The organism is Actinomadura atramentaria DSM 43919 (assembly GCF_000381885.1).
Taxonomy (GTDB): domain Bacteria; phylum Actinomycetota; class Actinomycetes; order Streptosporangiales; family Streptosporangiaceae; genus Spirillospora; species Spirillospora atramentaria.
In genome coordinates this window covers 114,919-227,435 of the sequence record NZ_KB907210.1, presented here as the reverse complement: position 1 = coordinate 227,435, position 112,517 = coordinate 114,919, and the positions used below count along the sequence as shown (strand labels likewise).

General features: G+C 74.6%; 108 protein-coding genes, 3 tRNA genes and 4 pseudogenes (2 of these 115 only partly in view). 66 read left to right on the top strand and 49 right to left on the bottom strand.

The genetic code is table 11. The annotated features are described in order from the left end of the window. The 6 genes from ehuB to pip form a co-directional block, all read right to left on the bottom strand. A protein-coding gene (ehuB, locus tag G339_RS0108425; protein WP_019630631.1) for an ectoine/hydroxyectoine ABC transporter substrate-binding protein EhuB crosses the window boundary here: on the bottom strand, positions 1-448 show its 5' portion. 446 nt of this gene lie to the left of the window's left edge; 448 of the gene's 894 nt are visible here — the first part of the coding sequence; the start codon lies at positions 446-448; its stop codon lies off the left edge, out of view. Between the two features lie 91 nt (positions 449-539). Then, complete coding sequence (thpD, locus tag G339_RS0108420) at positions 540-1,445, bottom strand: ectoine hydroxylase (RefSeq protein WP_019630630.1); 906 nt, start codon at positions 1,443-1,445, stop codon at positions 540-542. After that, on the bottom strand, positions 1,442-1,837 hold the full coding sequence (locus tag G339_RS0108415) for an ectoine synthase (protein WP_019630629.1): 396 nt from the start codon (positions 1,835-1,837) through the stop codon (positions 1,442-1,444). Before G339_RS0108415 ends, thpD begins: the two co-directional genes overlap by 4 nt. Positions 1,838-1,875: 38 nt before the next feature. Next, a complete protein-coding gene (ectB, locus tag G339_RS0108410; RefSeq protein WP_019630628.1) occupies positions 1,876-3,141 on the bottom strand; it encodes a diaminobutyrate--2-oxoglutarate transaminase in 1,266 nt (421 codons plus the stop codon). Positions 3,142-3,223: 82 nt separating this feature from the next. Beyond that, on the bottom strand, positions 3,224-3,760 hold the full coding sequence (gene ectA / locus G339_RS0108405; protein ID WP_026341263.1) for a diaminobutyrate acetyltransferase: 537 nt from the start codon (positions 3,758-3,760) through the stop codon (positions 3,224-3,226). Positions 3,761-4,387: 627 nt separating this feature from the next. Beyond that, positions 4,388-5,356 (bottom strand): prolyl aminopeptidase, encoded by a 969-nt coding sequence (gene pip / locus G339_RS0108400; protein ID WP_019630626.1) that lies wholly within the window; start codon positions 5,354-5,356, stop codon positions 4,388-4,390. Positions 5,357-5,623: 267 nt separating this feature from the next. On the opposite strand from pip, the gene G339_RS0108395 reads away from it, so the two are divergent. The 13 genes from G339_RS0108395 (at position 5,624) to G339_RS0108335 (ending at position 18,720) form a co-directional block, all read left to right on the top strand. Further along, positions 5,624-7,267, top strand: a complete 1,644-nt coding sequence (locus G339_RS0108395) for a hypothetical protein (protein WP_157407433.1) — start codon at positions 5,624-5,626, stop codon at positions 7,265-7,267. A gap of 195 nt (positions 7,268-7,462) precedes the next feature. Then, complete coding sequence (locus G339_RS0108390; protein WP_026341262.1) at positions 7,463-9,130, top strand: CTP synthase; 1,668 nt, start codon at positions 7,463-7,465, stop codon at positions 9,128-9,130. Then, positions 9,127-9,771 (top strand): NUDIX domain-containing protein, encoded by a 645-nt coding sequence (locus G339_RS0108385; protein WP_019630623.1) that lies wholly within the window; start codon positions 9,127-9,129, stop codon positions 9,769-9,771. The genes G339_RS0108390 and G339_RS0108385 overlap by 4 nt, the downstream gene beginning before the upstream one ends. A 136-nt stretch (positions 9,772-9,907) precedes the next feature. Next, positions 9,908-10,906, top strand: coding sequence for a site-specific tyrosine recombinase XerD (locus tag G339_RS0108380; RefSeq protein ID WP_019630622.1), 999 nt, complete (start codon positions 9,908-9,910; stop codon positions 10,904-10,906). A gap of 145 nt (positions 10,907-11,051) precedes the next feature. Continuing rightward, positions 11,052-11,918 carry a ParA family protein gene (locus G339_RS33045; RefSeq protein ID WP_157407467.1) on the top strand — a complete coding sequence of 289 codons (867 nt, stop codon included), beginning with the start codon at positions 11,052-11,054 and terminating at the stop codon, positions 11,916-11,918. Between the two features lie 76 nt (positions 11,919-11,994). After that, a complete protein-coding gene (locus G339_RS0108370) occupies positions 11,995-12,897 on the top strand; it encodes a segregation and condensation protein A (protein ID WP_084693173.1) in 903 nt (300 codons plus the stop codon). Next, positions 12,894-13,478, top strand: coding sequence for an SMC-Scp complex subunit ScpB (gene scpB / locus G339_RS0108365; protein WP_019630619.1), 585 nt, complete (start codon positions 12,894-12,896; stop codon positions 13,476-13,478). The genes G339_RS0108370 and scpB overlap by 4 nt, the downstream gene beginning before the upstream one ends. After that, positions 13,475-14,224, top strand: a complete 750-nt coding sequence (locus G339_RS0108360) for a pseudouridine synthase (protein ID WP_019630618.1) — start codon at positions 13,475-13,477, stop codon at positions 14,222-14,224. The genes scpB and G339_RS0108360 overlap by 4 nt, the downstream gene beginning before the upstream one ends. Before the next feature lie 48 nt (positions 14,225-14,272). Continuing rightward, complete coding sequence (gene aroH / locus G339_RS0108355) at positions 14,273-14,635, top strand: chorismate mutase (protein ID WP_019630617.1); 363 nt, start codon at positions 14,273-14,275, stop codon at positions 14,633-14,635. Between the two features lie 480 nt (positions 14,636-15,115). Continuing rightward, positions 15,116-16,192: a prephenate dehydrogenase gene (locus tag G339_RS0108350; RefSeq protein WP_033322597.1), complete on the top strand. Its 1,077-nt coding sequence runs from the start codon at positions 15,116-15,118 to the stop codon at positions 16,190-16,192. A gap of 104 nt (positions 16,193-16,296) precedes the next feature. After that, on the top strand, positions 16,297-16,959 hold the full coding sequence (gene cmk, locus G339_RS0108345) for a (d)CMP kinase (RefSeq protein WP_019630615.1): 663 nt from the start codon (positions 16,297-16,299) through the stop codon (positions 16,957-16,959). A gap of 38 nt (positions 16,960-16,997) precedes the next feature. Beyond that, the gene (der, locus tag G339_RS0108340; protein WP_019630614.1) at positions 16,998-18,380 is read left to right on the top strand and encodes a ribosome biogenesis GTPase Der; all 1,383 of its coding nucleotides are present in this window, start codon (positions 16,998-17,000) and stop codon (positions 18,378-18,380) included. A 142-nt stretch (positions 18,381-18,522) separates the two neighbouring features. Then, positions 18,523-18,720 (top strand): hypothetical protein, encoded by a 198-nt coding sequence (locus G339_RS0108335; protein WP_019630613.1) that lies wholly within the window; start codon positions 18,523-18,525, stop codon positions 18,718-18,720. 71 nt (positions 18,721-18,791) lie between these two features. On the opposite strand, the gene G339_RS33040 is transcribed toward G339_RS0108335, so the two are convergent. Together G339_RS33040 and G339_RS0108325 are read right to left on the bottom strand one after the other, a co-directional pair. Next, positions 18,792-19,358 (bottom strand): hypothetical protein, encoded by a 567-nt coding sequence (locus G339_RS33040; RefSeq protein WP_019630612.1) that lies wholly within the window; start codon positions 19,356-19,358, stop codon positions 18,792-18,794. 356 nt (positions 19,359-19,714) lie between these two features. Next, on the bottom strand, positions 19,715-20,716 hold the full coding sequence (locus G339_RS0108325; RefSeq protein ID WP_019630611.1) for an alpha/beta hydrolase: 1,002 nt from the start codon (positions 20,714-20,716) through the stop codon (positions 19,715-19,717). A gap of 185 nt (positions 20,717-20,901) precedes the next feature. Here G339_RS0108325 and G339_RS0108320 point away from each other — a divergent pair, with 185 nt between their 5' ends. From G339_RS0108320 to G339_RS33035, 6 genes are all read left to right on the top strand, one after another. Continuing rightward, positions 20,902-21,306 (top strand): TOBE domain-containing protein, encoded by a 405-nt coding sequence (locus G339_RS0108320; protein WP_019630610.1) that lies wholly within the window; start codon positions 20,902-20,904, stop codon positions 21,304-21,306. Positions 21,307-21,324: 18 nt separating this feature from the next. Next, positions 21,325-22,104 carry a molybdate ABC transporter substrate-binding protein gene (modA, locus tag G339_RS0108315; RefSeq protein WP_019630609.1) on the top strand — a complete coding sequence of 260 codons (780 nt, stop codon included), beginning with the start codon at positions 21,325-21,327 and terminating at the stop codon, positions 22,102-22,104. Between the two features lie 41 nt (positions 22,105-22,145). Further along, positions 22,146-22,907, top strand: a complete 762-nt coding sequence (locus tag G339_RS0108310; RefSeq protein ID WP_084693192.1) for an ABC transporter permease — start codon at positions 22,146-22,148, stop codon at positions 22,905-22,907. Then, the gene (locus G339_RS0108305) at positions 22,904-23,962 is read left to right on the top strand and encodes an ABC transporter ATP-binding protein (RefSeq protein WP_019630607.1); all 1,059 of its coding nucleotides are present in this window, start codon (positions 22,904-22,906) and stop codon (positions 23,960-23,962) included. Before G339_RS0108310 ends, G339_RS0108305 begins: the two co-directional genes overlap by 4 nt. Positions 23,963-24,139: 177 nt before the next feature. After that, the gene (locus tag G339_RS0108300) at positions 24,140-25,975 is read left to right on the top strand and encodes a phosphoenolpyruvate carboxykinase (GTP) (RefSeq protein WP_026341259.1); all 1,836 of its coding nucleotides are present in this window, start codon (positions 24,140-24,142) and stop codon (positions 25,973-25,975) included. A 153-nt stretch (positions 25,976-26,128) separates the two neighbouring features. Continuing rightward, positions 26,129-28,576: an AAA family ATPase gene (locus tag G339_RS33035; protein ID WP_019630605.1), complete on the top strand. Its 2,448-nt coding sequence runs from the start codon at positions 26,129-26,131 to the stop codon at positions 28,574-28,576. Between the two features lie 9 nt (positions 28,577-28,585). On the opposite strand, the gene G339_RS0108290 is transcribed toward G339_RS33035, so the two are convergent. Further along, on the bottom strand, positions 28,586-28,918 hold the full coding sequence (locus G339_RS0108290) for an ArsR/SmtB family transcription factor (protein ID WP_026341258.1): 333 nt from the start codon (positions 28,916-28,918) through the stop codon (positions 28,586-28,588). Positions 28,919-29,110: 192 nt separating this feature from the next. On the opposite strand from G339_RS0108290, the gene G339_RS40830 reads away from it, so the two are divergent. From G339_RS40830 to soxR, 3 genes and pseudogenes are all read left to right on the top strand, one after another. Continuing rightward, on the top strand, positions 29,111-29,284 hold the full coding sequence (locus G339_RS40830) for a DUF3073 family protein (protein ID WP_019630603.1): 174 nt from the start codon (positions 29,111-29,113) through the stop codon (positions 29,282-29,284). A gap of 28 nt (positions 29,285-29,312) precedes the next feature. Continuing rightward, entirely contained in the window at positions 29,313-31,010 is a 1,698-nt protein-coding gene (locus G339_RS0108280) for a SulP family inorganic anion transporter (protein ID WP_019630602.1), read from the top strand. An 11-nt stretch (positions 31,011-31,021) separates the two neighbouring features. Further along, positions 31,022-31,471: pseudogene (soxR, locus tag G339_RS33030) on the top strand (redox-sensitive transcriptional activator SoxR); the annotation flags it as partial. A gap of 366 nt (positions 31,472-31,837) precedes the next feature. Here the strand turns inward: soxR and G339_RS0108270 are convergent. Next, positions 31,838-34,243: a glycoside hydrolase family 65 protein gene (locus G339_RS0108270; protein ID WP_019630600.1), complete on the bottom strand. Its 2,406-nt coding sequence runs from the start codon at positions 34,241-34,243 to the stop codon at positions 31,838-31,840. Further along, positions 34,240-34,992 carry a beta-phosphoglucomutase family hydrolase gene (locus tag G339_RS0108265; protein WP_026341257.1) on the bottom strand — a complete coding sequence of 251 codons (753 nt, stop codon included), beginning with the start codon at positions 34,990-34,992 and terminating at the stop codon, positions 34,240-34,242. The genes G339_RS0108270 and G339_RS0108265 overlap by 4 nt, the downstream gene beginning before the upstream one ends. 140 nt (positions 34,993-35,132) lie before the next feature. Between G339_RS0108265 and gndA the strand changes: the two genes are divergently transcribed. Further along, complete coding sequence (gene gndA / locus G339_RS0108260; protein WP_019630598.1) at positions 35,133-36,560, top strand: NADP-dependent phosphogluconate dehydrogenase; 1,428 nt, start codon at positions 35,133-35,135, stop codon at positions 36,558-36,560. Positions 36,561-36,607: 47 nt separating this feature from the next. Further along, complete coding sequence (locus G339_RS0108255) at positions 36,608-39,112, top strand: DEAD/DEAH box helicase (RefSeq protein ID WP_019630597.1); 2,505 nt, start codon at positions 36,608-36,610, stop codon at positions 39,110-39,112. 28 nt (positions 39,113-39,140) lie between these two features. Here G339_RS0108255 and G339_RS0108250 read toward each other — a convergent pair whose 3' ends face one another. The 6 genes from G339_RS0108250 to G339_RS0108225 all read right to left on the bottom strand — a co-directional run bounded on the left by G339_RS0108250 (position 39,141) and on the right by G339_RS0108225 (position 44,496). After that, a complete protein-coding gene (locus G339_RS0108250; protein ID WP_019630596.1) occupies positions 39,141-39,683 on the bottom strand; it encodes a Clp protease N-terminal domain-containing protein in 543 nt (180 codons plus the stop codon). Beyond that, the gene (locus G339_RS0108245; protein WP_019630595.1) at positions 39,683-39,913 is read right to left on the bottom strand and encodes a helix-turn-helix domain-containing protein; all 231 of its coding nucleotides are present in this window, start codon (positions 39,911-39,913) and stop codon (positions 39,683-39,685) included. Before G339_RS0108245 ends, G339_RS0108250 begins: the two co-directional genes overlap by 1 nt. Before the next feature lie 52 nt (positions 39,914-39,965). Next, positions 39,966-40,976 carry a hemolysin family protein gene (locus tag G339_RS0108240; protein ID WP_019630594.1) on the bottom strand — a complete coding sequence of 337 codons (1,011 nt, stop codon included), beginning with the start codon at positions 40,974-40,976 and terminating at the stop codon, positions 39,966-39,968. After that, positions 40,973-42,319, bottom strand: a complete 1,347-nt coding sequence (locus G339_RS33025; protein ID WP_019630593.1) for a hemolysin family protein — start codon at positions 42,317-42,319, stop codon at positions 40,973-40,975. The genes G339_RS0108240 and G339_RS33025 overlap by 4 nt, the downstream gene beginning before the upstream one ends. Positions 42,320-42,546: 227 nt before the next feature. Next, positions 42,547-43,479 carry an esterase/lipase family protein gene (locus G339_RS0108230; RefSeq protein WP_019630592.1) on the bottom strand — a complete coding sequence of 311 codons (933 nt, stop codon included), beginning with the start codon at positions 43,477-43,479 and terminating at the stop codon, positions 42,547-42,549. A 144-nt stretch (positions 43,480-43,623) separates the two neighbouring features. After that, entirely contained in the window at positions 43,624-44,496 is an 873-nt protein-coding gene (locus G339_RS0108225; RefSeq protein WP_019630591.1) for a LysR family transcriptional regulator, read from the bottom strand. Between the two features lie 126 nt (positions 44,497-44,622). Here G339_RS0108225 and G339_RS0108220 point away from each other — a divergent pair, with 126 nt between their 5' ends. From G339_RS0108220 to G339_RS0108200, 5 genes are all read left to right on the top strand, one after another. Next, entirely contained in the window at positions 44,623-45,813 is a 1,191-nt protein-coding gene (locus G339_RS0108220; protein WP_019630590.1) for an alpha/beta hydrolase, read from the top strand. A 96-nt stretch (positions 45,814-45,909) separates the two neighbouring features. After that, complete coding sequence (locus tag G339_RS0108215; RefSeq protein ID WP_157407432.1) at positions 45,910-46,755, top strand: hypothetical protein; 846 nt, start codon at positions 45,910-45,912, stop codon at positions 46,753-46,755. Positions 46,756-46,798: 43 nt separating this feature from the next. Then, entirely contained in the window at positions 46,799-47,209 is a 411-nt protein-coding gene (locus G339_RS0108210) for an Rv0361 family membrane protein (protein WP_019630588.1), read from the top strand. A 108-nt stretch (positions 47,210-47,317) separates the two neighbouring features. Continuing rightward, the gene (locus G339_RS0108205; RefSeq protein ID WP_019630587.1) at positions 47,318-47,917 is read left to right on the top strand and encodes an RNA polymerase sigma factor; all 600 of its coding nucleotides are present in this window, start codon (positions 47,318-47,320) and stop codon (positions 47,915-47,917) included. After that, positions 47,910-48,929, top strand: a complete 1,020-nt coding sequence (locus tag G339_RS0108200; RefSeq protein WP_169514721.1) for a CU044_5270 family protein — start codon at positions 47,910-47,912, stop codon at positions 48,927-48,929. The genes G339_RS0108205 and G339_RS0108200 overlap by 8 nt, the downstream gene beginning before the upstream one ends. A 218-nt stretch (positions 48,930-49,147) precedes the next feature. On the opposite strand, the gene G339_RS38650 is transcribed toward G339_RS0108200, so the two are convergent. Further along, entirely contained in the window at positions 49,148-49,774 is a 627-nt protein-coding gene (locus tag G339_RS38650) for a hypothetical protein (protein WP_157407431.1), read from the bottom strand. A 549-nt stretch (positions 49,775-50,323) separates the two neighbouring features. Further along, complete coding sequence (locus G339_RS38645; RefSeq protein WP_157407430.1) at positions 50,324-50,722, bottom strand: hypothetical protein; 399 nt, start codon at positions 50,720-50,722, stop codon at positions 50,324-50,326. Between the two features lie 111 nt (positions 50,723-50,833). Here G339_RS38645 and G339_RS0108185 point away from each other — a divergent pair, with 111 nt between their 5' ends. The 4 genes and pseudogenes from G339_RS0108185 to G339_RS33010 form a co-directional block, all read left to right on the top strand. After that, a complete protein-coding gene (locus G339_RS0108185; RefSeq protein ID WP_157407429.1) occupies positions 50,834-51,640 on the top strand; it encodes a DUF5753 domain-containing protein in 807 nt (268 codons plus the stop codon). Continuing rightward, entirely contained in the window at positions 51,637-51,831 is a 195-nt protein-coding gene (locus G339_RS37595) for a DUF397 domain-containing protein (protein WP_026341255.1), read from the top strand. The genes G339_RS0108185 and G339_RS37595 overlap by 4 nt, the downstream gene beginning before the upstream one ends. A 137-nt stretch (positions 51,832-51,968) precedes the next feature. Then, entirely contained in the window at positions 51,969-52,157 is a 189-nt protein-coding gene (locus G339_RS0108175) for a DUF397 domain-containing protein (protein ID WP_026341254.1), read from the top strand. Between the two features lie 105 nt (positions 52,158-52,262). Further along, positions 52,263-52,664 (top strand): annotated as a pseudogene (locus G339_RS33010) (NUDIX domain-containing protein); the annotation flags it as partial. A gap of 46 nt (positions 52,665-52,710) precedes the next feature. Here the strand turns inward: G339_RS33010 and G339_RS0108165 are convergent. The 3 genes from G339_RS0108165 to G339_RS0108155 are packed head-to-tail and all read right to left on the bottom strand — an operon-like array spanning position 52,711 to position 58,302. Then, a complete protein-coding gene (locus tag G339_RS0108165) occupies positions 52,711-53,331 on the bottom strand; it encodes a TetR/AcrR family transcriptional regulator (RefSeq protein WP_019630581.1) in 621 nt (206 codons plus the stop codon). Then, positions 53,328-55,052, bottom strand: a complete 1,725-nt coding sequence (locus G339_RS0108160) for an AMP-binding protein (RefSeq protein WP_019630580.1) — start codon at positions 55,050-55,052, stop codon at positions 53,328-53,330. The genes G339_RS0108165 and G339_RS0108160 overlap by 4 nt, the downstream gene beginning before the upstream one ends. A gap of 13 nt (positions 55,053-55,065) precedes the next feature. Further along, positions 55,066-58,302, bottom strand: a complete 3,237-nt coding sequence (locus G339_RS0108155; RefSeq protein WP_019630579.1) for an acetyl-CoA carboxylase family protein — start codon at positions 58,300-58,302, stop codon at positions 55,066-55,068. A gap of 213 nt (positions 58,303-58,515) precedes the next feature. Between G339_RS0108155 and G339_RS0108150 the strand changes: the two genes are divergently transcribed. Continuing rightward, positions 58,516-59,232: a DUF981 family protein gene (locus G339_RS0108150; RefSeq protein WP_019630578.1), complete on the top strand. Its 717-nt coding sequence runs from the start codon at positions 58,516-58,518 to the stop codon at positions 59,230-59,232. 21 nt (positions 59,233-59,253) lie between these two features. Continuing rightward, positions 59,254-60,168 (top strand): universal stress protein, encoded by a 915-nt coding sequence (locus G339_RS0108145; RefSeq protein ID WP_019630577.1) that lies wholly within the window; start codon positions 59,254-59,256, stop codon positions 60,166-60,168. Positions 60,169-60,275: 107 nt separating this feature from the next. Here the strand turns inward: G339_RS0108145 and G339_RS33005 are convergent, their stop codons facing one another. Beyond that, a complete protein-coding gene (locus tag G339_RS33005; protein WP_019630576.1) occupies positions 60,276-60,455 on the bottom strand; it encodes a hypothetical protein in 180 nt (59 codons plus the stop codon). Positions 60,456-60,702: 247 nt separating this feature from the next. Between G339_RS33005 and G339_RS0108135 the strand changes: the two genes are divergently transcribed. Next, a complete protein-coding gene (locus G339_RS0108135) occupies positions 60,703-61,746 on the top strand; it encodes an iron-containing redox enzyme family protein (RefSeq protein ID WP_019630575.1) in 1,044 nt (347 codons plus the stop codon). On the opposite strand, the gene G339_RS40985 is transcribed toward G339_RS0108135, so the two are convergent. Further along, entirely contained in the window at positions 61,644-61,916 is a 273-nt protein-coding gene (locus tag G339_RS40985; RefSeq protein WP_026341252.1) for a CDGSH iron-sulfur domain-containing protein, read from the bottom strand. The two genes, G339_RS0108135 and G339_RS40985, sit on opposite strands and share 103 nt — an antisense overlap. 452 nt (positions 61,917-62,368) lie before the next feature. Between G339_RS40985 and G339_RS33000 the strand changes: the two genes are divergently transcribed. The 4 genes from G339_RS33000 to G339_RS0108110 are packed head-to-tail and all read left to right on the top strand — an operon-like array spanning position 62,369 to position 65,759. Continuing rightward, positions 62,369-63,478: a SigB/SigF/SigG family RNA polymerase sigma factor gene (locus G339_RS33000; RefSeq protein ID WP_019630574.1), complete on the top strand. Its 1,110-nt coding sequence runs from the start codon at positions 62,369-62,371 to the stop codon at positions 63,476-63,478. A gap of 42 nt (positions 63,479-63,520) precedes the next feature. After that, positions 63,521-63,940 carry a CBS domain-containing protein gene (locus G339_RS0108120; RefSeq protein WP_019630573.1) on the top strand — a complete coding sequence of 140 codons (420 nt, stop codon included), beginning with the start codon at positions 63,521-63,523 and terminating at the stop codon, positions 63,938-63,940. Further along, the gene (locus G339_RS0108115) at positions 63,937-64,866 is read left to right on the top strand and encodes a glycosyltransferase family 2 protein (protein WP_019630572.1); all 930 of its coding nucleotides are present in this window, start codon (positions 63,937-63,939) and stop codon (positions 64,864-64,866) included. Before G339_RS0108120 ends, G339_RS0108115 begins: the two co-directional genes overlap by 4 nt. An 11-nt stretch (positions 64,867-64,877) precedes the next feature. After that, positions 64,878-65,759, top strand: a complete 882-nt coding sequence (locus tag G339_RS0108110; RefSeq protein ID WP_019630571.1) for a glycosyltransferase family 2 protein — start codon at positions 64,878-64,880, stop codon at positions 65,757-65,759. Here G339_RS0108110 and G339_RS0108105 read toward each other — a convergent pair. From G339_RS0108105 to G339_RS0108085, 5 genes are read right to left on the bottom strand one after another with little or no spacing between them, the layout of a single operon-like run. After that, positions 65,747-66,667 (bottom strand): glycosyltransferase family 9 protein, encoded by a 921-nt coding sequence (locus G339_RS0108105; protein WP_019630570.1) that lies wholly within the window; start codon positions 66,665-66,667, stop codon positions 65,747-65,749. The genes G339_RS0108110 and G339_RS0108105 overlap by 13 nt on opposite strands. Then, positions 66,664-67,614 carry a glycosyltransferase gene (locus G339_RS0108100; protein ID WP_019630569.1) on the bottom strand — a complete coding sequence of 317 codons (951 nt, stop codon included), beginning with the start codon at positions 67,612-67,614 and terminating at the stop codon, positions 66,664-66,666. Before G339_RS0108100 ends, G339_RS0108105 begins: the two co-directional genes overlap by 4 nt. Further along, the gene (locus G339_RS0108095) at positions 67,611-68,636 is read right to left on the bottom strand and encodes a glycosyltransferase family 9 protein (protein WP_019630568.1); all 1,026 of its coding nucleotides are present in this window, start codon (positions 68,634-68,636) and stop codon (positions 67,611-67,613) included. The genes G339_RS0108100 and G339_RS0108095 overlap by 4 nt, the downstream gene beginning before the upstream one ends. Beyond that, the gene (locus G339_RS0108090) at positions 68,621-70,108 is read right to left on the bottom strand and encodes an HAD-IIIA family hydrolase (RefSeq protein WP_033322684.1); all 1,488 of its coding nucleotides are present in this window, start codon (positions 70,106-70,108) and stop codon (positions 68,621-68,623) included. The genes G339_RS0108095 and G339_RS0108090 overlap by 16 nt, the downstream gene beginning before the upstream one ends. Before the next feature lie 35 nt (positions 70,109-70,143). Next, entirely contained in the window at positions 70,144-71,766 is a 1,623-nt protein-coding gene (locus tag G339_RS0108085) for a carbamoyltransferase family protein (protein ID WP_026341249.1), read from the bottom strand. A gap of 109 nt (positions 71,767-71,875) precedes the next feature. Here G339_RS0108085 and G339_RS0108080 point away from each other — a divergent pair, with 109 nt between their 5' ends. The 7 genes from G339_RS0108080 (at position 71,876) to G339_RS0108050 (ending at position 79,428) form a co-directional block, all read left to right on the top strand. Next, positions 71,876-72,763 (top strand): polysaccharide pyruvyl transferase family protein, encoded by an 888-nt coding sequence (locus G339_RS0108080; RefSeq protein WP_026341248.1) that lies wholly within the window; start codon positions 71,876-71,878, stop codon positions 72,761-72,763. Positions 72,764-72,844: 81 nt separating this feature from the next. Beyond that, positions 72,845-74,068 carry a glycosyltransferase gene (locus G339_RS0108075; RefSeq protein WP_026341247.1) on the top strand — a complete coding sequence of 408 codons (1,224 nt, stop codon included), beginning with the start codon at positions 72,845-72,847 and terminating at the stop codon, positions 74,066-74,068. Between the two features lie 3 nt (positions 74,069-74,071). Next, complete coding sequence (locus tag G339_RS0108070; protein ID WP_019630563.1) at positions 74,072-74,677, top strand: D-sedoheptulose-7-phosphate isomerase; 606 nt, start codon at positions 74,072-74,074, stop codon at positions 74,675-74,677. Continuing rightward, positions 74,674-76,116, top strand: coding sequence for a D-glycero-beta-D-manno-heptose 1-phosphate adenylyltransferase (gene rfaE2 / locus G339_RS0108065; protein ID WP_019630562.1), 1,443 nt, complete (start codon positions 74,674-74,676; stop codon positions 76,114-76,116). The genes G339_RS0108070 and rfaE2 overlap by 4 nt, the downstream gene beginning before the upstream one ends. Next, positions 76,113-77,090: a UDP-glucuronic acid decarboxylase family protein gene (locus G339_RS0108060; protein ID WP_019630561.1), complete on the top strand. Its 978-nt coding sequence runs from the start codon at positions 76,113-76,115 to the stop codon at positions 77,088-77,090. Before rfaE2 ends, G339_RS0108060 begins: the two co-directional genes overlap by 4 nt. 58 nt (positions 77,091-77,148) lie before the next feature. Beyond that, positions 77,149-78,297, top strand: coding sequence for an FUSC family protein (locus G339_RS36545; RefSeq protein WP_019630560.1), 1,149 nt, complete (start codon positions 77,149-77,151; stop codon positions 78,295-78,297). A 45-nt stretch (positions 78,298-78,342) separates the two neighbouring features. After that, positions 78,343-79,428 (top strand): hypothetical protein, encoded by a 1,086-nt coding sequence (locus tag G339_RS0108050; RefSeq protein WP_019630559.1) that lies wholly within the window; start codon positions 78,343-78,345, stop codon positions 79,426-79,428. Between the two features lie 94 nt (positions 79,429-79,522). Here G339_RS0108050 and G339_RS0108045 read toward each other — a convergent pair. The 6 genes from G339_RS0108045 to G339_RS0108020 all read right to left on the bottom strand — a co-directional run bounded on the left by G339_RS0108045 (position 79,523) and on the right by G339_RS0108020 (position 82,791). Next, a tRNA-Val gene (locus G339_RS0108045) sits at positions 79,523-79,597 on the bottom strand. A gap of 35 nt (positions 79,598-79,632) precedes the next feature. Continuing rightward, positions 79,633-79,703: transfer RNA gene (locus G339_RS0108040), tRNA-Cys, on the bottom strand. 36 nt (positions 79,704-79,739) lie between these two features. After that, positions 79,740-79,811, bottom strand: a tRNA-Gly gene (locus tag G339_RS0108035). A 56-nt stretch (positions 79,812-79,867) separates the two neighbouring features. Further along, positions 79,868-80,860 (bottom strand): CHAP domain-containing protein, encoded by a 993-nt coding sequence (locus G339_RS0108030; protein ID WP_019630558.1) that lies wholly within the window; start codon positions 80,858-80,860, stop codon positions 79,868-79,870. A 174-nt stretch (positions 80,861-81,034) separates the two neighbouring features. Further along, positions 81,035-81,838 carry a universal stress protein gene (locus G339_RS0108025; protein WP_019630557.1) on the bottom strand — a complete coding sequence of 268 codons (804 nt, stop codon included), beginning with the start codon at positions 81,836-81,838 and terminating at the stop codon, positions 81,035-81,037. Further along, positions 81,835-82,791, bottom strand: coding sequence for a LysR family transcriptional regulator (locus G339_RS0108020; protein WP_019630556.1), 957 nt, complete (start codon positions 82,789-82,791; stop codon positions 81,835-81,837). The genes G339_RS0108025 and G339_RS0108020 overlap by 4 nt, the downstream gene beginning before the upstream one ends. A 71-nt stretch (positions 82,792-82,862) precedes the next feature. Between G339_RS0108020 and G339_RS0108015 the strand changes: the two genes are divergently transcribed. Together G339_RS0108015 and G339_RS0108010 are read left to right on the top strand one after the other, a co-directional pair. Further along, positions 82,863-84,002, top strand: a complete 1,140-nt coding sequence (locus G339_RS0108015) for an SLAC1 family transporter (RefSeq protein ID WP_019630555.1) — start codon at positions 82,863-82,865, stop codon at positions 84,000-84,002. 40 nt (positions 84,003-84,042) lie between these two features. Then, positions 84,043-86,340 carry an ATP-binding protein gene (locus tag G339_RS0108010; protein WP_019630554.1) on the top strand — a complete coding sequence of 766 codons (2,298 nt, stop codon included), beginning with the start codon at positions 84,043-84,045 and terminating at the stop codon, positions 86,338-86,340. Positions 86,341-86,350: 10 nt separating this feature from the next. Here the strand turns inward: G339_RS0108010 and G339_RS0108005 are convergent, their stop codons facing one another. Then, positions 86,351-86,881, bottom strand: a complete 531-nt coding sequence (locus G339_RS0108005) for a DinB family protein (RefSeq protein ID WP_019630553.1) — start codon at positions 86,879-86,881, stop codon at positions 86,351-86,353. 71 nt (positions 86,882-86,952) lie between these two features. Between G339_RS0108005 and G339_RS0108000 the strand changes: the two genes are divergently transcribed. Beyond that, positions 86,953-88,461: an SDR family oxidoreductase gene (locus G339_RS0108000; protein WP_019630552.1), complete on the top strand. Its 1,509-nt coding sequence runs from the start codon at positions 86,953-86,955 to the stop codon at positions 88,459-88,461. Here G339_RS0108000 and G339_RS0107995 read toward each other — a convergent pair. Continuing rightward, positions 88,458-88,907, bottom strand: a complete 450-nt coding sequence (locus G339_RS0107995; RefSeq protein WP_033322587.1) for an NUDIX domain-containing protein — start codon at positions 88,905-88,907, stop codon at positions 88,458-88,460. The genes G339_RS0108000 and G339_RS0107995 overlap by 4 nt on opposite strands. Before the next feature lie 94 nt (positions 88,908-89,001). Here G339_RS0107995 and G339_RS0107990 point away from each other — a divergent pair, with 94 nt between their 5' ends. The 5 genes from G339_RS0107990 to G339_RS0107970 all read left to right on the top strand — a co-directional run bounded on the left by G339_RS0107990 (position 89,002) and on the right by G339_RS0107970 (position 92,714). Next, positions 89,002-90,093, top strand: a complete 1,092-nt coding sequence (locus G339_RS0107990) for an LLM class flavin-dependent oxidoreductase (protein ID WP_019630551.1) — start codon at positions 89,002-89,004, stop codon at positions 90,091-90,093. Further along, positions 90,090-90,710 (top strand): CE1759 family FMN reductase, encoded by a 621-nt coding sequence (locus G339_RS0107985; RefSeq protein WP_019630550.1) that lies wholly within the window; start codon positions 90,090-90,092, stop codon positions 90,708-90,710. Before G339_RS0107990 ends, G339_RS0107985 begins: the two co-directional genes overlap by 4 nt. Positions 90,711-90,728: 18 nt before the next feature. Next, positions 90,729-91,706: a helix-turn-helix domain-containing protein gene (locus tag G339_RS0107980; RefSeq protein WP_019630549.1), complete on the top strand. Its 978-nt coding sequence runs from the start codon at positions 90,729-90,731 to the stop codon at positions 91,704-91,706. A gap of 79 nt (positions 91,707-91,785) precedes the next feature. Continuing rightward, positions 91,786-92,247 carry a rhodanese-like domain-containing protein gene (locus tag G339_RS0107975; protein WP_019630548.1) on the top strand — a complete coding sequence of 154 codons (462 nt, stop codon included), beginning with the start codon at positions 91,786-91,788 and terminating at the stop codon, positions 92,245-92,247. A 65-nt stretch (positions 92,248-92,312) separates the two neighbouring features. Beyond that, positions 92,313-92,714 carry a hypothetical protein gene (locus G339_RS0107970; protein ID WP_019630547.1) on the top strand — a complete coding sequence of 134 codons (402 nt, stop codon included), beginning with the start codon at positions 92,313-92,315 and terminating at the stop codon, positions 92,712-92,714. 379 nt (positions 92,715-93,093) lie between these two features. Here G339_RS0107970 and ppk2 read toward each other — a convergent pair whose 3' ends face one another. The 4 genes from ppk2 to G339_RS40300 are packed head-to-tail and all read right to left on the bottom strand — an operon-like array spanning position 93,094 to position 95,803. After that, positions 93,094-93,990, bottom strand: coding sequence for a polyphosphate kinase 2 (gene ppk2, locus G339_RS0107965; RefSeq protein ID WP_019630546.1), 897 nt, complete (start codon positions 93,988-93,990; stop codon positions 93,094-93,096). Between the two features lie 21 nt (positions 93,991-94,011). Continuing rightward, positions 94,012-94,644 carry a response regulator gene (locus tag G339_RS0107960; protein ID WP_019630545.1) on the bottom strand — a complete coding sequence of 211 codons (633 nt, stop codon included), beginning with the start codon at positions 94,642-94,644 and terminating at the stop codon, positions 94,012-94,014. Beyond that, positions 94,641-95,468, bottom strand: a complete 828-nt coding sequence (locus G339_RS36115) for a sensor histidine kinase (RefSeq protein WP_240489764.1) — start codon at positions 95,466-95,468, stop codon at positions 94,641-94,643. Before G339_RS36115 ends, G339_RS0107960 begins: the two co-directional genes overlap by 4 nt. Continuing rightward, positions 95,357-95,803: a hypothetical protein gene (locus tag G339_RS40300; protein ID WP_240489763.1), complete on the bottom strand. Its 447-nt coding sequence runs from the start codon at positions 95,801-95,803 to the stop codon at positions 95,357-95,359. Before G339_RS40300 ends, G339_RS36115 begins: the two co-directional genes overlap by 112 nt. Before the next feature lie 145 nt (positions 95,804-95,948). On the opposite strand from G339_RS40300, the gene G339_RS0107950 reads away from it, so the two are divergent. Together G339_RS0107950 and G339_RS0107945 are read left to right on the top strand one after the other, a co-directional pair. Next, positions 95,949-97,034, top strand: coding sequence for an ABC transporter permease (locus G339_RS0107950; protein WP_019630543.1), 1,086 nt, complete (start codon positions 95,949-95,951; stop codon positions 97,032-97,034). Then, positions 97,031-97,705 (top strand): ABC transporter ATP-binding protein, encoded by a 675-nt coding sequence (locus tag G339_RS0107945; protein ID WP_019630542.1) that lies wholly within the window; start codon positions 97,031-97,033, stop codon positions 97,703-97,705. The genes G339_RS0107950 and G339_RS0107945 overlap by 4 nt, the downstream gene beginning before the upstream one ends. Here G339_RS0107945 and G339_RS0107940 read toward each other — a convergent pair. Next, positions 97,702-98,568, bottom strand: a complete 867-nt coding sequence (locus G339_RS0107940) for a DUF72 domain-containing protein (RefSeq protein ID WP_033322585.1) — start codon at positions 98,566-98,568, stop codon at positions 97,702-97,704. The genes G339_RS0107945 and G339_RS0107940 overlap by 4 nt on opposite strands. 104 nt (positions 98,569-98,672) lie before the next feature. On the opposite strand from G339_RS0107940, the pseudogene G339_RS40295 reads away from it, so the two are divergent. The 3 genes and pseudogenes from G339_RS40295 to G339_RS0107930 form a co-directional block, all read left to right on the top strand. Continuing rightward, a pseudogene (locus tag G339_RS40295) lies at positions 98,673-98,900 on the top strand (hydantoinase/oxoprolinase N-terminal domain-containing protein); the annotation flags it as partial. A 95-nt stretch (positions 98,901-98,995) separates the two neighbouring features. Continuing rightward, on the top strand, positions 98,996-99,526 hold the full coding sequence (locus G339_RS40290; RefSeq protein WP_240489775.1) for a hydantoinase B/oxoprolinase family protein: 531 nt from the start codon (positions 98,996-98,998) through the stop codon (positions 99,524-99,526). Then, the gene (locus G339_RS0107930; protein WP_019630540.1) at positions 99,526-100,362 is read left to right on the top strand and encodes a TIGR03619 family F420-dependent LLM class oxidoreductase; all 837 of its coding nucleotides are present in this window, start codon (positions 99,526-99,528) and stop codon (positions 100,360-100,362) included. The genes G339_RS40290 and G339_RS0107930 overlap by 1 nt, the downstream gene beginning before the upstream one ends. A 3-nt stretch (positions 100,363-100,365) precedes the next feature. Here G339_RS0107930 and G339_RS0107925 read toward each other — a convergent pair whose 3' ends face one another. Next, positions 100,366-101,958, bottom strand: a complete 1,593-nt coding sequence (locus G339_RS0107925; RefSeq protein ID WP_240489762.1) for a serine/threonine-protein kinase — start codon at positions 101,956-101,958, stop codon at positions 100,366-100,368. Positions 101,959-102,154: 196 nt separating this feature from the next. Here G339_RS0107925 and G339_RS0107920 point away from each other — a divergent pair, with 196 nt between their 5' ends. After that, a complete protein-coding gene (locus G339_RS0107920; protein WP_019630538.1) occupies positions 102,155-102,916 on the top strand; it encodes an exonuclease domain-containing protein in 762 nt (253 codons plus the stop codon). 4 nt (positions 102,917-102,920) lie between these two features. Here the strand turns inward: G339_RS0107920 and G339_RS0107915 are convergent, their stop codons facing one another. Continuing rightward, positions 102,921-103,883, bottom strand: a complete 963-nt coding sequence (locus tag G339_RS0107915) for an NAD(P)-dependent oxidoreductase (protein ID WP_019630537.1) — start codon at positions 103,881-103,883, stop codon at positions 102,921-102,923. Positions 103,884-103,941: 58 nt separating this feature from the next. Further along, entirely contained in the window at positions 103,942-105,057 is a 1,116-nt protein-coding gene (locus tag G339_RS0107910; protein WP_019630536.1) for an alpha/beta hydrolase, read from the bottom strand. 83 nt (positions 105,058-105,140) lie between these two features. Here G339_RS0107910 and G339_RS0107905 point away from each other — a divergent pair. Both G339_RS0107905 and G339_RS0107900 read left to right on the top strand, forming a co-directional pair. Further along, positions 105,141-105,335, top strand: a pseudogene (locus tag G339_RS0107905) (winged helix-turn-helix domain-containing protein); the annotation flags it as partial. Further along, entirely contained in the window at positions 105,332-105,703 is a 372-nt protein-coding gene (locus tag G339_RS0107900; RefSeq protein WP_019630534.1) for a hypothetical protein, read from the top strand. The pseudogene G339_RS0107905 and the gene G339_RS0107900, both read left to right, overlap by 4 nt. Before the next feature lie 477 nt (positions 105,704-106,180). Here the strand turns inward: G339_RS0107900 and G339_RS0107895 are convergent, their stop codons facing one another. Beyond that, positions 106,181-107,653, bottom strand: a complete 1,473-nt coding sequence (locus tag G339_RS0107895) for an FAD-dependent oxidoreductase (RefSeq protein WP_019630533.1) — start codon at positions 107,651-107,653, stop codon at positions 106,181-106,183. A 20-nt stretch (positions 107,654-107,673) separates the two neighbouring features. Beyond that, on the bottom strand, positions 107,674-108,642 hold the full coding sequence (locus tag G339_RS0107890) for an AurF N-oxygenase family protein (protein ID WP_019630532.1): 969 nt from the start codon (positions 108,640-108,642) through the stop codon (positions 107,674-107,676). 158 nt (positions 108,643-108,800) lie between these two features. Between G339_RS0107890 and G339_RS0107885 the strand changes: the two genes are divergently transcribed. Together G339_RS0107885 and G339_RS0107880 are read left to right on the top strand one after the other, a co-directional pair. Beyond that, complete coding sequence (locus tag G339_RS0107885; RefSeq protein ID WP_019630531.1) at positions 108,801-109,475, top strand: TetR/AcrR family transcriptional regulator; 675 nt, start codon at positions 108,801-108,803, stop codon at positions 109,473-109,475. A gap of 63 nt (positions 109,476-109,538) precedes the next feature. After that, on the top strand, positions 109,539-110,606 hold the full coding sequence (locus tag G339_RS0107880) for a hypothetical protein (protein ID WP_019630530.1): 1,068 nt from the start codon (positions 109,539-109,541) through the stop codon (positions 110,604-110,606). Here the strand turns inward: G339_RS0107880 and G339_RS0107875 are convergent. Continuing rightward, positions 110,595-111,227 (bottom strand): 3-oxoacid CoA-transferase subunit B, encoded by a 633-nt coding sequence (locus G339_RS0107875; RefSeq protein WP_019630529.1) that lies wholly within the window; start codon positions 111,225-111,227, stop codon positions 110,595-110,597. The two genes, G339_RS0107880 and G339_RS0107875, sit on opposite strands and share 12 nt — an antisense overlap. Beyond that, positions 111,227-111,991: a CoA transferase subunit A gene (locus G339_RS0107870; RefSeq protein ID WP_019630528.1), complete on the bottom strand. Its 765-nt coding sequence runs from the start codon at positions 111,989-111,991 to the stop codon at positions 111,227-111,229. The genes G339_RS0107875 and G339_RS0107870 overlap by 1 nt, the downstream gene beginning before the upstream one ends. Positions 111,992-112,059: 68 nt before the next feature. On the opposite strand from G339_RS0107870, the gene G339_RS0107865 reads away from it, so the two are divergent. Continuing rightward, positions 112,060-112,517 carry the 5' portion of a GntR family transcriptional regulator gene (locus G339_RS0107865; RefSeq protein WP_019630527.1) on the top strand. 259 nt of this gene lie beyond the right edge of the window, so 458 of the gene's 717 nt are visible here — the first part of the coding sequence; the start codon lies at positions 112,060-112,062; its stop codon lies off the right edge, out of view.

Sequence of the window (112,517 nt, the reverse complement as noted above, 5' to 3'; positions counted from 1 at the left end):
TGAGCAGCCCCTTCGGGTTGCCCTTCGGGACCATGAACGCGCTCTTGGCGACGTACTCGGGGTCGGAGAACGCGACCTCGGCGCAGCGGTCGGGGGTGATGAACATCCCGGCGGAGATGACGTCGAACCGCTTGGCCTTCAGACCGCCGATGAGGCCGCCGAAGTCCACCTGGACGCCCTCGACCTTGTCGATCCCCAGCTCCTTGAAAATCACCCGGGCGAGTTCGGGGGCCTCGCCGGTGAGCTTGCCGGAGGAGTCGGTGTAGCCGTACGGGGCCTCGTTGGCGAACCCGACCCTGATCTTGCCGTCCTTCTTGGCCCGCTCCAGGGTGCCGCCGCCGGAGCGCTCCTGCTCGGGGTCGGTCGTGGAGCAGCCCGCCGCGGCGAGCGGCACGGCCGCGCCCAGCAGCGCGGCGGTGCGCAGGAACGTGCGTCGTGAGGAAGTCATCGTCGATCTCCTGGGGAAAGGGGGGTGGGGCCGCGCCCGCCGACGGCGGCGGGGGGACCGGCGGGCGCGACGGTGGGGTCGGACGCGGCGGTTACGCGACGGGGGTGAAGTCGCGGGCGCCGATGAAGTCGGGGCGGCGGCCCGGCGCGGAGAACGGCTCGACGCAGGCGTTCTCGACGCTGTTGAACACCACGAACACGTTCGAGCGCGGGAACGGAGTGATGTTGCCGTTCGAGCCGTGCATGCAGTTGCAGTCGAACATCGTCGCCGAGCCCGCCGGGCCGGTGAACAGCTCGATGCCGTGCTTGTCGGCGAGGATCGACAGGCTGTTGGGGTCGGGCGTGCCGATCTCCTGGCCGACCAGCGACTCCTTGTAGTGGTCGGCGGGCGTCTCGCCCACGCACGCCACGAACGTCCGGTGCGACCCCGGCATGATCATCAGGCCGCCGTTGTGGACGAAGTTCTCGGTCAGCGCGATCGAGATGCTCACCGCGCGCATCCGCGGCATGCCGTCCTCGGCGTGCCAGGTCTCGAAGTCCGAGTGCCAGTAGAAGTCCTTGCCCGTGAAACCCGGCTTGTAGTTCACGCGGCTCTGGTGGACGTACACGTCCGAGCCGAGGATCTGCCGCGCCCGGCCGACGACGCGCGGGTCGCGGACCAGCTCGGCGAACACCTCGCTGATCTTGTGGACCTCGAAGATGGAACGGACCTCGCTGGTGCCGCGCTCGGTCACCGTCCGGTCGTCGGCGAGCATCCGCGGGTCGGACGCCAGGCGGCGCAGCTCGGCGCGGTAGGTCTCGACCTCGTCGGGGGCCAGCAGCTCGTCCACGGTCAGGTAGCCGTTGGCGTCGTAGGACTCCAGCGTCGCGGCGTCGATCGGCCCGTCGCCGGGGCGGCCGTAGACGACCGGGTCCTGCCGGTACAGCAGCGCGGCCTCGCCGGACTTGCGGGTCGGGTAGGTGTCGTCGAGCGAGGGATGGGATTCCAGGATGCTCACGCGTCCTCCTCGGTCAGCAGCGGGTAGGCGCCGTTCTCGTCGTGCGTCTCCCGGCCCGTGCAGGGCGGGTTGAACACGCAGACGGTGCGGACGTCCGTGATGGCGTGCAGCTCGTGGTGGTCGTGCTCGTTGAGCAGGTACATGACGCCGGGCTCGATGCGGTCCTTCTCCCCGGTGTCCTCGTTGGTCAGCTCGCCTTCGCCCTCGACGCAGTACACCGCCTCGATGTGGTTCGCGTACCACATCCGGGTCCGGGTGCCCGCGTAGAGGATGGTCTCGTGCATCGAGAACCCGACCCTGTCGTTGGCGAGCACGAACCGGCGGCTGCACCAGGTCTCGGCCTGCACGTCGCGTTCGGTGCCGATGATGTCCTTGAGCGAGCGGACGATCACGGAATGGTCCTCCTTGTTCGGTGGTGGTGGGGGCGGCGTCAGACGGCGACGGCGTCGCGGACGGCCGTCACGGAGTCGGCGATGATCTCCAGGCCGTGCGCCAGCTCGGCCTCGGACGTGGTGAGCGGCGGCAGCAGCTTCACGACCTCGCCCTCGGGCCCGGACGTCTCCATCAGCAGGCCCCGCGCGAACGCCTCGCCGCAGACGCGCGGCGCCAGGTCCGGGTCGCGCATCACCAGGCCCCACGCCAGGCCCCGGCCGCGGACGGTGTCGATCGCGCCGGCGTGCGTCAGCGCGATCTCGTTCAGGCCGCGCTCGACCAGCTCGCCCTTGGCGAGGGTCTGCTTCTCCAGCGTCTCGCCCGTCCAGTACTCCTCCAGCGCGCCGACGGCGGTGACGAACGCGGGGTTGAAGCCGCGGAACGTGCCGTTGTGCTCGCCGGGCTCCCACACGTCCAGGTCGCGGCGCATCAGCGTGACGGCGAACGGGAGGCCGTAGCCGCTGAGGGACTTGGACAGGCACACGATGTCGGGGACGATCCCGGCCTCCTCGAAGCTGAAGAACGCCCCGGTCCGGCCGCAGCCCATCTGCACGTCGTCGACGATCAGCAGGATCTCGTGCCGGCGGCACAGGTCGGCCAGGCCGCGCAGCCACTCGGCGGTCGCCGCGTTGATGCCGCCCTCGCCCTGGACGGTCTCGACGATGACGGCGGCGGGCTTGTCCAGGCCGCTGCCGCTGTCGTCGAGCATCGTCTCGAACAGCAGGAAGTCGGGCGTGCGACCGTCGAGGTAGTTGTCGTAGGGCATCGCGACGCCGTGGCCGAGCGGCACGCCCGCGCCGGTGCGCTTCATCGAGTTCCCGGTGACGGCCAGCGCGCCGAGCGTCATCCCGTGGAACGCGTTGGTGAAGCTGACGACGGTCTCCCGCCCGGTGTACTTGCGCGCCAGCTTCAGCGCCGCCTCGACCGCGTGGTTGCCGGCCGGGCCGGGGAACTGGACCTTGTAGTCCAGGCCGCGCGGTTTCAGCACGACCTCCTCGAAGCGCTCAAGGAAGGTGCGCTTGGCGGCGGTATACATGTCGAGGCTGTGGACGACCGAGTCGGCGGCGAGGTAGTCCAGCAGGCGGCGTTTCAGCAGCGGGTTGTTGTGCCCGTAGTTGAGCGTGCCCGCGCCGGCGAAGAAGTCGAGGTACTCGCGGCCGTCCTCGGCGGTGATGCGGCTGCCGCGCGCGGTGGTGAACACGGTGGGCCAGCCGCGGCAGTAGCCGCGGACTTCGGACTCCAGGTGGGTGAAGACGTCGTTCATGTCTGCCTCCGGGCAGTTGGGGGCGGGGGGACGGGAAGGAACGGCGGCACGGGACCGCGCGGCGGCGGCCGGCGGTCGCGGGTCAGCGGGCGGCGGGGAGCGGTCCGATGCGGAACAGCACCTCGGGCTCGTGGCCCTCGGGGAGGTGCGGCGCGCCGAACAGGGGCGTGCGCCGCAGGTCGCAGCCGTGGTCGCGGGCGAAGGACGAGAACATCGCGGTGGACGCGGTGTTGCCGGGCGTGACGGTGGCCTCCATGAACCGGTGGCCGCGGCCGCCGAGGCGGGCGCCGAGCCGGTCGAGCATGCGGCGGGCCAGGCCCCGGCCGCGGTGGGTCTCGGCGACGGCGACCTGCCACACGAAGAACGTGCCGGGCGCGTCGGGCCGGACGTAGCCGGTGACGAAGCCGCACGGCCCGGCGTCGTCCTCGGCGACGACGGAGGTGGCCGCGAAGTCGCGGCACCACAGGGAGTAGCTGTACGGGGAGTTGACGTCCAGGACGCGGGAGTCGCGGGCGATCCGCCACAGCGCCGGGCCGTCCTCGGGAACGGGCTCGCGGAGGCGCACCTCGGTGTCGCCGCCGGGTCGCCGGGTCGGTGTTTCCAGGGGTTGCGCTGCCATATCCAGCAAACGTAGCGAACGCCGCCGGGGGGTCGTTATAGATTGTTACGCCGCAAATGTTTAGGTTCGCGGACGGCCGGGTATGAAAGCTCGCTTGCTAAATTCGGCCGACGCCGCACGCGCGTTTCAGGCGTGTTACCGCGCTCTTTCTCGTCGCTGTGCAGGGGATATTGGCGACCGCGCGGCGGTCCGCTCAATGAAGCCCGCTGGGCGCGACTTTAGCGACGACCGGCGCCGACGTCCGGAATTTTCGGTCTCATTTATGTGAGGTGAATCACAGCGACGGGCGGTCAACGTACCCGTCGTGCGCTGCGTCACGCGGCATCGCACGAGGTCGGCGCGGGTTACCCGCCGGTCGGATACCTGGCTTGCACGTGCATCGGGAGGGTCGCGAGGGGCTGTGGACGTCGCGCCGAACCTCTCCGGAAGTGACTCTGCGGTGGGCGGCAGACGATACTCAGCTTTCTTTCAGGTAAGGGTGGTATCGGTCCGGCCCCCGGGCGCGAAGCCCTTTCCCTTCGCCATTCCGGCCGCTGCCGTCCACTCATTCTTCACCGCGCACACGTCTCTCTCCGCGCGCGTGCGCGCGAAGAGAGACGTGTGCGCGCGGCGAATGCGCGGGCCAGTTCAGTCCAGTTCGGCGAAGCGGTCGGTGGCCTCGATCAGGCGGTGCAGCGTGCCCGGTTCGGAGAAGGCGTGCCCCGCGTCGTCCACGAGGTGGAAATCGGCTTCCGGCCACGCCCGGTGCAGGTCCCACGCGGTCGCCGCGGGCGTGCAGACGTCGTACCGGCCCTGCACGATCACGCCCGGGATGGAACGGACGCGGTCGACGTCCCGCAGCAACTGCTCGTCCTCGAAGAACCCCTCGTTGACGAAGTAGTGGTTCTCGATCCGCGCGAACGCCACCGCGTGGTCGTCGTCGTCATAGGGCGCGAGCATCGCCGGGTCGGGCCGCAGCGTCAGCGTCCCGGCCTCCCACCGCGACCAAGCCCGCCCCGCGCGGACCCGCGTCTCACGGTCGGGGGAGTTCAGCAGCTCGGCGTACGCGGCGATGAGGTCCTCGCGGTCCTCCTCCGGGACGGGCGCGAGGTACTCCTCCCACCGGTCGGGGAACAGCAGCGACGCGCCCTCCTGGTAGAACCAGTACAGCTCGAACGGGCGCAGCGTGAAGATCCCGCGCAGCACCAGCCCCGTGACGCGCTCGGGATGCGTCTCCGCGTACGCCAGCGCCAGCGCACTGCCCCACGACCCGCCGAACACCAGCCACCGCTCGACGCCCAGCAGCTCGCGCAGCCGCTCGATATCCGCGACGAGGTTCCAGGTGGTGTTCGCCTCCAGCGACACGCCCGGGTCCGACGCGTGCGGCCGGCTGCGCCCGCAGTTGCGCTGGTCGAACAGCAGGACCCGGTACTTCTCCGGGTCGAACAGGCGGCGGTGCTCGGCCGTGCAGCCGCCGCCGGGACCGCCGTGCAGCATGACCGCGGGCCGGCCCTCGGGGTTCCCGCAGACCTCCCAGTAGAGGGTGTCGCCGTCGCCGACGTCGAGCATCCCGGAGTCGTAGGGTTCGATCGGCGGATACAGGGTGCGCAGCTCCATGAGCTGTGATTCTTTCACCGCGGGCGCCGCGCGGACGCGTCCGGCGCACCGCCCGGACGGCCCGCCGCGAAGCCGGAGGTCAGGCGGGTGTGGACGCCGCGCGAAAGGGGACGGACGGCGCGTGGATCACGAAACTAAACCCCAAACTGCGCAAACGTTCTCGCGCTCCGGCACTAGAGTGCCTTCCGTGAGCCGAGCGGCGGACCGGCGGCCGCGCGCACCGAGACGGCGCGCGGCGAACAGGCAGGCGAACAGGCAGGGAGACAAGTGAGCGAGCTGAACGGAACCGGTGGTTCGCGGAGCGTCCCCGATGCCTCCTCGCCCTGGCCGATGGGACGCCCGCCCGAGCCCAAGCCCGGCGTGCCCGCGCCCCGGCCGCCGCTGAAGGCCGCGCGCGACGCCGAGCCCGACGCGGCCGAGGTGCAGCCCTGGGACCTGGTCGAGCGGCTGCGCCAGATGGCCGACCTCATCGGCGACGCGCTCGCCGCGGGCGAGCGCAAGGTCACCGAGGCGCAGAGCGAGGTCGCCGCGCAGGTGGCCGCCGTGCAGGCGGAGAAGGAGTCGGCGCAGCGGGACGCGGCGGCGGCGTGGGGCGAGGTCCAGCGGGCGCGGGGGCAGGCCGAGCAGGCCGACCGCCGCGCCGTCGAGGCCGAGCGCAAGGTCACCGAGGCGCAGAACGAGGCGGCCGCGCAGGTCGCGGCCGTGCAGGCGGAGAAGGAGTCGGCGCAGCGGGACGCGGCGGCGGCGTGGGGCGAGGTCCAGCGGGCGCGGGGCCAGGCCGAGCAGGCCGACCGCCGCGCCGTCGAGGCCGAGCGCAAGGTCACCGAGGTCCAGTCCGACGCCGTCACCCAGATCGCGGCGATGCAGGGCGAGAAGGACAACGCCCAGCGCGACGCCGCCACCGCGTGGAACCAGGCCCAGCAGGCCCGCGCCCAGTTGGAGCAGGCCCAGGCGCAGGCGCAGGCCCAGGTCGAGCAGGCCGAGCGCCGCGTCGCCGAGGCCGAGGCGACCGTCCGGCAGGCCATCACCCAGCGGGACGCGATGAGCGAGGCCCGCGACGACGCCGTCCGCGCCGTCGAGGACGCCGTCGCCGCCCGCCGCGCCGCCGAGGCCGAGCGGGACCGGGCCGCCGAGCAGGCCGCCGAGCTGTCGCGGGCGATGGAGACGGCGCACGCCGAGCTGGCGGCGCTGCGCGGCAAGCTCGCCGACGCCGAGGTGAAGGCGCAGAACCTCACCCACGCGGTCGCGGCGAAGGCGAAGGAGGCCGACGAGGCGCGGATGCGCGCCACGTCCGCCGAGAACCGCGTGAAGCAGGCCGAGGCGCGCGCCGCCGAGACCGAGCGCCGCGCGCAGGAGGCCGAGCTGCGCGCCAAGGGCGCGGACGGCCGCGCCGCCGACGCCGCCCGCACCGCGCAGGACTCCGACCGCCGCGCCGTGGAGGCCGAGCGCCGCGCGACCGATGCCGAGGCCGAGCGGCAGCAGGCCCTCGACACCGCCGCGCAGTCGCTGGAGGCCGCCAAGAAGGCCGAGCGGGCGCTGGACGGGGCCGTGCAGGCCCGGGAGGCCGCCGAGCGGGCCCGCGACACCGCCGTGCAGGCGCAGACGCGCACCGAGTCGGAGCTGACGATCGCGCGCGGTCGCGCCGACCAGGAGACGCGCGAGAAGGAGAAGGCCGTCGCCGGGCTGCGCCAGCTCGCCGCCGAGCGCGACGCCGTCGCCGAGAAGCTCGCCGAGCGCGACCAGTGGGTCGACCAGCTCGCGCAGGCCGTCACCGAGCAGCGGGCCGCCATCGCGGAGCTGTCGCAGGAGCGCGACGCCGCCCGCCAGGCCGCCGACCAGGCCCGCTCGCTGATCGACGAGCTGACCCGCCAGCTCCGCACGATCATGCCGAGCGCCGTGCCGCGCGGCTGACCGACGATTCCTCGGCGCCGCCCCGCGCGCGGCGCGCCGAACGGCGTTCCGTACGGTGGGCGGTGCGCGGGCGGCGGGCCGCGCCGGGGCGATCATGCGCGTCCCGGACGGCGGGGTCCCCGCCGCCTGTTATTCTGGTGGCCCGTGGGCAGTGCGGTACCGTCCGCCCAGCATCGACCACGGGAGCGTCTTAACTTGCCTTCGGCAGCCACTGGCAGGGCTCGTCCCACCAAGCATCTCTTCGTCACCGGCGGTGTCGCCTCCAGCCTCGGCAAGGGACTGACGGCGTCCAGCCTGGGGCGGCTTCTCACACTGCGCGGCCTGCGGGTCACCATGCAGAAGCTCGACCCCTACCTCAACGTCGATCCCGGGACGATGAACCCGTTCCAGCACGGCGAGGTGTTCGTCACCGACGACGGCGCGGAGACCGACCTCGACATCGGCCACTACGAGCGCTTCCTCGACACGGAGCTGCACGGGTACGCCAACGTCACCACCGGCCAGGTGTACTCCAACGTCATCGCCAAGGAGCGGCGCGGGGAGTACCTCGGCGACACGGTGCAGGTCATCCCGCACATCACCAACGAGATCAAGGACCGCATCCGCGGGATGGCCGACGCCGACGTGGACGTCGTCATCACCGAGGTCGGCGGCACGGTCGGCGACATCGAGTCGCAGCCGTTCCTGGAGTCGGTCCGCCAGATCCGGCACGAGATCGGCCGCGACAACTGCTTCTTCCTGCACGTGTCGCTGCTGCCGTACATCGGCCCGTCGGGGGAGCTGAAGACCAAGCCGACGCAGCACTCGGTCGCCGCGCTGCGCTCCATCGGCATCCAGCCCGACGCGATCGTGTGCCGGTCGGACCGGCCGATCACCGACGGCCTCAAGCACAAGATCAGCATGATGTGCGACGTGGACCGCGAGGCCGTGGTGTCCGCGGTCGACGCCGCGAGCATCTACGACATCCCGAAGGTCCTGCACGCCGAGGGGCTGGACGCCTACGTCGTCCGCCGACTCGGGCTGCCGTTCCGCGACGTGGACTGGGGCGCGTGGGACGAGCTGCTGCGCCGCGTCCACAAGCCCGCCCGCGAGGTGGTGATCGCGCTGGTCGGCAAGTACATCGACCTGCCCGACGCCTACCTGTCGGTCACCGAGGCGCTGCGGCACGGCGGGTTCGGCAACGACGCCCGGGTCCGCATCCGCTGGGTGAAGTCCGACGACTGCGAGACGCCCGAGGGCGCCAAGCGGGAGCTGGCGGGCGTCGACGGCGTCCTGGTGCCCGGCGGGTTCGGGGTGCGCGGCATCGAGGGCAAGGTCGGCGCGATCACCTACGCGCGCGAGCACGGCCTGCCGCTGCTCGGCATCTGCCTCGGCCTGCAGTGCATGGTGATCGAGGCGGCGCGGTCGCTGGCGGGCGTAGCGGGCGCCGGCAGCGCCGAGTTCGACGCCGAGGTCGCCGACCCGGTGGTCGCGACGATGGCCGACCAGGTCGACGTCGTCGCCGGGGAGCGCGACATGGGCGGCACGATGCGGCTCGGCCTGTACCCGGCCGACCTCGCGGAGGGCTCCATCGTCCGCGGGCTGTACGGCGAGGCGAAGGCGTCCGAGCGGCACCGGCACCGCTACGAGGTGAACAACGCCTACCGCGACCGGCTCGCCGAGGCGGGCCTGCGGTTCAGCGGGCTGTCCCCGGACGGGCGGCTGGTGGAGTACGTCGAGCTGCCGCGCGAGGTCCACCCGTTCTTCGTCGGCACGCAGGCGCACCCGGAGTTCCGGTCCCGGCCGACGCGCCCGCACCCGCTGTTCGTCGGGCTGGTCTCGGCGGCGCTGGACTACGCGGCGGCCCGCGAGGAGACCCGGTGACCGGCGCGCCGGGCCCCGACGACGTCCGCGACGCCCGCGAGCACTGGACGGTCGTCCGCAGCGACAGCCCGTTCCGGGGGCCGGTCTTCTCGGTCCGCAGCGACGAGGTCGTGATGCCCGCGTCCGGCGGCGGCACCGAGAAGGTCCGCCGCGACGTCGTGGAGCACCAGGGCTCCGTCGCGGTCCTCGCGCTGGACGACGCCGACCGCGTGCTGCTGCTGCGGCAGTACCGGCACGCCGTCGGCGCGCTGCTGTGGGAGCTGCCCGCCGGGCTGCGCGACGTGCCGGGCGAGCCGCTGCGCGACGTGGCCGCGCGGGAGCTGCTGGAGGAGAGCGGCTACCGCGCCGACCGGTGGGACGCGCTGGTGGACGTCCTGCCGTCGCCGGGGATGTCCGACGAGCGGTCCCGGATCTTCCTCGCCCGCGACGTCGCGCGCGTCCCGGACGACGAGATCGACTTCGAGCGGGTCCACGAGGAGGCGGACATGCCGGTGGTGTGGGTGCCGCTGGCCGACGCGGTCCGCAAGGTCCTCGCCGGGGACGTCCGCAACGCGCTCGCCGTCCAGGGCATCCTCGCCGCGCACGCCTACCGGAACGGCGCCGGGATCGAGCTGCGCCCGGCGGACGCGCCCGAGCTCTGACCGCCGGGCCCCGGGCCGCCGCGACATGCGGCGGTCCGGGGCCGCCGAAGGGCCGCCCGGCGCGCGCCGAGGGGGCATGATGGGCGGCAGGTCCCGTCCGCCCGCCCGTCCGAGGGGGTCCGCACTGTCTTCTCCCGTGCCCGGCCGGACCGCGCCCCCGACCGAGAACGAGCCCGACGTCCCCGCCGAGCTGGCCGCGGCCGTCCGCGCCTACCTCGGGCACCTGGCCGTCGAGCGGGGCCTGGCCGCCAACACGCTCAGCTCCTACCGCCGCGACCTGCGCCGCTACACCGGGGCGCTGGCCGCGCGCGGCCGCGCCGCGATCGGCGAGGTCGCCGAGGACGACGTCCGCGCGTTCCTGGCCGGGCTCCGCGAGGGCGACGCCGACCACCCGCCGCTGTCGGCGGGCTCGGCGGCGCGTGCCGTCGTCGCCGTCCGCGGCCTGCACCGGTTCGCGCTGCGCGAGGGCCTGGCCGCCGCCGACCCCGCCCGCGAGGTCCGGCCGCCCGCCCCGCCCCGGCGGCTGCCCAAGGCGATCCCCCCGGCCGACGTCGAGCGGCTGCTGGCGTGCGCGCAGGCCGCCGCCGAGTCCGGCGGTCCCGCCGACGCCGCCCGCGGGCTGCGCGACCGGGCGCTGCTGGAGCTGCTGTACGGGTCGGGCGCGCGGATCTCCGAGGCGGTCGGCCTCGACGTGGACGACCTCGACCTCGACGAGGGCTTCGCGCGCATCCGCGGCAAGGGCGGCAAGACCCGCATCGTCCCCGTCGGCGACTACGCGCGCCGCGCCGCCGAGGCGTACCTGGTGCGGGCCCGGCCCGGCCTGGCGCGCGCCGGGCGGGGCGGCCCGGCGCTGTTCCTCAACGCGCGCGGCGGGCGGCTGTCGCGGCAGGGCGCGTGGATGGTGCTGCGCGCCGCCGCCGAACGCGCGGGCCTGAGCGACGTCTCGCCGCACACGCTGCGTCACTCCTTCGCCACGCACCTGCTCGACGGCGGCGCCGACGTCCGCGTCGTCCAGGAGCTGCTGGGGCACGCGTCGGTGACCACGACGCAGGTTTACACGCTGGTCACCGTGCAGGTGCTGCGGGAGGTGTACGCCACGTCGCACCCCCGGGCGCGCAGCCGCAGGGTCCGGTGACAAATCGCGACGTTCGGCGCGCGTCGGCTTGAGCCGCGCCTTGACAAGCCCTAGAGTCCCGGTTCTGGATGGCAATCTCGGCCACCGGGGGAGGGATCTGGTGACCAGCACGAAAGCTCCTGAGGGGGTTCTCTCCTCGGCCACCATAGAGACCGATCCCCGCCGCGGGCTCGGCCCGACGCAGCGGCCCGTCCCGGTGTTCCCGGAGCCGGAGCCGCTCGCCGAGCACGGACCCGCGCGGATCGTGTCGATCTGCAACCAGAAGGGCGGGGTCGGCAAGACCACCACCACGATCAACCTGGGCGCGGCGCTCGCCGAGTACGGCCGCCGGGTCCTGCTCGTGGACTTCGACCCGCAGGGCGCGCTGTCGGTCGGGCTCGGCAAGGGCGACCCGCGCCAGCTCGACATCACGATCCACAACCTGCTGCTCGAGCACGACACCGAGTGGGACGACGTGGTCATCGAGACCGGCGTCGACGGGATGGACCTGCTGCCCAGCAACATCGACCTGTCGGGCGCCGAGGTGCAGCTCGTCCACGAGGTCGGCCGCGAGTACATCCTGTCGCAGGTGCTGAAGTCGGCGATCCCGCACTACGACTACATCCTCATCGACTGCCAGCCGTCGCTCGGCCTGCTGACGGTGAACGCGCTCGCCGCGAGCGAGGGCGTGCTGATCCCGCTGGAGTGCGAGTACTTCGCGATGCGCGGCGTCGCGCTGCTGATGGAGACGATCGACAAGGTCCAGGGGCGCATCAACCCGGGCCTGGTCATCGACGGCGTCCTCGGCACGATGTACGACTCGCGGACCCTGCACACCCGCGAGGTCCTAGGCCGCATCGTCGAGGCGTTCGGCGACAAGGTGTTCCACACCGTGATCAACCGGACGGTCCGGTTCCCCGACGCGACGGTCGCGGGCGAGCCGATCACCTACTTCGACCCCAACTCGATGGGCGCGAACGCCTACCGCAGCCTCGCCCGCGAGGTCCTGCAGCGGTGGGCCGCCACCGAGTAGCGGCGCCGGTGCCGGAACGGCGCGCCGTCACGCCCGGTGACCGGGCGCGGCGCGACCGGTCCCGCGCCGTGGGAAGATGTGGCCGGTGAGCATTGACGAGGCCGCCGCGGCGACGCGCCCCGCGGCCGACGGCGGCGCGGACGGCGCGGACGCCGGCGAGGACGGCGGGTTCCGGGTCCGCCTCGACAACTTCGAGGGCCCGTTCGACCTGCTCCTCGGCCTCATCGCCAAGCACAAGCTCGACATCACCGAAGTCTCCCTGCACAAGGTCACCGACGACTTCATCGCCCACATCCGCGCGCACGGCAGGGACTGGGACCTCGACCAGGCCAGCCACTTCCTGCTCGTCGCCGCGACGCTGCTCGACCTGAAGGCCGCGCGGCTGCTGCCGTCCGGCGAGGTCGACGACGAGGAGGACCTCGCGCTGCTGGAGGCCCGCGACCTGCTGTTCGCGCGGCTCCTGCAGTACCGGGCGTACAAGGAGGTCTCGGGCGTCTTCGCGGCCCGGATGGCGGACGCGGCGCGCCGGTTCCCGCGCACCGTGCCCGTCGAGCCCCGGTTCGCGAACCTCCTGCCGGAGGTGCTGCTGGGGCTCGGGCCCGCCGAGTTCGCGCGGCTCGCCGCCAAGGCGCTCGCGCCGAAGGCGCCGCCCGCGGTGTCGGTCGAGCACATGTACCAGCCGAAGGCCAGCGTGAAGGAGCAGGCCGCGATCGTCGTCGCCCGGCTGCGGCGGCTCCGGCGGACGACGTTCGCCGTCCTCACCGAGGACTGCGCGGGCGTGTACGAGATCGTCGCGCGGTTCCTGGCGCTGCTGGAGCTGTACCGGGAGGCGGCGGTGGCGTTCGAGCAGCCCGAGCCGCTGGGGGACCTGCACGTCGCCTGGACGGGCGCGGACGACGGCGACGTCGAGGTCGGCGACGACTACGAGGGCGCCCGCGACCCCGCGGGCCGCCGCGACGCGGAGGGGGACCAGGCGTGACCGAGACCGCGCGGGACGACGCGGAGACCGCCGCCGGGGGGCCGACGCTGCGCGCGTCCGTCGAGGCGATCCTGCTGGTCGTGGACGAGCCGGTCGGCGCGATGACGCTCGCGCACCTGCTGGAGCGGCCCGTCCGGGAGATCACCGCGACGCTCCGCGACCTCGCCGCGGAATACACCGCCGACGGGCGCGGGTTCGACCTGCGGGAGGTCGCGGGCGGCTGGCGCTACTACACCCGCGACGTGTGCGCGCCCGTCGTCGAGCGGTTCGTCACCGACGGGCAGCAGGCGCGGCTCACCCAGGCCGCGCTGGAGACGCTCGCCGTCGTCGCCTACCGGCAGCCCGTCAGCCGGGCCCGGGTGTCGGCGATCCGCGGCGTCAACAGCGACGGCGTCATGCGGACGCTGACGCTGCGCGGCCTCATCGAGGACGCCGGGCAGGACCCCGAGAGCCAGGCGCACCTGTACCGGACCACCGGGTACTTTCTGGAGCGGCTGGGCCTGCGGGACCTGGACGAGCTGCCCGAACTGGCCCCCTACCTCCCGCACGACCTTCCGGACGAGATGATCGAGGACACGTGAGCGATAACCAGGACCGCGCCGACGAGCGGCAGGTCCGCCTGCAGAAGGTGCTGGCGGACGCCGGGATCGGCAGCCGCCGGCACTGCGAGGAGCTGATCGGCGAGGGCCGGGTCACCGTCGACGGCAGGAAGGTGTTCCGGTTCGGCGAGCGCGTGGACCCGCAGACCGCGGTGATCCACGTCGACGGCCGCCGCGTCGAGACCCGCGCCGAGATGCGCTACTACATGATCAACAAGCCGCGCGGGATCGTCAGCACCATGAGCGACGAGCGCGGCCGCAAATCCCTCGCCGACTACGTCGAGGTCCCCGAACGGCTCTTCCACGTCGGCCGCCTCGACACCGACACCGAGGGGCTGATCCTGCTCACCAACGACGGCGAGCTGGCGCACCGCCTCACCCACCCCAGCTTCGGCGTCGACAAGGTGTACCTCGCCGAGATCCACGGGCCCATCCCGCGCGACCTCGGCCGCCGCCTCCGCAAGGGCGTCATGCTGGACGACGGGTTCGCCAAGGCCGACAAGTTCCGGATCTTCGACCAGGCCGGGAAGCGCATCCTGGTCGAGATCACCCTGCACGAGGGCCGCAAGCACATCGTGCGCCGCCTCCTCAAGGAGGTCGGCCACCCGGTCCAGCAGCTCGCCCGCGTAGAGTTCGGGCCGATCAAACTGGGCCAGCTCAAGCCGGGCGGCATGCGGGCGCTGACCGTCCGCGAGGTCGGCGAGCTCTACAAGGCCGTCGACCTGTAGGCGCCCGCGGGGCGACCCGCGGGCGACGACGAACCGAGGAGGACGACAGTGGCGGTGCGCGCCGTACGCGGAGCGATCCAGGTGGACGCCGACGACCGGGCCGAGATCCTGTCGGCCACGACCGAACTGGTCACCGCCGTCATGGAACGCAACGCGCTGACCACCGACGACGTCATCAGCGTCCTGTTCACCGCCACCCCCGACCTCACCGCCGAGTTCCCCGCCCTCGCCGCCCGCAAGCTCGGCTTCAGCGAAGTCCCCCTCCTGTGCGCCGCCGAGATCGCCGTGCCCCACGCCCTGCCCCGCGTCATCCGGCTCATGGCCCACATCGCCACCGAACGGCCCAGGGCGGAGATCCAGCACGTTTATCTGCGGGGGGCTACGGCGCTGCGGCTCGATATCGCGCAGTGACATTGTGGGGGGGCGACCCCCCACGCCCCCCGCGGCGCGAAGCGCCGCATCCTCGCTCCGCTGGCGCTCCGCTGCGGTGCGGCCCTTCGCGCTGCGTGCGCCCGGCCACTCGCTGGCGCTCGCGGCCGTGCGCCCGCCGGGCTCCCCCCGTGGTTGCGGTGGGTTTTCGGGTGTGGAAGACCCTCTGTGGTTTCCGTCTGCGTTCGGGTGTAGACCCCCCGCGGTTGCTATCGGGCTTCGGGTGGGTGGCCCCGCTTGATCGTTGGGGGCCACGCCTTTTGGTGCGGTGGCTGCTTGCATTGGATGGCCTCTGGTCGCTGCGCGTGTGGGGCGTCTCACTGGGGCGTCTGGTTGCTCGGTGGTTGGTGTGAGCGGGCGGGTTGGGTTGTGGGTGTTTTTTCGGGGCGGGTGGGGTTTCTTCGTTCGGGGTCGCTGTTCGTGGGGGCTTTCGGGGTCGTTGTCGCAGGCATACTTGTGCGTATGCGGGTTGTGGTGGTCGGGACCGGGCTGATCGGGACGTCGGTCGCGTTGGCGTTGCGGGGGCGCGGGGCGGACGTGCTGTTGGCCGACCGCGATCCGGCGGCGCTGGAGATCGCCGTGGGGATCGGGGCCGGGCGGGAGCTGCCGGCCGAGACCGTCGACCCCGCCGACGCCGCCGATGTGGCGGTGCTCGCCGTGCCGCCCGCCGCGGTCGCCATGACGCTGCTCGACGCGCAGAAGCGTGGGCTCGCGCGGTTCTACACCGACGTCGCGAGCGTCAAGGCGCTGCCGCTGCGGCAGGCCGCCGAGCTGGGCTGCGACCTCTCGGTCTTCGTGGCGGGGCATCCGCTGGCGGGACGGGAGCGGTCGGGGCCCGCGGCGGCGCGCGACGACCTCTTCCTCGGGCGGCCCTGGGCGCTGTGCCCGTCGCCGGAGACGAGCCCGGACGCGCTCGCGGCCGTGGAGGCGCTCGCCCGCGAGTGCGGCGCCGAGTCCGTCGTCGTCGGCGCGGAGGAGCACGACCGCGCGGTGGCGCTGGTCTCGCACGCGCCGCACGTGGTGTCGGCGGCGGTCGCGGCGCGGCTGACGGGCGCCGACGAGACGGCGCTGGGCCTGGCCGGGCAGGGCGTCCGGGACGTCACGCGGATCGCGGCGAGCGACCCGCGGCTGTGGATCGGCATCCTCAGCGCGAACGCCGAACCCGTCGCCGACGTGCTGGAGGCCGTCGCGACGGACCTCGCGGTCGCGGCGTCGCTGCTGCGCGACGGCAGCGAGGGCGCGGCCGGGCACGTCGCGGACCTGCTGCTGCGCGGCAACGCGGGCCGGTCCCGCATCCCGGGCAAGCACGGCGGGCCGGGGCAGGCGTTCGCGACGGTCACGGTCGTCATCCCCGACCGCCCCGGCGAACTGGCGATGATCTTCCAGGCGGCGGGCATCGCGGGCGTCAACATCGAGGACGTGACGATCGAGCACTCGCCGGGCCGCCCGCTCGGCGTGCTGGAGATCGCGGTGCGGCCGGAGGCGGCCGAGCGGCTGGCCGGGGAACTGCGCGCGCGCGGCTGGTCGGTCCCCGGCTGACCGGCTCAGGGCCGCCGCCCGTACCGGTACCCTGAACCGCCGGGGCCGCCGCCGCGGGGGTGCGCCGCGCCGCCCCGTCCCAGACCGAACGAAAGGGAGCGATCGTGTCGCTCGTCATCGCCATGGACGGCCCGTCCGGGTCCGGCAAGTCCAGCGCCTCCAAGGGCGTGGCCCGCGCGCTCGGGCTGCGCTACCTCGACACCGGAGCGATGTACCGCGCCATCACGTGGTGGATGCTGCGGCAGGGCGTCGCGGTCGACGACGCGGCGGCGGTCGCCGCCCGCGCCGGGGAGCCGGTGCTGGAGTCGGGCACCGACCCGGACGCCCCGTCGATCGCGGTGGACGGCACGGACGTGTCCGCCCCGATCCGCACCCGCGAGGTCACCAACGCGGTCAGCGCGGTGAGCGCCGTCCCGGAGGTCCGGGCGCGGCTCGTCGCGCTGCAGCGTGAGATCATCGGGACGGGCGGGATCGTCGTGGAGGGCCGCGACATCGGCACGGTCGTCGCGCCCGACGCGCCGGTGAAGGTGTACCTGACGGCCAGCGAGGAGGCGCGCGCGCAGCGCCGCGCCAAGGACCTCGCGGCCGACCCGGGCGCGTCGGTGACGGTGACGCGCACCGAGCAGGCCCGCCGGGACCGGCTGGACTCCACCCGGACGACGTCGCCGCTGACGAGGGCGGCGGACGCGACGGAGATCGACTCGACCGAGCTGGGTCTCGACGAGGTCATCGAGGCGGTCGTCCGCCTCGCCGAAGAACGAACGTGAGCGGTCCGGCCGCCGCGCCGGACCGTAGGGGAACGCAAGTGAGCGAATACGACTTCCACGCCGCCGTCGATCTCGACGCGCCGCCGCCGGACGCGCCGCCCGCGCCGGTGGTCGCGGTGGTGGGCCGCCCGAACGTCGGGAAGTCCACGCTGGTGAACCGCATCCTCGGCCGCCGCGAGGCGGTCGTGGAGGACGTGCCCGGCGTCACCCGCGACCGGGTCGCCTACGACGCGACCTGGAGCGGGCGGCGGTTCACGGTGGTGGACACCGGGGGCTGGCTGCCGGACGCGCAGGGCCTGGCCGCGTCGATCGCCGAGCAGGCGCGGCTGGCGGTGGACCTGGCGGACGTGGTGATGTTCGTCGTGGACGCGACGGTCGGCGCGACGGACGTGGACGAGGCCGTCGTGGAGATCCTGCGCCGGTCGGGCAAGCCGGTCGTGCTCGTCGCGAACAAGGTGGACGACGTGGCCGCCGAGGCGGACGCGGCGCTGCTGTGGGGCCTCGGGATCGGCGAGCCGCACCCGGTGAGCGCCCTGCACGGCCGCGGCAGCGGCGACCTGCTGGACGCGGTGCTGGAGGCGCTGCCCGCCGAGGCCCCGCCGGAGACGTTCGCCGAGGCGGGCGGGCCGCGCCGGATCGCGCTGCTCGGGCGGCCGAACGTCGGCAAGTCGAGCCTGCTGAACCAGCTCGCGGGGGAGACCCGCGCGGTCGTCGACTCGGTGGCGGGCACCACGCGCGACCCGATCGACGAGGAGATCGAGCTCGGCGGCAAGACCTGGCGGTTCATCGACACGGCGGGCATCCGCCGCCGCCACCGGGAGAACCAGGGCGCGGACTTCTACGCGACGTTGCGCACGCAGTCGGCGCTGGAGCGCGCCGAGGTCGCGGTGGTGCTGGTGGACGCGTCGGAGTCGCTGGCCGAGCAGGACCTGCGGATCATCTCCACGGTGGTGGACTCGGGCCGCGCGCTGGTCGTCGCCTACAACAAGTGGGATCTGCTGGACGAGGAGCGCCGCCACTACCTGGAGCGCGAGATCGACCGGCAGCTCCACAACGCGCGGTGGGCGCCGCGGGTGAACGTCTCCGCGCGGACCGGGCGGCACATGGAGAAGCTGGTCCCGGCGATCGAGACGGCGCTGGCCGGGTGGGACCAGCGCGTCCCGACCGCGAAGCTGAACCAGTTCTTCGCCGACCTGGTGAACGCGCACCCGCACCCGATCCGGGGCGGCAAGCAGCCGCGCGTGCTGTTCGCGACGCAGGCGGGGGTGCGGCCGCCGCGGTTCGTGCTGTTCACGTCGGGGTTCCTGGAGGAGGGCTACCGCCGGTTCATCGAGCGGCGGCTGCGCGAGGAGTTCGGTTTCGAGGGCGCTCCGCTGGACGTCACGATGAAGATCCGCGAGAAGCGCGCGAAGCGCAAGTAGCGGGCGCAACGCCTGAGAACGCCAGGAGACCCGTCCGGAAGTCTTTTCCGGACGGGTCTCGCCGTGTCACGATGCGGTGAACGCGATCTGAGTAAGCTGTCCCTTACTCGGTACGGGATCGGGCGCGCGCGAGGGGTGTGACGTGAAGCTCTTCATCTTGATGTCGATAGCGGCCGTCTGCGTGGCGCTCAGCTTCGTCTGGCGCACGCCGTGGATCGGCGGCGTCGGGCTGCTCGTCGCCTTCGCCGGCATGTTCACCGACCGCAACGACGTGAACGTCGGGGACGACGGCTACGAGACCAGCGACAGCGTCCGCAAGATGCGCTCGCGCGACCGGTAGGCCGGACGCGCGGAACCCGCACCGCGCGTGCGCGGTGCGGGTCCGGCCGCGGTGTCCCGCGGTGCGGTGCGTCAGCCCTGGTCGGGGCGCTCGTGCTCGCCGCCGCCGCGGCCCGCGCGGCCGTGGGCGGGCACGGCGGACCGGGTGGCGCCGCGGCCCTCGCCGGTGCGCTCCCACTCGGGGGCGCGGCCCTGGCGCGGGGCGCGCTCGCCCTCGCGGGCGGTGGCGGCGCCGCCGCCCGCGGCCGCCGCGCGCTCGGCGCGGCGCGCGTCGCGCACGCCGACCACCGCGAACCGGCCGAGGGCCATCGCGGCCAGGAACGTGATGACGGTCCCGAGGCCGGTGAACCCGCTCAGCGACTCGGTGAGCCGGTGGCCGAGGCTCGCGCCGATCGGCGTCCCGGCGCTGCCGCCCCACAGCGCGGCGATGGAGTTGCCGACGACGAACCAGAGCCCCGCGAGGGCGGCCAGCCAGCCGCCCGCCATCCCGACGACCCGGTTGGCGGCGAACATCAGCATGAGTCCGCCGAGGATCGTCGCGACCGCGGGCAGGATGATCAGGTACAGGCGGTCGGCGGTGAAGTGCCAGGCGCTGTCGGGCATGAACCCGAAATGGACGTACGGTCCGATGAAGGGCATGAGCCCTCCCCAGATCCCGAGCAGCGTGAGAAGCATTCCGCTGAGGGCACCCCTGGTGCGCGGTGCCCGCATGGTTCGAGTCATGGTCACCCTCCGGGGTGAGAGACGGCGTTCTGCTCAACGCGCGGCCCCTACCCCTGGACATAACGCCCGAACATGGACAAAACCCCAGGGTGTCCGGTGTCTCCCGTGATCGTGCGACCGGGGGAACAGCCGGGCGGTGGGCCGCCGGTGAACCGGTCCGGCCGACCCTCCCCACCGTCCGCCGGGGTTGAACCATGCCCGAGCGCACGGGATCGCCGGCCCGGCGTCGCGGGCGGCGGGCCGCGCCCCGGATCGCGCGGCGCGCGGCGGGATCAGGAGGCGGCGGCGCGCTCGGCGGCGGTGCGGGCGAACGCCTGGCGGACGAACACGCCCAGCTCGTGGATCGCGGCGCGGGACTCGGGCAGCAGCGGGCCGAACATCTGGAAGACGTGGATCTGGCGGTCCCAGACCTGGAGCGTCACCGGGACGCCCGCGTCCGCGAGCCGCCGCGCCATCTCCTCGGAGTCGCAGTACAGCAGCTCGGTCGAGCCCGCCGTCAGCAGCGTCGGCGGCAGGCCGGCCAGGTCGGCGCGGACCGGGGAGACGGCCGGGTCGGTGAGGTCCAGGTGCCCGAGGAACCCCTCGACGAGCCGTTCCAGCAGCACGCCCGGGTCGGATGGGTCGAGCCGCATGTTGGCGTGCGCGAGCTTGCTCGTCAGGTCCATGTCGAGCATCGGCGACAGCGCCACGAGCGCGGCGGGCAGCGGCAGTCCCGCGTCGCGGGCGCGCAGCGCGGTGGCGAACGTCAGGTACCCGCCCGCCGAGTCGCCCATGATCACGATGTCGCGGGCGTCCAGGCCCCGGTCCTCCAGCAGCCACCGGTAGGCGGTCAGGCAGTCGTCGGCCTCGCGCTCGAACGGGACGGCCGGGATCATGCGGTAGTCCACCGACAGCGCCGGGACGCCCGCGGCCGCGCCGAAGCGGGCGACCATCCGCCGGTGGGTGTTCAGGCCGCAGCAGACCCAGCCGCCGCCGTGCAGGTAGAGGATCGCGCGGCGGCGGTCGCGGCCGACGCCGGGGCCGTGGACCCACTCCGCGCCGAACCCGTCGAAGCGCACCGCCTCGCGGTGGACGCCGCGCGGGACGCCGCCGCGCGCGGCGAGCCGGTCGAGGGCGGCCAAGCGGCGCAGCGCCCGCTCGTCCACCGGGCGGGCGGCGAGCGCGGTGAGGCGGGGGCGCAGGAGCCGCCGCACGCCGCCCGCGACGGCGCGCGAGCGCAGGCTGGCGGTGCCGCGCCGGTCCAGGACGAGGGTCGCGGGCTGGGCAGGGGACACGCTTCCTCCTCGGATGGCGGTACGTCCCGATCGTGGCACCGCGTCCGCGTCCTGAAAAGAACCCGAGTCTGGTTCGGTTCAGCACCAACCCTGGCATCTGCGGCGAGGAGAGGTTGATTGCGGTCGCATATCGAAGGCCAGCCCGCGCTTTTAGCTGGTATCTACGGCATCGTACGCTTTGCGGTGTGACGACCTTCCGGATCAGCGAGGCGGCGGCCCTGCTCGGAGTCAGCGCCGACACCGTGCGCCGCTGGGTGGACGGCGGCCGGCTCGCCGCCGACCGCGACGAGCACGGCCACCGGCGCGTCCCCGGCGCGGAGCTGGCCGCGTTCGTGCGCTCCCAGGCCGACGACGAGCAGGGCGACCGGTTCTCCTCCGCGCGCAACCGGATGCGCGGCATCGTCACCGCCGTCCACCGCGACGGCGTCATGGCGCAGGTGGACCTTCAGGCGGGACCGTTCCGGATCGTCTCGCTGATGAGCCGCGAGGCCGCCGACGACCTCGGACTCGAAGTCGGCGTCGTGGCCGAGGCCGTCGTGAAGTCCACCACCGTCGTCGTCGAACGCCCCGACCGGCCGCACTCGGCCTGACGCCCCCTGGAGTGATCCGTGAAACGCATCCTGAGCGCCGCGGCGGCGGCCCTGACGCTGCTGTCGGCCACCGCCGCGTGCGGGGACACCGGCGACGACAAGGGGAAGGGCGGTGACAAGGGGTCGCGGACGCTGACGGTGTTCGCCGCCGCGTCGCTCACCGAGACGTTCACCGCGCTCGGCAAGGACTTCGAGAAGTCCCATCCCGGGGTGAAGGTCCGGTTCAGCTTCGGCGGCAGCTCCACGCTCGCGCAGCAGATCACGCAGGGCGCGCCCGCCGACGTGTTCGCCGCCGCGAGCCCCGCGACGATGAAGACCGTGTCCGAGGCGGGCGACGCGGCCGGGTCGCCGCAGGTGTTCGTCCGCAACCGGCTCGTCATCGCGGTGCCCAAGGACGACCCGGCCAAGGTCCACGGGCTCTCCGACCTGGCGCGCAAGGGCGTCAAGGTCGTGCTGTGCGCCGACGAGGTCCCGTGCGGGGCCGCCGCTAGGACCGCGCTGGCCGCCGCGCACGTCGACGTGAAGCCGGTGTCGAAGGAGCAGGACGTCAAGGCCGTCCTCACCAAGGTCCGGCTCGGCGAGGCCGACGCGGGCCTAGTCTACCGCACCGACGCGGGCGCGGCGGCCGGGCAGGTCACCGGCATCGACTTCCCCGAGGCCGCCAAGGCGATCAACGACTACCCGATCACCGAGCTGGCGCACGCGCCGCAGGCCGGGCTGGCCAAGGAGTTCGTGTCGCTGGTGCTGTCCCCGGCCGGGCGGGCGACGCTGACGAAGGCGGGCTTCGAGGCGCCGTGACGCGCCGCGAGGGGGACGCACGCCCGGCCCGGCCGCCGTGGATGCTGGTGCTGCCGGGGCTGGTCGGGCTGGCGTTCCTCGTCCTGCCGCTGCTCGGGCTGCTGTGGCGCGCGCCCTGGTCGACGCTCGGGACGCGGCTCGCCGAACCGCAGGTGCTGGAGGCGCTGCGGCTGAGCCTCGTCACGGCGACCGCCGCGACCGCGCTGTGCATGTTCTTCGGCGTGCCGCTGGCGTGGCTGCTGGCGCGCGTCCGGTTCCGGGGCGTGCGGGTCGTGCGGGCGCTGGTGACCGTGCCGCTGGTGCTGCCGCCCGTCGTCGGCGGCGTCGCGCTGCTGCTGGCCCTCGGGCGGCGGGGGATCGTCGGCCGCTGGCTGGACGACGCGTTCGGGGTGACGCTGCCGTTCACCACGGCGGGCGTCGTGCTCGCCGAGACGTTCGTGGCGATGCCGTTCCTGGTCATCAGCGTCGAGGGCGCGCTGCGCGCCGCCGACCTGCGCTACGAGGAGGCCGCCGCGACGCTCGGCGCGAGCCGCTGGACGGTGTTCCGCCGCGTCACGCTGCCGCTCGTCGCGCCCGGCGTCGCGGCGGGCGCGGTGCTGTGCTGGGCGCGGGCGCTCGGGGAGTTCGGCGCGACGATCACGTTCGCGGGCAACTTCCCGGGCCGCACGCAGACGATGCCGCTCGCGGTCTACCTCGCGCTGGAGAACGACCCGCAGGCCGCGATCGTGCTGAGCCTCGTGCTGCTCGCGGTGTCGGTCGTCGTCCTCGCCGCGCTGCGCGGCCGCTGGACGGGGACGCCGTGACGGCCCCGGAGAATGCGGAGGGCCTGGACGCGCGGCTCGTCGTCCGCCGCGCCGCCTTCGACCTGGATCTCGCGCTGCGCGCCGCGCCCGGCGAGGTCGTCGCGCTGCTCGGCCCGAACGGCGCGGGCAAGACCACCGCGCTGCGCGCCCTCGCCGGGCTCGTCGCCACGGCGGGCGGCCACCTGCGGGTGGACGGCGCCGACCTGGCCGCGCTGCCCGCCGAGCGGCGCGGCATCGGCATGGTGTTCCAGGACTACCTGCTGTTCCCGCACCTCAGCGCGCTGGACAACGTCGCGTTCGGGCTGCGCTGCCGGGGCGGGAGGCGCGGCGCGGCGCGGCGGGAGGCGGCGCGCTGGCTGGAGCGCGTCGGGCTCGCGGACCACGCCGGGTCGCGGCCGCGCGCGCTGTCGGGCGGGCAGGCGCAGCGCGTCGCACTGGCCCGCGCGCTGGCGGTGCGGCCCCGGCTGCTGCTGCTCGACGAGCCGCTGTCGGCGCTGGACGCCCACACGCGGCTGGAGATCCGCGCGGCGCTGCGCCGCCATCTGGCCGGGTTCGACGGTGCGGCGGTGCTCGTCACGCACGATCCGCTCGACGCGATGGTCCTCGCGGACCGGCTCGTCGTGCTGGAGGGCGGCCGGGTCGTCCAGGAGGGCCCGCCCGCCGAGGTCGCGCGCCGTCCGCGCACCGGGTACGTCGCGCGGCTCGTCGGGCTGAACCTGTACCGGGGGACGGCGGCGGGGTCGGTGGTCACGTTCCCGGACGGCCCGCCGATGGGCATAGCGGGCTCACTGGAAGGTGAGGTGTTCCTTGCCTTCTCGCCAGCCTCGGTGGCGCTCTACCGGACCCGCCCGGACGGCAGCCCCCGCAACCTGTGGCGGGCGGCGGTCGGCGGGGTCGAACGGCAGGGCGACCGGGTGCGCGTCCTGCTGGAGGCTCCCGGCCGGACCGTCGCGGCGGACGTGACGGCCGCCGCCGTCGCGGACCTCGGCCTGGTCGAGGGCAGCGAGGTCTGGGCCGCGGTGAAGGCGACCGAGGTCCAGGTGTACCCCGCCTAGGGACCGTGCTATACGGGACCGTGACATGGCCCCTGATCAGGCATTTTTCCAGTGATAAGGATCACAAATGGGCGTGGGAACGCCCAAAACGGGACGTGATTGGTCCAGACCAAATGGCAAAGACGTTCGGTTTTGTTCATGATGCAAACATCCTGCGAACAGCTGAAGGAGTTGCCCGTGTCCCAAGAGGTTGCTGCGTCGTCCGCCTCCGCTAACAACGACCAGGCCCCGACCAGCCACGCCGAACTCGTGGACTGGGTACGTGAGATCGCCGAGCTGACCCAGCCCGCCCGGATCGAGTGGTGCGACGGCTCCGACGCGGAGTGGGAGCGCCTGACGAGCCTGCTCGTGGAGCAGGGGACCTTCAAACGGCTCAACGCCGACAAGCGCCCGAACAGCTTCTACGCCGCCTCCGACCCGAGCGACGTCGCCCGCGTCGAGGACCGCACGTTCATCTGCTCCGAGAAGGAGGAGGACGCCGGCCCGACGAACAACTGGGTGGCCCCGGCGGAGATGCGCCGCACGTTCGGCGAGATCTTCAAGGGTTCGATGAAGGGCCGCACCATGTACGTGGTGCCGTTCTGCATGGGCCCGCTCGGCGGCAACATCTCCCAGCTCGGCGTCGAGATCACCGACTCGCCGTACGTCGTGGTGTCGATGCGGATCATGACGCGGATGGGTGCGGGCGCGCTGCGGCTGATCGAGGAGCGCGGCTCGTTCGTCAAGGCCGTCCACTCGGTGGGCGCGCCGCTGGAGCCGGGCCAGGCCGACGTCCCGTGGCCGTGCAACTCCACCAAGTACATCTCGCACTTCCCCGAGACGCGGGAGATCTGGTCCTACGGGTCCGGGTACGGCGGCAACGCGCTGCTCGGCAAGAAGTGCTACGCGCTGCGCATCGCCTCGACGATGGCGCGCGACGAGGGCTGGCTGGCCGAGCACATGCTGATCCTCAAGCTGACCCCGCCGGAGGGCGAGGCGCGCTACGTCGCGGCGGCGTTCCCGTCCGCGTGCGGCAAGACCAACCTCGCGATGCTGGAGCCGACCATCCCGGGCTGGAAGGTCGAGACCATCGGCGACGACATCGCCTGGATGCGGTTCGGCGAGGACGGCCGCCTCCACGCGATCAACCCCGAGTACGGCTTCTTCGGCGTCGCGCCCGGCACCGGCGCGGAGACCAACGCCAACGCCGTCGAGACGTTCTGGGGCAACAGCATCTTCACGAACGTCGCGCTCACCGACGACGGCGACGTGTGGTGGGAGGGCCTGACGGAGGAGCCGCCGGCCGACCTCACCGACTGGAAGGGCAACCCGTGGACGCCGGAGTCCGGCGCCCCGGCCGCCCACCCGAACGCGCGCTTCACCACCCCGGCCGGGCAGTGCCCGATCATCGCGCCGGAGTGGGAGGACCCCAGCGGCGTGCCGATCTCGGCGATCCTGTTCGGCGGCCGCCGCGCCACCGCCGTGCCGCTGGTGACGGAGTCCTTCGACTGGCAGCAGGGCGTCTTCCTCGGCGCGAACATCGCCTCGGAGAAGACCGCCGCCGCCGAGGGCACCGTCGGCGAGCTGCGCCGCGACCCGTTCGCCATGCTGCCGTTCTGCGGCTACAACATGGGCGACTACTTCGGCCACTGGCTGAAGGTCGGCAAGGCGACGGACCCGGAGAAGCTGCCCCGGATCTACTACGTCAACTGGTTCCGCAAGAACGCGGACGGCAAGTTCATCTGGCCGGGCTTCGGTGAGAACAGCCGCGTCCTGAAGTGGATCGTGGACCGGCTCAACGGCCGCGCCGACGCCGTCAAGTCCCCGATCGGCCACCTGCCGACCAAGGCCGCGCTCGACACCGACGGCCTGGCCATCGACGAGGCCGACCTCGACACGCTCCTCACCGTCGACACCGAGGTGTGGAAGCAGGAGGCCGCGCTGGTGCCCGAGCACTTCAACACCTTCGGCGACCACCTGCCCAAGGAGCTGTGGGACGAGTACAACGCGCTGGTGAACCGCCTCGGCGAGTGATCCGGGCGCTTCTCGTCCGCGACGGGTCCGCCGTCCCCTTCCGGGGACGGCGGACCCGTTCCGCATTTCCCGTCCCTTTTACCCGGAAAGGTTTTACCGCTTCCCCGATCCGGTGAATACCGCCCTGCGAGGCCGCACACCGGGAGGGACGCCGTGGAGAACGTGGACGAGATGTTCGGCGAGCCGTTCCCCGGACTCGACATCCCCGAGGGCCGCCCGCCGGGCGCGCCCGCCACGGCCGCCGGGGCGTGGGCGGCGGGCCTCGGCCGGTTCCTCAGCGGCACCGGCCGCGACCTGATGCGCTCCGGGCTGCGCCGCGCGGCCGCGCGCGGGGCGGTGGACCTGGACGTCCTGGACCTGCTCGGCGCGGCGGCGGGGACCGATCCGGCGCGCGGCCTGCTGATCGCGGCGGGAGCCGACCCGGACGCGCTGCTCGCCCGGATCGCGGACCTCACCGCGGGCGGCGAGCCCGGCGACGTCCCCGACACGCTGACGCCCGGCGCGAAGCGGGCGCTGCTGGACGCGCAGCGCGTGTCCCGCGCGCTCGGCGCGGGGTACCTCGGGCCCGAGCACCTGCTGATCGGCGTCGCCGCCAACAAGGACTCCGAGGCCGCACGGCTGCTCACCGCGCAGGGCGTCACCGCCAACGAGATCCAGGACGCGCTCGTCGCCCGGCCCGCGCGGCCCGGCGGCGCGCCGCGCGGCCCGTCCCGCACCCCGGCGCTCGACGCGTGCGGCCGCGACCTGACGGCGTCCGCGCGCGCCGGGGACCTCGACCCGGTCGTCGGGCGCGAGGAGGTGATCGCGGAGACCATCGAGATCCTGGCGCGCCGCACGCGCAACAACCCGTGCCTGATCGGGGAGCCGGGCGTCGGCAAGACCGCCGTCGCGGAGGGCGTCGCGCAGCGCGTCGCGGACGGGGCGGTGCCGGAGCCGCTGAAGGACGTCCGGATCGTCGCGCTGGACGTCGCGGGGCTGTCCACCGGGCACCGCGCGGAGGTCGAGGAGCGCGTCGCGCGGGTGCTCGACGAGATCCGCGCCGAACCCGGCCTGGTCGTGGTGCTGGACGCCGTCCGCGCCCTCACCGGCTCCGGCGACGTCGCGGCGCTGCTGCGGCCCGCGCTGGCCGCCGGGGAACTGCGCGTCATCGCGGCGGGCACGGCGGGGGAGTACCGCCGCGTCGTCGCCGCCGACGACACCCTGGACCGTCGCCTCCAGGCCGTCATGGTCGCCGAGCCCACCGCCGCCGCGGCCGCGGCGATCCTCGCCGGGCTCCGCGACGCCTACGAGGCGCACCACGAGGTCCGGATCTCCGACGGCGCGCTGGAGGCCGCCGCGCGGCTCGCGGACCGGCACATCGCGGGCCGGTTCCTGCCCGACAAGGCCGTGGACGTGCTGGACCGCGCCGCCGCGCGCGTCCGGCTGCGGGCGCTGTCGCCGCGCGACGACGCCCGCGCGCTGGACCGGCGGCTGGCGGCGCTGCACCGCGACAAGGACCAGGCCGTCGCGGACGAGGACTTCGTCCGCGCGGAGGCGCTGCGCGCCGAGATCGAGGGGCTGCGGCCCGAGCTGGACCGGGCGCGCGCCGACCGGGACCGGCTGCCGGAGGTCGAGCCCGCCGACGTCGCGGAGATCGTCTCGGCGGTCGCGGGCGTCCCGGTGGACCGGCTCGTCGAGGAAGAACGCGAGCGGCTGATCCGGATGGAGGAGCGGATCGGCGAACGGGTCGTCGGGCAGACCGCGGCCGTCGCGGCGGTCGCCGCCGCCGTCCGCCGCGCCCGCGCCGGGCTCGCGGAGCCGGACCGGCCGCTCGGCGCGTTCCTGTTCGTCGGCCCGTCCGGCGTCGGGAAGACCGAACTGTCCCGCGCGCTCGCCGAGGTGCTGTTCGACGGCACCGACCGGCTGACGCGCATCGACCTCGCGGAGTTCGACGAGGCGTTCACCGTGGGCCGCCTCATCGGCCGCCCGCCCGGCCCGGTCGGCTTCGAGGAGCAGGGGCAGCTCACCGAGGCGGTCCGCCGCCGCCCGCACGGCGTCGTGGTGCTCGACGGCGTCGAGCGCGCGCATCCCGACGTGCGCGGCGTGCTGCTGCGCGTGCTGGAGGAGGGCCGCGTCACCGACGGGCAGGGCCGGACCGTGGACTTCGGGGCGACGATCGTCATCCTGACGACGGCGCTCGGCGCGGACCTGGTGCTGTCGGAGGACTACCGCGACTCCCCGGACCTGCGCGTCGAGGTGATGAACCTGCTCGTCCGCGACCTCGGCTCCGAACTGCTCGACCGCGTGGACGAGACGATCGTCTTCTCCCGGCTCGACCGGCCGCAGCTCCGCGCCGTCGTGGACCTGCTCGCCGGGGTCACCCGCCGCCGCCTCGCCGGGCAGGGCGTCGCGCTGGAGATCACCGACGCGGCCCGCGACCTGCTCGCCGAGCGCGGCCACCGGCCCGAGGCGGGCGCCCGCCCGCTGCGCGGGACCGTCCGGCGGGAGCTGGAGGACCCGCTGTCGCGGATGCTGCTCGCCGGGGACCTGCGCGCGGGCGACACCGCGCGCGCCGACCGCGACGGCGCGGAGATCGTGATCAGCGTCGAGCGGCCCGGCTGACGCGCGGGGTCAGCCCGGCTCGGCGCGCAGCTCGGCCAGCAGCCGCCCCTGGTCGGCCAGCAGGTCGGTGAGGATGCGGCGCGCGGCGCGCATCAGCTCCGAGACGTCGCCGCCCGCCAGCTCGTAGATCACCGTGCCGCCCTCGCGGCGGGCCGTGACGATCCCGGCGCGGCGCAGCACGGCGAGCTGCTGGGAGAGGCTGGACGCCTCGATCTCGATCGCCGTCAGCAGGTCGCGGACGGGCGCCGGGCCCTCGCAGAGCAGTTCGAGCACGCGGATGCGCACGGGGTGGCCGAGCGTCTTGAACAGCTCGGCCTTGGCCTGGTAGAGCGGCACGGGCACGGCGGTCACGCCCCCGCCCGTGCGGCGCGCCCTCGCGGGCCGCGGTTCTGTTCGACTGGCCGTCTCCTCACGCCGTGCAGCCTACCCAGGCGGCGGTTCCGCGGTCCCGTGGCCGGGTTTACGACTTGAAGACTTCTTCAATTGCCTATAATCGCAAAGCGTCGGGTCGGATCGGTCGGAGAGGCGGCAGCGGTGGGACGGGGACGGGCCAAGGCCAAGCAGCAGCGGGACGCCCGGAAGCTGAAGTACCGCGGCGCGGGCGACCTCGACGGGCTGTGCCGCGAGCTGGGCGTCGGGCGGGCTCCCGCCCTCGCGCCCGAGCCCGCGGAGCGGGAGCCCGCGCGGGACGCGGAGCGCGGCGAATGACCCGCCCGGGCCGCGCGGCGGCGGCGCGATGAGGCTTCCGTCGTGGGCGGCGGGCCGCGCCGGCCTGCTGCCGCGCCGCGCGGACTGGACCGCCGCGCGGCGCTCGCCCGGCCGCGACCTGGTCGCCGGGCTCATCGTCGCCGTCGTCGCGCTGCCGCTCGCCCTGGCGTTCGGCGTCGCGTCCGGCGTCGGCGCGCAGGCCGGGCTGGTCACCGCGATCGTCGCCGGGGCGCTGGCGGCGGTGTTCGGCGGCAGCAACCTCCAGGTGTCCGGGCCGACCGGCGCGATGACCGTCGTCCTGCTGCCGATCGTGCAGAAGTACGGGTCGGGCGGCGTGCTGATGGTCGGGCTGATGGCCGGGGTCGTGCTCATCGCGCTGGCCGTCCTGCGGATCGGGCGGTTCGCGCAGTTCCTGCCCGTCCCGGTGGTAGAGGGGTTCACCGCCGGGATCGCCGTCGTCATCGCGCTCCAGCAGGTCCCCGCCGCGCTCGGCGTGCCGACGCCGGACGGCGACAAGGTCTGGCGGACCGCCGCGCGGGCCGTCGCGGACTTCGCCGGGCACCCCGCCGCCGCCGCGCCCGTCATGGCCGTCGCGGTCGCCGCGCTGATGCTGGTCGGGGCGCGGCTGCGCCCGGCCGTGCCGTTCTCGCTGGCGGGCGTCGCGCTCGCCACCCTCGTCGCGCAGGCCGCCGGGCTGGACGTCGCCACGATCGGCGCGCTGCCCGCCGGGCTGCCCGCGCCGTCCCTCGGGTTCCTGGACGCCGGGGCGGTCGGCGCGCTGCTGCCGTCCGCGCTGGCCGTCGCGGCGCTGGCCGCGCTGGAGAGCCTGCTGTGCGCGACCGTCGCGGACGGGATGACGGTCGGGGAGCGGCACGACCCCGACCGGGAGCTGTTCGGGCAGGGCGTCGCCAACGTCGTCGCGCCGATGCTCGGCGGCGTCCCGGCGACCGCCGCCATCGCGCGGACCGCCGTCAACGTCCGGGCCGGGGCGCGGTCCCGGCTGGCGGCGCTCACCCACGCGGCGGTCCTGGCCGTCGTCGTGCTCGCCGCCGGGGGACTGGTCGGGCGCATCCCGCTCGCCGCGCTGGCCGGGGTGCTGCTGGCCACGACCGTCCGCATGGTCGAGGCCGGGTCGCTGCGCGCCATCGCCCGCGCGACGCGCGGCGACGGCGCGGTGCTCGTCCTGACGTTCGCCGTCACGGTCGTGTTCGACCTGATCACCGCCGTCGCCGTCGGGATCGCGCTGGCCGTCGTGCTGGCGCTGCGGTCCGTGGCGCGCAGCGCCCGCGTGGACCGGACGCCGCTCGCGCCCGGCGGGCACGCCGACGAGGAACGCCTGCTCGCGGACCGCATCGTCGCCTACCGGCTCGACGGCCCGCTGTTCTTCGCCGCCGCGCACCGGTTCCTGCTGGAGCTGTCGGAGATCTCCGACGTCGAGGTCGTCATCCTGCGGATGTCCCGGATCAGCGCCCTGGACGCGACCGGCGCGGGAGTGCTCGGGGACGCCGTCGAGCGGCTGGAGCGGCGCGGCGTCGTCGTCATGATCTCCGGGATCAGGCCAGGCCACGACCAGGTCCTCGCGGCCCTCGGCGTCGCGGACCACCTGCGCCGCGACGGGCTGGTCTTCGCCGACACCCCCGCCGCCATCGCCCGCGCCCGGGAGCTCGTCGGCGCGGCCGACCGCCCGGCTCCGGCGGACCGGACGATTCCGGCCGCGCGCACGTAGGATGCGGTGACATGGCCCGTCTGGAGCACAGAATCCACGAGTTGACCGTCGGGCAGCTCGCCGAACGCAGCGGCGTCGCGGTCTCGGCGCTCCACTTCTACGAGTCCAAGGGGCTCATCTCCAGCCGCCGCACGGCGGGCAACCAGCGCCGGTTCACCCGCGACGCGCTCCGCCGCGTCGCGTTCATCAAGGTCTCGCAGCGGGTCGGCATCCCGCTCAGCGACATCCGGGACGCGCTGGACACGCTGCCGGAGGGCCGCACCCCCACCGCCGCCGACTGGCGGCGGCTGTCGGAGCTGTGGCGCGCGGACCTGGACGCCCGCATCCGGCAGCTCCGCGGCCTCCGCGACGACCTGGACGACTGCATCGGCTGCGGCTGCCTGTCGATCAGCAAGTGCGCGCTCGCCAACCCGTTCGACCGGCTCGGGGACCAGGGCTCCGGCCCCCGGCGGCTGCTCGTCGCCGACCCGACCGAGACCCCGCACGCCGCGCCGCCCGAGCCAGGCGAGGCCCCGGGCCCGTGCGCCGACGACCCGTGCGCCGACGACGCGTGCGCGCCGGACGAGGGCGGGCCGTGCGCCCCGGCGGAACCGGGCGACACGCGCCCGCCGGCCCGCGCCCCGTCCGGCGAGACGCGGGCCGCGGACCCCTGCGGCGCGAACTGCCCCTGACCCGCCGCCCGGCGCGGAAGCAGCCACGGCGTGAGTGCGCTGACCGCCGCGCGGGCACGAACCGCGCGCCCCTCCCGCGCGGATACAGGCGCCGGGCGAGCGGCTGGAACGCACTGGACCCGGCCGCCCGGCTCACGCCTCACCTGGCCTGCTCGGTTACGCGTCCCGAACCTCGTGCCCGTGCGGGTCGATGCGGCGCGGGGTCGGTTCGCGGCCCGCGGGCTGGGTCGGGGCCGTGCGGGGCATCAGGGACGGGATCGCGACGTCCGCCGGTTCGTCGCCGAGGGTGATGTCGGTCGCGTGGTGCGTCAGCTTGAGGCCCGGCCCCTCCAGGAGCTCGTACCGCGCGCTCTCGGCGGTGATCGTCACCTTGATGCGGTTGTCCCGGTACCGCATGCGGAACGCCAGCCGGCTGATCCCGCCGGGCAGGCGCGGCGCGAAGCGCAGCAGGCCGTCGCGGGCGCGCATGCCGCCGAACCCGGCGACCAGGCCCGTCCAGGAGCCCGCGAGCGCGGCGATGTGCAGGCCGTCGCGGGTGTTGGCGTTGAGGTCGTGCAGGTCGACGAGCGCCGTCTCGCCCAGGTAGTCGTGGGCCAGCTCGACGTGCCCGACCTCGGCGGCGATGACGGCCTGCGTCTGCGCCGACAGCGACGAGTCCCGGACGGTCAGCGCCTCGTAGTACTCGAAGTCCCGCGCCTTCTGCTCGCTGGTGAACGCCTCCCCGCACAGGTGCAGCGCGAGGACGAGGTCGGCCTGCTTCACCACCTGCCGCCGGTACAGGTCGAAGTACGGATAGTTCAGCAGCAGCGGGTAGTGGTCGGGCTTGGTGTCCTCGAAGTCCCACGGCGCGTGGTTGGTGAACCCCTCGGCCTGCGGGTGGACGCCCAGCCGGTCGTCGTAGGGGATGAACATCGCGGCGGCCGCGTCCCGCCAGGACGCGGCCTCTTCGGCCGTCACGTTCAGCCGGTCGGCGAGGTCGGGGTGCCGCATCGCCGTCCGGGCCGCCTCTTCCAGGTTCCGGCGCGCCATGAGGTTCGTGTAGACGTTGTTGTCCGCGACGGCGCTGTACTCGTCGGGCCCGGTGACGCCGTCGATGCGGAACACGCCCTCGACGTCGTGGTGTCCGAGGCTGCGCCACAGCCGCGCCGTCGCGACCAGGATCTCCAGCCCCACCTCGCGCTCGAACCGCTCGTCGCCCGTGGCGTCCACGTACCGGACGACGGCGTCGGCGATGTCGGCGTTGATGTGGAACGCGGCGGTACCGGCGGGCCAGTACCCCGAGCACTCCTGGCCCCGGATCGTCCGCCAGGGGAACGCCGCCCCGTCCAGGCCGAGCTGCGTCGCGCGCTCGTACGCCAGCGGCAGCGTCATGTGCCGCCAGGCGAGGGCGTCCGCGGCGGCGTCGGGCTGGGTGTAGGTCAGGACGGGCAGGACGAACGTCTCGGAGTCCCAGAACGTGTGCCCGTCGTAGCCCGGACCCGTCAGGCCCTTGGCGGGAATCAGCCGCCGCTCGGCGCGCGCACCGGCCTGGAGGATGTGGAACATCGCGAACCGGACGGCCTGCTGGACCTCGGCGTCGCCGTCGACCTCGACGTCCGCGCCCTTCCAGAAGTCGTCCAGATAGGCGCGCTGCTCGGCGAGCAGGCCGTCCCAGCCGGTCTGCCGCGCGCCCGCCAGCGCCCCGACCACCTGGTCGTGGAGCGCGGGCCGCGACCGCCGCCCCGACCATCCGTAGGCGACGTACTTGAGAATCCGCAGCTTCTGGCCCGGTTCGAGCCGGGTCGCGATCGTCGTGCGGCCGACGTCGTCGCTGGCCTCGTTCTCGACCGACAGCTTGCCGGGGGCCTCCACCTCGTGGGCCATCCCGGCGGCCATCCGCAGGTCGCTCTTGCGCGTGCAGTGGACGAGCACCACCTTGGTGTGGTTCGCCACGTGCTCCTCGCTGACCAGCGGCGCGGCGAGGGCGGCGGTGCCACGCGGGTCCTTGCCGTCGCCGTCGGGCAGCGCCTCGTTGGCGACCAGCTCGGACTGGACGACGACGCGCACCGGGTCGTCCACCGGCTCGACCTCGTAGCAGATCGCCGCGACGGCCCGCTGGGTCAGCGACACCAGCCGCGTCGAGGTGACCCGGACCGTCCGGTCGGCGGGGGAGGTCCACTCCAGCTCGCGGGTCAGCGTGCCCGCGCGCATGTCCAGCACCCGCTCGTGGCGGCCGAGGCGGCCGTAGCGGACGTCCAGCGGCTCGTCGTCCACCAGCAGCCGGATGATCTTGCCGTTGGTGACGTTGATGACGGTCTGCCCCGACTCGGGCAGCCCGTAGGCGGCCTCGGCCTGCGGCAGCGGCCGCTGCTCGTAGAACGAGTTCAGGTACGTGCCGGGCAGGCCGTGCGGCTCGCCCTCGTCGAGGTTGCCGCGCAGCCCGAGATGGCCGTTGGACAGCGCGAACACCGACTCGGTCTGCGCGAGCCGGTCCATCCGCAGCTCGGTCTCGCGGACGGTCCACGGCTCCACGCGGAACAGCGGCCGCTCCGGCTGCTCGTCCATCGTGCTCCCGTCGCTCACCGCTCGTCCCCCATCAGTTCGGACAGATCGTCCACGACGCGGTCCGCGCCGTGGGTGGCCAGGGCGGCGGCGTGCTCGCCGTCGACCCGGTTGACGCCGACGACGTACCCGAAGCGCCCCGCGCGGCCCGCCTCGACGCCGGCGAGCGCGTCCTCGAACACGGCCGCCTGCGCGGCGGCCACGCCGAGCTCCCGCGCGCCCTCCAGGAACGTGTCGGGGGCGGGCTTGCCCGCCAGGTCCCGCTCGGCGGCGACGACGCCGTCCACGCGCGCGTCGAACAGGTCGGTGATGCCGGTCGCCTCCAGCACCTGCGCGGTGTTCGCGCTGGACGAGACCACCGCCGTGCGCAGCCCCGCCTTCCGGACGGCCCGGACGAACGCCACGGAACCGTCGAAGACCTCCACGCCGTCGCGGCGGATGAGGTCCAGCACGAGCGCGTTCTTGCGCGCGCCGAGGCCGTGGACGGTCTCGGCGGTCGGCGGGTCGTCCGGCGTCCCCTCGGGCAGGGTGATGCCGCGCGAGGCGAGGAACGAGCGGGTGCCGTCCTCGCGGCGCTTGCCGTCCACGTACGTCCCGTAGTCGTTCCGGGCGTCGAACGGCTGGAACGGCTCCCCGGTCCGCTCCGCGCGTTCGCGCAGGTAGGCGTCGAACATCTCCTTCCACGCCGCGGCGTGGACCGCGGCGGTGCGGGTCAGCACGCCGTCCAGGTCGAACAGGCAGGCCGTCACCGCGTCCGGTAGTCCCAGCATCGTCCCCATCTCTCGTCTCGGTGCCCCGTCCCCCCGATGGTCCCGCTCCTTCCCGCGTAAAAGCGGGGCATTCCCGGGAAACGGCGTGATCGGGCCGGTGAACGGCGGGTAGGGGGCGGCGAAACGGGAGGGGAGAGAGCATGGTGCAGGCAACCGTCGGCGTCACGGGGCTCGCGGTGATGGGCCGGAACCTGGCCCGCAACTTCGCGCGGCACGGCCATCCCGTCGCCGTCCACAACCGCACGGCGGGGCGGACGCGCGCGCTCGTCGACGAGTTCGGCGACGAGGGGACGTTCCTGCCCGCCGAGACGCCCGAGGCGTTCGTCGCGTCGCTGGAGCGCCCCCGGAAGATCATCGTGATGGTCAAGGCGGGCGCGCCCACGGACGCGGTGATCGAGGAGTTCGCGCCGCTGCTCGACCCCGGCGACATCCTCGTGGACGGCGGGAACGCGTTCTTCCTCGACACCCGGCGCCGCGAGGCCGCGTTGCGGCAGCGCGAGGTCCGGTTCGTCGGGACGGGCGTGTCCGGCGGCGAGGAGGGCGCGCTGAACGGCCCGAGCATCATGCCCGGCGGCCCCCGCGAGGCGTACGCCGAACTCGGCCCGCTGCTGGAGAGCGTCGCGGCGAGCGTGGACGGCACGCCGTGCTGCACGCACGTCGGCGAAGAGGGCGCGGGCCACTTCGTGAAGATGGTCCACAACGGCATCGAGTACGCCGACATGCAGCTCATCGCGGAGTCCTACGACCTGCTGCGGCATGCCGCCGGGCTGGAGCCGCCCGAGATCGCCGAGGTGTTCCGGACGTGGAACGACGGGCGGTTGGAGTCCTACCTCATCGAGATCACCGCGCAGATCCTCGACCACGTCGACCCGGCCACCGGGCAGCCGTTCGTGGACGTCGTCCTGGACCGCGCCGAGCAGAAGGGCACCGGGCGCTGGACCGTCCAGAACGCGCTGGACCTGGGCGTCCCGGTGCCCGGCATCGCCGAGGCGGTGTTCGCGCGGTCGGTCTCGGGCCACACCGGGCTGCGCGCCGCCGCGGCCGGGCTGCCCGGCCCGGACCCGGACGCCGCGCCCGTCCTGGACCTGGTCGGCGCGGTCGAGCGCGCGCTGTACGCGTCCAAGATCGTCGCCTACGCGCAGGGCTTCCACCAGATCGAGGCGGGCGCCGCCGAGTACGGCTGGGACGTGGACGCGGGCGCGCTCGCCACGATCTGGCGCGGCGGCTGCATCATCCGCGCCCGCTTCCTCGACCGCATCCGCGCCGCCTACGAGGCCGACCCGCACCTGCCGACGCTGCTCACCGACACCGGCTTCGCCGACGCGCTCGGCGGCGCGCAGGACGACTGGCGGCGCGTCGTCGCCGCGGCGGCCCGCGCGGGCGTCCCCGCGCCCGGGTTCGCCGGGGCGCTCGCCTACTACGACGCGCTGCGCGCCGCGCGGCTGCCCGCCGCCCTCACCCAGGCGCAGCGCGACTACTTCGGCGCGCACACCTACCGCCGCACCGACCGCGGCGGCGTCTTCCACACCCGCTGGGCGCAGGACGGCGCGGAGGAGGAGACCGGCTGAGCGCGGGCGTGGCGCGGGCAGTGGCCGCACGGGGGCAGGATGGAGGGGTGACCCTTCTCGATCGGCTTCCCCGCGGTGACGACCTCGACCCCGACGCGCTCTACGAGGCGTTCGAGACGTGGGTCTCGGGGCGCGGGATCACGCTGTACCCCGCGCAGGAGGAGGCGCTGATCGAGGTCGTGTCCGGCGCGAACGTCGTGCTGGCGACGCCGACCGGGTCCGGCAAGAGCCTGGTCGCGGCGGGCGCGCTGTTCGCCGCCCTCGGCCGGGACCAGGTCGCGTTCTACACCGCGCCGATCAAGGCGCTGGTGTCGGAGAAGTTCTTCGACCTGTGCGAGATGTTCGGCCGCGAGAACGTCGGGATGATGACCGGCGACGCGTCGGTCAACGCGGACGCCCCGATCGTCTGCTGCACCGCCGAGGTGCTCGCCAACATCGCGCTGCGCGACGGCGCGGACGCCGACGTGGGCGTCGTCGTGATGGACGAGTTCCACTTCTACGCCGAGCCCGAGCGCGGCTGGGCGTGGCAGATCCCGCTGCTGGAGCTGCCGCAGGCGCAGTTCCTGCTGATGTCGGCGACGCTCGGGGACGTCGAGTTCTTCCGGGGCGACCTCACCCGCCGCACCGGGCGGCCGACGGCGGTGGTGTCGTCGGCGGAGCGGCCCGTCCCGCTGATCTACGACTACCGCGTCACGCCGCTGCACGAGACGATCGAGGAGCTGCTGGCCGAGCGCAAGGCCCCGGTCTACCTCGTCCACTTCACGCAGGCCGCCGCGATCGAGCGCGCGCAGTCGCTGATGAGCGTGAACGTGTGCAGCAAGGAGGAGAAGGCGCGGATCGCCGAGCTGATCGGCGGGTTCCGGTTCACGACGAAGTTCGGGCGGAACCTGTCGCGGTTCGTGCGGCACGGCATCGGCGTCCACCACGCCGGGATGCTGCCGAAGTACCGGCGGCTCGTGGAGCGGCTGGCGCAGGCGGGGCTGCTCAAGGTCATCTGCGGCACGGACACGCTCGGCGTCGGCGTCAACGTCCCGATCCGCACGGTGGTGTTCACGGCGCTGTCGAAGTACGACGGGCACCGGGTGCGGCGGCTGCGGGCCCGCGAGTTCCACCAGATCGCGGGCCGCGCGGGGCGCGCCGGGTACGACACGGTCGGGTTCGTCGTCGCGCAGGCCCCCGAGCACGTCGTGGAGAACGAGAAGGCCCTGGCCAAGGCGGGCGACGACCCCAAGAAGCGCCGCAAGGTCCAGCGCAAGAAGCCGCCGGAGGGGTTCGTCGGCTGGGACGAGGAGACGTTCGCCAAGCTCCAGACCGCCGAGCCGGAGCTGCTGAAGTCGCGCTTCCAGGTCAGCCACGCCATGCTGCTGTCGGTGATCGCGCGGCCGGGCAACGCGTTCCAGGCCATGAAGCGGCTGCTCACCGACAACCACGAGGACCCGGCGGCCCGCCGCCGCCACATCTCCCGCGCCATCGCGATCTACCGGTCGCTGCTGGCGGGCGGCGTGGTCGAGACGCTGCCCGAGCCCGACGAGCAGGGCCGCTACGCGCGCGTCACCGTGGACCTCCAGGAAGACTTCGCGCTCAACCAGCCGCTGTCCACGTTCGCGCTGGCGACGTTCGAGATCCTCGACCCGGCGTCGCCCGGCTACGCGCTGGACGTCCTGTCGGTCATCGAGGCGACGCTGGACGACCCCCGCCAGATCCTCGCCGCGCAGGAGAACAAGGCGCGCGGCGAGGCCGTGCAGGAGATGAAGAACGAGGGCATCGAGTACGAGGAGCGGATGGAACTGCTCCAGGACGTCACCTACCCGCGCCCGCTGGAAGAGGAGCTGGAGGCCGCGTACGAGGTGTACCGGGCGGGGCATCCGTGGGTCGGGGACCATCCGCTCAGCCCGAAGTCGATCGTCCGCGACATGTACGAGCGGGCGATGACGTTCACCGAGTACATCGGCCACTACGACCTGGCGCGCACCGAGGGGCTGCTGCTGCGGTACCTGTCGGGCGCGTACAAGGCGCTCCAGCAGACCGTCCCGGAGTCGATCAAGAACGACGACCTCATCGACCTCATCGAGTGGCTGGGCGAACTCGTCCGCCAGGTCGACTCCAGCCTGCTGGACGAGTGGGAGCAGCTCGCCAACCCCACCGCCGATCCGGAGGAGATCGTCGCCGAGCGCGTCACCCGGGTCACGGCGAACGCGCGGGCGTTCCGGGTGCTGGTCCGCAACGCGCTGTTCCGGCGGGTCGAGCTGGCCGCCCTCGAACGGTACGACGAGCTGGGCCGCCTCGACCCCGAGTTCGGCGCGGACGCCTGGGCGGACGCGATGGACGCCTACTTCGCCGAGCACGACGAGCTGCGCACCGGGCCGGACGCGCGCGGCCCGAAGCTGCTCCAGATCGAAGAGGTGCCGGACGAGGCGCTGTGGCGCGTCCGGCAGGTCTTCGACGACCCGGCGGGCGACCGCGACTGGGGGATCAGCGCCGAGGTCGACCTCACCGGGTCCGACGAGGCGGGGGAGGCGGTGCTGCGGGTCCGGTCGGTGGACCGGCTCTGACCCGTCGCCGACCCGGCGCCGACCGGCGTCAGGCCGCGGCGCGCAGCCGGGTCGTGACGTCGGCGCGGAGCGCGGCGACGTCCACCCCGGCCTCGGTGAGCAGCCGGACGGACGCGAACCGCTCGTCCTGGATCAGCCCGAGCAGGACGTGGCCCGCCTCGATGCGCTTTTGCCGCGCCTTGAGGGTCTGCCGCAGGGACAGCTCCAGCGCCTTCTTGGCGTCGTCGGCGAACACCGGGCCGCGCAGGCGGTACGGGCCGGACGCGTCCGGGGCGTCCAGCGCGCCGGGCCCGAACTCGGCCTCGGCGGCGTCGCGCACCGCGGCCAGGTCCACGCCGATCGCGCGCAGCGCCTCGGGGTCGAGGGGGTCGGCCGCGCCGCGCTCGATCGCGTCGCGCAGCCGGATCGGCGTCGCTCCGGCGGCGCGCAGCGCGGCGGCCGCGTCGTCCTCGCCCGCCGCGACCGCGTACAGCAGGTGCCCGGTGGTGATCCGCCGGGCGCGCAGCTCGCGGCCGAACGCCTGCGCGCCGACGACCGCCGCGCGGGCGTCCCGGCTGAACCGTTCGAACATCACTTCTCCCTTCCGAGGCGGCGGCCGCCGCCGTGCTTCTTGTGGACGGCCTGGCGGCTGACGCCGAGCGCGTCCGCGATCTCCTGCCACGTCCAGCCGCGTTCGCGCGCGCCCGCGACCTGCAGGTTCTCCAGCCGGTCGGCCAGTTCCCGCAGGGCGCGGACGGCGCGGAGCCCGACCGCCGGGTCACGGCTGCTCGCCTCGCGGGCGAGTGTCACTCCGTCGCTCATGGCTGTCAATGTAGGTTGACATCGAGGGCGTGTCAACATGGGTTGACGGCGGTCAGTGGGTGACCAGCAGCGTCGCCAGCAGATCGTCCAGACTGATCAGCCCGACCGGGCGGCCCGCCGCGTCCGCGACCAGGCCGAGGTTGCTGTGCGCGGCGCGCAGCGCGGCCACGGCCGCCGCGACCGGCGTCCGCTCCGGCAGCATCGGCACCGGGTGCGCCAGCTCGCCCGCCGGGGTCGTCCGGCCGCGCGCCCGCGCGAGATAGGCGTCCCGGACGTGGATCATCCTCGGCGTGCCCGCGCCGCGCACCATGATCCGCGTCCGGCCGCTGCGCGCGGCCGTGTCGACGACCTCCTGCGGGGACGCGTCCGACCGCACCGCGACGATGTCGGCGAGCGGCACGACCAGGCCCGCCAGCGACGCGCGCGGGGCGTCCAGCGCCGCCGTCAGGACGCGCAGGTCCGCCTCGTCGATCAGGCCGAGGCGGCGCGACTCCATCGCCAGGTCGCGGAGCTGCTCGGGGGTCCGCGCGATCTCGGCCGCGTCCCTCGGCTGGACGCCGAGCAGCCGCAGCAGCAGGTTCGTCGTCGCGTTCAGCGCGGTCAGCACCGGATGCACGATCGTCGTGAACGCCCGGAACGGCGGCGCGAGCACCGTCGCGGACCGCTCCGGCCGCACGATCGCCCACGACTTCGGGGCCATCTCCCCGACGACCATGTGCAGGAACGTCACCAGTGCCAGGGCCAGCACGAACGCCACCGCGTGCGCCGCCGCCGAGGGCAGGCCGACCGCGTGGAACCACGGCGTCAGCGTCTCCGCGAGCACCGGCTCCGACACCAGGCCGAGGCCCAGCGAGCACATCGTGATGCCGAGCTGCGCGCCCGCGAGCATCACCGACAGCTCCCGGATGCCCGCGACCGCCGACGCCGCCGCGCGGCTGCCCGCCGCCGCGTCCCGCTCCAGCCGCGGGCGCTTCGCCGCCACCAGCGCGAACTCGGCGGCCACGAAGAAGCCGTTGCCCGCCAGCAGCGCCAGCGTCACCGGGATGCCCACGCCGAGGTTCACCGCGCGTCCCCCTCGATCTCCGGCGGGGCGTCCTCGGTGCGGAGCCGGATCAGCTCGGGGACGTGGCGGTGGACGGTCAGGACCTCCACGACCGCGCGGCGCGGCGGCTCGTCCAGATGCTCGGGGGGCAGGTCCACCAGGACGACGTCGCCGGGTTCGGCGACGCGGCCGAGGCGTTTGAGCAGCAGGCCGGAGACCGTCTCGTAGTCGCCGGCGGGGAGGTCGACGCCGGTCTCGTGCGCCGCCTCGTCCACGCGCAGGCCGGCGTCGAGGGTCCACCAGTCGCCGCTGCGGATGGCCAGCTCCTCGTCCGGCTCGTTCTCGTCGGAGATCTCGCCGACCAGTTCCTCGGCGACGTCCTCCCAGGTCACGAGCCCGGCGAAGCCGCCGTACTCGTCCACGACGCAGGCGAGCGGGGCGCGGTTCTCGCGCAGGCGCTCGATGACGTCGGGCAGTGCGAGCGTCGTGGGGAGCAGCAGGGCGGGGCGGGCGAGTTCGCGGACGGTGGTGCGGGCGGCCTCGGCGGGGGACAGGGTGATCAGCTCGTCCAGACCGACGACGCCGACGACGTCGTCCACGCCCGATCCGACGACGGGATAGCGGGTGTGGCCGCTGGCGATGATGATTTCGGAGAGGGAGTCGGCCGTGTCGGACGCCGGGACGGTGACGACGTCCACGCGCGGCACCATCACCGAATCCGCGCTCCGCTCGGAGAAGGCCAGCGCGCGTTCCAGCAGATCCGCGTGGCCTTCCTGCAACTGCTCGCCGGATTCGCCGATGATGTGGCCGAGTTCTTCGAGGGTCGCGCCGTGGTGCAGTTCTTCGACGGGCTCGATTCCGACCGCCCGCACGAGGCGGTTCGCGGACGCGTCGAACAACCGGATCAGCGGACCCGCCACCGCGAGATATCCGAGCGTGGACGCCGCCAGCGCCCGAGCCAGCGGCTCCGCGCGCGCGAGCGCGAGGTTCTTCGGGAACAGTTCGCCGAGCAGCATCTGGATGACGGTCGCCAGGACGAATCCGAGCGCGACCGCGATTCCGCCGATCACCGCGTCGGGGATGCCGACCGCGCGCAGCACGGGCCGGAACAGCTCGGCCAGCGCGGGCCGCGCGATGAAACCCACGACCAGCGCGGTCACGGTGATGCCCAGTTGCGCGCCGGACAGCATGAACGACAGCCGGTTCATGACCGTGACGGCGCGCTCGGACTTCCGGTCGCCGTCGCGGGCGCGGTGCTCCAACTCCAGGCGGTCGGCGGTGACGAACGCGAACTCCTGCGCGACGAAATAACCGGTCGCGGCCGTCAACAGGAGAATGGCGAGAACGCCGAGCCACGCATTCATGAGGAGCCGACCCCCGACGCCCTCCGCTGCGGTGGAACGTTCGTCGGCGGACTCGCGGAATTCGCCCGCCGACGAACGCGTGGGCCGGCGGCCGCCTCGTCAAGCCTTCCGGGGGCGTCACGGAGCGCGTGCTGACCGGTCACGATGGCCCCCTCCCCGCTCGCCGACACGCGTCAGCAAGATCCTTACCCGCGTTCGGAGCAGGCGACCCGGGGGAGAGGGCGCGGTCAGATGTTCGGGCCGTAGTTGGTGCATTGGGGGTGGAAGTTCGGGGTCTTCGCGCCGATCTCGTTGAGGACGAGCTGCATGATCGGGCCGTCGTAGAACATGCCCGAGTGGCTGACCGGGTCGTCGGGGCAGAGGTCCTGGAGCAGGACGTTCGTGGTGTCGCCGCCGTGCAGGTAGGCGTTGGTGAGCGGGGTGACCGTGGTGTCGTGGGACGTCACGATCGTCAGGTAGCGGACGCCGGGGACGGTGTCGCCGTCGGCGAACAGCGCCGTCTGGAAGTCCGAGCCCTCTTCCTGCTGCGTGTGGGCGGGGGAGCCGATCAGGTAGTAGAAGCCGTTGACAAGCCAGAGCACGTTCAGGGTGCGGCCGAGGTTGACCAGGCCGTTCATGGTGGTGCCGTGGTTGGTCGGGCCGAGGCCGATCAGCGTCCGGACCTTGGACGCGCCGCCGAGCCGCTTGATGTAGTAGTTCGGCATCATGCCGCCCTGCGAGTTGCCGACCACGTCGACCTTGGGCGCGCCCGTGGCGGCCAGCACCTTGTCGACGAACGCGCTCATCTGCTGCGCGGACTGCGCGATGTCGCCGAGCCCGTAGATGTGGCCGAGGCTGGACTGCGTCCCGCCGTAGTTGAACCCGTAGACGCAGTATCCGGCGTTGGCGAGCGTCGGGACGATCGTCGCCCCGGCCGACCCGAAGTTGGACGTCGTCCCGTGGACGACCACCACCGGGTACGGGTGCTCGGCGGACGGCTTGCACGACCAGATGTTGCCGCCCGCGACCGCGTCCGGGCTGAGCACGAAGTTGCTGATCGCGGTGCCCAGGTCGCCCACGGGATAGGCGGGCGCGGTGTCGGCCTCGGCGGCCGCCGGGGCCAGCGCGGCGACGGCGGCGGCCCCCGCCGCGAGGGAGCTCAGGACGCGTCGTTTGCTCATGGATTCCTCTGTTCGCTCGGAACGGGCGGGAACGCGGGGACGCCCCGCCGGGCGCGGCCGGGGCGCGGGACGCCGACGCACCGTCCGCGCGGGCCGGGGCGAGGTCAAGCAGACATTAGTGTTTGTATGAAGCGTTGTCGAGGGCTACACCGCCGGAGCCGCGTCGGCGAGCGCGCGGATCAGCGGCGTCTCGCTCGACGTCCGCCACACGAAACCCCACCCGCAGCGCGGCGCGTCCCGAACGGGCACGTACGCCAGGCTCGGCCAGGGATAGAACTCGGCCGCCTCGGCGGGGACTCCGGCGACGGCCTGGCCGGACGAGACGGCGCTCAACGCCTCCTGCCACGTCGTCACCTTCGGCCCCCGGCGGACGGGACGGCCGGACGGCGTGTGCCAGGGATTGAAGACCTCCTCCAGATAGGCGGGGATCGACTGCCCCTCGACCACCGCGCAGTCGCCGAAATCCTCCAGGCAGACGCTCTCCCGCGCCGCGAACGGATGATCGGCGCCGACCATCAGCAACACCTCGGACGTGTGCGTCGTCGGCCGGACGGTCAGGTCGGGCTCGCGGATCGGCAGCCACAGATACGCCACGTCCACGTCCCCCGACAGCAGCAGGTCCAGGGGAGAGGACGGCTGGATCTCCCGGTGCTGAATCCGCGCATTGGGGTGGCGTTCCAGGAAGAGGTCGAGCGTTTTTCTGATCCGCATCGAGTGCGGCCCGAGGGTGCCCAGCGTCAGCGTTCCCGCCGTGCCGTCGGCGGTGGCGCGCGCGGTCGTGAACCCCTCCATGATCTGCCGGTATCCGCTCTTGAGCTCCCGGTAGAGCTGCTCACCGAGCGGGGACAGGCTGACGGCGCGGGTGGTGCGGTCGAACAGAGTGCCGCCGACGCGCCGCTCCTGCTTCTTGATCGACTGGCTGACGCGGGCGGGACTGACGCCCAGCCGCTCGGCCGCGCGGCTGAAGTGCAGTTCCTCGGCCAGCGTCAGGAAGATCTCGATGTCTCGCATCTCCATCCGCGGCCTCCGAATTTGTTAGATCAGGGTTAAAGGACGTTATCGGATACGTCGTTGATGAGACGAGGGCGAACCGGGCACGCTGGAGCGCGGCCCGCCGCGCGGTCGGCCGTCCTTGGAGGCTCTGTGCCCATCGGCTATCTGTTCACCGTCGTCGTCATCGCGATGGGCGCGCTGTTCGCGCTGCGGCCGGTGCGGCGGCCGCGCCCGGTCGCGACGGTGAGCTACTTCCTCGGCCTGGCGGTGAACGAACTGCCGTTCTTCGCGGCCGTCTACTGGCTCGGGATTTCGACGTCGCTGGCTTTCGCGGAGGGCGACATCGACTCGGCGGCCGGTTGGGCGGGCGTCGCGCTGGCCGCCGTGACGTTTGTGGGACTCGCGGTCGTCGCGTACCGCGCGGTGGGGGAGAAGGCCCGGGTCGACCGCGCTTTGGACGAGGGCCTGGGCGCGGGATGGCGGGAATCCCTCGACCCTGATCTGGCCGCCGGGCTGCGGACGCGCCGTCCGCTGGCGCGCATCATTCTCATGCCGATCATCAAGCGCCGCCGGGACGTCCGCCGCGTCGCCGACCTCTCCTACGGAGACGCGGGCCGCCGCAATCTGCTCGACGTCTATCACCACCGCTCGCGGCCGCAGGGCGCGCCCGTCATGATCCACGTCCACGGCGGCCACTATTCCGGCGGCCACAAGAACAGCCAGTCATTGGCGCTGCTCTACCGGCTCGCCAGCCAGGGCTGGGTTTGCGTCAGCGCGAATTACCGGCTGCGGCCCGAGGTCGAGCATCCCGATCATCTGATCGACCTCAAGAAGGTCGTCGCCCGGGTCCGCGAGCACGCCGACGAATACGGCGTCGATCCCGCGACGGTGTTCGTCGCGGGCAGTTCGGCGGGCGCGCACATGGCGGCTTTCGCCGCGCTCACCCAGAACGACCCGGCCTTCCAGCCGGGTTTCGAGGACGCGGACACCTCGGTCAGCGGAGCCGTCTGCCTGAACGCCTGGTACCGGGAGTATTTCGGCCAGGGGCCGGAGTCATCGCCGGAGTCCCACATCACGGCGGACGCGCCGCCGTTCTTCGTCGCGCACGGAGACAAGGACCCGATCGTTCCCGTCTCGGACGCCCGCCACTTCACCGACGAGTTGCGCCGGACGTCGGCCGCGCCCGTCGTCTACGCCGAGCTCAGGGGCGGCCACCACGCGTTCGACCTGTACCACTCGCTGCGCTTCGAGGCCGTCGTGGACGGGATCGAGGCGTTCGCCGCCTCGGTGAGATCGCGTGATTCGCTGAGCGTTCACCCGGCCCGGCGGCCGCGCGGCTAGGCGTCCTGGCCGCGCCGCGTCTAAAGTACATCCATGTCTGTATGGCGATGGGCGCGGTGTCTGCTGGTGGCGGGTCTGGCGGGTTCGCTCCTGACGGTGACGCTGCCCGCCCCCGCGAACGCCGATGACCTGGAAGAACTGTGCGCCGGCCCGATAGCCGAGGCCAAGCGCATCGCGGGTCTCATCAAGGCGCACAACGCCAAGCCGAGAGTGAGTTCCAACCGCGCCTACGTCAGCGCGTACAACGCGGAGGCGCGGTCGCTGAACGCCCAGCAGGCGCAGGCCCTCTCGCGGGTGCGGCAGTGCGTCAGCGCGTTCTCCAAGGTGGTGCGCGGGCATCCGCTTTCGTCGTTCCCGAAGCCGACGCCCGGCCAGATATCCAAGGTGTCGTCGGCGGTCCAGAAACTGACCGACGCGGACAAGCGGGCGATGGGCAACTTCGGGCCGAAGACGTACGACTTCCTCGACTACGGGCCCGGGAAGAAAGGCATGACGACGCGCGTGGACCGGAACCCGCCGCGCTACCGCCAGCCGATCGTGAATCCCGTCTACAAGGCGCTGGACGAGACCCGTCCGACCGTTCCCCGGACGTCCTACCTGCAAGGCAAGCTGCCGCCGCGGATCGGCGCGCCCGACGACGCGTACACCAACGGACGGCGGGTGACGGGCGTGGCGTTCGATCACATCGTTCCGCTCCGCCGTCTGGTCACCATGCGCGACTTCCTGAAACTGACGCCGGAGAACATGTGGCTCGTCGCGAACTCCCCGTCCAACACCCAGTGGCTTTCCAAGACGGCCAACGGCTCGAAGCTCTCGGGCAGTTCGGCGTTCATTTCGGGGGCCGACCCGCGATGGCTCGCCGAGCAGGCGAAGATCCGGGAGCGGGCCGAGTCCGAGATTCAGGACCTCATCAACGCACTCGTCAAGACCCAGAAAGGCTGAGCCGATGCGAACCGGACCACGGCCGAAACTGAGGCACGAGCCCATGTTCGTCGTCTCGGCGGCGCTGATTCTGGTGGGTGCGCTGGGGCTTGTGGCGGGCGCGGGGCGGCTCGCGCTCTCCGATTCCGGCCGGCCCGAGGCACACGGCGAACAGGCCGTGATCCAGAAGACCGTCACCGCTTTCGCGGGCGCGGTGGATCGCAGCGACAACGCGACAGTGCTGTCGATGCTGTGCGCGCAGGAGGCCGAGGGCGTCGCGGACGATATCGACGCCCCGGACGACCACGGCGACCCGAAGGCCGCGCTGACCCCGATCACCGTCCAGAACATCCGGATCACCGGGACCACCGCCCAGGCGAGCATCACCCGGCCGCGCCAGCAACCGGCCACGGTGTTCCTGCTCAAGGAGAACGGCACCTGGAAACTCTGCGATCCACTGAGGTACGAGCACTGAGGTACGAGTACTGAGTCACGAGCACGACCGGTCTGCGGCAGCCTGGGAACCGATCGGCGTCGGGCGGGCAACAACGGGCGTCCCGATCCAGAGCCGAAAGGCCCCCACATGAGCGAGCCGAGCCGGGCCGAGCCCGACGACGCTTCTTTCATCCGAAGATCCCGGCAGGACCCCGAGGCGTTCGCGGAGGTCTTCCGCAGGCACGCGCCCGACATCAAGCGCTATGTCACCAGGAGGCTCGGTGCGGACGCCGCCGAGGACGTCGTCGCCGAGACGTTCCTGACGGCGTTCCGCCAGCGCGAGAAGTACGACGCGTCGCGACCGAGCGCGCGGCCGTGGTTGTACGGCATCGCCACCAATCTCATGGGGCGGCACGTCCGGACCGAGGTGCGGCACCTGCGCGCCCTGCGCCGGACGGGCGTCGACCCGGTGACGGCCGCGTTCGCCGACCGCAGCGACGACCGGGTCACCGCCGAGGCGTCCGGCCCGCGGCTGGCGGCGGCGCTGGCGGCGATGCCGAAGGGGCGGCGCGACGCGCTGCTGCTGTTCGCGTGGGAGGGGCTGAGTTATCCGGAGGTGGCGGACGCGCTGGGCGTCCGCGTCGGAACGGTGCGGTCGCGGATCAACCGGGCGCGCGCGCAGTTGCGCCGCGAACTCGGCGGGACGGACGTCAGGTCCGCTGTCAGTGAGGAGCCCGTCCATGAATGAGATGACCCGGCTCGAGCGGTTCCGCGCCGAGGTTCCGCGGCCCGAGATGACGGAGTTGCGCCGCGAGGAGCAGCGGTTGCGGGCCGCGATGCTCGACCCGTCGCCCGGCCGGACGCGGCGGACGGGCCGGTTCCGGCTCGCCGCCGCCGCGACGGCCGGGCTCGCGGCGGCAGCCGTCGCGGCGGGCCTGCTCGCGGTGGACACCGGGCCGGAGCGTCCGGCGGTCGTCCACACGATGCCGGTCGCGCACGTCGAGCTGCTGCAGCGCGCGGCGGACGCGGCGGGCCGGACGCCGGAGCTGCACCCGAGGCCGGGCCAGTTCCTCGTCTACCGGTCGATGACCATGAACCCGGTCGAGAGCAACACGGAAAAGGGTCACGGGCGCTATCTGTCGTCCGAGCGGCGCACGATCTGGATGCCCGTCGAAGGGGATTCGACGCACGCCGTCCTGGAATCGGACGTGCTGCCGCCCAAGCCCTATCCCGGGGAGAAGATCCCGCCGGAGGCTTACCGGGAGGTCGGGCACAGCGGCCCGTCGAAGGCCGCCGATTTCGACCGGACCGCGGAATGGCTGCGCAACGACTACGCGCATCTGAGCCGTCTGCCGACCGACCCGGCGAAGATGTACGAGCACCTGTACGCGCATCTCGGGACGGGGCCCGCCGCCGACGCGCAGGCGTGGCAGAACATCGGCGGGATGCTCACCGAGGCGTACATGCCGGTCGCGCAGCGCCGGGCGCTGTTCCGGGCGGCGGCGGCCGTTCCCGGAGTGCGGACCGTGGGGCGGGCCGTGGACGCGGCGGGTCGGACGGGCGTCGCGGTGTCCCTGGACGATCCGGGGCTCGGACAGCGGGACGAGTACATCTTCGACGCGGAGACGTACGCGTATCTCGGACAGCGCAGTGTCGTCATCGATGCGGCGCGCGCTGGGACTCCGGTGGGGACGGTCGTCGCCTCGACGGCGCAGTTGAGCGTCCGCGTCGCGGACCGCGCCCCCGCCGTCCGGCGCTGAGTTCGGCGGACGGGAACCGGGTGCGGGTCGTCGCGGACGACCCGCACCCGGTGCGCGGACGGCCCCCGGGCACTCCCCTCCGCGTGTCCGGGGGCCGTGGTGCGCGCGGGCCGCTGGGGGAGCCGGTCCGCGCGGCCTTCGGGCGGCGGGCCGGTGGGGTCGCCGGGATCGGCTGCGCCGGTCGGCGCGCGGCCGGTGCCGCCCGAAGGGGACGGTGGTCAGGGGCGGGCGGTGCCGGTCGCGGCGCGGGCCGGGTCGGGCACTGCGGTGGGGGGCGCGGCGGGGTGCGCGGTGCGTGGCGCGGTGGGCGGCGTGGCGCTGGGCGCGGTGGGTACTGCGGTGCGGATCGCGGGGGTCGGGGTGGTGGGCGGTGTGGCGCCGGGTGCGGTGGACGCTGCGGTGCGGGTTGCGGCGGGTGACGTGGCGCGGGGTGGAGTGGGTGACGTGGCGCGTGGTGCGGGGGAGAGGCCGCGCGGCGTGGTGGGGGACGGCATGCGCGGTGCGGGTGCGGTGCGCGGCGCCGTGGGGGGCGCGGTGCGCGGTGCAAGGGTGGTCGAGCGTGCGGTGCGGGGTGTGGGCGGGGACGCGAGGGTGTTGGCGGGGTGGGAATCGGCAGTGGTGCCGCAGATGGTGCAGACCTTGAGGTGCTTGCCCTTGGCGACGCGGGCGGCGGCGGTGCGGGCGGTGGGGAGGTCGGTGAAGACGCCCGCGGTCTCGCAGCGGTCGTAGACGCGGGCGAGGCCGCGGCAGTTGGAGAGTTCGCGCTGGGCGGCGGTGCCGGGGCCGAGGCCCGCGATGTGGACGACGGTTCGGCTGATCTTGATGGTGTAGGGGCCGTGGGGCACGGGGTCCTCCTGCCGGTGGGTCGGGTGGCGGGCGCCCGGCGATCGACGTGCGGGCGCGGGCGGTCGGGCGGTGGTCGGAGCGGACGTCGGCGGTAGGCGTGCGGTCGTGGGGCGATCAGCAGGCGATTAGAGGGTGGTCGGCGGGCGGGCGGTCGTGTGGCGGGTGGTCGTGGCGGTCGGGTTGCAGTCGTGTGGTCGGGTGCGACCGCAACCGCATCGCAGTACGTGTTGTGGTGCGGGCGTCGCGGTGGTCGTGCGGTGGTCGAGGTGGACGTCGGGTGGGCGTCGGGTGGTCGGCGGGCGGTTGTGTGGTGGGCGTCGGGTGGTCGTGGTGCGGTCGTGGTGGTCGGGTGCGCTGGGCGTGGTTGGTGCGGTCGTCGGGTGGGCGTGGGTGGTTGTGGTCGCGTGCGACCGCAACACGCACCGCAGTACCCGCCGCATCCCGCACGCGGGGACCGCTGCCCACGCCAGCCACGGGCGCGGTTCCAGACCGAGTGGGGTCAGCCCGCTCGCGCGGTGGCCGCAGTAGCCGTTGTGGTGCGGGTGGTTTCAGGGGGTGGGGTCGATGTCGCCCTGGGCGAGGACCGTGGTGGCGATCTGGTGGGCGGCCTCGGCGGTGTGGGCGGCGGGGACGCCGCCGTCGTTCCAGGAGAACCACCAGTCGCCGTCGCGGTAGATCACGACGACGCGGCGGGAATGGGCGATCGTGCCGACACGGAAGACGTGGAGCACCGGGTAGGTGTTGACGTGCGTGATGCCGCTCGTGATGTTGGGGAAGCTTCCCAGCGCTTCGTGCAGCCGGGATAGGAAGGCGAAGCGCTCCCGGTGCAGGAGTGCGGGATTGAGTTCTTCCGGACTCGTCTTCGGGGTGGCCCGATAGAAGCCCTTAAATGGCTCCGAACTCGGACGTACCGGGTTGTTGTTGATCTTTCGCTCGTGATTGCCCATTCTCCACGCTCCAGCGAGTTTTCTTCGTGCGAGGGGTTCCACTGTGAATGGCGGCGGGCTACGGTCGCTACGTTCCCCCCGAAGATCGAAACATCGACACGGAGAGTGACCATGAGTGCTCCCCTCGACCCGGACCGTAACTTCTGGCACTTCATCGCGACTGAGGTGGTCAGATACCGGGAGCAGCACGGCGAAAAGGGCATGCATCTCGCCGCCTCGATCCAGGTCGACCGTTCCACTGTTTCCCGGATTCAAAGCGGAGGCTTGCACCTCTCGGAAGAGATCGCCGAGAAGCTCGACGAGCATTGGGACACAGATGGGCGGTTTGTCCGTCTCGTTCGTTTCGCCCAAGAGGGCGACGACAATCAGTGGTTCGAGGGCCTCGCCGCGTACGAACGCCTCGCCTCGCGGTTCCGAGTCTGGGAACTTGCGCTCGTCCCCGGACTGCTCCAAACGCCCGACTACGCGCGCGCGGCCCTGTCCATCGGGCTCATGACGGGCGTTGAGAAAGCCGTCGAGACTCGGCTCAAGCGGCAGACCGCCGTGTTCGACAAGCCGAACCCGGCCCGCTTCTCGGCCATCCTCAACTGGTTCATCCTGGAAGAACCGTTGGGTTCGGACGAGGTCATGCGCGGGCAGCTCGCCCATCTTCTGGAGCTTTCCGAGAGGCCGGACATCAGCATCCGGGTCATCGAGCGGGGCAAGCGCGGGCACGTCGGGCTGGACGGCCCATTCCATCTGCTCACGGTCGAGGACAAGGACATCGCCTTCGAGGACGCCGCTGAGCGTGGCCGACTGGTCCTCAGCCCGACAGGGGCTCAGTCGTTCGCAGTACGCTACGACCGGCTGTCCGACATCGCCGCACCAGTCGACGTGTCCCGGACCCTAATCCGCCGAGCGATGGAGAGTTTCAAATGATTCAGTGGCGCAAGGCTTCTCGCAGCAACACGTCTGGTGGTGCCTGCGTAGAGCTTGCCGCGCTCGCATCCGCTGTGGGTGTGCGTGACTCCAAGAACCCCGCCCTTGGCCACGTCACTCTGCACCGCGAGCAGCTTGGAGCGCTCCTGACCCACGTCAAGCGCGGCGAGCTGGACGGCCCCCGGGCCTAGCGGCTGGTCGTTGCAGTCTCCGCCCCACGGGACCGGTGAACGTTCCACCGGTCCCGTTCCGTTTGCCCGCCAAACCCCCCGGGCACTTCGTTAGGCGGCTTGACCCGACCCCGGCGAGCGAGCAAGGAGACGGCGCGATGATCCAGTGGCGCAAGGCTTCCCACAGCAACAGCTCAGGCGGTAACTGCGTGGAGCTGGGCGACCTGTCCGGCGCCGTGGGCGTCCGCGACTCCAAGGACCCCGCCCTCGGCCACCTCACCCTCCGCCGCACCCAGCTCGCCCGCCTCCTGACCCACATCAAACACGGCTCCCTGAACGGGCACTGACCGCGCGCGGCGCTCCCGGTGAGCCGCCAGCGGAAGGAACCGACATCGTGACCCGCACGCCCGCCTACATGCTGGACACCGCGCACGACCGGCTACCCCGTCGCCGCGCACGTCCTGCTCACCGACGAGCGAGGACGCGTCCTGCTCATGCGGCGTGCGGGGAGCGGGTACGGCGACGGGCTGCTGGCGTTTCCGGCCGGGCACGTCGACCGGGGCGAGACGCCGACGCAGTGCGTCGTCCGGGAGGCCGCCGAGGAGATCGGCGTGCGGATCGCGGCCGACGCGCTGAAGGCCGACGGCGTCATGTTCCGGCAGAGCCAGGAGCCGCGGGTCGACTTCTTCTTCGCCGCCGACCGCTGGTCGGGGGAGCCGACGATCCGGGAACCGCACAAATGCACGGAACTCGTCTGGGCCGACCCGAAGAACCTGCCCGGCGACGTCCTGGACTTCGTCGGGCGGGCGATGGCGCTCACCGGGCGCTACGACGAGTTCGGCTGGGACGGCTGAGGCGACGCGAGGTCCCGAAGACCCACGTCAAGCGTGGCGGGGTGGGTCAGGTGGTGTTGCGGGGGGACAGGAGGCGCAGGTACATCGCCGTGACGTCATTGACGGCCGCGTCGAATGCCGTGGGGTCGGCGTCGATGATGCGGGCGAACTGGACGATCATGCCGTAGGCCGCCTCCGCTATGGAGCGGGGCGGGGCGGCCGGGTCGGCTTTTCCCTGGGCGGTGAGGCGTTCCACGTAGCGCGTCGTGCGGCGTAGGGGGCGTTCGCGGATTTCGGTCCAGGTCTGGGCGATCTCCGGGTCCGCCAACGCCTGGTGTTCGATGACCGTCATGAGCTGGTGGTGCCGGGCGTGGGCCGTCAAGAACGCCGCTATGGAATCGCGGGCGAGGGTGTACGGGTCCTCGACGCCCGGGAAGTCGTGGGCGGCCAGGAACGCGTCGCGGACGCGGGCGGCCACGGCCCGGAAAACGTTTTCCTTCGAGGCGAAGTAGACGTAGAACGTCGCGCGGGCGACCTTCGCCTCGGCGGTGATGTCGGCGATCGTCGCGCGCGCGTAGCCGAGGCGCGCGAAGACGCGCTCGGCGCATTCCAGCAGCAGCGTGCGCGTCTCGTGGTCGCGGCCCGCGCGCGCGGTGCGGGCCGCCCACGGGGCCTTCGGCTGCGTCATCGGTCCAGATTAGCCGCGTCGAGTTCGGTCAGGATCTCCGCGCGGAGCTTGTACTTCTCCACCTTGTTCGTCGGCGTGCGCGGAATGTCGTCCACGATGCGGATGTGCTTCGGACGCATGTACTTCGGCATCGTCTCGGCGGCGAACGCGCGCACTTCGTCCTCCGTCAGGGACTCGGCCGGGACGACGTAGGCGACGACGTCGTCCTCGTCGCCCTCCGCGCCGCGCACGGCGAACACCGCGCAGAACCGGATTCCCGGATGCTGGTTCAGCAGATCCTCGACCTGGAACGACGACAGGTTCTCGCCGCGTACGCGCATCCGGTCCCCGAGGCGGTCCACGAAATAGAACATCCCGTCCGCGCCGCGCACGGCCGCGTCGCCGGTGTGGAACCACAGATTGCGGAACGCGCGCACGGTCGCCTCGGGCTTGCCCAGGTACTCGTCCAGGAAAAGCGCGGGGAGTTTCGGGCGCAGGGCGAGGTGGCCGGGTTCCTCGACGTCGCATTCCTCGTCGCGGTCGTTGAGGACGGCGGCCTCCACGAACGCGGTCGGCGCGCCCATGAGGCCCTTGCGGGTGACGTCCGCGCCATCCAACACCGGCACGCCGAAGCGGGCGCTGAGTTCGCGGATCTCCGCGTGCGACCGGCCCCGGTACAGCTCGGTGGGCGTCCCCTCGCCCGGCGCGGTCTCCTCCAGCACCACGGCGAGCGGTGCGCCGGACTCGGTCTGCCCGAACCCGGCCGTCACGAAGTCGATCCCGAACCGCCGCGCGACCTCGTGGTGCTGAAGCGGCAGCGGCTGCATGTGGACCTTGTTGAGCGTGTTGCGCCGGTCGTCGGGGGACGCGGGGGCCTGCATCAGCCACGGGATCATGACGTCCAGCAGGATCGCGGTCGTGACGTTGCGGGACGCGACGCGCCGCCAGAAATCCGTCGGGCTGAACCGGTTCCATACCGCGACCTCGCAGCCCGCCCACACGGCCCGCGCGACGTTGGCGATGGCCCCGCCGACGTGGTACATGGGCAGGTCGTTGTAGATCACGTCGTCCGGCCCGACCGGCATCCGCAGGTTGAACGAGTACTGCGCGAGCCACCGGTACGGCTGCACGACGCCCTTGGCGGGACCCGTCGTCCCGGACGTGTAGATCACGTTGGCGGGATCGTCGAACGCGACCGTGACGTCGGGGCGCGGCGCGTCGGCCGTCAGCGCCGCCCACGGGATCTCGCGGAACGCCGCATCGACGTCCGCGCGCGAGGCCACGTGGTCGTGCGCGGTCGCGGGCGGGTCGTAGACGACCACGCCCGGCGGGTCCGCGAGGTCGCCGGCGACGGCGTTCAGCGCGGGCAGCAGCCCCGGCTCGGTGACGACGAGCGCGGGCGCGGTGTCGTCGAGCTGGTACGTCAGCAGCCGCCCCGAGTAGGCGAAGTTGACCGGGCAGTACACCGCCCCGGCCTTCCACGCCCCGAACATCACCAGCGCGCTGACCAGCGGGTTCACGCAGAACACGCTGACCCGGCCGCCCTTGGCGACGCCGAGCGCGGCGAGGTTGCCCGCGATGGCGTCGGTGCGGCGGCCGAAGTCGCCGTAGGTGAGCGTCACGCCGTCCTCGCCGTAGTGGAAGAACGGGCGGTCGGGCGCGGTGCGCGCGAGCGCGTCGAGCCGGGCGGTGACGATCTCCTCGTCCGCCCGCAGCCAGGCGGCCAGATCCGGGTCGCTCATGGGGTGTCTCCTCTCAGGGGCGGAGGCCGAACGACGGCCGTCCGGTCAGCTCGGGCAGGGTCCGGTAGGCGTCCCGGACCCAGTCGCACAGCAGCGGCCTGCTCTCGCGCGGGTCGATGAGGTCCTGCACGCCGAACCGCTCGGCGGTCCGGAACGGGGACGCGACGGCCGCGAGCCGCCGCCGGATGCGCTCGATCTCCGCGTCCGGGTCGGCGGCCCCCGCGAGCTGAGCCCGGAACGCCGCCTCGACGCCGCCCTGCACCGGCAGCGAACCCCAGTCGCCGGACGGCCACGCCCAGGACCGTCCCGGCCGGTGCCGGTTGACGATGCCCGCGCCGCCGACGCCGTACACGCGGCGCAGGACCAGCTCGGCCTGCGGGACGCGGGCCTGGTAGACGGCGGCGATGGCGCGCGCGCCGTAGCGGATCGTGCCGCGCCGCTCGGCCGCGCCGCCGATCGTCATCCCGGCCTGGTCGGTGAGACTGACGACCGGGAGATGGAACGTCTCGCAGAGGTCCACCAGCCGCGTGATCGCGGTCGCGCCCTCGACGGACATCGTCGCGCCCCGGAACGGGTCGGCGGCGATGACGCCGACCGGGTGGCCGTCCAGGCGGGCGAGGGCGGTGACGGTCGCGCCGCCGTACTCGGCGTAGCGGAACACCGAGCCCTCGTCGAAGACGGCTTCCAGGATCGGGTCGATCCGGTAGGGCTCGCGCGGGTTGCGGGGGATCGCGCGGATCAGCTCGTCCGCGCGGCGGTCCACCGGGTCCGCGGATTCCCCGACGGGCGGAAGCTCGAAGACGCTGCCCGGCAGGTACGACAGGAACGCGCGGACGACGTCGAACGCCTCCCGCTCCGTCCGCACGAACCGCTCGACCGTGCCGTTGGCCCGGTGGACGTCCGCGCCGCCCAGCTCCTCCTTCGTCAGGTCCTCGCCGGTGCCGCCCTTCACGACCGGGGGACCGGCGGTGAAGAGCTGCCCGATCCCCTCGACCAGCACGGCCAGGTGCGACATGACGAGCCGCGCCGCGCCGAGGCCCACGGTCGGGCCGAGGCACGCGGCGACGACCGGGACCAGCGACAGGTTGTCGACCACGGCGTCCCAGGCCGGATTCACCGGGACGTACGTGAACCCGGCGTCCTGGGCCATCTTCACGCTGCCGCCGCCGCTCGCGCCGTCCAGCAGCCGGACGAGCGGCAGCCGCATCTCCCGGGCGTACTGCTCGGAGTAGATCTGCTTCTGGTGGATCGCGGCGTCGCCGGAGCCGCCGCGGACGGTGAAGTCGTCCGCGCCGAGGACGACCTTGCGGCCGTCGATCCGCGCGGTCCCGGCGACGAAGTTGGCGGGCAGCAGGCCGGTGAGGGGGCCGTCGCCGCCCTCGTACTCGGCGAAGCCGGTGAGCGCGCCGATCTCGGCGAAACTGCCGGGGTCGGCGAGGGCGTCGATGCGTTCGCGGACGGTGAGGCGGCCCGTCCGGTGCTGGCGCTCGACCTTCGCCGGGCCGCCCATGCGGTTCGCCAGCTCGCGGCGGTGCTCGATCTCGGCGACCTCGGCGGACCAGTCGCCGCCGTCCGCGCTCTCCTCGGCGGCGGCGGGGCCGTCGGCGGGTTCGAGGAAGGCCAGCGGCGCGCCCTCGTCCACGAGGTCGCCGCGCGCGGGCAGGACGGCGCGGACGATCCCGGCGCGGTCCGCGCGGACGACGTGCTCCATCTTCATCGCCTCCAGGACCAGGAGGCGGCCGCCCGCCGCGACCCGGTCGCCGGGCTCGGCCGCGAAGACGACGACGCCCTGCATGGGGGCCGTGACCGTGTCGGTTCCGGGCGGGGCCTGCGGGGTTTCGCGGGTCGGCTGCTCCGGGACGGTCGCGACGTCGAGGGCGCGGTGCTCGTCCGCCAGCAGCTCGGCCAGGTGCGCGGCGACGAACGTCGTGTCCGCGCGTCCGGCCAGGAAATCCGGATGGCGCAGGACGCTCCGCAGCAGCGGGATGTTCGTCGCCGGGCCGCCGATCTGGAACTCGCCCAGCGCGGCGTACGCGCGGCGCGCGGCGGCGTCGAACGTGGCGGCGCGCACGACGACCTTCGCCAGCAGCGAGTCGTAGCGCGGGCTGACGGTGTACCCGGCGTAGCCGTAGGCGTCCACGCGTACGCCCGGCCCGGACGGCGGCGCGTACGCGGTGAGCGCGCCCGCGCTCGGCCGCGTCGCGCCGGTCGCGTCCATCGACTCCAGATTCACGCGGGCCTGAATCGCGAAGCCCTCGACGGGCGGCGGCGCGGCCAGGCCGACGTCCGCCAGCGTCGCGCCGGACGCGACGCGGATCTGCGCCTGCACGAGGTCGACGCCCGTGACCTCTTCGGTGACGGTGTGCTCGACCTGGAGGCGCGGGTTGGCCTCGATGAACCAGAACTCGTCGCCGGACACCAGGAACTCGAACGTCCCCAGGCCCGCGTAGGACGTCGCGCGGGCCAGCGTCAGCGCGGCGTCCAGCAGCCGGTCGCGGACGGACGCGGCCAGCCACGGGCTCGGTGCGATCTCCACGAGCTTCTGGTGGCGGCGCTGGACGCTGCAGTCCCGCTCCCACAGGTGCGTGACCGCGCCCGTGCCGTCGCCGACGACCTGGATCTCGACGTGCCGCGCGGCCGGGGCCAGCCGCTCGACGTACAGCGCGCCGTCGCCGAACGCCTGCCGCGCCTCGGACGCGCAGCGCTCGTACGCCTCGGCCAGCCCGGCCGGGTCGGGGACGGCGCGCATGCCGCGCCCGCCGCCGCCCGCGAGGGACTTGAGCATGACGGGGCCGTGCTCGGCGGCGAACGCGCGCGCCTGCTCCAGCGTCGTCGGGCCGAGCGTGCCCGGCATGACCGGGACGCCGAGGCGCGTCGCCAGCTCGCGGGCGCGGGCCTTGTCGCCGAACAGCTCCAGCACGTCGGGGGAGGGGCCGATGAAGCGCAGCCCGGCGTCGGCGCAGGCCCGCGCGAACGCGGCGTTCTCGCTGAGGAAGCCGTAGCCGGGGTGGACGGCGTCGCAGCCGGTCTCCAGCGCGGCGGCGACGATCCGCGCGCCGTCGAGATAGGCGGCGATGCCCTCGCCGGGCAGCTCCCGCGCCTCGCCGCCGAGCTGCACCGCGCGGCGGACGTGCAGGGACTCGGCGTCGTCGCGGGGGTGGACGGCGACCGTCCGGAGGCCGAGTTCCGCCGCGGCCCGCGCCACGCGAATGGCGATCTCGCCGCGATTGGCCACCAGAATGCCGCTCATACCGCCTCCAAGCTGGGCATTGACGTTGACGTCAACGCCATCCATGCTAGCCGCCGAACGGCAATCCGCAAGTAGCCCCTGATACGACCATGAGCCGGACGGAAGTTCAGAAACCGGTCAATCTTCCGGCAAGCCCGCCGCGCGGACCGTACGCGCCCGGCCGCACCGGGTAACCGACTCCCGGAAGGAGCCGTTCCCCAAGGAGGTGCTCCGATGGACGTCGAGGCCGCGGCCGCTCCGCTGCGCATCGACTGGGCGCACATGCCCACGTACAACACCGTCATGGCCGTCGCCGCCGGGGCCGGGCTGCTCATGGTCGTCGGCTGCGGCGCGCGGCTGCGCACGCCCGAACGCGAGCTGCACACCGAGGGGTGGGCGCTCGGGTTCGGCGTCGTCGGGCTGATCCTGACGCTCACCGGCCTGCACATGACCCTGACCTGGCCGCTCGCGGCCGGCGGGTTCCCGTTCGACAACGTGATCTTCGGGGAGCCGTCGCTGGCGTTCGGGGTCATGCTGCTCGGCGCGGCGCTCTACCTGTGGCGCAGAGGCAAGGAACTCGCCGCCGCGCCGGACCGGCCGGCCCGCGTCGCCGCGCTCGCCGGACCGGTGTCGATCTTCGTGCTCGGGATGGGCCTCGCCTGCTGGGGCATCGCCGGGGCCGGGATGTGGTACCAGCTCTTCGCCGCGCCGCCGCAGGAGCCGATCTCCGGCCTGCTCTCCGACCACCCGATGGTCGAGGCGACGTTCATCTCCGCCCTCTACGCGCTCGTCGGGATCGGCGCGGTGCTGTTCCCGTTCGCGCTGTACCGGCCGATCCGGCCGCTCGTCGCGGTCATCGGCGTCTGCTGGGGGATCGGGGGACTGCTGTTCCTGATCTTCGGGGCGCTCAACTTCTTCACCCACATCGGGCTCATCGTCAACACGATGTGACCCCACGCCGAGGAGGACCACATGGCTTCGGACGAGGCGCGCCCCATCGTCGTCGGCACCGACGGCTCGCCGGGCGCGGACCGGGCGGTCCTGTGGGCCGCCGACGAGGCGGCGCTGCGGGAACTGCCGCTGCACGTCCTGTTCGCCGACGAGGAATGGCCGTTCGGCGTGCGGGCCGTCCCGCCCACCGCCGAGGAGGGCCGGACGCTCGGGGACGGCGGCTACAAGATCGTCCACAGCGCGCGGGACCTGGCGATCGAACGGCACCCGGACCTGCGCGTCACCACGGCGGCCGTCACCGCCGACCCGGTGCGGGCGCTGCTGGCCGAGTCCGCGCGGGCCAGCCAGACCGTCATCGGCAGCCGGGGGCTCGGCGGGTTCACCGGGATGCTGCTCGGCTCCGTCGCGCTGCGCGTCGCGGGGCGGGCGGCCGGGCCGGTCGTCGTCGTGCGCGGCGACGGGGACTCCGACGCGGCCGTCGCCGCGCCGCCCGACCGGGTGCGCGGCGAGGTGCTGGCGGGCGTCGACCTGTCCGAGCGCAGCGCGGACGTGCTGGAGTACGCCTACACCGCCGCCGAACTGCGCGGCGTGCGGCTGCGGGTCGTCTACGCGTCCAACATGCCGCCGACGCTCGTGCAGACCGGGCGGTTCGTGGACGTGGACGGGATGGAGGAATCGCTGCGGGCGCAGCTCGCGGACGTCCGGCGCGAGATCCAGGACCGGCATCCCGGCGTCGAGACCTCCGACGTGCTCGTGCGCGACCATCCCGTGCGGCTGCTCTCGGAGGCGTCCGGCGAGGCCGACCTGGTCGTCGTCGGGGCGCGGGGGCTCGGGCGGCTGCGGTCGCTGCTGCTGGGGTCGGTCAGCCACGGGGTGCTGCACCACGCGCGGTGCCCGGTCGCGGTCGTGAACTCGCGGACCGAGCCGCTGGACTAGCCGTCCGGACAGGGCCGTGGCCCGTTCCCGCAGTGCGGGGACGGGCCACGGCGCGTCGCGGACGGGACGCGGCGGCCGGGCTCGGGGCACCGGCCGCCGCCGCCCGGTCAGCGGTGGTGGTGCCAGTGGTGGTGGTGACCGTGGTGGCCGTGGTGGTGGCCGTGGTGGTGGTGCCCGTGGTGGTGGCGCGGCGGCCAGGGCCGCTCGGCGGCGGAGGCCGGGGCGGCGACACCGACGGCGGTGGCGATGGCCAGGGCGGCGACGGCGAGAGTCGAGCGCAACTTCATGGATCCTCCCGACTTGAGCGCGGCGGTCTGCCACGTCTCACCGCAGAACGTAGCGACTTGGTCACGGAAAAGGAATAGGTGCAGGTAGAAGGTAGGTTGGGAGTGCGGGAAGTACCTCCCGGCGGTGAGCCCCGCCTGTCCCTCGCGGCACCCTCGTCCCAGTGATCACACCGTCCGGCCGCATGACCGCCGTCCTCGGGGTAGGAGTCGGGAACCCTTGCACCGACCCTGATCTGGGAGGGCCGAGATGGCCGTGGAGACCGCCGACCTGCCCGCGCCGCGCGGCCCGCTGACCGACGCCCTCGTCCGCGCGCTGCGCGAGCCCGCCGGGTCGGACCGCGCGCTCGACGCCGCCGGTCGGGCCGCGGCGGGCGGCGGCGCGCTGGAGGACGACGTCCAGCTCGCGCTCCACCTCTGCTACGAACTGCACTACCGGGGATTCCGGGACGTGGACGCCGCGTGGGAGTGGAACCCGGGGCTGCTCGCGCTGCGTGCGCGGCTGGAGGACCGGTTCCTCGCCGAGCTGCGCGCGCTGACGCCCGCCGCCGACGTCCCGGACGCGCTGGACGCGCTCCAGGTCGAGTACGCCGACGAGCGGGGGGCGTCGCACCACCTCGCCGACGAGGGATCGCTCGGGCAGCTCCGCGAATACCTCGTCCACCGGTCGATGTACCAGCTCAAGGAGGCCGACCCGCACACGTTCGCGATCCCCCGGCTGTCGGGCGGGCCGAAGGCGGCGTTCATGGCCGTCCAGTTCGACGAGTACGGCGGCGGGCGGCCGGAGCGGATGCACGCGCGGCTGTTCGCGGACCTGCTGGAGGAGGCGGGGCTCGACCCGTCCTACGGCGCGTACCTGGACGCGGTGCCCGCGCCGATGCTCGCGATCACCAACGCGATGTCGCTGTTCGCGCTGCACCGGGCGCTGCGGGGCGCGCTCGTCGGGCACTTCGCGGCCGTCGAGGTGACGAGCCCGCCCGGGGCGGCGCGGATGGTCGCGGCGCTGCGGCGGCTCGGGATCGGGGAGCGCGGGCAGCGGTTCTACGCCGAGCACGTGGAGGCCGACGCCGTCCACGAGCAGGTGATGCGGCGGGACGTCGTCGGCGGGCTGCTGGCCGCCGAGCCGGAGCTGGCGGGGGACGTGGCGTTCGGGGCGGGGGCGACGGCGCTGCTGGAGCGCCGCCTGGACGATCACCTGCTGGGCTGCTGGCGGGAGTCGCGCTCGTCGCTGCTGCGGCCGGTGGACGAGCCCGCCGAGTCCGCCGAGCCCGCCGAGCCCGCCGGGGCCGCCTGACGGCGGCGCGGCTTGCCGCGGTGGCTGGTGTCGCAGAACGGGTGGTTGCGGCTGCGGCGGCACGCGCACAGCGCGACGACGAACCGGTCCGAGCGCGCCACCGACCCGTCGTCCAGGACGATATCGACGGGCCCCTCGACGAGCAGCGGCCCGTTCTCGACGGCGGTCACGCGGCGCGGAGCCTCAGAAGCTTCGTGAAGTGGCATGAAGCACATCTACCGCCACTTCACCCGACGAAACGGTGATATTCCGCATTGTCGGACGAGTAAGGACAAGGATCGTTTGCCGAGGCCGGGCGCAGGCATGGCCGATCCGGGTTGACGCCGCGCCGGACGCCCGCCGATGCTGAGAACGTGCCCGCCGACCAGCGCGTCGGCAGGGCGCGGAGCCCGCGAGGCGCGGCCCGCACGGCGCGACGACGCGCGACACGGCCACCGGCCGTGCGGCGGGACCGGGCGACCGACCGGGGCTCCGGGCCGCGGCCCGGCCGGGGTGAACGTCATCCGCCGGGTCCACGACACGAGACCGCGCGGCGTTCCCGACGGACGCCGCGTGATTCACGGCCTCTTCAGCGGCGATGACCCGCACGGGTCACTCCTACCGCAGGGAGGAACGAGCGCACATGACTGCTTTCACGAGTCCCGTCCGCCTCAGCGCGGACCCGGTGGACCCGGACGTCCGGATCGACCAGGACGCCGCGCCGGACCGCACCGGCGACACGCCCGACCAGGGCCCCACCATCGAGGAACGGCTGACCGAGCTGCGCGGCCTGCCCGACGGCGACCCGCGGCGCGACCGGGCGCGCGAGGAGATCATCGTCTCCTGCGTCCCGACCGTGCAGCGGATCGCCCGCCGGTTCGCCTCGCGCGGCGAGAGCGTGGACGACCTGTTCCAGGTGGGGATGCTCGGCCTGATCTCCGCCGTGGACCGCTTCGAGCCCGACCGGGGCACGCGGTTCTTCGCCTACGCGACGCCGACCGTCGTCGGCGAGATCAAACGGCACTTCCGCGACCGCGGCTGGGCCGTCCGCCCGCCGCGCGGCGTCCAGGAGCGCTGGGCGGAGCTGAACGAGGCACGCGGCCGGCTGAGCCAGTCGCTCGGCCGGTCGCCGACGATCGCGGACCTCGCGGCCGACCTCGGCACCGACGAGGAGGAGATCATCGAGGCGATCCAGGCGGGCGACGAGTACCACCTGTGCTCGCTGGACCGCAGCGTGGACGACGACCCCGACAGCCCGACCGTCGCGGAGACGATCGCGACGCTGGACTCCGAGCCGGAGGTCATCGACTCGCGCGAGTCCGTCAAGCCCGTGCTGAACCGGCTCGCGGCGCGCGAGCGGCAGATCCTGCTGCTGCGCTTCTACGGCAACAAGACGCAGCGGGAGATCGCCGCGATCGTCGGGCTGTCGCAGATGCACGTGTCCCGGCTGATCCGCGACAGCCTGGCCGTCCTGCGGGCCGCCGCCGAGGGCGAGGACGACCCCGGCCCGGCCGACGAGCGGCGGCCGCGCGCCCCGCGCCCGCCGCGCGGGTCGCGGCCCGTGGGGGAGGAGGTCCGGCGGGAGGTCCGGGCGCAGCAGCCCGTGCAGCAACCCGTGCAGCAGCCCGTCCAGCAATCCGTGCGGCGGCCCGTCGCGGGCCGGACGCGGCCCGCGCGCAAGTCCCGGACGACGCGGGCGGACGCGCGCGGATCGACCCGGCGGCGCGCGAATAGCGGCCGCGGCACGGGGTAGGCGTGCCCGGACGGACGACCTCGAGAGGAAGGACGAGCGACGATGGCACAGCAGATCCGCGACGTCATGACCGGCGCGCCCGTGTGCGTCGACCCGGACACCGTGGTCTCCGACGTCGCGCTGAAGATGCGCGACGACGACATCGGGGCGGTCCTGGTCACCGACGACGATCGGCTGCTCGGCGTCGTCACCGACCGGGACCTGGTGACGCGGTTCCTGGCCGGGGGCGGCGACCCGGGCACCACGACGGCGCGCAGCGTCGCCAGCTCCGCCGAGTACACGATCGCGCCCGACGACGGGGTGAACGTGGCCGTCCAGATCATGCGGGACCGCGCCGTGCGGCGCCTGCCCGTGGTCGAGGACGGCCGCCCGATCGGCATCGTGTCCATCGGGGACCTGGCGATCGAGCGCGACCAGGACTCGGCGCTCGCCGACATCAGCGCGGCCCGGCCGAACACGTGACCGGCACGCCGTCCGCGGGGGGCCCGGTCCACCGGGTCCCCCCGCCCGCCGTCACCGTGGTGATCGCCACGCGCGACCGGCGGGACGAACTGCTGCGGACCGTCCGCAGGCTGCGGGAGCTGCCCGAGCGGCCGGAGGTGATCGTCGTCGACAACGGCTCGTCGGACGGCACCGCCGGGGCCGTCGCGGCGCTGGGCGACCCGGGCACGACCGTGCTCGGCCTCGGCCGCAACCTCGGCGCGCCCGCCCGGAACCTGGGCGTCGCCGCCGCCCGCACCCCCTACGTCGCGTTCAGCGACGACGACTCGTGGTGGGAGCCGGGATCGCTCGCGCGCGCGTGCGCCGTCTTCGACCGCAACCCCCGGCTCGGCCTGATCGCCGGGCGCACCTTCGTGGGCGCGACCCGCGCGCCCGACCCGATCAACGCGGCGATGGCCGAGACGCCGCTGCCCGCCGGTCCCCGGCCGCTGCCGGGGCCGCCCGTGCTGGGGTTCCTCGCCTGCGCCGCCGTCGTGCGGCGCGAGGCGTTCCTTCAGGTCGGCGGGTTCAACTCGGTGCTGTTCTTCGTCGGCGAGGAACGGCTGCTCGCCTACGACCTGGCCGCCGCGGGCTGGGACCGCTGCCACGTCCCGGACGTCGTGGCCGTCCACGAGCCGTCGCCGCGCCGCCACGGCGACGGCGCGCGCCGCGCCGCCGAACTGCGCAACACGCTGCTGACCGCGGTGCTGCGGCGGCCCGCCGCGCTCGCCGCCCGGGAGACCGCGCGGCTCGCCGTCCGCGCGCCCGCCGACGGGGCCGCGCGGCGCGCGCTGGTCGGCGCGCTGCGGCGGCTGCCCGCCGCGCTCGCGGCCCGCCGGCCGCTGCCCGCCCCCGTCGAGCACGCGGCCGGGCTCATCGACCGGCACGTCCCGGAGCCCGTGCCGTGACCGATCCCCGGATGACCGTCGTCATCATCACCCGCGACCGGCGCGACGAGCTGCTGCACGTGCTGCGCCGGATGGCGGACGTGCCCGAGCGGCCGCCCGTGATCGTGATGGACAACGCGTCGTCGGACGGGACGGCCGACGCCGTCGCGGCCGAGCACCCCGGCGTCGCGCTGGTCCGGCTCGACCGCAACCTCGGCGCGGTCGCCCGCAACCTCGCGGTCGAGCGCGTCGCCACCCCGTACGTCGCGTTCTGCGACGACGACACCTGGTGGGAGCCGGGCGCGCTCGCCCGCGCCGCCGACCACCTCGACCGGCATCCGGGCGTCGCGTCGGTGACGGGCCTGATCCGCGTCGAGCCGGACGGCGCGGAGGACCCCATCACGCCGGAGCTGCGGCACTCGCCGGTGCCCGCGCCGGACGGGCTGCCCGGTCCGGCGCTGCTCGGCATCCTCGCGGGGGCGTCGATGCTGCGCGTGTCGGCGTTCCGCGAGGCGGGCGGGTTCTCGCCGCGCCTCGGGTTCGGCGGGGAGGAGGAACTGCTGAGCCTCGACCTGGCGGCGGCGGGCTGGTGGCTGTGCTGGACCGAGGACGTCGTCGTCCACCACGCGGCGTCCACCGCCCGCGACCCGCGGCTGCGGCGGCGGCAGGGCATCCGGAACACGCTGTGGACGACGTGGCTGCGGCGGCCCGCGCCCGACGCGGTCCGCCGGACGGCGACGGTGCTGCGCGGCGTCCCGCGCGACGGCGCGAGCGCCCGGGCGGTCGCCGAGGCCGTGCGCGGGCTGCCGTGGGTGCTGCGGGAGCGGCGGCCGGTGCCCGCGCGCGTCGCGTTCGGGCTGCGGCTGCTGGAGGACTCGCAGCGGCGCTCGCCCGCGCGGCGCTACGTCGGCTGACGCTCGGGGAGCAGCGCGAACGCCGCGTCCACGACCTCCGGGACGGTGATCGCGAGCAGCCGCGGGTCGGTTTCGGCGGCGTGCGCGTCGCCGGGGCGGCCCGCGTCGCCGCCCTTCCACAGGACGGTGTGCCGGGGCAGGTCCGGCGGCCCCCACAGCGCGGGGGAGACCGGGCCGAACAGCGTCACCGACGGCGTCCCGCACGCGGTGGCCAGGTGCGCGACGCCGGTGTCGCCGCAGACCACCAGGCGGGCGGCGGCGATCAGCGCGGCGAGTTCCGCCAGGCCGGTGCGGCGCACGGCCGACTCGGGCAGCCCGGCCTCGGCGGCGACGTGCTCGGCGAGGCCGCGTTCGGCCGGGCCGCCGGTGACCTCGACGCGTCCGGCGGCGCGCAGCGCGCGGGCGACGGCCGCGAACCGGTCCGGCGGCCAGCGGCGGCCGCCCGACGCCGCGCCCGGATGGACGACCACGGCGGGGCCGCCGGGCGCGGGCTCGATCGGGAGTCGCAGCGCGGCCGGGTCGGCGGGGATTCCGGCGGACTCCAGGAGACGGCACCAGCGGGCGACCTCGTGCTCGTCGTCGTCCCAGCGCGGGCCGCCGTCGCCGAACATCACGAGCCGTTCCGCGCCGGTCGCCGCGACGATCTCGTGGCTCGCCGGGCCGTTCCCGTGCAGGTCCACCGCGAGTTCCGGCGGCTTGCCGCTCCACGCGACCGGTTCGAGTTCGGCGGTCGGCAGCAGCCGGTCGATCCCGTCGCAGCGCGCGGCGAGCGGGGCCAGCGCGGCGGGCGCGGCCAGCACGACCTCGCGGTCCGGGAAAGCCGCCTTGACCGCGCGGTAGGCGGGCACGCCCGTCAGGAAGTCGCCCAGGCCGAGCGCGCGCAGCAGCAGGACGCGCCGGTCGCTCATCGGGCCGCCGCGACGGGGAGGATCTCCTCCCAGTCCTTCAGGAACCGGTCCAGCGAGTAGCGGCCGAGCGCCGCGCGGCGCGCCGCCGCGCCCAGTTCGGCCGCCTCGGCGGGGTCCGCGAGCAGCCGCGCGACGGCGTCGCGGAGGACGGCGCGGTCCGTCGAGACGATGCCCGCGCCCGGCGGGACCGCCTCGCTGACCTCCGTCGTCGCGAACGCCACCACCGGCATCCCCAGGTGCATCGCCTCCAGCAGCGACAGGCCGAGGGACGTCCAGCGGACCGGGTGCAGGTAGACGCGGCGGCGGGCCAGTTCGGCGTGCATCCGGTCCTGCGGCAGGTCGTCGTACGCGCGGGCGTCGCCGAGGCCCAGGCGGGACGGGACGTCCGCGACGCCCATCCCGAACACGTCCAGCGGCCCGGCCTCCGCGAAGTAGGGGAGCAGGTCGGCGCCCACGAACCGGCCGCGCCGCAGCGGCTCGTTCGTCACGACGGCCGTGCGCGCCAGCTCGCCCGTCCACAGCGCGCCGGGATCGACGACGCCGTGCTCCACGACGCGCGTCGGCGTGCCGCCGCAGTCCCACATCAGGTCGTTGAAATGGGTGACGTGGACGACGAGCGAGTCCGGCCGGTCCGCGAGCGGGTGCCGGGTCAGCGGGACGTCGCCGTCCGGCGCGTTGTGCTCCAGGTAGACCAGCGGCAGGTCGCGGCCCGTCCAGCGGCGCGCCAGGCCGGGTTCGTGCGGGCGCTGCGCGATGACGAGGTCCACGTCCAGGTCGCGCAGCTCGTCGGGGGAGACCTCCTTGACCGTGCCGGGCCAGTCCCACGTCCGCGCGCGGCCGAGCCCGTCCGGGCCCCGGTCGGGCGTGACGGGCACGAGGTAGGTGTGCGGCCCCTGCACGAACGCGGTCGTCCACGAGCCGTGGACATGCCAGATCAGGATGTTCACGAGGTTCCCTCCGCGATCAGCTTCTCGACGGCGTCGGCGGCGTCGGCGGCGGTGACGCCCATCAGGCACGGGTGGCCGGGGACGGGGCAGTCGCGGGCGCGCGAGCCCCGGCACGCCGCGGCCTGGTCGCCCAGCAGCACGCGCGGCACCCCGTAGGGCGCCCACCGCTCCGCCGGGACGACCGGCGCGAACAGCGACACCACCGGCGCGCCCACGGCCGCCGCCAGGTGCGCGGGGCCGGTGTTGCCGGTGACGACGGCGGACGCGCCCGCGAACACGGCCGCCAGCTCGGGCCAGTCCGTCCGGCCGCCGAGGTCGGTGCCGATCCGGCCCGCGACGAGCGTGGTCAGCGCCCGCTCGTCGGGGCCGCCGGTGACCACCGGGCGCAGGCCGCGGTCGGCCAGGACGCCGACCGTTTCGGCGCAGCGCTCGGCGGGCCAGCGGCGCGACCGCACCGACGCGCCCGGATGCACGATGACGTACGGGCCGTCCCCGGCGAGTCCGCGCACGTCGGGGAGCGGGCGGCGTACCGCGAGCCGCCCGTCGTCGCCGGGCGGCCGAGGGAACCCGGCAGCCGCCGCGACGGCCAGTGCCCGTTCCGGTTCGGGCAGATCGGGATCGCCGCGCAGCCGCACGTCCAGCAGCGCGCCCGGATAGTCGTCGCTGATCCCGGTGATCCGCGTGACGCCCGCCATCCGCAGCAGCAGCGCGATCGGCAGCGGCGACTGGTGGAACGACGTCAGCACGACCGCGTCGGTGAACTCCCGTCCGGCCAGCCGCGCGACGAGGTCCGCCGCCGCCGTCCCGTCGAACGCGGGCGGCGCGAACCCGACCCACGGCGCGTCGTACACGATCACGTCCGCGACGCCCGGCAGCAGCCGCGCGGCGGCCGCGCCCTGCGGGCCGACCAGCAGCGTCACCGGCCCCGCCCGCGCCGCCACCGCGCGGACCGCGGGCCCGGCCAGCAGCACGTCGCCCGCGTTGTCGAGGCGGACGACCAGCGCGTTCAGCCCTCGCGCCACAGCTCCCCGCCCGTCCCGTCGAGCAGCATCGACACCGCCTCGCGCAGGTCGGCGGCGCGGCGCGCGCCGGACAGCTCGGCCGGCAGCGTCCGCTCGGTCGGGACCAGCACGGCCCGCGCCCCGGCGGCGTGCGCGGCGGCGACGTCGCCGCCGATGTCCCCGATCACCGCGCACTCGTGCGGCGACGCGCCGAGCCGGCCCGCCGCGCGCAGCACCAGCCCCGGCTCGGGCTTGCGGCACCCGCAGCCGTCCGCCGGGCCGTGCGGGCACACCTCGAACGCGTCGATCGGGCCCAGCAGCTCCTCGGTGCGGCGGTTGACGGCGTGCGCCTGCGCGGCCGTCAGCAGCCCCCGCGCGATGCCCGACTGGTTGCTGACCACCCCGATCCGCAGGCCCCGCGCGCGGGCCGCGTCCAGCGCGGCGCGCGCGCCCGGCATCGGCTCGACCAGCGACGGGTCGCCGTTGTACGGGACGTCGCGGATCAGCGTGTCGTCGCGGTCGAACAGCAGCACGCGCGGCTCGGGCGGCCAGGGCCGGGCGGCGCGCGCCGCGACCGTCCCCCGCGCCCAGTGCCAGACGGCGGCGGGCGGGATCGCCGCGCTCGTCGCCAGCATCGTCGCGATCTCCCGCGCGGTGCGCGGGCCGGGTTTCACGCGCGCGGCCGCGAACTCCGCGACGCCCCCCGCGGCGGCCGCCGCCAGCAGCGCGGCGGCGCGGCGGCGGCCCGCAAGGCCCAGCGCGAGCGCGCCCGCGCCCGCCGCGACGATCCCGAGATGCCGGTTGCGGCGGCCGGGGACCTCCCCGGCGCGCTCGTACCAGTCCGCGCCGTGCAGCCGCCGCATCAGCGCGTCGTCGGCGTTCCCGCGCTGCGCGCGGACGCTCGCCCACGGCCCCGCCGGGCGCACCGGGTGCTCGGTGCGGCGGATGCCGCGCTCCAGCCGCCAGCCGTCCGCCAGGACGCGCAGCGCCAGGTCGGCGTCCTCGCGGAACGCGCGCGGGAACCGCTCGTCGAACCCGCCGGTCTCCACCAGCGCGGCCCGCCGGTACGCCATGTCGGCGGTGATCCAGCGGGACGTGGCGAGCCCGGCGGTGCCGCGCTCCCAGTCGGTCGGGCGGCGGTCCTCCGGCAGCGGGACCGAGATCCGGCCCTGTACGCCGCCGACGTCGGGCGCGGCGGACTCCAGATCAGCGATCAGCTCGTCGCGCCAGCCCGCGCCGACGCGGACGTCGTCGTCCAGGAACACCACCCACGGCGTGCGGGTCCGCCGCCAGCCCGCGTTGCGGGCCGCCGCCGGGCCGCGTCCGCCGGTCGGCACGACGGCGACGCGGTCGGCCAGGACGTCCGGGACGGGCAGGCCCCCGCCGCCGCCCGGCCGGTCGTCCACCAGGACGATCTTCTCCGGCTCGGGGCCGAGCGCGGCGGCCAGCGACTCCAGGGCGGTCCGCAGGCACGGCCGCCCGATCGTCGGCATCACCACCGAGTACCCCGAGCCGGCGGCGCCCGGGCTCACCGGCGCACCGCGAACGGGCCGATGGCCAGCAGGTCCACCGGGCTGGACCCGAAGCACTCCAGCGCGTCGCGGACGTCGTCGACCATCGGGCGGCCCGCCGTGTTCAGGCTCGTGTTCACCACGACCGGCAGGCCGGTGCGGCGCTCGAAGCCGTCCAGCATCCGCGCCACCAGCGGCTCGGTCGCCGGATCGACGGTCTGCACCCGCGCGGTGCCGTCCACGTGGACGACCGCCGGGATGCGGTCCTGCCACGCGGGCGCGACGTCGTGGACGAACAGCATGTACGGGCTCGGGTTCGGGCCGCGCGCGAAGATCTCGCCCGCCCGGTCGAGCCGGACCATCGGCGCGACCGGCCGGAAGCTCTCCCGGCCCTTCACGTCGTTCATCCGGTCGAGGTTGGCGCGGCGGCCCGGGTGCGCGAGCAGCGACCGGTGGCCGAGCGCGCGCGGGCCGAACTCCGACCGGCCCTGGAACCAGGCGACGATCCCGTCGTCCGCCAGCACCTCGGCGGTCGCGTCGGCGATGTCGGCGGGACGGTCGTAGGGCACGCGCGCGGTGCGCAGGACACGCTCGATCTCCTCGTCGGAGAAGCCGCGGCCGAGGTCCGCGCCCGACATCCGCCAGGCGGGCTCGTCCGCGCCGCGCGCCAGGTGCAGGGCCGCGCCGAGCGCCGTCCCCGCGTCGCCCGCGGCGGGCTGCACCCAGACTTCCTCGAACGGCCCCTCGCGGGCGATGACGGAGTTCGCGACGCAGTTCAGCGCCGTCCCGCCCGCCATCGTCAGCAGCCGCTCGCCGGTCCGCTCGTGCAGCTCCCCGGCGAGCTCCAGCAGCACCTCCTCCAGCCGCCGTTGGACGCTGGCGGCCAGGTCGGCGTGCGCGTCGCCCCACGGCGCGTCGCCCGGCGGCGGCGCGAGTTCCGCCCAGTCGACCGGTTCGGTCACGAAGCCCCCGTCGCCCGTGACCGCGATCTTCTCGCGGAGCAGATCCAGGTGGCGCGGCTTGCCGTAGGACGCCAGCGCCATCACCTTGTACTCGTCGGACGAGCGCAGGAAGCCCAGATGCTCCGTCAGGTCCTCGTACGTCAGACCCAGCGAGTGCGGCAGCTCCTGCGAGTGGTGGACCTCCAGCTTCCCGTCCCGGTAGTGGCCGGACAGGTGCGACGCGCGCTCCCCGCGCCCGTCGCACACAAGCACGGCGCTGTCGCGCGACGGCGCGGCCAGTCCCGCCGACGCCGCGTGCGCGACGTGGTGCGGGACGAACCGCACCTTCGCCGGGTCCAGGCCGGGCAGCGCCTCGGCCAGGAAGCCCGGAGCCTCCCGCGCGTACATCGTCCGCAGGTGGTCCCACGGGTCGAACAGGCCCATCTCGTCGGCGGGCCGCGTCAGCTCCGGGTCGTAGGAGAACCCGACGGCGTCCACGTCGGCGGGCGTCAGCCCCGCCTCGGCGAGGCACCACCGGGCCGCCTGGACGGGCTGCTCCCACGCCGCGAACGGGACGGGCCGCTTGCCGTGCTTGCGGCGGCTGAACCGCTCCTCCTCGGCCGCCGCGACCACCCGGCCGTCCACGACGAGCGCCGCGGCCGGATCGTGGAAGATCGCGTTGATTCCCAGCACACGCACCTGGCGTCTCCTCCCTCGCCATCCGTGGGCGCGCACCTCCCCGGCGGCGGTCCGGCGAAACATGGCCGGCCGCGTGCGTCCCGGCCGCCCGCGCGGGTAACCGGAGTCCATGCGAGTGCTGCTCACCGGCTGGTACAGCTTCCTGGACGGCGAGGCGACGGCGGGCGACGTCCTCGCCCGCGACGCCGTCCGCGACCGCCTCGACGCGTCCGGCATCCCCTGCGACACCGCGTGGAGCCCCGTCTTCAAACCCGGCGCGCTGACGCTCGCGGGCGCGGACCCCGCCGACTACACCCACCTGGTCTTCGCGTGCGGGCCGCTGCACGGGCCCGACATCGCCGCGCTGCACGAGCGGTACGCGCGATGCCGCCGGATCGCGGTGGGGGTGTCCGTCCTCGATCCCGCCGATCCGGCGGTCACGGGGTTCGACACCGTCCTGGCGCGTGACGGGCTCGGACCCGCCCGACCCGACCTCGCGACCGTCCCCGACCTGCCGCCCGTGCCCGTCGCGGGCGTCGTGCTGTCGCTCGGGCAGGGCGAGTACGGGACGCGGCGGCGGCACGAGGACGTCGCCGACCGCGTCGTGGACTGGCTGGCGCGCACCGGCTGCGCCCGGCTGCCGCTGGAGACCCGGCTGGACTCGCGGGACTGGCGGCTGTTCGGCGCCGCGCGCGAGCTGACGTCCGTGCTCGCGCGGCTCGACGCCGTCGTCACGACCCGGCTGCACGGGCTCGTCCTCGGCCTGCGCGCCGGCGTGCCCGTCCTGGCCGTCGACCCCGTCGCGGGCGGCGGGAAGGTCACCGCGCAGGCCCGCGCCCTCGGCTGGCCCGCCGTGCTCGCCGCCGAGGACGTCCTGGCCACGGACGGTGACGAACGGCTCGCCGAACTCTGGCGATGGTGCCTGTCGGAGCCCGGCGAGACCGCCGCGCGGATCTTCTCGCCCGGCGGGAACGCACTGCTCACCGCACTGGACGATGCGCTGCGTAGTCACTTGTAGTGGAACGGGTGTTTGAGTGCTCTCCGTACGGCTAGGGGGCGGCACGCACGACCGCAGCACGTCGTGGAGACGGAGGACAGCGTGATCATCCATATGGTGTCCGAACACGCCAGCCCGCTGGCGCCGCTCGGCGGGGCGGACGCGGGCGGGCAGAACGTCCACGTCGCCGCCCTCGCCCGCGCGCTCGCCGCCCGCGGCCACCGGGTCCGCGTGTTCACCCGGCGCGACGACCCGGACCTGCCCGCCGAGGCGGCGCCGTTCCAGGGAGTCGTCGTCGAGCACGTCGACGCCGGGCCGCCCGAGGCCGTCCCCAAGGACGACCTGCTGCCCTACATGCGCGAGTTCGGCGCGCGCCTGCGCGACCGCTGGCGCGCCGACCCGCCCGACGTCGTCCACGGGCACTTCTGGATGAGCGGCCTGGCCGCCCTCGACGGGGCGCGCGGCCTCGGCGTCCCCGTCGCCCAGACGTTCCACGCGCTCGGGATCGTCAAGCGCCGCCACCAGGCCGAGGCCGACACCAGCCCGGCCGAGCGGACGTTCCTCGAACCGCGGGTCGCCCGCGACGCGGACATGGTCATCGCCACGTCGTCGTCGGAGGTCGCGGACCTGCGCGCGTTCGGCGCGGACCCGGGCCGCGTCCGGATCGTCCCCTGCGGGGTGGACACCGGGCGGTTCCGGCCGGACGGGCCCGTGCTCGCCCGGCCGTCCCGGCCGCACATCCTCAGCATCGGGCGGCTCGTCCCCCGCAAGGGCGTCGAGACCGTCGTCGAGGCGCTGGCGCGCGTGCCCGGCGCGGAACTCGTCGTCGCGGGCGGCCCCGCCGCCGGGGGACTGGACCGCGACCCCGAGGCGCGGCGGCTCGCCGCCCTCGCCGAGCGCGTCGGCGTCGCGGACCGCGTCGTGTTCCTCGGCGCGGTCCCGCACGAGCAGGTGCCCGCCCTGATGCGCGCCGCCGACGTCATCGTCAGCGCGCCCTGGTACGAGCCGTTCGGGATCGTCCCCCTGGAGGCGATGGCGTGCGGGACGCCCGTCGTCGCGTCCGCCGTCGGCGGCCACCTCGACACCGTCCTGGACGGCACGACCGGCATGCTCGCGCCGCCCCGCGACCCCGCCGCGCTCGCCGCGCGGCTGCGCGCCGTCCTCGCCGACCCCGCCCGCCGCGCCGCGCTCGGCCGTGCCGGCGCCGAGCACGCCCGCGAGCGGTTCTGCTGGTCGCGGGTCGCGGCGCGGACCGAGGCCGCCTACACCGAACTCCTCGCGGGCCGCGCCGCGCGGCCCGCCTACGCGATGGCGCAGGGGGGCTGACTCATGGAGAACCACCTGCAGGACCTCGCCGCCGCGCTGCGCACCTTCGACGCGCACGCCCCGACGCTCGCCCGCTGGGGCCGCGAGCTGGCGGCGCTGCTGGACACCGGCGGCCGCCTGCTGGCCTGCGGCAACGGCGGCAGCGCCGCGCAGGCGCAGCACCTCACCGCCGAACTCGTCGGCCGCTACGCCCGCGAGCGCCGCCCGTTCGCCGCCGTGTCGCTGCACGCCGACACCTCCGCCGTCACCGCGATCGTCAACGACTACGGCGCGGACGAGGTGTTCGCCCGCCAGGTCCGCGCGCACGGGCGGCGCGGCGACGTGCTGGTGTGCCTGTCCACGAGCGGGTCCAGCGGCAACGTCGTCGCGGCCGCGCGCGCCGCCGCCGACCTCGGCGTCCGCACCTGGGCGATCACCGGGCCCGGGCCGAACCCGCTCGCCGCCGCCTGCGACGAGGCCGTCACCGTGGACGCGCCGTCCACCTGCACCGTGCAGGAGGTCCACCTCGCCGCCGTCCACATGGTCTGCGAGGCGATGGACGACGCCGTCCTCGCCGACGAGGCGAGCGCCGCCGCGGCCGCCGAGCGCGGCAAGGTGGTGGCGTCGTGACCCGGCGGCGCGGCGGCGGGCCGCTCGTCGTCGTCGGGGACGCGTTCCTCGACATCGACCTGGACGGGACCTCCGAACGGCTCGCGCCCGACGCGCCCGTCCCCGTCGTGCAGGGCGTCACCGAGCACGTGCGCGCCGGGGGCGCGGGGCTGGCCGCGACGCTGGCCGCCGACCTCGAACCCGGCGCGGTCGTGCTCGTCGCGCCCGTCGCCGGGGACGGGCACGCCGCGCGGCTGCGCGCCGCGCTGCCCGGCCTCGTCCGGCTCGTGCCGCTGCCCGCGCGCGGCGAGACCGTCCGCAAGGTCCGCGTCCGCGCCGGGGGGCGGCCCGTCGTCCGCATCGACCACGGCGACGCCCGCGCCGCGCCCGGGCCGCTGCCCGACGAGGCCGCCGAGGTGCTGGCGTCCGCCGGGGCCGTCCTGGTCTCCGACTACGGGCGCGGCACCACCGCGCTGCCCGCGCTGCGGAAACGCCTGCGCGAACTCGCCCGCACCACGCCCGTCGTGTGGGACCCGCACCCGGCGGGCGCGCCGCCCGTGCCGGGCACGCGCGTCGCCGTCCCCAACCACCGGGAGGCGCGCGCGTTCGCCGCCGCGCTGCCCGACGCCGCCGAGTCCGCCGGCCGCCCCGCGGGCGAGCTGGACCGCGCCGCCGCCGACGCCGCCGCGCTCGTCGCCGCCTGGGAGGCCGCCGGGGTCGCGGTCACGATGGGGGAGCGCGGCGCGCTGCTGTCGGTCGGCGAGGACGTCGCCCGGCTCGTGCCCGTCCCGCCGCCCGACCCCGCCGCCGTCCCGGCCGGGCGCGCACCCGACCCGTGCGGCGCGGGCGACTGCTTCGCCGCCGCCGCCGCGCTCGCGCTGCGCGACGGCGCGCTGCTCGACGACGCCGTCGCGGCGGGCGTCGAGCGGGCCTCGGTCTTCGTCGCCACCGGCGCCGCCGCCGCGCGGCGCGGCGCGGCGGCCGACGCGTTCGACGTCGTCCGCCGCGTCCGCGAGCGCGGCGGGACCGTCGTCGCGACCGGCGGCTGCTTCGACCTGCTGCACGCCGGGCACGTCGAGCTGCTCCGCCAGGCGCGGGCGCTCGGCGACTGCCTGGTCGTGTGCCTGAACTCCGACGCGTCGGTCCGCTCGCTCAAGGGCGCCGACCGGCCGCTCGTCGCGCAGGAGGACCGCGTCCGCGTCCTCAGCGCGCTCGACAGCGTCGACACCGTCGTGATCTTCGAGGAGGAGACGCCCGTGGAGACGATCGAACGGCTCCGCCCGGACCTGTGGGTGAAGGGCGGCGACTACGCGGCCGCCGACCTGCCCGAGACCGCCGTCGTCAACCGGCTCGGCGGCGAGACCGTCCTGCTGCCGTACCTGGCGGGCCGGTCCACGACCCGCATCGTCGAGCGCGCCGCCGTCCGGTCCGCGCGCCGCCGGACGGAGGAGGGCGCATGAGCGCCGCACGCCGCGCCGTCGTCACCGGCGGGGCCGGGTTCCTCGGCTCCCACCTGTGCGAACGGCTGCTCGACACCGGGTACTCGGTCGTCTGCATGGACAACTTCCTCACCGGCGGGCCGGAGAACGTCGCCCACCTCATCGGGCGGCGCGGGTTCCGGCTCGTCGAGTGCGACCTGACCGAGTTCGTCCACATCCCAGGCGACGTCGACCTCGTCCTGCACTTCGCGTCGGCCGCGTCGCCCGTCGACTACCTCAAGCTGCCGCTGGAGACGCTCAAGGTCGGCGGGATCGGGACGCTGCACGCGCTCGGCCTCGCCCGCGAGAAGGGCGCGCGGTTCGTCCTGGCCTCCACCAGCGAGGTCTACGGCGACCCGCTCCAGCACCCGCAGCGCGAGGACTACTGGGGCAACGTCAACCCCGTCGGGCCGCGCAGCGTCTACGACGAGGCCAAGCGGTACGGCGAGGCGCTGACCACCGCCTACCGCAACACCCACGGGATGGACACCGGCATCGTCCGGATCTTCAACACCTACGGGCCGCGCATGCGCCCGCACGACGGCCGCGCGATCCCGACGTTCATCCGGCAGGCCCTCAACGGCGAGCCGCTGACCGTCGCCGGGGACGGCTCCCAGACCCGCTCGATCTGCTACGTGGACGACACCGTCGCGGGCATCCTCGCGATGGCCGCCGCGCGCGGCGAACCGGGGCCGATCAACATCGGCAACCCCGACGAGATGACCGTCCTCGCGCTGGCCGGGACGATCCGCGACCTCGCCGGGTCGGACTCGGAGATCACCTTCGTGGAGCGGCCCGAGAACGACCCGGCCGTCCGCCGCCCCGACACCGCCCTCGCCCGCGACCGGCTCGGCTGGCGGCCCGAGGTCCCCAGCGACCGCGGCCTGCGCCGCACCGTCGCGTGGTTCGAGGAACTGTTCGCCGAGAACCGCGAACGCGAGGAGGCCGCCGTCTGACCCGGCCGCCCGAAAGGAGCACCCCGAGCGTGACCCACCACCCCCGCGCGGCGACCTGATGGCGCGCGCGGTTCCCCCGGCCGCCCGCCTCGCCCCGCTCGTCGCCCCGCTGCGGGCCCGGCTGCGCCCCGCCGCGCCGGGCCGCTCCCGGCGCGTCGGGGAGCGGGTCCACGTCATCGCCAAGTCGGTGTTCGCGGCGGCCCTCGCCTGGACGTTCGCGCGGTACGCGCTGCGCCATCCCGACCCCTACTACGCGCCGCTCGCCGCGCTGTTCGGCGTGTACCCGACCGTCGCGCGGTCCGTCCGCGAGAGCGCCGGGTACGCGGCGGGGTTCCTCGTCGCGATGGCGGTGGCCGTCCCGATCGGCGAACTGCTCGGACCGGGCCTCGCCGGGATCGTGCTCGTCCTCGCGGTCGGGCTCACCCTCGCCGAGGCGCGGTGGATCGGCGGGCAGGGCGAGCAGATCCCGTTCCTCGCGCTGTTCGCGCTGCTGTTCGGCCGCCACGACGTCGTGGACTACGCCGCGCCGCGCGTGTTCGACGTCGTGTCCGGCCTCGCCGTGGGCCTCGCCGTCAACGCGCTGCTGTTCCCGCCGCTGCACCTGCGGCCCGCCGAACGGGCCGTCCGCGACCTCGGCCGCGAGCTGGCGCTGGCGCTCGGCGCGCTCGCGGACGTCCTGGCCGATCGCGACGGGTCCTGGGCGCGCTGGGACGAGCGGCGGCAGCGCCTCGCGCGCTGCCGCGACCAGGCCCGCGAGGCGTGCGCGCGCGGCGAGGACAGCATGCGCGCCAACCCCCGCACCCGGCTGAACGCGCACCGCAGACGCGGCGAGCGGCGCGGCGCGTGGCCGCCGCCGCGCGTCCTGGCCTGCCTGGAGCAGGTGTCGGACGAGGTCGAGGGCATCGGCGCGACGTTCGCGGAGATCCGCGAGCTGCCCCGCGAGTCGCCCGACCTCGGGCGGATCTTCCGGCTGCGCTGCGCGCGGCAGCTCCGGCTCCTGGCGCGCCTGCTGCGGTCGTCGCGCGGGCGTTCTCCCGACCGCGACCTGCTGGACGAGGCGCGCGCCGGGCAGGACCGCCTCGAAGCGCCGCACCGCGCGGCGGGGACCGATCCGCCGGGGCTGTGGGACCCGCGCAAGGAACTCGTCCGCCGCACCCGGCGCCTGCTGGGGGACGTGCGGGAGCTGAGCACGCGTGCGCCGGGCTGAGCCGGGAGGGGACAAAAGCGACCTTGCCAGTGAATACTGGCTTCCATGTTGACTCTTCGACGGGGGATCGGCGTCGTCGCGGCCGCGTCCCTCCTGCTCACCGGCACCGCCCACGCGGACGCGGGCACGTGGCGCTCGGTCCCCTCGCCGTTCGTCCCCGGCGGGACGCTGTCCGGCGTCGCCGCCGTCTCGGCGTCCGACGCGTGGGTCGTCGGCACGTACGCGCACCTCGGCTCCACGGTCTTCGACCACCCGCAGCCGGTGATGCAGCGCTGGACCGGCTCGGGCTGGCAGGGCTACCCGCTGCCCGGTTGGCCCGCAGACGGAAGCCTGCTCGGCGTCGCCGCCCTGTCCGCGAACGACGTGTGGGCCGCCGGGTACCAGGCCGATCCCGGCGGCACGCGCAAGCGATGGGTCGTCCACTTCGACGGGACCGCGTGGCGGACCGTCCAACTCCCCGGCGGCGACGACGGCCTCTCCTACACGGCGTCCGTCGCCGCCGCAGACGGCCGCGTGTGGATCGCGTTCGACGGCCGCGTCTACGGGCTCGCCGGCGGCACGTGGACCTCGACGAACCTGCCCGACCACACCCCGGCGGACCTTAACGCCCGCACCGCGTCCGACGTCTGGGCGGTCGGCCGGACGCGGACGTGGAACGGCACCACCGTCATGCACCCCACCGCGCAGCACTGGGACGGCCGCACGTGGACCGCCCGCCCGATCACCGCGTGGCCGGACGAGGCGCAGCCCACCGACGTCGTCGCGGTCGGCCCCGACGACGTGTGGGCCGCCGGGACCTACTACGACCGGACGACCGGCACCACGACGTCCCGCCTGGCCCACTGGAACGGCACGACCTGGACGAACGAGCCGATCCCCACAGGCGTAGCCCAGATCGAGTCCCTGACCCGAGACCCGTCAGGCGGCGCCTACGCCACGGGCCGAGCCACCGACACCCAGGCCGCCCCCGCAGTCCTCCACCTCACCGCGGGAACCTGGCGCCGAATCCCCGTCCCCGACTCCCTGGGCACCTGGAACGCCACCCTCACCGACACGTCCACAACCCCGACCGGCACCCTCTGGTCAGTAGGCACGAGCACCCTCGGCACCCTCACCATGACCAACGGCTGACCTTGTCGTCCCCCGGCCCGGCCGGGGGACGGCGCCGCCGGTGAGAATCGTCCGAAAAAACGAAAGCGGGCTTCGGCTGGTGCCGAAGCCCGACTGGTGGGCGATACTGGGATTGAACCAGTGACCTCTACCGTGTCAAGGTAGCGCTCTCCCACTGAGCTAATCGCCCGTGCAGACCCGCGTCCGACTTCGACGCAGGCGTCGAGGTGGAGACGGGATTTGAACCCGTGTACACGGCTTTGCAGGCCGTTGCCTCGCCTCTCGGCCACTCCACCAGAGCGAGACCGCCTGGCTGTGCAAGGGCCTCTCAGAGCGGAAGACGGGATTCGAACCCGCGACCCTCACCTTGGCAAGGTGATGCTCTACCCCTGAGCCACTTCCGCGTGTGCTGCTCAGGCCTTCCCTTGCGGGGCGGTCCCTCGCGGCGACATGGGTAACTCTAGCGGAAGTCGGCGGCGCTTGCGTACTCGGCGGGCGCGTCGCCGACGGCGGCGTGCAGGGTGTCCCAGAACGCGAGGTCCTCGTCGTCCTTGAAGCGGTCGATGCGGCCCCAGAACTCGCGGTCCTCGGCGGCGTGGGCCGCGGCGAGGGACAGGGCGGGCATGACCGTGGTGACGGACTCGGCCGCGTCCAGGTCGGCGGCGCTGATCCCGGTGGGCAGTTCGGCGGGGACGGCGGCGGGCGCGCCCGTGCGGTGGTGGCGGCCGCGCTTGCGGACGCGGATGGGCGGCGTGGTCGGCGCCTTGGCGGCGGTGGCGCGGCCCACGGCCAGCGCGACGGTGCCGCACAGGACGAGCGCGAGGATGCCGCCGAGGACCGCGTCCTGCGCGGGGAGCTGCGGCGCGGGGTCCGGGGCGTCGTGCGGCGCGGGGACCGGCATCGCGGGCAGCGCCGCGGCGGGCGCGGCCGTCATGTCGGCGACCTTCGCGGGCGGCGCGGCGTGCTTGGGCGCGTACTTCTCCACCACCTGGACCTTGGACGGGTAGCCGAACCCGACGACGCTGTCCAGGCTGCGCGTCTTGCGCGTGAGCTTGTAGCCGTCGGCGTTGCCCTCGATGGTGTGGATCGTGTGGCCGTCCACCCGCTCGACGATGCCGACGTGGTCGATCTGGTCGAGGTCCTTGCTGCCGGACCAGTCGTAGAAGACGAACGCGCCCGGCTCGGGCTTGGTGCCCCAGGCGCCGTGCTCCTTGAACCAGTGGGCGTGCTCGACGGTGGAGGCGAACCGTCCGGCCTGGTCGGCGACGCCCGCGCGGTCGGCGGCCCAGGCGAGGAACATGTCGCACCAGGGCGCGGTCGCGAAGTAGGAGTCGTGGTCGCCGTCCACCTTCGTGCGGTACCACTCGCCGAACTTCGTGTACCCGTCGCCCTTCTCGGTGTAGCCGAGTTCGGACTTGGCGACGGCCAGCAGCTTCTTGCCGATCGGGTCCATGACGCTCCCTGGATGCCTCTCGTGGTGCGGGCGGGAGCCCGACCCGAAGGTCCGCGACGATCAATGTCACGGTCTGATCTCGGCAGAATGTAGCCGAGGTAAAGAGCGCTGGGCAAGTACCCGGCGGGAGGGGGTCATTTTCGACTATGAGCGGCCTGACCCGCCCGGGTCAGATCACGTGTAGCCCCGGGGGAGGACGATCACCGGGCAGGTCGCGGCGCGCACGACCTTGAGCGCGATCTCGCCGAGGAAGACGCGGTGCGGCGACGCGTTCTCGCCGCTGGCGACGATCACCACCTCGTCCTCGACCCACTCGGCGGCGTCCATCGCGGCGGCCACGTCGTCGCCGTGCGCGAGCTCGGTGCGGACGTCCTCGGGGTCGAGCCCGGACGAGTCGAGGGCGATCCGGACGGCGAGCGCGAGGTCGTCGCGCAGCCGGTCCTGCGGGTCCTCCTCCAGCGCGAGGGTGAGCAGCCGCAGCGGGACGCCGAACGACTGCGCCGCGACGGCCCCGCGCAGCACGGCGTCCTCGCACTGCGGCCGGTCGACGTACATGACGGTGATGCGGCTCAGCTTCGGCGTCGGCCGCAGCCCGGACGGCGTGAGGATCACCGCCTCCGGCGACGAGTGCAGCAGGTGGTCGGCGGTGGACCCGACCGTGATCCGCCCGCGCGGCCCGCCCTCGGCGGAGCCGATGAGGATGCAGTCGGCCCCGGCGCGCCCGGCGGCGGCCGCCAGGCCGCGCCCGACGCTGCGGCTCTCCTGCGCGACGACGTCGGTGGCGGGGTCGTCGAGCGTCCGGCGGACGTTCGCCAGCACGTTCGCCGCCTCGGCCGCGGCGGCGGGCCGCCCGGGCGCGTGGACGTGCGCGACGGTGACCAGCCCGCCCGTCACCCGGACGAACGCGAACGCCAGGTCGACGGCCTCCCGGCCGCCGGGCCCCGGGTCGTAGCCGACCAGGATGTTGTCTCCGATCATGTCTCCAGCATCCCCGCCGCCCGCTCGCGCGAAGCCCGCGGGGGCCGGGGCCGCCCCTGCCGGGCGAGGGCCAGCAGGTCGCGGGCCGGTCCGGCGGGCCGCTGCCCGGCGGGCCAGACGGCGCGCAGCGGGCGCCGCAGGTCGAGCCCGGCGACGGGGACGGCGACGAGCCGCCCGCCCGCCAGCTCGTCGGCGACGGCGAGTTCGCTGACGACGACCGGCCCCGCGCCCGACACCGCCGCCGCCTTGAGCGCCGTCGTGGAGCCGAGCTGGAGCAGCGGCGGCGCGGTCCCGCCGTGCGCGGCGAGCGCGCGGTCCAGGACCTCGCGGGTGCCCGAGCCCTCTTCGCGCAGGATGAGCGGCGTGGCGGCCAGCTCGTCGCCGGTGACGCCGCCGCGCCGCCGCGTCCAGCGGTGCCGGGGCGCGACGGCGACGACGAGCCGGTCGGCGGCCACGACGGTGCCGCTGAGCCCGGCGGGCGTCCGGGTGCCCTCGACGAAGCCGAGGTCCGCGCCGCCGGCCCGGACGGTCTCGGCGACGGCGGCGGAGTTGGCGGTGCGCAGCGTGACGGCGGTGCCGGGCCGCGCGGCGTGCAGCGCGACGAGCCAGCCGGGCATCAGGTACTCGGCGACGGTCATGCTGGCGACGACGCGCAGCCGTCCCTCGCGGCGCTCGCGCAGCGCGGTCGCGCCCGCGTCCAGGGCCGTCGCGGCGTCGAGGACCTGCTGGGCCCAGCCCGCGACGAGCGTCCCGGCCTCGGTGGGCCGCGACCCGCGCGGGGAACGGTCCAGCAGCGCGAGGCCGAGCTGGCGCTCCATCGTGCGGATGCGGGCGCTGGCGGCGGGCTGGGTGACGCCCAGTTCGGCCGCCGCGCGGCCCACGCTGCCGAGCCGGACGACCGCCAGCAGCAGTTCGAGCGCCCCGAGGTCGGGGACGCGGTGCGCTATGCCCATAAAGTCATCCTATGGGTTGATAGGTCGGCGGCCCCTAGCCGATCCCGCCGCCGCGCCGCAGGCTGGACGGCATGGACGGCGCACGCACGACCCGGTACATCGGCCCCAACTGGTACGCGGTGGTGATGGGCACCGCCATCGTCGCGACCGGCGCGGAGGCGGTGCCCGCGCGCGTGCCCGGCCTGCGGGCGCTCGGGACGGCCGCGTGGGCGCTGTCGGCGCTGCTGCTCGCCGCGCTGCTCGCGGCCCGCGCCGGCCACTTCCGGCGGCACCGCGACGTCGCCGCCGCGCACCTCGCGGACCCGGCGACGGCCGTGTTCTACGGCTGCCCGCCGATGGCGCTGCTCGCGGTCGGCAACGCGACGCTCGCCGCCGGGTCGCGCGTCGTCGGGGAACGCGCCGCCGTCGCCGCCGACGCGGTGCTCTGGACCGCCGGGACGGTGACGGCCGCCGCCGTCGCGGCGGCGATCCCGTGCCTGCTCATCACCCGGCACGCGCACCGGGACGCGGCCCCGAACCCGACCTGGCTGCTGCCGGTCGTCGCGCCGATGGTCGCGGCGGCGGCCGGGCCGCCGCTCGCCGCGCACCTGCCGCCCGGCCAGCCGCGCGCCACGCTGCTGTGCGCGTGCCTGGCGCTGTTCGGCGCGAGCCTGCTCGCCACGCTCGTCGTGCTGCCGGGCGTGTGGTCGGGGCTGGTGCGGGGGTGTCTCGGCGCGCCGGTCTCGCCGCTCGTCCCGACGCTGTTCCTCGTCCTCGGCCCGCTCGGGCAGTCCACGACCGCCGTCGGGCAGATCGCCGACGCCGCGCACGCGCACGCCGCCGAACTGAAGGTCTTCAGCGTGCTGTACGGCGTTCCGGTCATGGGTTTCGCGCTGCTGTGGCTCGCGGTCGCCGCCGCCGCGAACGCGCGGGCGCTGCGCGCCGGGATGCCGTTCGCGATGACGTGGTGGGCGTACACCTTCCCGGTCGGGACGTGCGTGACCGGCGCGGCCGTCCTCGCCCGGCACACCGGACTCGCGGTGTTCTCCTACCTGTCCGCGGCGCTATACCTTCTTCTCCTTCTCGCGTGGGCCGTCGCGGGCGCGCGCACGCTGCGCGGGGTGCTCGACGGACGGCTCCTGCGCCCCGCCCCGAACCGGCCGCATGCGCCGGGTAATGGGACGGTTGCGATAGGTGCAAGTATGGGTACGATGCCAGGCGTCCCCCGGTGAGTCGCCGGCCTCGGCCGGTGGGAGCTGAGCAGAGGCCGCGGTGTCGTTGACGATTCTCCATCTGCGCGAAGGACGGCTCCCGGCGGAGCTGACGAGTTTCATCGGACGCGGCGACGAGCTGGCCGAGATCACGCGGCTGTTCGGCCGCGGGCGGCTCGTCACGCTGACCGGCCCCGGCGGCGTCGGCAAGTCGCGGCTCGCCGTGCGCGCCGCCGCCCGCGCCCGCGCCGGGTACGAGCACGGCGTGTGCTTCGTGGACCTGGCCGCGCTGCGCGAGCCGAGCCTGCTCGCGCCCGCGCTGGCCGAGGCGCTGGGCCTGCCCGACCCGCGCGCCGGAACGGTGCTGGACGTCCTGGTCGACTACCTGGCCGACCGGCGGATGCTGCTGGTCCTGGACACCTGCGAGCACCTGGTGGACGCGTGCGCGCTGCTCGCGGAGGTGCTGCTGCGCAGCTCGCCGGGCCTGCACGTCCTCGCCACGAGCCGCCAGCCGCTGGACATCGCGGGCGAGCACACGCTGACGGTCGCGCCGCTGCCCGTCCCCGGCGACGGGCCGCCCGACCCCCGGCGGCCGTGCGAGTCGGTGCGGATGTTCGCCGAGCGCGCGGCGGCGGTCGTCCCCGAGTGGCGGCTGACCCCGGAGAACCAGGCGGCGGTCGTCCTGCTGTGCCGCCGCCTCGACGGCATCCCGCTGGCGCTGGAGCTGGCGGCGGTGCAACTGCGGGCGCTGCCCGTCGAGCAGATCGTCGACCGCCTGGACCGGCGCATCCTGCGGGTGCGCGGACGGCGCACCGCGATGCCCCGGCACCGGACGCTGGAGACCGCGATCGACTGGAGCCACGACCTGTGCTCGCCGGGGGAGCGGCTGCTGTGGGCGCGGCTGTCGGTGTTCGCGGGCGACTTCGACCTGGAGACCGCCGAGGAGGTCTGCGGCGACGTCGAGCTGCCGCGCTGCGAGATCGTGGACCTCATCGCCGGGCTGGTCGCCAAGTCGATCGTGCGGCGCGTCGGCCGGTCCGACGCGGCCCGCTACCGGATGCTCGACACGATCCGCGAGTACGGCGCGGACCGGCTGGAACGCGCGGGCGAGACGGCCGCGCTGCGCGACCGGGCGTTCCACTGGTTCGCGGCGCGCATCGAGCGCGCCCGCGCCGACCTGGCCTCGCCCGCGCAGCCGGAGGTGCTGGCGTGGTTCCGGCGCGAGCAGGCCAACATCCGCGCGCTGGTCGACCACGGGCTCGCCGTCGCCTCCGACGACGAGCTGGTCGGCGCGCTGCTCGGCGTCGGCCGGATCCTGGCGCTGCAGGGCCTCATCGGGGAGGCGCGGTACTGGTTCGGCAAGGTGCTGGCCGCGCGCGACCTCGGCGGCGACGCCGCGACGGAGCTGATCGCGCTCGGCGGGCTGCTGGCCGTCCTCCAGGACGACCTGGACGGCGCGGCGGTCCTGCTGGAGCGCGCGGCGGCGCGGGCCACGGCCGCCGGGGACGCCGGGAGCCTGGCGTACGTCCGGCAGGCGCAGGGCGTCGCGGCGCTGTACCGGGACCGGCTGCCCGACGCGGCCCGGCTGCTCGGCGAATCCGTGGAACTGCACCGGTCGGTCGGCGCGAAGGACGTGCTGGCGCCCGTCGCGGACGTCTTCCTGTCCGTCGCCTGCACGCTCCGCGGCGACACCGACGCCGCGCTCGGGCACGCCGAGCGCGCCGTCGCCGTCACCGAGCGGTCGGGCGACCTGTGGTGCCGCTCGTACGGGCTGTGCGTGCGGGGCCTGGCGCGGCTGCTGGCGGGCGACGCGGCGGCCGCGCTGACCGACGTCCGCGCCGGGCTCGCCGTCAAACGCGACCTCGGGGACCGGCTCGGCGTGTCCCTCGCGCTGGACATGGTCGCCGCCTGCCTGGTCACCCTCGACCAGCCGATGCAGGCGGCGCGGCTGCTCGGCTGCGCCGACCGGCTCCGCCGCTACACCGGCACGACGCTGTTCGGCCCGCAGCACGCGCTGCTGCGCGAGGTGTACGAGCGGACGGCCGTCGAGACGCTGGGCGCGGACGCGTTCCGCACCGCCTACGAGACGGGCGAGGCGCTGGGGATGGCCGTCGCGGTCGGGGAGGCGCTGGCGGAGCGGCCCGCCCCGAGCGCGCCGGACGAGCGGCCCGACCGCCCGGCGCTCACCCCGCGCGAGCGGGAGATCGCCGAACTGGTCGCGGCCGGGCTGACCAACCGGGAGATCGCGGACCGGCTCGTCATCGCCAAGCGCACCGTCGACTCCCACGTCGAGCACATCCTGGCGAAGCTGGGGTTCTCGTCGCGGGCGCGGATCGGGGAGTGGATGGCCGCGCGCTGACGGGCCGGGGTCACTCCCCGACGGCGCCGTCCGCCAGCTCCCGGACGACGTCGAGCTGGCCGACGTGCCGGGCGTACTCCTGGAGCATGTGGAACAGGATCCAGATCAGCGTGGGCCGCTCCTCGTCGAACCGGCCGCCCTTGCCCCCGGCGTCCTCCAGCGCGGCGGCCGACACGATGCCGCGGGTGTCCTCGGCGGCGGCCAGGAACGCCGTCCGCAGGCTCTCCAGGGTCTCCCCGTCCGCGACGCGCCACGGGTCCTCGCGGCGGCCGCCGGGACCGCGGTCGCCCCACGGCTCGGGGACCTGCTCGGCCAGGAAGCCCCAGCGCAGCCAGCGGATCTCGACGTAGGTGAGGTGCTTGAGCAGTTCGAGGGGGGTCCACCCGGACGGGACGAGGCTCGTCCGCAACTGCTCGTCGGTGAGGCCGTCCAGCTTGCGCAGCAGGGCGTCCCGGTAGTAGTCGAGGTAGCCGGTCAGCAGGGCGCGCGGGTCGGTGAGGTGCTCGGGCGGCTCGGGCGGCGACTCGATCGGGTTGACCATGATCCCGACCCTAGCAACCGGGCGCGCGGCGGCCGCGAGTCGCGCGGGCCTCGGCGGGGTAGGCGCGCGGCATGAGCGATTCCGCACAGAGACGCTGCCTCGTCACGGGCGCGACCGGGTACATCGGCGGGCGGCTCGTGCCCGAGCTGCTGGACGCCGGGTACGACGTCCGGTGCATGGTGCGCCGCCCCGAGGCCGCCGCCGCGCACCCGTGGGCCGACCGGGTCGAGATCGTCCGGGGCGACGTGCTGGACCCCGCGACGCTGCCCGCCGCGCTGGACGGCGTGGACGTCGCCTACTACCTGATCCACGCGATGGGCTCGGCGGGCGACTTCGCCGAGCGGGACCGCCGCGCCGCCGCCGCGTTCGCCGAGGCGGCCGAGCGCGCGGGCGTCGGCCGGATCGTCTACCTGGGCGGGATGCGGTCGGGCGGCGTGCTGTCGCGGCACCTGCGGTCCCGCGCGGAGGTCGCGCGCATCCTGCTGGGGAGCGGCGTGCCGACCGCCGTGCTGCGCGCGGGCGTGATCATCGGTTCGGGGTCGGCGTCGTTCGAGATGCTGCGGTACCTGACCGAGCGGCTGCCCGCGATGGTGACGCCCCGGTGGGTGACCTCGCGCGTCCAGCCGATCGCGATCCGGGACGTGCTGCGGTACCTCGTCGGCGCGGCGGACCTGCCGCCGGACGTCAACCGGGGGTTCGACATCGCGGGCCCGGACGTCCTGACGTACCGGGAGATGATGCTGCGGTACGCGCACGCGGCGGGCCTGCCGCCGCGCGTCATCGTGCGGGTGCCGCTGCTGTCGCCGTGGCTGTCGAGCCTGTGGGTCGGGCTGATCACGCCGGTGCCGGGGCAGATCGCGCGGCCGCTGGTGGAGTCGCTGACCAGCGAGGTCGTCGCCGACGAGCACGACATCGCCCGGTACGTCCCCGATCCGCCGGACGGGCTGATGGGCTTCGAGGAGTCGGTGCGGCTGGCGCTGCGGCGCGTCCGCAGCGGCGACGTCAGCACCTGGTGGGGGTCGGCGGCGACGCCGGGCGCGCCGAGCGACCCGCTGCCGACCGACCCGGACTGGGCGGGCGGCAGCCTGTACGTGGACGAGCGGGAACGTTCCACGCCCGCGCCGGCGGCGGCCGTCTGGCACGTCATCGAGGGGGTCGGCGGCCGCAACGGCTGGTACTCGCTGCCGGTCGCGTGGCGGCTGCGCGGCGCGGTGGACCGGCTCTCGGGCGGCGTCGGGCTGCGCCGGGGCCGCCGCGACCCCGTCCACCTGCGGGTGGGCGACGCGGTGGACTTCTGGCGCGTCGAGTCGGTGGAGCCCGGCCGGGCGCTGCGGCTGCGCGCGGAGATGCTGCTGCCGGGCCGCGCCTGGCTGGACCTGTCGGTGGAGCCGGAGGGGGCGGGCAGCCGCTACCGGCAGCGGGCGATCTTCCGGCCGCGCGGGCTGCTCGGGCACCTGTACTGGTGGTCGATCTCGCCGTTCCACGGGCTGATCTTCGGCGGGATGCCGCGCAACCTGACGGCGACGGCCGAGCGGGAGGCGCGCGAGGGCGCGGACCGGCGCGAGCCCGCGCGGGTCTAGGCGGTGCCGTCGATGAGGGCGCGGTGCGCGGGCATCGTCGCGGCGGGCAGGGCGCCGGGGGCGAACCACCCGGCGTCCAGGATCTCGCGCGGGTCCAGGTGAAGGTCGCCGCCGACCAGCTCGGCCTCGTAGGCGACCTCGGCGCGCAGCCGGTAGCCGCTGCGGACGCGGACGAGCCGTCCGGCGCGGACCTCCAGCGCGGTCTCCTCGCGGACCTCGCGCTCGACGGTCTCCTCGAACCGCTCGCCGCGCTTGGCGTAGCCGGTGGGCAGGCCCCAGTCGCGCCCGTCCGGCCACAGCCGGTGCCGCAGCAGCAGGACGCGGCCGTCGCCGTCGCGGACGACGCCGGTGACGCCGACCATGAACGTCGCGTGCCGCAGGTGGGCGATCCGCCACTGGACGCGGCCGTCGAGGGACTTCCAGAGGCGGGCGAGGAGGGCGTGCATGATCCCTTTCTATCGGCGGGCGGGGGCGGAATAGACCGGTCCGGCCGCCGGTTCCAGTGATCGATTTAATTTTCTACTATCTCGGGAGGCCGCCATGCAGTTCGGGATCTTCTCCGTCGGCGACGTGACCCCGGACCCGACGACCGGCCGGACGCCCACCGAGGCCGAGCGCATCCAGGCCATGCTGACGATCGCGCGGAAGGCCGAGGAGGTCGGGCTCGACGTCTTCGCGACCGGCGAGCACCACAACCCGCCGTTCGTGCCGTCGTCCCCGACCACGATGCTCGGCTACCTCGCCGCGCGCACCGACCGGCTCGTCCTGTCGACGGCGACCACCCTGATCACCACCAACGACCCGGTGAAGATCGCGGAGGACTACGCGATGCTCCAGCACCTGTCCGGCGGGCGCGCCGACCTGGTGCTCGGGCGGGGCAACACCGGGCCCGTCTACCCGTGGTTCGGCAAGGACATCCGCGACGGCATCGACCTGGCGATCGAGAACTACCACCTGCTGCACCGGCTGTGGCGCGAGGACGTCGTCGACTGGCAGGGCAAGCACCGCACCCCGCTGCAGGCGTTCACCTCGACGCCGCGCCCGCTCGACGGCGTCCCGCCGTTCGTGTGGCACGGCTCGATCCGCAGCCCGGAGATCGCGGAGCAGGCCGCGTACTACGGCGACGGGTTCTTCGCCAACAACATCTTCTGGCCGAAGGAGCACTACCAGCGGCTCATCGGCCTGTACCGCCGCCGCTACGAGCACTACGGGCACGGCAGCGCGGACCAGGCGATCGTCGGGCTCGGCGGGCAGGCGTTCATGCGGAAGAACTCCCAGGACGCGATCCGCGAGTTCCGCCCGTACTTCGACAACGCGCCGGTTTACGGGCACGGGCCGTCGCTGGAGGACTTCATGGCCGAGACGCCGCTGATCGTCGGCAGCCCGCAGCAGGTCATCGACCGGACGCTGCGGTTCCGCGAGGACTTCGGCGACTACCAGCGGCAGTTGTTCCTCATGGACCACGCGGGGCTGCCGCTCAAGACCGTGCTGGAGCAGCTCGACCTGCTCGGCGAGGAGGTCGTGCCGGTGCTGCGCCGCGAGTTCGCCATCGGGCGGCCCGCGCACGTCCCGGACGCGCCCACGCACGCCTCGCTGGTCGAGGCGGCCCGGACGCAGGCGGTGGAGTCGTGACGGCGCGGACCCTGGCCGTCGTGTCGGCGGGCGTCGGGCGGCCGTCCTCGACGCGGCTGCTCGCGGACCGGCTCGGCGACGCGGCGGCCCGCGCGCTGCGCGAGCGCGGCGACGAGGCCGAGGTCGTCGCGGTGGACCTGCGCGACCACGCCCGCGCGCTCGCGGACGCCGTCGTCACCGGGTTCCCGGGCGGCGCGCTGCGCTCCGCCGTCGAGACCGTGACGGGCGCGGACGGGATCGTCGCCGTCACGCCGATCTACAACGGCTCCTACAACGGTCTGTTCAAGATGTTCTTCGACGTCCTGGACGCCGGGGCGCTGGAAGGCCGCCCCGTCCTGCTCGGCGCGACCGGCGGCACCGCCCGCCATTCGCTGGCGCTCGACTTCGCGCTGCGGCCGCTGCTGGCGTACCTGCGGGCATCGGTCGTCCCCACGGCGGTGTTCGCCGCGACGGCGGACTTCGGCGCGGCCGACGACCCGCTCGGCGCGCGCGCCGGCCGGGCCGGCCGGGAGCTGGCGGACCTGGTGGCGGGCCGCGCGCCCGTCGTCCGGCCCGACCCCTACGACGAGCCGACGCCGTTCGCGGAGCTGCTGGCCGGCGACCCGCCCGGTTCCTGAGCCGGGTAGCTTTCGGGCATGCACACGGTCGCGGCGGTCGCGTTCGACGGCATGGCCCCCTTCGAGCTGGGCGTCGCCGTCGAGGTCTTCGGGCTGCCCCGGCCCGAACTCGGCGACCGGCCCTGGTACGACCTGCGCGTCTGCGCCGAGCGGCCCGGGCGGGATCTGCGGGCCGTCGGCGGGTTCACGGTCCGCGCCGAGCACGGGCTCGACGTCCTCGCGGCGGCGGACACCGTCATCGTGCCGGGCGTCGCGGACCCCGACGCGCCGCCGCCCGCGCTCGTCGCCGCCCTCCGCGCCGCCCACCGGCGCGGGGCGCGGCTCGTCTCCATCTGCTCCGGGGCGTTCGCGCTCGCCGCGACCGGCGTCCTGGACGGGCGGCGCGCCACCACGCACTGGCGGTACGCGGCGCGGCTCGCCGAACGGCATCCCGCCGTCCGCGTCGATCCGGACGTCCTCTACGTGGACGAGGGCGACGTGCTGACCAGCGCGGGGAGCGCCGCCGGGATCGACCTGTGCCTGTACCTCGTGCGCGCCGACCACGGGGCGGCCGTCGCCAACACGGTCGCGCGGCGGTTCGTCGTGCCGCCGCACCGCGAGGGCGGGCAGGCGCAGTTCGTCGAGGCCGCCGTGCGGCCGCCCGCGCCCGGCGGCGACGGCGTCGCGCACAGCATGGCGTGGGCGCTGGACCGGCTCGCCGAACCGCTCACCGTCGCCGACCTCGCCCGCGCCGCGCACATGTCCGAGCGCTCCTACCTGCGGCACTTCGCGCGGCGGACGGGCGTCAGCCCGATGCGGTGGCTCATCGCGCAGCGGGTCGCGGCCAGCCTGCCGCTGCTGGAGGCGGGCGACGCGTCGGTGGACGAGATCGCCGCGGCCGTCGGGTTCGGCAGCGCGGCGACGTACCGGCACCACTTCACGCGGCGGATGCGGACCGGGCCCGCCGCGTACCGGCGGGCGTTCGCGCCGCCGGTGGCGGGATCTTCGCGGACGTAGGCGGGCCCGGCGCTCGCCCGCGGTGGGGCGGCTTGCCGAGGATGGGGGTGTTGGTTCGCCGTCGTGAAGGGAGGCCGCCGTGAGCGGTGCCGTCCTGTCCGTCCCCGCCGCCGCGCCCGCCGACGCCGCCGCGCACTTCGCCGCGCGGCTCGCGTTCGAGACCGACGCGTCCGACGTCCGCGCCGACCTCGCGGCGGGCGTGCTCGGCCTCGTCGTCGTGGACGTGCGCGGAGCGGACGCGTGGGCGCAGGGGCGGATTCCCGGGGCTCTGCACCTGCCCGTCGCGCGGATCGCGGCCGACGCTCCCGCGCTCGTCGACCCCGCCGCGACCGTCGTCACCTACTGCTGGGGGCCCGGCTGCAACGGCGCGACCCGCGCCGCGCTCGCCTTCGCCCGCCTCGGCTACCGCGTCAAGGAAATGCTCGGCGGGTTCGAGTACTGGGTCCGCGAAGGGTTCCCCTACGACACCGACGCCGGGCCCGCGCGCCGCCCCGCCGACGACCTCACGGCACCCCGCGACGCCGTCTCCTGCGACTGCTGACGTTTGCGCGCCACCCACGGGGTACCCCCGACCACGACCGGACATCACCGATGAGGGGAGCACCCTTGACCACGCAGAAGTCCGCCCGGTCCGATCGGGAGACCGACGGGACGACGGGCCTGGGCGCGCCGCTGGGCGACGCCCAGACCTCCCCGGCCGAGATCCGCGACGACGCCGGGACCGCCCTCGGCCGCCTCGACGTCGCCATCCCCCGGCCCGCGCCGCGCACCGCCGCCTGGAGCGGCGCCGGAATCGCCGGCGTCGCCGCCGGCATCGCCGCCGTCCTGATGTGGCGCCGCCGCCAGCGCGACCGGCGGCCGATGCGGCGGTTCCTCACGACCGCCCGCAAGGCGGGCGCCAAGGCCGGCGAGACCGGCGCGGCCACGGCCCGCACGACGGGGCAGGCGCTGAAGCAGGCGGGAACGGCGGCGAAGAAGAAAGCCGCGCGTGTCAATGTGGGGGGATGACCCCCCACGCCCCCCACGCGCGGAGCATGCATCCTCACTCCGCTAGCGCTCCGTTCCGGTGCATCCTCCGCGCTGCGCGCGCCCGGCCGCTCGCCTGGCGGCTCGCGGCCGTGCGCGCGCGGGGCACCCCCCGTGGTTCCCGTAGTCGGTCGGGTGGGAGACCCCCGGCGGTCACGCGAGGGAAGACCCCTGTAATTGCGCGGTTGTGCAGGTGTGGAACACCTCATGCGGTCGTGCGCGCGTGGGGCGCCCCCGTGGTTCCCGCCGTTGTTCGGGTGGGAGGCCCCCGGTGGTCACGCGCTTGCGCGGGTGGGAGGCCTCCTCTGGTTGCGCGGTCGTGCAGGGGTGGAACGTCCGTGGGGGCCGTGGGCGCGGTTGCTTAGGCCGATTCTTCTCGTGTGATCGCTCTTGTTTCGCCCGCCAGGAGTAGGGAGTCGCGTTCGCCCTCTTCGAAGAGGCGGGCGGCGGGGCCGACGATCTTGGGGTCCGGGGGGCTCGCGACCGCCGGGTCCTTCTCGGGGTAGTCGAGGCGGTGCAGGACGTGGCGCATCGCCTCCAGGCGGGCGCGCTTCTTGTCGTTGCTCTTCACGACCGTCCACGGCGCGTCGGCGGTGTCGGTGTGGAAGAACATCAGCTCCTTCGCCTCGGTGTAGGCGTCCCAGCGGTCCAGGGACGCCAGGTCGACCGGGCTGAGCTTCCAGCGCTTCACCGGGTCCTCGTTGCGCATCGCGAAACGGCGCAACTGCTCGGCGCGCGACACCGAGAACCAGAACTTCACGAGCCTGATCCCGTCCCGCACCAGCAGCCGCTCGAACTCGGGGGCCTGGTGCATGAACTCGACGTACTCGCGGGGCGTGCAGAAGCCCATCACCCGCTCCACGCCCGCCCGGTTGTACCAGGACCGGTCGAACAGCACGATCTCCCCGGCGCTCGGCAGGTGCGCGACGTACCGCTGGAAGTACCACTCCGTCCGCTCGCGCTCGGTGGGCTTCTCCAGCGCGACGACGCGCGCGCCGCGCGGGTTCAGGTGCTCGGTGAACCGCTTGATCGTGCCGCCTTTTCCGGCGGCGTCGCGGCCCTCGAACAGGATGACGATCCGTTCCCCGGCGGATTTCACCCACGCCTGGAGTTTCAGCAGCTCGATCTGCAGCGTCCGCTTCTCGTGCTCGTAGACGCGCCGGGTCAGCTTCCGGTCGTAGGGGTAGCCCTCGCGCCACGCGTCCGCGTTCCGCGCCGCCGCCCGCAGCTCCGCCGGAATTCCCGTGCTCGACGCCATGCCCGCCCTTCCGGCCGCTCCTCACCCGGGGCCGATGAGGCCGCGCCGCACGGCGGCGGCGACGGCGGCGGTCCGGGACTCCACGCCCAGCTTGCCGTAAATGTGAACGAGATGGGTTTTGATCGTGGTTTCGCTGAGGAACAGCCGCCGCCCGACCTCCCGGTTCGACAGGCCCTCCGCGACGAGCCCCAGCACCTCCAGCTCGCGCGGCGTCAGCGTCGCCGCCGGGGCGCGCACCCGGCCGACCAGCCGGGCCGCGACGCTCGGCGCGAGCGCGCTCGACCCGGCCGCCGCCGCCCGGACGGCCGCGAACAGCTCGGCGGGCGGCGCGTCCTTGAGCAGGTAGCCGGTCGCGCCCGCCGCCAGCGCCGCGACGATGTCGGCGTCGGTGTCGAACGTGGTGAGGACGAGGACCCGCGCGTCCGTCCCGGCGGTGATCCGGCGCGTCGCCTCGGAGCCGTTCATGCCCGCGCCGAGCCGCAGGTCCATCAGCACGACGTCGGGGCGCAGCCGCGCCGCCGCCGCGACGGCCTCCTCGCCGGTCGCGGCCTCGCCGACCAGCGAGAAATCGGGCTGGTCGGACAGCATCGCGCGGATGCCCGTCCGCACGACCGGGTGGTCGTCCACGAGCAGGAGGCGGACGGGGGCGCTCACGGCGCCTCCGGCGGCAGCGGCAGCGTCACGGCGACGGCCGTCCCCTCGCCCGGCGCGGACTCCACGCTCAGCGTCCCGCCCAGTTCCTCGGCGCGCTCGCGCATGGCGCGCAGGCCGAAGCCACCGGTGCCGTCGAAGCCGCGACCGTCGTCGTAGACGTCCAGGACGACCGTGTCGTCCAGGTAGGTGAGGGTGACGCGGGCGTCGGCGGCGGCCGCGTGCCGGGCGACGTTGCCGAGCGCGCCCTGCGCGACGCGCAGCAGCGCCAGATCGTAGGCGGCGGGCAGCGCGCGCGGCGAGCCCGACAGCGCGAACCGGACGCGCGTCGCCGTCCGCGCCGCGACGTCGTCGCCCACCCGGCGCAGCGCGGCGGGCAGCGACCCGGCCGCCAGCGCGGGCGGGGCCAGTTCGCGGACGAACGCGCGCGCCTCGGCCAGGTTGTCCGCCGCCGCGCGTTCGGCCTCGGCCAGCAGCCGCTCGGCGTCGGCGGGCCGGGCGTCCAGGTCGCGGCGCGCGGCCCGGAGCAGCAGGACGATGCTCGACATGCCCTGCGCGAGCGTGTCGTGGATCTCGCGCGCCAGCCGCTCCCGCTCGGCGAGCCGCGCGGTGTCGCGCTCGGCGCGCACCAGCCGCTCGCGCGTCCCGACCAGTTCCTCGATGAGCAGTCGCCGCCGCTCGCTCTCCCGGTGCAGCGCCTGGTAGGCCAGCGCCATCAGCGTCGCGACCAGCGCGCCGATCGCCGGGCCGAGGAACTGCGGCAGCCCGAACCCGCCCGCGTGCCGTCCCGCCGCGCCCGCCGCGACGGCGTCAGCAGGACGACGCACGGGATCGCGGCGCGCAGCGGGAGCGTGTAGAGGCACACGAAGAACAGCGGGAACGCCAGGTACACGAACGCGGGCGCGCAGAACGCGAGCGCCGCCCAGCCGACGGCGACCGCGCCGAGCCAGGGCAGGACGGCCGCGCGCGGCCGCGCGCGCCGCCGCCCGGCGAGGACGCCCGCCGCGTACAGCGCGCCGAGCAGCGCCCCGCCCGCCGCCGGGCCGCCGCCCGGCGCGTCCGCCAGCGCGATCGACAGCGCGATCGACAGCAGCACCGCGAACGTGCCGTGGACCGCCCACGCCAGCAGGCGCGGCGGCCGGGAGAAAGGAGCGTCGGACATCGTTCACCAGCGTAAACGTCCCCCTCCCAGGGTCCGCATCCATCGTTCGATGGATGCGGGCGGGACCGTTCGCGCGATGCCCCGCGAGGAGGCCGCCGCCGAGGCTGGAAGGCGTCCACCCCAGACCGAACGGAAGGACCCCCGGATGTTCGTCGCCCTGCGCGACCTGCGGTTCGCGCGCGGCCGGTTCGCGCTCATGGGCGCGGTCGTCGCGCTGATCACCGCGCTCGTCACGGTGCTGTCCGGCCTGACCGGCGGCCTCGCCCGCGCCAACGCGTCGGCGGTCGAGGCGCTGCCCGCCGACCGGATCGTCTTCGCCGCGCCGCCCGGCCCGGACGGGCGGCGCGCCGCCGCCTCGTTCGACGACAGCCGCGTCACCGCCCGCACGCTGGAGGAATGGCGGCGCGTGCCGGGCGTGACGGCCGCCGAACCGCTCGGCGTCGCCATGAACCGGGTCGCCGCCGCGTCCGGGCGGGGCGAGGGGGCGGCCGTCTTCGGCGTCGAGCCCGGCGGTGCGCTCGCCCGCGCCTCCGGCGGCGCCCCCGCGCCCGGCGCGGTCGTGCTGTCGGCCGCGCTCGCCGCCGACACCGGGCTGCGTGCGGGGGACCGCGTCCGCGTCGGGGACCGGACGCTCGCCGTCGCGGGCGTCGGCGCGGACGCGTCCTACGGGCACGCGCCGGTGGCGTGGGTGGCGCTCGACGACTGGCACGCGCTGTCCGGCGGCGCGTTCGCGACCGTCCTCGCGGTGTCCGCCACCGGCCGCGCCGATCTCGCCGCCGCCGACCGCCGCCTCGGCACGACCGCGCTCACCCCCGGCGACGCCCGCGCCGCCATCGGCTCGTTCACCGCCGAGAACGGTTCGCTGCAGCTCATGCGGGCGTTCCTGTTCACGATCTCCGCGCTGGTCATCGGCGCGTTCTTCACCGTCTGGACGATCCAGCGCCGCACCGACGTCGCCGTCCTCAAGGCGCTCGGCGCGAGCACCGGCTACCTGCTGCGGGACGCGCTCGCGCAGGCCGTCGCGGTGCTGCTCGCCGGGGCCGCGCTCGGCGGCGGCCTCGGCGCGCTGCTCGGCGCGCTCGCCGGGGACGCCGCGCCGTTCGCGCTGTCCGCGGCGATCGTCGTGCCGCCCGTCGCGGTGCTCGTCCTGCTCGGTGCGGCGGGCGCGGCGGCCGCGCTGCGCCCGATCGTGTCCGCCGATCCGCTGACCGCCCTGGGAGCCGCCCGATGAGCCTCGACCTGCGCGACGTCGTCCTCACGTACCCGGACGGGGACCGCCGCCTCACCGCGCTCGACCACGTCGGCCTGACCGTCGCGGCGGGGGAGTTCGCCGCCGTCGCGGGGCCGTCCGGGTCGGGCAAGTCGAGCCTGCTCGCGGTCGCGGCGACGCTCGTCGCGCCCGACTCGGGGCGCGTCGCCGTCGCCGGGCGCGACGTGACGGGCGCGTCCCGCGCGGTCCGGACCCGCGTCCGGCGGGACCTCGTCGGGATCGTCTTCCAGCAGCCGAACCTGCTGCCGTCCCTGACGGCGCTGGACCAGCTCCGCGTCATGGCGCACCTGGCGGGCGGCTCGCCGCGCGCCGCGACGGACCGCGCCCGCGCGCTGCTGGCCGCCGTGGGCCTCGACGGCGCGGCGCACCGCCGCCCGCACGCGCTGTCCGGCGGCGAGCGCCAGCGCGTCAACATCGCCCGCGCGCTGATGAACGACCCGGCCGTCCTGCTGGTGGACGAGCCGACGAGCGCCCTGGACCGCGAACGCGGCGCGTCCGTCACCGCGCTCCTGGCGTCCCTCACCCGCGACCGCGGCCTGGCGACCCTGATGGTCACCCACGACTCGGCCGCCCTCACCGCCGCCGACCGCGTCCTCCACATCGACGACGGCCGTTTGGCACCGGCGGGCTAGAACAGCGTCGGAGGGCCGGCGGGGGTCGGTTCGGGGAGTGGGTGGAGTCCGGGGACGAGGGCGCGGACGTCGGTGTGGAAGCGGCGGGCCAGTTCCAGGGAGTCGGTGTTGGTCGGGGTGTGGACGAAGACGGTGGGGGAGCGGCCCTCCCGGAGCCATTCCGCCGTCCGCTCGACCCACGGACGCCAGCCCTCGGCGGTGCGCTCCGGATCGTCGCGGCCCAGGTAGCGCAGGACGGGACGGTCGGTGAGCACGCGCGTGCGGCGGGGGAGGCGCGGCTTCTTCGCCCACGCCTCGCGTTCCGCGTCGCTGGTGGGCAGGCCGCCCTCGAACAGCGCCGTCGTGTCGAACGTCGCCCACTCCGCGCCGGTCTCGCCGAGGACGCGCTCCAGGTGCGCCGCCGCGCGGTCGTCGGTGAAGAACGCCGGGTGCCGGACCTCGACGACGGCGCGGTACGCGCGCGGCAGCCGCCGCAGGAACGCCGCGAGCACGCCGAGTTCGGCGGGGCCGAACGAGCCGGGGAGCTGCGCCCACAGCGCGGGCGCGCGCGGGCCGAGCGGTTCCATCGCGTCGAGGAACGCGCGCATCGCCGCGTCCAGCTCGGCGTCGCCGCCCGCGAGGCGGCGGTCGTGGGTGACGGTCCGGGGCAGCTTGGGCAGCAGGAGGAAGTCGGGCGGCGTCTGCGCGGCCCACGTCTCGACGGTCTCGCGCGTCGGCGTGGCATAGAACGTCGTGTTCCCCTCGACCGCGTCGCACCAGCCCGCGTACGCCCGCAGCCGCTCGCCGGGCGGCAGACCGGACGGGACGAACCGCCCCTGCCAGGGCGCGTGCGCCCACATCGCGCATCCCACGTGAAGCCGCATGGGCGCGACGCTACCGGTCCCGCGCGGGGCCATCGCAAACCGAGCTATCGCTTGGCTAAATACTGCTCTAGGCTCCGAGGCACCGCCCCGGAGGGAGGACCCCGATGCCGGACGCGCCGCCCCGCCCCGGCGGGCGCACCGTCGGCGTGGACGTCGGCGGGACGTTCACCGACGTCGTCCTCGCCGGACCGCGCGGCCAGGAGGCCGTCGCCAAGCGCCTCAGCACACCGGGCGACCCGGCCGCCGCGGTCGTGGACGGCGTGCGGGCCGTCCTCGCCGAGGCCCGCGTGCGCCCCGCCGACGTCGTCCGCGTCGTCCACGCCACGACGCTCGCCACCAACCTGGTCCTGGAGGGCCGCGGCGGCCGCGTCGCGTTCGTCACCACGCGCAGCCGTTCAGCCTCGCGTCCGCCGCACCGCCGTTCTGGATCCACCTCGCGTACGACTTCGGCGGCGGCGGCGGGGCGCGGCACGGCGCGGACGGGCCCGACGCGACCGGCGTCCACTTCGGCGTCGGCCGCAACTCCGTCCCGCAGGTCGAACCCGCCGAGACCCGCTGTCCGTTCCGGATCGAGGAGGTCGCGCTGATCCCCGACTCCGGCGGGCCCGGCCGGTGGCGCGGCGGGCTCGGCACCCGGACGGTCTTCCGGCTCCTGGCCGACACGCACGTCACGACGCGCGGCGACCGGCTCGTCCATCCGCCGCCGGGCCGGTCCGGCGGACGGGCGGGGCGGTGCGGCGGGTTCTACCGGCTGCACGCGGACGGCGCGGCCGAGCGGCTGGCGGGCAAGCTCAACAACGTCCCGTTCCGCGCGGGCGAGGCGTTCGTCGTCGAAACCACCGGCGGCGGGGGCGTCGGCGACCCGCGCGACCGGCCGCGCGCGGCGGTCCGCGCCGACGCCGCCGCGCGGAAGGTCACCGCCGCCGGAGCGGCCCGCGACTACGGGACGGACGTCTGATGCGCCTCGGGATCACCCTCTTCGCCACGGACCGCACGATGTCGCCCGTCGCGCTCGCCCGCGCGGCCGAGGAGCGCGGGTTCGCGTCCGTCTACCTGCCCGAGCACACCCACATCCCGGTGAGCCGGGACACGCCGCCGCCGACCGGCGACGCCGTCCTCGCGGACGAGTACGCGCGCACCCTCGACCCGCTCGTCGCGCTCGCGGCGGCCGCCGCCGTCACCACGACGATCCGGCTCGGGACGGGCGTGTGCCTCGTCGCGCAGCGCGAGCCGATCGTGACCGCCAAGGCCGTCGCCACCCTGGACCGGCTGTCGGGCGGGCGGTTCGTGTTCGGCGTCGGCTACGGCTGGAACCGGGAGGAGGCCGCCGACCACGGCGTCGCGTTCGCGGAGCGGCGCGGCGTCGCGCGCGAGCACCTGCTGGCGATGCGCGCGCTGTGGACGCGGGACGTCGCCGGGTTCGACGGGCGGCACGTCCGGTTCGCCCCGAGCTGGGCGTGGCCGAAGCCCGCCGCCGGACCGCCCGTCCTCATCGGCGGCGCGCCCGGCCCCCGGCTGTTCGCGCACATCGCCGAACTCGCGGACGGGTGGCTGCCGATCGGCGGGCGCGGCGTCCGCGAGGCGCTGCCCGAACTGCGGCGCGCCGCCGAGCGGGCCGGGCGCGACCCGGCGGCGCTGCGCGTCGTCCCGTTCGGGACCGTGCCGGACGCGGGCAAGCTCGCCTACTACGCCGGACTCGGCATCGACGAGGTGGTGCTGCGGGTGCCGGGCGGGACGGCCGACGAGGTGCTGCCCGTCCTGGACGACTACGCCGCCCGGTTCCTGCCCTGCTGACCGCTACGCGTCCGAGGCGATCGTCTTGATCACCCGGCCCTTGAGGTTCACCGCCAGGTAGCCGCCGCCGTAGTCGTCGCTGCGGTAGACGAACACGGTCGGGGCGTCGCCGTTGAACGTCCACGCGGCGCGGACGATGACGTAGACGCTCGTCGGCTTCGGCACCTTCAGCGTCCGCTCGGCCCGGCGCAGCAGCGCGGGCAGCGCGTCCCAGTCGAACTTCGCCGGGTCCACCTTGGCGTCGCCCGTCGTGATCGCGACGCTCGGGCCGCTGCGGACGGCCGCGTCCGCGCCCTTCTCGTAGGTGTAGTTGTCGAACGCGGCGCGGCGGCCCCGGACGGGCGCGTCGGCGTCCGCGCGGTCGGGGAAGACCGTCAGCTCGGCGAACTGCGTGCTGCCGGACGCGGCCGAGACCTTCTCGATGACCTCGCGGATTCCGGCGGGCGTCAGGAGCGTCGCGGGCTCGGCGGCCTCGCGGGCGCGGGCCGTCGCGGACGCGCCGCCGCCGCTCGCGGTCGGCGCCGGCGGGCCCGCCGCGTTCCGGGACGCGTCCACGACGCGCGGGAGCACGATCACCGCCGCCGCGACCAGCGCCACGACGAACACGGCCGCGCCCGCGGCGGCGACGGCCGCGACCCGCGGACCGCGTCTCGGCCGCGCCCCGCCCGGCGCGGTGGCGGGCGGCGGGCTCCACGCGGCGGCCGGGAACGGCGGGGGAGTCATCGGCGGCGTCATCGGCGGTGTCATCGGCGGCGGGGTCGCGGGGCCGGAGGTCGCGGCGGCCTCGGCGAGCATCCGGTCCACCTGATCGGCCGCCGGCCGCGCCGCCGGATCGCGGACCAGCAGCGCCCGCAGCACCGGCGCGAGCGGCCCCGCGCGGTGCGGCGGCGGCAGCTCCGCCGTCATGACGGCCGCGAGCGTCGCCGCCGCCGTCGTCCGGCGCAGCGGGTTGCCGCCCTCGACCGCCACGTACAGCAGCAGCCCGAGCGACCACAGGTCCGACGCCGGGTCGCCCTCCAGCCCGTGCAGCCGCTCCGGCGCGATGTACTCCGGCGAGCCGACCAGCCCGCCCGTCGCCGTCACGCGGGACGCGTCCTCCAGCACGGCGATGCCGAAGTCGGTGAGGACCGGCGTCCCGTCCGCGCGCAGCAGGACGTTCGCGGGCTTGACGTCGCGGTGGCAGATCCCCGCCGCGTGGACGGCCCGCAGCGCGCCCAGCACGCCGCGCCCGACCGCCGCGCCCTCGGCGGGCGTCAGCGGCCCGTCCGCCAGCCGGTCCTGCAGCGACCGGCCGCGCACCAGCTCCATGACGAGCCACGGGTGCGGCAGCTCCGGCGAGTCCACGATGTGGTGGATCGTCACCACGTTGGGGTGGTCGACGCGGGCGAGCGCGCGGGCCTCGCGCATGACCCGCTCGCGCAACTGCCGCGCGAGCGCGGGATCGGGCGCGCCCGCGTCGTCGAACCGGACTTCCTTCAGCGCGACCTCGCGCTCCAGCGCCAGGTCCAGCGCGCGCCAGACCGTCCCCATGCCGCCGCTGCCGAGCCGTTCCCGCAGCTCGAACCGGCCGTCGACCACCATCCGCCCAGACGTCACGGCGGACAGCTTAGAACCACGCGTACCGGGTCATACGCGTCATCCGGCAACCGGACGGCGGCGGTCGGCGCGATCCCGCGCCCGGCGGCGCAAGATCAGGGAAAGATGGTGCCGGCAACAACGACGGTTTCCGCGCGCAGGAGGTCCCGATGAACGCCCCCCGGTCCATCCCCGCCCCGGCGACGGGCGGTGCCGCGTGAACTGGCACCTCGGCCGCCTCTGCGCGTTCGACCTGGAGACCGACGCCGCCGACCCGGCGGACGCGCGCATCGTGACGGCCTGCGTCGCGACCGTGGACGGCTCCGGCCGCGCCGCCCCGCGCACCGAGCGGTGGCTGCTGCGCCCGACGCGGCCGATCCCCGCCGACGCGACCGCCGTCCACGGCATCACCACCGAGGCCGCCGAGGCGTCCGGGACGGACCCGGCGCGCGCGGTCGAGGAGATCGCCGCGAGCCTGGCGGGCGCGGTGGACGCGGGCGTCCCGATCGTCGCGATGAACATCGCCTACGACCTGACCGTCTTCGACCGCGAGGCGCGTCGGCACGGCGTCAAGCCGCTGACGGACCGGCTGCTGGGCGGCCCGACGTCGCTGCGCGCGGTGGACCCGTTCGTCCTCGACAAGCACCTGGACCGCTACCGGCGCGGCAGCCGCCAGCTCGGCGCGCTCTGCGAGCACTACGCCGTCCCGCTGAACGGCGCGCACGACTCCGCGCAGGACGCCCTGGCGGCGGCCCGCGTCGCCTGGCGGATCGCCCAGCGCCACCCGGAGATCGCCCGCCTCTCCCTCGACGACCTGCACGCCCTCCAGGTCCGCGCGCGGCGGGAGCAGGAGGACTCGATGGCCGACTACTTCCGCCGCCAGGCCGCCCGCCAGTCCGACCCCGCCGACCGCGCCCGCCTCGAAGCCCGCGCCGCAGCCTGCACCGGAGCCTGGCCCCTGATCCCCTACGACGCCTGACCCGTCAGCGGGTGCCTTCCTGGGCGATGTTGCGGAGTGGGCGGCCGGAGGCCAGGCGGTGGGCGTTGTCGGCGGCTATGGCGATGCAGCGGTCCAGTGTCTCGGCGGTGAGCCAGGCGGCGTGCGGGGTGACGACGACGTTGTCGAGGGTGAGCAGCGGGTTGTTCGGGGCCACCGGTTCGGTCGCGAAGACGTCGAGGCCGGCTGCGGCGAGCGGGCCGTCGCGCAGGGCGCGGACGAGCGCGGGCTCGTCCACGATCGCGCCGCGCGAGGTGTTGACGAGGATCGCGCCGGGCTTCATGCGGGCCAGGCGCGTCGCGTCGATGAGCCGTTCGGTGTCGGGGGTGAGCGGCAGGTGCAGCGAGACGATGTCGGCCTCGGCGAGCAGCGCGTCGAGCGGCCGCCAGGTCGGATCGGCGGCCGAGCCGGAGCGGCTGTGCCACACGACGGTCGCGCCCAGCGCCGTCAGCGCGGGCTCCAGCCGCCGCGCGACCGCGCCGTGCCCGACCAGGCCGACGACCCGGCCGCCGATCTCCCCGACGCGGTCGGGGAGCGCGGTGTCCAGCGGCCAGCCGCGACCGGCGCGGGTCGCCGCGTCGAGCGGGACGACGCGGCGCAGCGCGGCGAGCATCAGCGTCAGCGCGGCCTCGGCGACGGCGGGCGCGTTCGCGCCGACCATGTTCGCCACCGCGACGCCCGCCGCGCGCGCCGCGGCCAGGTCGATGGTGTTCAAGCCGGACCCGAGCTTGTGGATGAGCTTCAGGCGCGGCGCGCGCGCCAGGTCGTCCTCCGTGATCGGGCGCAGGACGTGCCACAGGACGTCGGCGTCGGGCAGCAGCGCGGCGAAGCGCTCCTCGTCGGCCTCGGCGCACCAGCGCACGTCCAGTCCGGCGATCCGGGGCGCGAGGCGGTCGAGCGTCGCGGGCGTCGGCGCGAGGTGGCACAGCACGCGGGGCGAGTCGGTCACGGACGCGGCTCCTTCCGGGAGTTCGGGGCGCGGCGGGCCGCCGCCCCCAGATCCTCCATCACGCGAACCGCTCGTTGATCCAGCCCTCGACCAGATCAGCGAGGTTCGCGCGCGCGTCGGCGGGTTCCAGGAAGTAGTGGTCGCCCGGCAGGTCGTGGCGCTGCTTGTCCCGCGCGGCGAGCGCGTCGTACATCGCGGTGGCGTCGCTGGGGAACACACCGGTGTCCGCGTCGGCGTTGACGACCAGGGACGGGACGGTGATCCGCGCCAGGTGCGGGTGCGCGCGGGTCTGCGAGTCGTCCAGGCTCCACAGGTTCAACCACGTCCGCAGCGTGCAGGACGCGGCGATCCCGAAAACCGACCGGTTCGCGCGCTCCGGCTTGCCCGCGTAGCACCTGTTGGGCCGCCGGTTCGTCGGCTCCAGCGTCGGGTCGACCATGCGCGGGTCGGCCCACGTCCGGAAAACGCTGAACGGCCGGTCGTGATACCCGGCGGCGGCCAGCCGCTCAAGCTCGGCCTTGACCCACACCGTGATGCGCCGGTTGCGGGCGGTCTGCGCGGCGCGGTAGCGGGCGATGAAGTCGGGGCTGTAGGGCGGGCCGTTCTCCGGGTTGAACAGGTCCAGCTCCGGGTCGGTGGCGAGCGGGTCGGACTCGTCGGTGACGGACCCGTCCATCCAGGACGTGAGCACGTCGGGGCGGCCCAGATGCGCGGCGCTGGAGATGTACGCGTCACCCGGCGGCAGCTCGTCCACGCCCGCCGCGAGCCGCAGGCCCGGCAGCGCGGTGACGTTCGGCTCGACGGCCTGCGACTGGTACGCGGCCATCAGCGACCCGCCGCCGGAGTTGCCGAGCAGCACGACCGTCTCGGCGCCCGCGACCTCGCGGAGCCACCGGACGCCGACGCCGATGTCCACGAGCGCGTGGTCCAGCAGGAAGTGGTTCTCGTCGCCCCGGAACCGGGTGTTCCAGCCGAGGAACCCGAACCCGCGCTCGGCCAGGTACTCGGCCATGTAGTGCTCGGCGAAGTCGATCTGGTAGTGCGTCGCGATCACGGCGATCTTCGGGGACGTCCCCGCGCGCCGGTGGTAGACGCCCTGGCAGGGATGCCCGCCCGCGCCCGCGCGGCCGAGGCTGGTCGAGGGCAGCGCGACGAACGCGCGTTCGATGGCCATGCGACCGAATCGTGTTCTATTCGCGGTGGGTTTGACAACCCCCGGTCGAGAATCGCGGCGGCCCGCCCGTTCGCGTCCTCGAAGTCCTGTTGGAACACCCCGGCCACACGCTGAGCCGCGCGCAGATCGGCGAGCGCGTGTGGGGCCTGGACTTCGGCCCGTCCTCCAACTCGCTGGAGGTCTACATCGGCTATCTGCGCCGCAAGCTGGAGGCGGGCGGCGAACCGCGGCTCGTCCACACCGTGCGCGGCCTCGGCTACCGGTTGGACGAGGCGTGACCGGCCCGGCGGCGCGCTGGCGGCGGTCGCGGCTGCGGACGCGGCTGGCGGCGACGACGGCCGGGGTGATGGCGCTGATCGTCGCGGCGCTGACGGCGGGCGTGTACGTCGCGGTCCGGCACGAGTTCGACTGGCAGCTCGACCTCAGCCTGCGCCGCCAGCTCGCCGCCTGGCAGGAGGACGGTCGTGCGCGGACCGCCGACGAGGCGTGGGTCTCGTCCGCCTCCTGCTCGCTGCGCGGGACGAACGTGTGCGCGCAGACCATCCCCGCCGGGACGCGCGGCGGCACGATGGGCGACTCCGGCATCCCCGTCACCGCCGACGCGACGCCGCGCGCAGCAGCAGGAGCTGGTCCGCCGCCGTGCTGACCGTCGCGGGGTCGAACCCGCTCGCTCCCCGTACCGCTCCGCCTCCGCCGCGGGGACGGTGAACACGGGCCCGTCGCGGCCGGGCGCGAGCGGGCGGTCCTTCAGGAAGACGTACGCGGTCATCACCTTGGCGACGCTGGCGATGGACGTCCGCTTCCGCGGCCCGTACAGGACGGTCCCCGGCCCACCTTCCACCCGCAGCGCCCCCTGCGCCCCGACCGGCCACGGCAGCCCGTCCGCGACCCCACCGGGCCGCTCGTCCCCCGACACGACCCCGGCGAAGAACACCGCACCTGCGCCCCCGACCCCCGCGAGACCCGCCACCAGGCCCCGCCACCAGCGTTTCCTCATCATGCCGCTGAAGCTAGGAAGGCCCGATAAGAGAACCCTGAGACCGGGTGACCTCCCGGTCGCGGAGAGTCCGCGCGTCCGCAGCGGTTCGCGGCGCGACCGGGGAGGCCCGGTCGCGCCGGTCCGTCAGCGGGTCAGGTGGGGGGCCGGGAGGCGGTCGTTGTTGTAGTCCTCGATGAGGGCTCGGACGGTTTCGCGGGCGCAGGTCTTGTTCGTGCCGATGAAGCCCGTCGGGCCGCGCTTGATCCAGCCCGCGACGTACACGCCGGGGACCGGGTCGCCGCTCGCCGGGTCGACGACGCGACCGAGGCGGTTCGGGACGGTGCCCGTCGCGTCGTCGAACGGCAGGCCGGGGACGGGCCGCCCCCGGTAGCCGATCGAGGTGAGCACCAGCCCGGCGTCCACGCTCTCGCGCTCGCCGGTCGGGACGGCCCGGACCGTTCCCTCGGCGAGGGCGAGTTCGTTGCGGGCGAACTCGACGCCCGTCGCGCGCGCGTCGCCGAGAATCCGCTCGGGCGTCAGCAGGTAGCGCAGCACGATGCGCCGACGCGCCCCGCTCCCGCGCTCGGCGAGCGTCCGCAGCAGCGGGAGCGCGCCGCCGTCCTCGTTCGCGGCGGACTCCAGGTCCTCCGCCGGGACGGTCACGTCCACGCCCGGCACCGACAGCAGCCCCACCAGCTCCGACAGCGTGAACGCCGACTGCGCGGGCCCGCGCCGCCCCGCCACGACGACCTCCTCGACGCGGCTCGCGCGCAGCGCCTCCAGGGCCGGGCGCGCGATGTCGGTGTCCGCGAGGACGTCCGGGTCGGTGGTCAGGATGCGCGCCACGTCCAGCGCGACGTTGCCGTTGCCGACGATCACGGCGCGCCGGTGCGCCAGGTCGAACGCGCGGTCCGCGTGGTCGGGGTGCCCGTTGTACCAGGCCACGAACTCGGTCGCGGTCGCGGCGAGGGACGCGCCGGGCACGTCCAGGCGGCGGTCCGACGCCGCCCCGACCGCGTACAGGACGGCGTGGTGCCGCGCGAGCAGGTCGTCGTGCGTGACGTCCCGCCCGACCTCGACGCCGGTGTGCAGCCGGAAGCCGTCCTGGCGCGCGATCGTGTCGAACTGCTCCGCGATCTGCCGCGTGCTCCGGTGGTCCGGCGCGACGCCCGTCCGGGCGAGGCCGTAGGGGAACGGCAGCCGCTCGTACACGTCCACCCGCGCCCCCGGGCAGGTCAGCAGCTCGTCGGCCGCGTACATCGCGGCCGGGCCGGACCCGACGATCGCCACGCGCGGCGGCTCCGGGCGCGGCCGGACGCGCAGCGGCTCGGAGACGGGCGCGAGGATCGGCGCGGGCGGCCGCGGCCGCCGGTAGAAGTCGGCGTTGATCGTCAGGAACGGCCGCCGGGCGTCGTCGAGCGCGCCGTGCGGGACGATCGCCCCGACCGGGCACGCGGTGATGCACGCCCCGCAGTCCACGCAGGACGCGGGGTCGATGTAGAGCATTTCGGACGTGGCGAAGTCGGGCTCGTCCGGGGTGGGGTGGATGCAGTTCACCGGGCAGGCGTGGACGCAGGACGCGTCGTTGCAGCACGACTGCGTGACGACATGGGTCATTGGGGGCTCTCCGGCAGGGGTTACGCGGCGGCGCGGCGCGCGGTGCGGTGCGGTTCGCCGCGGAACCGCGACGGCCGGCCGTCGATGTGGCACATCCGCCACACGACGCGCGCGACCGGGTTCATGAGCTTGAGGTCGTGGGCGAGCATCCGGACGTCGCCGAAGTAGTCGCGCATGATGGCGCGCGACGTCGGGCTGTGCCAGAACGCCTCGCGCATCACCGAGTCGGGGATGTCGAACTCCTTGGCGAACCGGCGCGGCGGCGCCATGATCGCCCCGGCGAGCCAGCGCATGACCAGCGGCAGCACGATGGACGTCGCGAGGCGGCCGGCGCGGTTCTGCCGGGCGACGCGCTCGTGCAGGAACCGGTGCGCGAAGGAGATGTGCCGCGCCTCCTCGGCGATGTGGATCTCCATCGTCCGCAGGACGGCCGGGGGCGCGTCGGTCCCCTCGCGGATGACGCGCTTCTGGAAGTGGTCGATCGGCTCCTCGCCCGCCAGGATGCCGATGAAGAACACGGTGGGGATGAACGCTGAGAGGCCCCAGAGCGGCGAGGTGGCCCGGTACGCCGCCCGCATCCCGGGGACGTCCGCGCCGGTGCGGTTCACCAGCTCCTGGAACATCTGGATGTGGTTGCACTCCTCGGTCATCTCGTGGAGGCAGTAGCGGAACTCGGGCGACCCGTTCGGCAGCCGCATCGCGTACTGCATCATCCCGCGGATCAGGATGCTCTCGAACTGCAGCCCGACCTTCTGGATGTTGGCGACGCGCCAGCGGCCGATCGCGGTCTTCCGCTCCTGCGGCAGCGCCTGGTACCAGGGGTGCGCGCCGAGCGGGTCGCTGTCCTCGGGGAGCGTCCAGCGCGGGTCGTCGGGCTCCAGGGCGAACTCGGGGGAGTCCCAGGCGATGTCGAGATAGGGGTCGAACCGTCGGGAGACCGAGCCCTCCGAGAGGGTCTTCAGCACGTCTCGGTAGTCCTGTTCGATCATTGCCGATCGCCTCCGCCTCGCCCTCGCGGCGCGGGGTCGCCACGAGTAGAGCGTTTTACAATTACATGGTCGACTGTAAACGCGGGTGACCGCCGGGTCAAGACCGCGGCCGCTATAGTCGATCAGCGGACCCCAGCCGAACGGAACCGAAGGACGACGTGACCGAGCCCCGCCACGAGCCGAGCGGCCTGGCCGAACGGCCGGCCCGGGTGTCCACCGCCGTCCGGCAGGCCCCCACCCGCTCCCCGGACGAGATCCGCGCCCGCATCCTCGACGCCGCCGCCGAGTGCCTGGTCGAGGGCGGCTTCGCCTCCGGCCGCCTGCTGTCGGTGATCGCCCGCCGGGCGGGCATCTCCCGGCCGACGCTCTACAAGTACGGCGGCAGCGTGGACGACATCAAGGAGGCGCTCGTCGAGCGGGAGCTCGGCGTCTTCGTCGACGCGCTGGCCGGGCGGCTGCGGAACCTGACCTGGACGGCCGAGTCCCTCACCGACCTGCTCGTCTTCATCGTCGGCTACGCGCGCGGCCACCCGCTGCTGAAGGCCGCGCTGCGCGACGTCCCCGAGCTGGCGCTGCCGGTGTTCACGCTGTACGCCGAGGACCCGATCCGGCGGATCTCGACGCTCGTCGCGCCCGCCGTGCAGGAGGCCGTGGACCGCGGGCAGATCCCGTCGCTGGACGTCCCGCTGCTGACGGACGCGCTGTTCCGGGTGACGATGGCGCTCGTGCTCGTGCGGAGCCCGCTCGACCTGGACGATTCGGAGATGCTGCGGGCCTACGTCACGGCGTCGCTGGCGTTCGTCCACGAGCTGCCGCCGGTCCAGATCGCCTGATCTTTCCCGGTTCGCGGCGGCGAGGGCGGGACTTCCTGACCTTGCCAGTGAATACTGGCGTCCATGCGTCGACTCCTGATCTCCTGCGCGCTGGCCGCGAGCCTCATCGCCGCCGGACCCGCCTCCCCGGCCGCCGCGTCCGGCGGCTTCCAGCAGGTATCCCTGCCGTTCTTCTGGCCGAACAACTCGCTCTACGACGTCGCCTCCGCGTCCGCCGACAGCGTGTGGATCGTCGGCGTGCAGGGTGAGGTGATCGTCCCGTCCGGGCGGACGATCCCCGGCAACCCGGTCGTCCGCCGCTGGAAGAACGGCGGCTGGACGGAGTATCCGCTGGACGGGCTGTCCAGCCACGCCACGATCACGTCCGTCGACGCCCCCGCGCCCGAGGACGTGTGGATCTCCGGGATCAGGTACCGCGACGACGACTCGACCGAGCCCTACATCGGGCACTTCACCGGTTCGTCGTTCGCACCGGTGGCGCTGCCGTCCGGCGCGACGTCGACGCACATCCAGGCGGACGCGTCCGGTACCTGGCTCTCGACCTCCACCGACATCTACCGGTGGACGAACGGCGCGTGGTCGCGTCTCACCGCGCTCCCGGCGCTGCGGCAGCACGCCCTGCAGATCCGATCGGCCGATGACATCTGGCTGTTCGGCCAGGACGGCGAGTACTCCACCACCGTCGAGGCGCGCCACTGGGACGGCGCGTCCTGGACGCAAGTCCCCGTCGAGCAGCCCACCAGGCTCGGGACGATCACCGACGTCCTGCCGCTGTCGGCCACCGACGCGTGGGCGGTCGGCGTGGACTGGGTCGCCAACACGCCGACGCTGCTGCACTGGGACGGCGCGTCCTGGAAGTACACCGCCGCGCCGTCCGGCCTCAACGCGCTCAGCCGCATCGTCCGCGCGCCCGACGGCACGCTGTGGGTCAACGGCCACGCCACCGACCAGCCCGCCGCGCCCGGCCTGATCCGGTACCGCGACGGAGCTTGGCAGCGCGTCACGACTCCGGCGCTTCCGTTCCGGAGCAACGTGCTCGTGGGCGCGCTGGCCGTCGACCCCACATCCGGCGCGCTGTGGACCCTGGGCACGCCGAACATCGGCGGCCCGGTCCTGCTTTCAGACCGCTGACACCGGTGCGCCGGTAGCGGCCACCACGTCGTCCGCAGTGACGCCGGGCGCGGTCTCGACGAGCCGAAGCCCGTCCGGCGTCACGTCCAGGACGCACAGATCGGTGATGATCCGCTGGATGCACGCCTTCCCGGTGAGCGGGAGCGTGCATTCCTCCAGGATCTTCGGGCTGCCGTCGCGCGCGGTGTGCTCGGTGAGCGCGATGACGCGCCGCGCGCCGTGGACCAGGTCCATCGCCCCGCCCATGCCTTTGACCATCTTGCCGGGGATCATCCAGTTGGCGAGGTCGCCCCGCGCGGAGACCTGCATCGCGCCGAGCACCGCCGTGTCCAGGTGCCCGCCCCGGATCATGCCGAACGACAGCGCCGAGTCGAAGAAGCTCGCGCCCGGGAGGACGGTGACGGTCTCCTTGCCCGCGTTGATGAGGTCCGGGTCGACCTCGTCCTCGGCCGGGTACGGGCCGGTGCCGAGGATGCCGTTCTCCGAGTGCAGGACGACGTCCACCCCCGGCGGGATGTGGCCGGGGATCAGCGTCGGCAGCCCGATCCCCAGGTTGACGTAGCTGCCGTCCGCCAGCTCGGCGGCGGCGCGGGCGGCCATCTGGTCGCGGTTCCACGGCATCAGGCGGCCCTCCCGGCGACGGTGCGGCGCTCGATCGGCTTGCGGGCGGCCTGCTCGGGCGTGAGCGCGACCACGTGCTGGACGAAGACGCCCGGCAGGTGGACCCGGTCCGGGTCCAGCTCGCCCGGTTCGACCAGTTCCTCGACCTCCGCGATCGTCACCCGGCCCGCCATCGCGGCCAGCGGGTTGAAGTTCGCCGCCGACCGGTGGAAGACGAGGTTGCCGTGCCGGTCGCCGCGCGCCGCGTGGACGAGCGCGAAGTCGCACGTGATGGCGTGCTCCAGGACGTACTCGCGGCCGTCGATCACGCGGGTCTCGCGCGGCGGCGACGCCAGCGCCGCGGACCCGTCGGCGGCGTACCGCCAGGGCAGTCCGCCCTCGCTGATCTGCGTGCCGACGCCCGCCGGGGTGTAGAACGCGGGGATGCCCGCGCCGCCCGCGCGCAGGCGCTCGGCGAGCGTCCCCTGCGGGACCAGCTCGACCTCCAGCTCCCCGGCGAGGTACTGCCGGGCGAACTCCTTGTTCTCCCCGACGTAGGAGGCGGTCACGCGGGCGACCCGCCCGGCCGCCAGCAGGACGCCGAGGCCCTCGCCGTCCACGCCGCAGTTGTTGGAGGCCAGCCGCAGCCCGGTCGCCCCGCCGTCGTGGACCGCGCGGATCAGCGTCTCGGGGACGCCGCACAGCCCGAATCCGCCCACCGCGAGGGAGGCGCCGTCCTCGATGCGGGCGACCGCCTCGGCGGCGGTCGCGATCACTTTGTCCATGAACGGTCTTTCTAGCATGATTCGAATCAATTGGAAATATTCGAAAGTCGGGCTGCTAGGTTGGCGGCATGGCGAAGCGAGAGGGCGGGGCGACGCGCGCCGACGAGGTCTACCAGCGGCTCCGCGGCGACATCCTCGGCGGCCGCCTGAACCCCGGCGAGCGCCTGAAGTTCCCCGACCTCTGCGCCCGGTACGGCACCAGCGTCGGGGCCGCGCGCGAGGCCCTGGCCCGGCTCGCCATCGAGGGGTTCGTGCGGGGCCGGTCGCACGTCGGGTTCACGGTCGTCCCGCTGTCCCACGAGGACCTGGCCGACCTGACGACCGCGCGCGTGGAGATCGAGTCCCTGGCGTTCCGGATGGCGATCCGCGACGGCGACATGGCGTGGGAGTCGCGCGCGGTCGCCGCCCACCACGTCCTGGAGCGGACGCCGTTCTTCGCCACCGACGACGCCGACCACCCGTCCGACGCGTGGACGGCCGCGCACGCCGCCTTCCACTTCGCCCTGCTGGACGGCTGCGCCAACCG

Bases quoted from the DNA above. Each gene is read 5' to 3' on its own strand.
- ectB (WP_019630628.1), bottom strand. From the start codon at position 3,141: ATGAACGACGTCTTCACCCACCTGGAGTCCGAAGTCCGCGGCTACTGC.
- ectA (WP_026341263.1), bottom strand. From the start codon at position 3,760: ATGGCAGCGCAACCCCTGGAAACACCGACCCGGCGACCCGGCGGCGAC.
- pip (WP_019630626.1), bottom strand. From the start codon at position 5,356: ATGGAGCTGCGCACCCTGTATCCGCCGATCGAACCCTACGACTCCGGG.
- G339_RS0108370 (WP_084693173.1), top strand. From the start codon at position 11,995: ATGTGGCCGGTGAGCATTGACGAGGCCGCCGCGGCGACGCGCCCCGCG.
- G339_RS0108350 (WP_033322597.1), top strand. From the start codon at position 15,116: ATGCGGGTTGTGGTGGTCGGGACCGGGCTGATCGGGACGTCGGTCGCG.
- G339_RS33040 (WP_019630612.1), bottom strand. From the start codon at position 19,358: ATGCCCTTCATCGGACCGTACGTCCATTTCGGGTTCATGCCCGACAGC.
- G339_RS0108310 (WP_084693192.1), top strand. From the start codon at position 22,146: ATGCTGGTGCTGCCGGGGCTGGTCGGGCTGGCGTTCCTCGTCCTGCCG.
- G339_RS0108280 (WP_019630602.1), top strand. From the start codon at position 29,313: ATGAGGCTTCCGTCGTGGGCGGCGGGCCGCGCCGGCCTGCTGCCGCGC.
- G339_RS0108265 (WP_026341257.1), bottom strand. From the start codon at position 34,992: ATGCTGGGACTACCGGACGCGGTGACGGCCTGCCTGTTCGACCTGGAC.
- gndA (WP_019630598.1), top strand. From the start codon at position 35,133: ATGGTGCAGGCAACCGTCGGCGTCACGGGGCTCGCGGTGATGGGCCGG.
- G339_RS0108250 (WP_019630596.1), bottom strand. From the start codon at position 39,683: ATGTTCGAACGGTTCAGCCGGGACGCCCGCGCGGCGGTCGTCGGCGCG.
- G339_RS0108245 (WP_019630595.1), bottom strand. From the start codon at position 39,913: ATGAGCGACGGAGTGACACTCGCCCGCGAGGCGAGCAGCCGTGACCCG.
- G339_RS33025 (WP_019630593.1), bottom strand. From the start codon at position 42,319: ATGAATGCGTGGCTCGGCGTTCTCGCCATTCTCCTGTTGACGGCCGCG.
- G339_RS0108230 (WP_019630592.1), bottom strand. From the start codon at position 43,479: ATGAGCAAACGACGCGTCCTGAGCTCCCTCGCGGCGGGGGCCGCCGCC.
- G339_RS0108225 (WP_019630591.1), bottom strand. From the start codon at position 44,496: ATGGAGATGCGAGACATCGAGATCTTCCTGACGCTGGCCGAGGAACTG.
- G339_RS0108210 (WP_019630588.1), top strand. From the start codon at position 46,799: ATGTTCGTCGTCTCGGCGGCGCTGATTCTGGTGGGTGCGCTGGGGCTT.
- G339_RS0108205 (WP_019630587.1), top strand. From the start codon at position 47,318: ATGAGCGAGCCGAGCCGGGCCGAGCCCGACGACGCTTCTTTCATCCGA.
- G339_RS0108200 (WP_169514721.1), top strand. From the start codon at position 47,910: ATGAATGAGATGACCCGGCTCGAGCGGTTCCGCGCCGAGGTTCCGCGG.
- G339_RS38645 (WP_157407430.1), bottom strand. From the start codon at position 50,722: ATGGGCAATCACGAGCGAAAGATCAACAACAACCCGGTACGTCCGAGT.
- G339_RS0108185 (WP_157407429.1), top strand. From the start codon at position 50,834: ATGAGTGCTCCCCTCGACCCGGACCGTAACTTCTGGCACTTCATCGCG.
- G339_RS37595 (WP_026341255.1), top strand. From the start codon at position 51,637: ATGATTCAGTGGCGCAAGGCTTCTCGCAGCAACACGTCTGGTGGTGCC.
- G339_RS0108175 (WP_026341254.1), top strand. From the start codon at position 51,969: ATGATCCAGTGGCGCAAGGCTTCCCACAGCAACAGCTCAGGCGGTAAC.
- G339_RS0108165 (WP_019630581.1), bottom strand. From the start codon at position 53,331: ATGACGCAGCCGAAGGCCCCGTGGGCGGCCCGCACCGCGCGCGCGGGC.
- G339_RS0108160 (WP_019630580.1), bottom strand. From the start codon at position 55,052: ATGAGCGACCCGGATCTGGCCGCCTGGCTGCGGGCGGACGAGGAGATC.
- G339_RS0108155 (WP_019630579.1), bottom strand. From the start codon at position 58,302: ATGAGCGGCATTCTGGTGGCCAATCGCGGCGAGATCGCCATTCGCGTG.
- G339_RS0108150 (WP_019630578.1), top strand. From the start codon at position 58,516: ATGGACGTCGAGGCCGCGGCCGCTCCGCTGCGCATCGACTGGGCGCAC.
- G339_RS0108145 (WP_019630577.1), top strand. From the start codon at position 59,254: ATGGCTTCGGACGAGGCGCGCCCCATCGTCGTCGGCACCGACGGCTCG.
- G339_RS33005 (WP_019630576.1), bottom strand. From the start codon at position 60,455: ATGAAGTTGCGCTCGACTCTCGCCGTCGCCGCCCTGGCCATCGCCACC.
- G339_RS0108135 (WP_019630575.1), top strand. From the start codon at position 60,703: ATGGCCGTGGAGACCGCCGACCTGCCCGCGCCGCGCGGCCCGCTGACC.
- G339_RS33000 (WP_019630574.1), top strand. From the start codon at position 62,369: ATGACTGCTTTCACGAGTCCCGTCCGCCTCAGCGCGGACCCGGTGGAC.
- G339_RS0108120 (WP_019630573.1), top strand. From the start codon at position 63,521: ATGGCACAGCAGATCCGCGACGTCATGACCGGCGCGCCCGTGTGCGTC.
- G339_RS0108110 (WP_019630571.1), top strand. From the start codon at position 64,878: ATGACCGTCGTCATCATCACCCGCGACCGGCGCGACGAGCTGCTGCAC.
- G339_RS0108105 (WP_019630570.1), bottom strand. From the start codon at position 66,667: ATGAGCGACCGGCGCGTCCTGCTGCTGCGCGCGCTCGGCCTGGGCGAC.
- G339_RS0108090 (WP_033322684.1), bottom strand. From the start codon at position 70,108: ATGCCGACGATCGGGCGGCCGTGCCTGCGGACCGCCCTGGAGTCGCTG.
- G339_RS0108080 (WP_026341248.1), top strand. From the start codon at position 71,876: ATGCGAGTGCTGCTCACCGGCTGGTACAGCTTCCTGGACGGCGAGGCG.
- G339_RS0108070 (WP_019630563.1), top strand. From the start codon at position 74,072: ATGGAGAACCACCTGCAGGACCTCGCCGCCGCGCTGCGCACCTTCGAC.
- G339_RS0108060 (WP_019630561.1), top strand. From the start codon at position 76,113: ATGAGCGCCGCACGCCGCGCCGTCGTCACCGGCGGGGCCGGGTTCCTC.
- G339_RS36545 (WP_019630560.1), top strand. From the start codon at position 77,149: ATGGCGCGCGCGGTTCCCCCGGCCGCCCGCCTCGCCCCGCTCGTCGCC.
- G339_RS0108050 (WP_019630559.1), top strand. From the start codon at position 78,343: ATGTTGACTCTTCGACGGGGGATCGGCGTCGTCGCGGCCGCGTCCCTC.
- G339_RS0108030 (WP_019630558.1), bottom strand. From the start codon at position 80,860: ATGGACCCGATCGGCAAGAAGCTGCTGGCCGTCGCCAAGTCCGAACTC.
- G339_RS0108025 (WP_019630557.1), bottom strand. From the start codon at position 81,838: ATGATCGGAGACAACATCCTGGTCGGCTACGACCCGGGGCCCGGCGGC.
- G339_RS0108020 (WP_019630556.1), bottom strand. From the start codon at position 82,791: ATGGGCATAGCGCACCGCGTCCCCGACCTCGGGGCGCTCGAACTGCTG.
- G339_RS0108015 (WP_019630555.1), top strand. From the start codon at position 82,863: ATGGACGGCGCACGCACGACCCGGTACATCGGCCCCAACTGGTACGCG.
- G339_RS0108005 (WP_019630553.1), bottom strand. From the start codon at position 86,881: ATGGTCAACCCGATCGAGTCGCCGCCCGAGCCGCCCGAGCACCTCACC.
- G339_RS0108000 (WP_019630552.1), top strand. From the start codon at position 86,953: ATGAGCGATTCCGCACAGAGACGCTGCCTCGTCACGGGCGCGACCGGG.
- G339_RS0107995 (WP_033322587.1), bottom strand. From the start codon at position 88,907: ATGCACGCCCTCCTCGCCCGCCTCTGGAAGTCCCTCGACGGCCGCGTC.
- G339_RS0107990 (WP_019630551.1), top strand. From the start codon at position 89,002: ATGCAGTTCGGGATCTTCTCCGTCGGCGACGTGACCCCGGACCCGACG.
- G339_RS0107980 (WP_019630549.1), top strand. From the start codon at position 90,729: ATGCACACGGTCGCGGCGGTCGCGTTCGACGGCATGGCCCCCTTCGAG.
- ppk2 (WP_019630546.1), bottom strand. From the start codon at position 93,990: ATGGCGTCGAGCACGGGAATTCCGGCGGAGCTGCGGGCGGCGGCGCGG.
- G339_RS40300 (WP_240489763.1), bottom strand. From the start codon at position 95,803: ATGTCCGACGCTCCTTTCTCCCGGCCGCCGCGCCTGCTGGCGTGGGCG.
- G339_RS0107950 (WP_019630543.1), top strand. From the start codon at position 95,949: ATGTTCGTCGCCCTGCGCGACCTGCGGTTCGCGCGCGGCCGGTTCGCG.
- G339_RS0107945 (WP_019630542.1), top strand. From the start codon at position 97,031: ATGAGCCTCGACCTGCGCGACGTCGTCCTCACGTACCCGGACGGGGAC.
- G339_RS0107940 (WP_033322585.1), bottom strand. From the start codon at position 98,568: ATGCGGCTTCACGTGGGATGCGCGATGTGGGCGCACGCGCCCTGGCAG.
- G339_RS0107930 (WP_019630540.1), top strand. From the start codon at position 99,526: ATGCGCCTCGGGATCACCCTCTTCGCCACGGACCGCACGATGTCGCCC.
- G339_RS0107910 (WP_019630536.1), bottom strand. From the start codon at position 105,057: ATGGCCATCGAACGCGCGTTCGTCGCGCTGCCCTCGACCAGCCTCGGC.
- G339_RS0107895 (WP_019630533.1), bottom strand. From the start codon at position 107,653: ATGACCCATGTCGTCACGCAGTCGTGCTGCAACGACGCGTCCTGCGTC.
- G339_RS0107890 (WP_019630532.1), bottom strand. From the start codon at position 108,642: ATGATCGAACAGGACTACCGAGACGTGCTGAAGACCCTCTCGGAGGGC.
- G339_RS0107880 (WP_019630530.1), top strand. From the start codon at position 109,539: ATGCGTCGACTCCTGATCTCCTGCGCGCTGGCCGCGAGCCTCATCGCC.
- G339_RS0107875 (WP_019630529.1), bottom strand. From the start codon at position 111,227: ATGCCGTGGAACCGCGACCAGATGGCCGCCCGCGCCGCCGCCGAGCTG.
- G339_RS0107870 (WP_019630528.1), bottom strand. From the start codon at position 111,991: ATGGACAAAGTGATCGCGACCGCCGCCGAGGCGGTCGCCCGCATCGAG.